The organism is Rhodococcus sp. LB1 (assembly GCF_001583455.1).
GTDB lineage: Bacteria > Actinomycetota > Actinomycetes > Mycobacteriales > Mycobacteriaceae > Rhodococcus_F > Rhodococcus_F opacus.
Genome location: NZ_LTCZ01000013.1, coordinates 1 through 81,337, shown reverse-complemented (window position 1 = coordinate 81,337; position 81,337 = coordinate 1). Strand labels below are relative to the sequence as shown.

Here is an 81,337-nt window from a genome sequence, read left to right as displayed (position 1 = left end):
CCCCTCGCGGCCGGCAGCCTTGCCGCCGACACCCACCCGCCCTCCCGTCCCGACCCGAGGAACCGCAACGTGACCGAAGCCGATCATCCCGACCACACACAGACCCGCACCATCGTGCACGTGCTCCGGCACGGCGAGGTGCACAACCCGCGAGGAATCCTCTACGGCAGGCTCCCCGGGTTCCGGCTGTCGGTGACGGGTGAGGCGCAGGCCCGCGCGGTGGCGTCGGTGCTGGCCAAGCACGACATCACGCACGTGGTGTCCTCGCCGCTGCAGCGGGCGCAGGAGACGGCGGTTCCGATCGCCGACGCGCACGGCGTCGAGATCGCGACCGACGAGAACCTCATCGAGGCAGGCAACGAATTCGAGGGCCTCAAGGTGTCCGTCGGCGACGGCGCGCTGTCCCGTCCCCGGCACTGGTGGAAACTGCGCGACCCGTTCACACCGTCGTGGGGCGAGCCGTACCTGCAGATCGCGCACCGCATGCTGGCCGCCGTCAACAGCGCCCGCGTGTCGGCGGTGGGCCACGAGGCCGTCGTCGTCAGCCACCAGCTCCCCGTCTGGACCCTCCGCCGATTCCTGCAGGGGGAGCGGCTGTGGCACGACCCCCGGCACCGTCAGTGCGGTCTCGCGTCGCTGACCTCCCTCGTCTACGAGGGCGACACCCTCATCGACATCGTGTACTCGGAGCCCGCGGGCGCGTCGGATCCGAGGGTGACCGGGGCATGAGTCGGGGGCGCTTCGCCGGGCTTCTCGCGGTGATCTGTACGGCCGCGGTGTCGCTGTCGGCGTGTGCGTCCGGCGACGACGCCGTGGCCCAGGGCGGCACGTTCGACTTCGTGTCGCCGGGCGGGCAGACGGAGATCTTCTACGACCCGCCTGCCGACCGCGGCACCATCGGCACGGTGTCCGGACCCGATCTGATGACCGAGGGCAAGACCACCTCGCTCGACGATTTCGAGGGGCAGGTCGTGGTCCTCAACGTGTGGGGGCAGTGGTGCGGCCCGTGCCGGGGTGAGGCCAACGACCTCGAGCAGGTGTACGAGGAGACCAAGGATCAGGGAGTGTCGTTCCTCGGGATCAACGTGCGGGACAACCAGCAGGACAAGGCGCAGGACTTCGTGATCGACAACAAGGTGTCGTATCCGTCGATCTACGACCCCGCCATGCGGACGATGATCGCGCTGGGGCAGAACTACCCCACGAGCGTCATCCCCACCACGATCGTGCTCGACCGGGACCACCGCGTGGCCGCGGTGTTCCTGAAGGAACTGCTCGCCGAGGACCTGAAGCCGGTGGTCGAACGGGTGGCGCAGGAATCGTGAGCACCAGCACCACCCTTCTCGCCGGTGGCGTCGGCGACGCCTTCCAGTCCACCGCGGCATCCGGACCGCTGCTGCTCGCGCTCGGCGCGTGCGTCCTCGCCGGTCTGGTGTCGTTCGCGTCGCCGTGCGTCGTGCCCCTCGTTCCCGGATACCTGTCCTACCTCGCGGGTGTGGTCGGCGCGGACGCCCCGGCCGTCACCGCGGAGGAGGCGGCCACCCGCACGAAGACGGTCGCCGACGGTCGGCTGCGGGTCGCGGGCGCCGCCGCCCTGTTCGTCGCCGGTTTCACCGTGGTGTTCGTGCTGGCCACCGCGTCCGTGTTCGGCGCCATCTCGGCGCTCGCGATCAACCGCGACATCCTGATGCGGGTCGGCGGGGTGGTGACCATCGCCATGGGCCTGGTGTTCATCGGCCTGATCCCGGCCCTGCAGCGCGACACGAGGCTCGAGCCGCGCCGCATCTCCAGCCTGGCCGGGGCCCCGCTGCTCGGTGCCGTGTTCGCGCTGGGCTGGACCCCGTGCCTCGGCCCCACCCTGGCGGGTGTCATCTCACTGGCCGCAGGCACCGACGGTGCCACCGCCGCCCGCGGAGTGGCCCTGATCGTCGCGTACTGCCTCGGCCTCGGGTTGCCGTTCGTGATCCTGGCGCTCGGTTCGTCCCGGGCGCTGCGCGGTGTCGGCTGGCTGCGCCGCAACGCGCGCACCATTCAAATCTTCGGCGGAATCATGCTGGTGGCCGTGGGCGTCGCCCTCGTCACCGGCGCGTGGGACCAGTTCGTCGGCTGGGTTCGCGACGCCTTTATCTCGGAAGTGACCCTGCCGATATGAGCGACACCCAGACCCCCGAGGCCCCGGAAGCCGCACCGGTGCCCCGTCAATCGCTGCCGGGCCGCGCGTTCGCGGTCGTCCGCAACACCTGGCGTGGCCTCACGTCCATGCGTACGGCGCTGGTGCTGCTGTTCCTGCTGGCCCTCGCGGCCATTCCCGGCGCGCTGCTCCCGCAGCGCAGCCTCAACGCGGGCAAGGTCGACGAATACATCTCGAACCGGCCGACCCTCGGTCCGTGGATGGACAAGCTCGAGCTGTTCGACGTGTTCGGCAGCTTCTGGTTCACCGCGATCTACGTCCTGCTCTTCATCTCCCTCGTCGGCTGCATCCTGCCGCGTTGTGTCGACCACGCCAAGGCGCTGCGCACCCGTCCGGTGCCTGCCCCGCGGAACCTCTCGCGACTGCCGCACCACCACGAGGACCGCGTCGACGAGACGCCGGAGGAACTCGCCGCCCGCATCCGCACCCACCTGAAGGGGTGGCGGGTCGAGACCCGCGCGGGCGGGGAGCGCGCCGCGCACGACGGCGAGATCACCATCTCCGCGGAGAAGGGCTACTTCCGCGAGCTCGGCAACCTGGTCTTCCACCTGTCGCTCGTGGCGCTGCTCGTCGCGATCGCCGTCGGCAAGCTGTTCGGCTACGAGGGCAACGTCATCGTGGTCGCCAACAACGGTCCCGGCTTCTGCACCACGTCGCCCGCGGTCTTCGACTCGTTCAAGGCGGGCAACACGCAGGACGGCACCGGCATGACGCCGCTGTGCGTCAAGGTCAAGGACTTCGCGGCCGACTACCTCGACAGTGGTCAGGCCGAGATGTTCACATCCAACATCGCCTACCAGGCCGGCGACGACCTCGAGACGAACACGTGGCGGGACGGACAGTTGCAGGTCAACCACCCGCTGCGCGTCGAGGGCGACCGCGTCTACCTGCAGGGGCACGGGTACGCGCCGACGTTCACCGTCACGTTCCCGAACGGGGAAACCCGCACCGAGACGCTGCAGTGGCGTCCCGACGACGCGACGACGTTCCTCAGCAGCGGTGCGATGCGGTTCGATCCGCCCGGCGGCATGTACACCGACACCGACGAGCGCCGGAAGAATCAGATCGCGATCGAGGGACTGTTCGCCCCGACCGCGCTGTTGCACGGCAATCTGCTGGCGTCGAGCTACCCGGCCATGAACGACCCGGCCGTCGCCATCGACATCTACAAGGGCGACACCGGCCTCGACACGGGCAATCCGCAGTCGCTGTTCTCACTCAACACCGAATTGATCAACCAGGGCCGTCTCGTGAAGCAGGACCGGGTGAATCTGAAACCGGGGGAGAGTTCGACGCTGGCCGACGGCACCCAGGTGCGGTTCGACGGTGCCGTGGACTTCGTGAACCTGCAGGTGTCGCACGACCCGGCGCAGCAGTGGGTGCTGGTGTCGGCGCTGACGATGATGGCCGGACTGCTCGTCTCGCTGCTGGTCAAGCGTCGCCGCGTGTGGGCCCGCATCTACCCCGCGGACGCTTCCGATATTGACCCACGACGTACTGTAGTAGAGCTTGGTGGACTCGCCCGGACCGATCAGGCCGGCTGGGGCGACGAGTTCGGCCGACTCTGCACCCGTCTGCTCACGGACGACACGAAGCCTGACGCGCAGGAGAGCCAACGATGACGACCAACGAGACACTGGCGCAGTACAGCGACTGGGCCTTCCGATCAGCCTTCACCGTGCTGGTGCTGGCACTCGTGCTGCTCATCGTGCAGTACGCGTCCACCCGGGCGCAGGCCGTGCAGGACCGGGAACTCGTGTCGGCAGGCTCCGGCGTCCGCGCGGCCGATGCGCCCTCGGTGCCCGGTCGACTGGTCGAGCAGCCGAAGAAGCCGATGTCCGAGCGCTTCGGCGGCATGGGCGCGGCCGTGCTCGTCGTCGGCACGGTGCTGATCTTCGCGTCGATCGTGCTGCGCGGATTCGCGACCGAGCGGTTCCCGCTCGGCAACATGTACGAGTTCGTCACGATGGCCTGCGCAGCGGCACTCGTCGTCGGTCTCGCGCTCCTGTCGAAGCCGGCGTACCGGTCGATGTGGGTGTTCCTGCTCGTCCCCGTCCTGATCCTGATGTTCCTCGCCGCCACCGTGCTGTACGCGGACGCGGCACCCGTGGTGCCCGCACTGCGGTCGTACTGGCTGCCCATCCACGTCACCATCGTGAGCGTCGGTTCCGGTGTGTTCCTGGTGTCGGGCATCGCGAGCCTGCTGTTCCTGCTGCGCATGCGGTACCCGCGCGGCGAGGAGGGAACGGGCGTGTTCGCGCGGATCGCGGAGCGACTGCCCGACGCGCAGACCCTGGACCGGCTGGCGTACAAGACCACCATCATCGGGTTCCCGCTGTTCGGCGCGGGCGTCATCCTCGGCGCCATCTGGGCCGAGGCCGCCTGGGGCCGATTCTGGGGCTGGGACCCCAAGGAGACGGTGTCGTTCATCGCCTGGGTGATCTACGCCGCCTATCTCCACGCCCGTGCGACGTCGGGATGGCGCGACACCAAGGCCGCATGGATCAACGTGGCGGGCTTCGTCGCGATGCTGTTCAACCTGTTCATCATCAACATGGTGGTGTCGGGATTGCACTCGTACGCGGGCCTCAACTGACGGTAGTCACCGACTGATATCCTTCCGCCGCGACGTCTCCGACCGGTGTGATTCGGTGGGGACGATGGAGACTTCACGAGGGGGATGTTCAGCCATGTCCGAAAACAACGCCGGCATGTGGGAGCCGGTACGGCCTGCATCGAATCCGCCCGGGGACGACCACGCATCGACCGCCGCGTGGAACGCCGCGCGGCAGGCCCCGTACGTTCAGCCGCAGGGTCCCAACCCGTTCGCGCAGCCCGGTGTCCAGGCCCCCTCCGCCGCACCCGCGCGGCCGCAGACCCAGGCCCCGGCCGCCGCTCCCGTCCCGCGACAGGCCCCGGCCCCGCAGCAGACTCCCGTGCAGGGAGCGTTCACGCCGCCGCAGCAGGCGCCGGTCCAGCACGCACCCCAGCAACCCCGCCCGCACAACACGAATGCCGATCAGCAGTACGCGGTGTCGGCGCGTGACCTGTCGACGTCGCTGCTCCTCAAGCAGGTCAAGCCGGCCCCCACCACGGGGTGGCGCAAGGCGCTGTATCAACTGTCCGGCCGCTACATCAACGTCGGCAACAGCGCGAAGGAACAGCGTCGGATCGAGCTGACCAAGCAGGTCAACCAGCCGCTGCAGGGTTGCTACAAGATCGCGCTGCTGAGCCTCAAGGGCGGAGTGGGCAAGACCACCACCACCGCGACCCTCGGCTCCACGTTCGCGTCACTGCGCGGCGACCGCGTCATCGCCGTCGACGCCAACCCCGACCGGGGCACGCTCAGTCAGAAGATTCCCCTCGAGACCCCGGCCACGGTGCGCAACCTGCTGCGCGACGAGCAGAGCATCGAAAAGTACAGCGACGTCCGCAGTTACACGTCGCAGAGCCGGCACCGGCTCGAGGTGCTCGCGTCCGACAGCGACCCGGCAGTGTCGGAGGCGTTCAGCGCGGACGACTACTCGCGGACCGTCACGATGCTCGAGAAGTTCTACAGCATCGTCCTCACCGACTGCGGCACCGGACTGATGCATTCCGCCATGCAGACCATCCTCGAAGAGGCCGACGCGCTCGTGGTGGTCAGCTCGGGGTCCGTCGACGGCGCCCGCAGCGCCTCCGCGACCCTCGACTGGCTCGACGCCCACGGATACCGCGAACTGGTGTCCCGGTCGGTGGCCGTCGTCAACGCGGTCCGCCCGCGGTCGGGCAAGGTGGATCTGCCGAAGGTCGTCGAGCACTTCGAGCAGCGGTGCCGCCTGGTCCGGCTGATTCCGTTCGATCCGCACCTCGAAGAGGGCGCCGAGATCGAACTCGAGCGGCTGCGTCTCAAGACGCGCAACGCTCTCCTCGAACTGGCCGCCGCGGTGGCGTCGGACTTCCCGGCGTCCAGTTTCGCGCTACAGGATCGTCGCTGAGGCAATGAGACCGCGGGTGCCGGATCGACCGGCACCCCGGCTTCGGCTCACCCGGCGGGGTCCGCCGGACCGGCGTCGGGTTCGTCGGACTTCTTCCGACGGGTCTCCCGATCGACCTTCCAGAGGAAATCCGGATCGTCGTCGGGTCCCTGCACCCGATTGCTGAGCACGGGCCTGGTGTTCGGGCCGAACGCCTTCCAGAGCAGGACCGCCACTGTCACGAGCCCGATGAGTGCCAACAGATAGATCACCGCGCACCTCCTTACACCGCTCGAGGGTAGCCGGTATCCCTGAGCGTAGCCGCGTCGGCGGCAGAGGGCACCTACCGGTCGCAGGGCGTCCGGGTAGTGCGGTGAATGTCGGTCTCAGGGTCGGCCGGCCTCCGTGGTGAGGGAGCGGAGCAGCTGCATGACCTCGGCCTCGCGGAAGCGGCGGTGCCCGCCGGGGGTGCGCAGCGATCCGAGCCGGCCCGCGTGCGCCCATCGCGTCACGGTCTTCGGGTCGACATGGAACAGGGCAGCCACCTGGCCCGGGGTCATGAGGGCTTCGTTGGATCCGCTGAATCCGGGTCCGTTGTAGGTGGGTGCGCTCATCGACGGTCCTCCACTGCTTTCGACTGGTCTGTGCTGAAGCCGGCCGCTGTTGCGACTGATCTCGGTCATCGTGACATCTGGCACCCCGGGTACTCGAACGATCTAATGTTGGTAAAGGGGAGGTAATAGACAAATCGGATAAGTCGGACGTGTGAGGGGCGGACTCGGCGATGGGTAACCTGGGAGCGTGAGTGAGTCATCCGAGAAGCCAGAAGACCAGGTCGAGCGCCCCGTCGCAGCCGATTCGAGCGCACCGGCGAAGCAGGACGGGCGGGTGACCAAGGGGCAGCTGGCGCGCGACGTCGCGATCTATTCGATCGCCCGGCTGCTGCTGGTCGTCGTCATCGGCGCCATCATCCTCGGGGTGGCCGCACTCGTCGGAGTCGCCGTGCCGCTGCTCGTCGCCGCCATCTTCGCGGTCCTCATCGCACTCCCGCTGTCCCTGCTGCTGTTCGCGAAACTCCGCCGGCGGGTCAACGAAGGGATCGCCGCGTTCGACGCGCAGCGTCGCGCCGACCAGGCCGACCTGCGTGCCAGGCTCCGCGGTGAGGGCACGTCCCGGTGACGGACGGTGACTGCGTCGTCATCGACCGGAGCCTTCCGCGTGACTGGGTGGACAACGCCGTCCGCCTCATCGACGCCGACGCGCAGCGCAGCGCCGACACGCACCTGCTGCGGTACCCATTACCCGTCGAATGGGGTGTGCAGCTCTACCTGAAGGACGAGTCGACCCACATCACGGGCAGCCTCAAGCATCGGCTGGCCCGGTCGCTGTTCCTCTACGCGATCTGCAACGGATGGATCACCGAGGGGACGACGGTCATCGAGGCGTCCTCGGGGTCCACCGCCGTCAGCGAGGCGTACTTCGCGAAGATGCTCGGCCTCGACTTCGTGGCCGTCATGCCGCGCAGCACGAGCGGCGCGAAGATCGCCCTCATCGAGGCGCAGGGCGGTCGCTGCCACTTCATCGACCGGCCGCCGGAGATCTACAGCGAGGCCCGACGGCTCGCCGCGGAGACAGGCGGTCACTTCATGGACCAGTTCACGCACGCGGAGCGGGCCACCGACTGGCGGGGCAACAACAACATCGCCGAGTCGATCTACCACCAGATGATTCGTGAAGAGCACCCGGTGCCGGAGTGGCTCGTCATGAGCGCCGGCACCGGCGGCACCAGCGCGACGCTGGGCCGGTACATCCGCTACCGCAGGCACGCGACCCGTCTGCTCGTGGTGGATCCGGAGAACTCGGCGTTCTTCGGCGGCTACGACACCAACTCCTGTGACTACGCGACGGGGATGCCCTCGCGCATCGAGGGCATCGGTAGGCCGCGGGTGGAGCCGTCGTTCGTCGGGCAGGTCATCGACCGGATGATGCGGGTGCCCGACGCCGCGTCCATCGCGACGGCTCGGCACGCCAGTTCGGTGCTGGGTCGCCGGGTCGGCGGTTCCACGGGCACGAACCTGTGGGGTGCGTTCACCGTCGTCGCGGAGATGCTCGCGGCCGGACGGTCCGGCAGTGTGGTCACGATCCTGTGCGACGGCGGCGAACGCTACGCGGACACCTACTTCGACGACGACTGGGTGGCCGGGGAGGGTATCGACCTCACCGGTCCGGCCGCGGTGCTCGACCGCTTCGCGGCGACCGGGGAGTGGCCCGGTCAGCCCGGCTGAGGCGCGGTCGCGGCAGTACGCACCGGCGCCGTCACCGGGCGGGACATCGTGACCCGCGGCCACGCAGCGAGGCCGTGCCGGGCCTCGTCGGCGCGGATGCGTGACAGGCCCGGGGTCAGGGCGTCCTCCGGCAGGGGGCGGAAACCCAGCCGCTCGTAGTAGGGGGCGTTCCACGGGACGTCGACGAATGTGGTGAGGGTGAGGGCGGGCAGCCCGCGGACTGCTGCCCACGACGAGATCTCGTCGAGAAGAAGGGCGCCGAGCCCCTGACGGGCGTGGCCGGGGTGGACCGACACCTGCTCGATGTGGGCGGCCCCGTCGACCACGGCGACGAGTGCGTATGCGACCGGGGCATCGTCTGCGTCGACCGCGACCCAAATGCATTCCAGCTGGAGGTATTCGGTCAACTCGTCGAGTGTGAACGGGGGATCGTCGGCGACGGTGTCCATTCCGATGTCACGAAACGGCGCACCCGCCGCGATTTCGATGTCTTGCAGGGCGGGCAGGTCGGTGGAAATGGCCGGGCGGATCACAGGTCTTTTGTACCCGAAATCGTGCTGTTCGCACAGTTTCCCTGCACTTTCCCAAAACTTACTACACCGTAGGCTACGCAACCGTAGGTTGGTAGCCTGGCGATAGGACGACGGAGCGGGGACGAGCATGGACAAGCCCGAGGTAACCCTCGAGAACTACGAAGCGGTGTACGCGTACTACCGCGACCATCAGCAGAATCGGATGCTCGCCAAGCTGGCGTACGCGTCGCTGTACGCGAAATACCGGCCGCGGGTCGTGTACGCGGACGACGCGAAGGCGCAGCTGGCGGGGCTCGTGAAGTCCGGCAGGGTGCTGATCGTCGCCGCCAATCACATCACCCACAGCGATCAGTACACACTTGCGGCCACGGCCTGGAACACGCCGCTGCGCCGCGCGATCGGACGCACCCGGGTGCTCGCCAAGGACGAATTGTTCGTCGACCCCGACCTGCACAAGAAGGTCGACATGATGGGCGGCATCCCGGTGTTCCGCAGCAAGAACTACGGTCTCCGGGCGGTCGCCGACGCGGGCCGCCTCATGATGGATATCTCCGCCGAACGGCTCTGTCGCGGTGACAACCTGGCGATCTTCCCCGAGGGCACGTGCAACGAGGACGACCCCACCCGCCTGCAGCACATCAACAGCGGCATCGGTCACATCGCGAAACGTGCGGCGGAGTGCGGAGTCTCACCCGTGCTGTTGTCCATCGGTATCAGTTACGGGCCGGACGCCCACGGGCCCGACCCCGAGAACGTGAAGTCGGCCAGCGTCTTCGTCGGGGAACCACTGTTCGACCTCCCGGCGAAGCCGATGGACATCGCCCACGTCGTGCAGAAGGAACTGCAGATCGCCGTCGACGGGGCGGTCGCCGCGTACTGACGGCCGCCTCGAGATCTGTCAAGGAGGGTTGACACCCGGTCGGTGTCAACCTAAATTGACATGCATGACCGAAGCAACCACGCTCGCCGCAGCGGCGGGCAGCCCCGACCCCGCCGAGGGGTTGCGGGCCGTGCGTGCGCTGCGGCGTCTCCTCGAACGGCTCGAGGCCATCCAGGTCGCCAACGCCCGCGCCCAGGGCTGGTCCTGGCAGGCGATCGCCGATTCCCTCGAGGTGAGCAGGCAAGCCGTCCATCAGAAGCACAATCGGAGAGGGAGGTAACGGCGCATGTTCGAACGATTCTCGACGGACGCCCGGGCCATGGTGATCGGCGCGCAACAAGAAGCGCGCGCACTGCAGTCGCCCCAGATCGGGCCCGAACACCTCGTACTCGCGCTGCTGTCCGTGAAAACCGAACCCGTCCACGGCATCCTCGCCGACGCCGGAATCGAGGAGGAGAAGTCGCGATCGACCGTCGCGACCCGCGGCACGGCCTTGAGCGACGCCGACGCGGAAGCGCTCGAATCGATCGGGATCGACCTCGACGCCGTGCGGCAGAGCCTCGAGCAGAACTTCGGCAAGGGCGTCCTCGATCCCGAAGAGCCATCGGAGAAGCGCGGGTGGTTCGGCCGGAAGTCGGGGCACATCGGGTTCACCCGCGACGCGAAGAAGGCGATCGAACTGTCGCTGCGGGAGGCGCTGGCGCGCAAGGACGATCACATCGGCGCCGAGCACATCTTCCTCGGAGTGCTGCGAGTGGCCGACGGCACGACACGGGAGATTCTCGAGGTCCAGGTCGGTGTCGGCGAACTCCGCCGTCGCGTGCACGCGGCACTCGACGACCGCGCCGCCTGACCATCCCGGTCCCGGGTTATCCGGTTCCCGTTTGTCCGAACGATGTGCCAGCATGCACCCATGACCTTCTTGGTACGCCTCGTCATCAACGCGTTCGCGATCTGGCTGGCGGCAGCCTGGGTGTCGGGCATCGACATCTCCAGTTCGGGCAACGGAACCGGATGGGACATCGTGGTGCTGCTCGGCATCGCGGCGGTGTTCACCGTCGTCAACATCTTCGTCAAACCACTGGTGAAGCTGCTGTCGCTGCCGTTGCTGATCCTGACGCTCGGCCTGTTCACCCTGGTGATCAATGCCCTGATGCTGCTGCTCACCGCGTGGTTGAGCTCCCAGACCGATTACGGCCTGACGGTCGACGGTTTCTGGACCGCCGTGTGGGGAGGCCTGATCATCTCGATCGTCAACTTCATCCTCGGCATCGTCCTCCCGGACGGCGACTGACCCGGCGGCCGCTCAGGCGACCGAGAGGGCCACGGCGGTGGCGGCGCCCCAGATCAGCATCGCCAGCCCCGAATCCCGAAGCGCCGGAATCAGTGCGAGGCCCAGGCCACCGGAGCGGACCGGCGCGTTCGCCCGGACCGCGAGAGGCAGCGCGAGCAGTCCGACGAGCGACCAGGGGGTGCGCAGCACCAGGACGAGGGTCACGACGAACGGGACCGTCAGCGTGACGAGATGCAGGATGCGGGTGCGCGAGTCGCCGAGCCGGACGGCGAGCGTGCGCTTGCCGGACTCGGTGTCGGTGGGAATGTCCCGCAGATTGTTGGCGACGAGAACCGCGCTCGAGAACGAACCGACGGCGATCGCGGACACGAGACCGGCCCAGTCCACCGTCTCGGCCTGCACGTACTGGGTGCCCAGCACGGCGACGAGACCGAAGAACACGAAGACGGCGACCTCGCCGAAGCCGCTGTACCCGTACGGCTTCTTGCCGCCGGTGTAGAACCAGGCGCCCACGATGCACAGGGCGCCGATCAGCACGAGCCACCACGCGGTGGTGACGGCGAGGACCAGACCGGCCACCGCGGCGACAGCGAAGCAGGCGATGGCCGCAGCCTTCACCGCCGACGGTTTCACCAGCTTGGACCCGACGAGCCGCAGCGGCCCCACCCGCTCGTCGTCGGTGCCGCGGATCCCGTCCGAGTAGTCGTTGGCGAAATTGACGCCCACGATCAACGCGAGAGAGACCACCAGTGCCAGTACTGCCTTCCACCACACCGCGCCGCCGAGCGACGCCGCGGCGCCGGTGCCCACGAGCACCGGGGCGATCGCGTTCGGGAGGGTGCGCGGACGAGCGCCTTCGATCCATTGAGCAGCCGTTGCCATGCACCGATCTTTGCACCGTGCGAGAAGACGCCCGCACCCACGCCGTGCAATACCATCGAACGCGGTGGACCAGCACATGAGCGTGGACGAGAGAGTGGCACCGGCAAGCACACCGATCCAGGTCGCCTTGTTGGGTGAGATATCGACGTGGCGATCGGGCGTGCTCGCGCCGCTGCCCGGCACCCGTGCGCGCAGCCTGCTGGTCGCTCTCGCCCGCGATCCCGGCCGGAGCCGGTCGGCGCAGGCCCTCATCGACGAAGTGTGGGGCGAGGATCCGCCGCGGTCCCCGATGAATGCGTTGCACACGCAGGTTTCCCGTCTGCGCGCGGCGTTGCCGGACGGAGCGCTGGAGATCGGCCCGGCCGGTTACCGGTTGGCGGTGCCCAGGGATGCCGTCGATCTGACGCGCGCGGAGGACGTGGCACGCCGGCTGAGGGGCCGGGGGAACGGTCGCGGCGTCGGGCCGGACGAGATCCGCGATGCCCTCGCGTTGTGGCGGGGCGACCCGGGCGCGGACCTTCCCGGCGGTGCCGCCGCAACAGAGCTCGCCGCCGATGCCGCAGTGATCCGGGGGCAGCTCGAGGCCGCGGAACTGGCGGCGCTGGTGGCGGTCGAAGACTGGGACGCCGCCCTCCCGAAGGCGCTGGCCCACGTCGCCGCCGAACCTCTGGACGAGCAGGGGCACGCGCACCTGATGCGGGCGCTCGCCGGGCTCGGGCGGGACAACGAGGCGCTGGACGTGTTCGCGACCTTCCGCAAGCGGATGGTGTCCCGGCTGGGGGCCGATCCGTCGCCGGCGCTCGTCGCTCTGCACACCGAGATCCTGCGGGGCGGACGTCCCGGTGACGTGGCGGCTCCGCTCCTCGCGTCGCCGGATCGGACGGCGATCGGGCTCCGCGCGGCACCCAACGCCCTCCTGGGACGCGATTCGGACATCGCGGAGATCGAGCGGTTGCTCACGTCCTCGCGGGTGGTGACCATCCTCGGGCCCGGCGGTGCCGGCAAGACTCGACTCGCGCACGAACTGGGTGCGCGGGCCGCCGCCGGGACGTCCGTGGCTCTGGTGGAACTCGCGTCGCTGCGCAGCAGCGAGGACGTCGTCGCGGCGATCAGCAGCACGCTCGGGCTCAGCGAGGTCGACATCGCGCCGGGCCGGCTCACCGTCAGCCGCGTCCATTCGGCGCGGGAACGGCTCCGGGAAGCGTTGTCGGCAGGGCCGATGCTCCTGATCCTCGACAACTGTGAGCACGTCATCGGGGCGTGCTCCGAGGTCGTGGCCGACCTGGTGGCGGCAGGCGACCAGCTGACCGTCCTCGCGACCAGCCGATCACCCCTCATGCTCGCGTCCGAGGCCGTCTACCCGCTGCCGCCGCTCGCGATCGACGAAGACGACGCGCCCGCCGTGCAATTGTTCACGGCGCGGGCCCGCGCGGTGCGGCCCACGGCGCGTCTCGACCCGGAGACGGTGCGCAGCGTCTGCCGCACACTCGACGGTCTCCCGCTCGCGATCGAACTGGCCGCCGCGCGGGTACGCAGCATGAGCGTCGAGGACATCGGCCGACGGCTCGAGCATCGGTTCGCGCTGCTGCGGTCACACGACCCGACGTCGCCCGAGCGGCACCGCACCCTGCACGCCGTCATCGATTGGAGCTGGCAGCTTCTGGGCGAGCAACAGCAGATCGCGCTGCGCAGACTCTGCCGGTTCCCGGCGGGGTTCACCCTCGACGCGGCCCGGACGATCGCGGAGTGGGACGGCGTCGACGATGTAGTGGAGGCCGTCGAGGGCCTCGTGAATCAATCCCTGCTGTCCGTGTCGGAGACGTCGGACACGCTGCGCTACTACATGCTCGAGACGGTGCGCGAGTACGGCGAGGAGCAGCTCGCGGCGGCCGGCGAGGAATCGGAAGTGTTTGCTCGCCAAGGGGTCTGGGCCGGCCGGTTCGCGTCGGAGGCGCTCCGCCGGTGCCGATCCGACCAGGTCGCGCTCGCGGACGACATCGACGCCGACCACGACAACCTGCTCGCGGTCCTCCGGTGGGCGGTCGAGCGCGACGACGCGGAGACGGTGGCGACCGTGTTCCCGGTGCTGGGCGGCCTGTGGGCCATTCGGGGCGCGCACTCGGAGGTGATGAACTGGACCCCGCGGATTCTCGGGTCGACGGCGGACGCGGACCTGACGGACGTCGGTTCGGAGCTGGTGGCGTACACGTTCCTGCTCGCGGCGATGCACCTGGTGTTCGGTGGCCAGACGCGCACGCTCGCCCGCGCCCGGATCCGGCTGCGTCACCTGCTCCGGGACCGCCCCGACCTTCCGTCGGTCACCTCGTTCGCGGTGCGGCTCATCCTGTCGTTGGGTTCGGGACGGCGCCTGGCCAGGGTCGTCGCGGACGGGGTGCGGTCGAAGGATCCGGAGACCCGCGCGGCCGCACTGTCCGCTCGGGCCAGCATGCGGGAGAACCTCGGCGACTTCCGCGGCGCGATGAGGGACGCCGCGACGGTGTCCGAACTGTGCGGAGCCATCGGTGACGTGTGGGGCACGGCAATGGCGTCGCAGTTCCTCGGTTCGCTGCACAGTCAGTCCGGGCACTACCGGGACGCGGTGTGGCACTATCAGGACGCCGTCGAGGGCATGCGGAAGCTGGGTGCGCAGGAGGAGGCGGATCAGTTGTGGGGCTTCCAGGCCTCGGCGCTGATCGCCGACGGTGATGTGGAGGCCGGCCGGAAAGTGCTGGCCGAGACGGTACTCGAGCATCGCGGTGCGGGCACCGGGACCGACGACCACCAGCCGGACGAATGGCGGGCCGCCGCCACCGGCAGTCTCGCGGAAATCGATCTCGCGGACGGCGACGTCGAACGCGGGCTCGCCCGCTACCGTGAGGCGCTGGACATGGTGTATCGCCGGATGCTGTCCGAGCCGTACGCCGATCCGTTCGGAATGATGCTGGCGGCGTCGGTGGTGTGCGCCCACGTGCTGCACGGCCGGTCCGAGATGATGGTGGAGTTCGTGCCGAAGCTCGCGGAGGCAGCGCTGTCGAGGCTGGGACAGGGCGCCTACCAGGATCTGCCGGTCACCGGGGCCGTCGCGGCCGGGGTGGGATGCTTCGAGCTCGCGCACGGTGATCCCGATCGTGGCCTCGCCCTGCTGGCGTTGTCGGTCCGGGCCCGGGCCCGGCAGGACATCGCGTCGCTGCGACACCCTCGGCACCTGGCGTTCGCGCTCGATCACGTGGGCGAGGACCGCTGGGAGTCGGCGCAGAAGCGGTTCGGCAACTGGTCGCGTCGCGCGGTGCGCGCCGAAATCCTGGACATGCTCGCCAGTTCGAGGTGAGTGCCGGCCTCAGGCGGGGACCCGGCCGCTCACCCGGGCCGCGCACGACCGCAGGAGGTCGGTGAGTTCCGGATCGTCGACGGCCAGGCGTCCGGTCTTGCCGATCGCCGCAAGGCAACCGACCACCGCGTTCTGCGCATCGTGCACCGGGACCGCGACGGCGCTGCGGCCCACCCGCACCTCGTCGACCTCTCGGGCCGAACCCGTGTGACGGACGGCGTCGAGTTCGCCCTGCAGCGCGGCGATGTCCGTGACGGTCCGCGACGTGACGCGGCGCAGGCTCGGCGGCACCAGGTCCGGACGGGACGCGAGGAGGATCTTGCCGATGGCGGACGCGTGCAGGTGCGCGGCGATCGTGTTCTCGCCGCTGAGTTCGTGGTCGGGGTCCCGGTCGACGAGTCGCACCCGGCCGCCCGCGAACGACGCCAGATGGATCCCGAAACGCACCTGTTCGCGCAGTTCTTCGAGTACGGCGTGGTGGTCGACCGGGTCCGGCGCCGCATCCGCCCCCGCCAGCTGCCTGGTCCGCCGGCCCAGCGCGAACCCGGACAGATCGGCGATCCGCACCAGATAGCCGTCGGCGGTCAGGAGATTGAGCAGCCGGTATGCCGTGGCCTGGGGGATCCCCGCGTGTGCGGCGATGTCTCGCGCGGTCGCCCCGGACCCGAGCTGAGCCACGGCCTCGAGCAAAGCGAGTGCCTTCTGCACGGCGCGTGGTTCGTGGCCCGCGATCTCCCCCGCTCGGGCGCCCATCACCGGGACCCGGGGGTACGTCCAGCCGCCGTCAACGCGAGGTTCCCGGCGGCGTCCGTGGCGAACACCCCGGCTCCCGGCAGCACATCGTCTGTTTCCGCGGTGTCGAACACACCCATCGACCGCAGGCTCGCCGGGTGGCGCCATCGCAGGTACAGCTGCCACGCTGAACCCGACAGCAACAGGGTCAGCACCACGGTGGGGACCATCGCGAAGCCGTGCGCAACGTTCACGAACAGCATGTAGGCCAGGACGAGTCCACCGGCGGCGCTGCCCGCGACTCCCGCCACCAGGACGAGGGGAGTGTGCTCCCCGATCCGGCTGAGGAACCGTACCGACGCCACGGCCACCAGCACGTACGCCGCGACCACCGCAGTCCTGGCAATCAACTGCACGTGACCGAATCCGGTCGACTTGCCGACGATGCCGAATGTCGCGGCACCGAGGCACACGGCGCACACGATGACGGTGAGGGCCGCGCACGGGGTGCGGTAGCCGCGGTGCACCCGGGCGAACAGACGCGGCACGACTCGTTCGATCCCCATCGAATACAGCAGGCGCGACGCGGCATTCGACGACGCCATCGCCGACGCCAGCCACGACGTGCCCAACCCGAGGTTCAGGGCGATCACCACGGCCGGGTCGACCCCGGTGGCGGTGCCGTGCAGATACGCGTTGACCAGGGTGTCCGTTCGACCGGACCAGGCGGCCCACGCCGAGAAGATGAACAGGGCGCCGCAGATCATCGGCGTGAGCATCACGGTGCGGGTGACGGTGGCGAGCGGGCGCTTGGCCTCCGGCCCGAAGAACGTGGCGCTCTCGAAGCCGGCCAGGGCGAACACCGCGGCCAGCGTCATGAGCAGCGGCCCGTATGCCGATTCGGACGGCGGCACCGCGGCGTGCTGGCCGCCCGCGCCGGTCACGATCATCAGGCCGACGATGAACAGCAACGAGCACGATTCGACGGCGAGGATGGCGAGGGCCGCGAACCGCACCCCGCGGACCAGACAGGCGAGGATCACGATCGCGATCCCGGCGTACACGAGGAGGCGTTCGGCGGGTTCGCGCAATTCCAGCCCGAAGAAGCCGAGCGTCGCGATCACAGCCTGGCCACCGTGGTACAGCGTCATCACCGCACTGCCCACGTACTTGGTCAGCATCGCGACACCCGCCGTCAGCGCGGCTCGCGTGCCGAGGCCCTGGAACACGAAACTGTAGAGGCCGCCCGCGGCCGCCATGCGTCGCGTGAACTGCGAGACGCACACCGCGATCAGGGAGACCACCACCGTCGCGACGACGATCGTGATCAGACCGCTCAGCAGCATCTGGTGGGTGAACATGGTGACGGGCAGGACCACCATCGACACCGCAGGAGCCGTCGTGGCCACCGACTGGGCGAGAACCTCGAAGCCTGACAACTGCCGCCTGCCCAGCGCACGCAGCGGCGACAGGGCCTGACGTTCGGGCTCGCCGGTGGCGAACGAACGCGCGATGGCGTCGGAAAGGGCTGACATGCGCGTGAAACTAGCCGGGTCGTGTTGCCGAAAAGTTTCGGTTTCGGGTCGAACTCCGACTCGGGAGTGAGAACGGCCCGCGCCCGTTCTCGCTCGCCGGCCTCAGACTGTTTCGCCGCCGACAACTTCCCGACTCGCGTCCCTCCCAGGATGAATCCGGACAAGTTACCCGGGTCGCCGGGCGCAAGAATGGGAGCGCGAATTGGCATTCACACGTAGATCTTTCATGAAGGGCCTCGGGGCCACCGGAGGCGCAGGCCTCGCGTACGGCGCGATGTCGACGCTCGGGCTCGCACCGTCGACCGCTGCGCCCGCCCGCACCTTCCAGCCGCTCGCGGCCGGCGACCTGATCGGCAAGGTGAAGGGCAGCCACTCCGTGGTCGTGCTCGGCGGCGGCCCCGCCGGTCTGTGTTCGGCATTCGAACTGCAGAAGGCCGGGTACAAGGTGACGGTCCTCGAGGCCCGCACCCGGCCCGGTGGCCGCGTCTGGACCGCACGGGGCGGCACCGAGGAGACCGACCTGAGCGGCGAGACGCAGAAGTGCACGTTCTCGGAGGGTCACTTCTACAACGTCGGCGCCACCCGCATCCCGCAGAGCCACATCACGCTCGACTACTGCCGCGAACTCGGCGTCGAGATCCAGGGCTTCGGAAACCAGAACGCCAACACGTTCGTGAACTACCAGAGCGGCACGTCGCTGTCGGGCCAGTCCGTCACCTACCGGGCCGCGAAGGCCGACACGTTCGGCTACATGTCGGAGCTGCTGAAGAAGGCCACCGATCAGGGCGCCCTGGACCAGGTGCTGAGCCGGGAGGACAAGGACGCGCTGTCGGAGTTCCTCAGCGACTTCGGTGACCTGTCCGACGACGGCCGCTACCTCGGATCCTCGCGTCGCGGTTACGATTCCGAGCCCGGAGCCGGCCTGAACTTCGGCACCGAGAAGAAGCCGTTCGCGATGCAGGAAGTGATCCGCAGCGGCATCGGCCGCAACTTCAGCTTCGACTTCGGCTACGACCAGGCGATGATGATGTTCACCCCGGTCGGCGGCATGGACCGGATCTACTACGCGTTCCAGGACAGGATCGGCACCGACAACATCGTCTTCGGCGCCGAGGTGACGTCGATGAAGAACGTGTCCGAAGGCGTCACCGTCGAATACACCGCCGGCGGCTCGAAGAAGTCGATCACCGCCGACTACGCGATCTGCACGATCCCGCCGCACCTCGTCGGACGACTGCAGAACAATCTGCCCGGCGATGTGCTCACCGCGCTGAAGGCGGCCAAGCCGTCGTCGTCCGGCAAGCTCGGCATCGAGTACTCGCGCCGGTGGTGGGAGACGGAGGATCGCATCTACGGCGGCGCATCCAACACCGACAAGGACATCTCGCAGATCATGTTCCCGTACGACCACTACAACTCCGATCGCGGCGTGGTCGTCGCCTACTACAGCAGCGGCAAGCGTCAGGAGGCGTTCGAGTCCCTCACCCACCGCCAGCGGCTCGCCAAGGCGATCGCGGAGGGCTCGGAGATCCACGGCGAGAAGTACACCCGCGACATCTCGTCGTCGTTCTCGGGCAGCTGGCGGCGCACCAAGTACTCCGAGAGTGCCTGGGCGAACTGGGCGGGCAGCGGCGGCTCGCACGGCGGGGCGGCCACTCCCGAATACGAGAAGCTGCTCGAACCCGTCGACAAGATCTACTTCGCCGGCGACCACCTGTCCAACGCCATCGCCTGGCAGCACGGCGCCCTGACGTCCGCCCGCGACGTCGTCACCCACATCCACGAGCGCGTGGCCCAGGAAGCCTGACACATCCGAAGAACAAGGAGCCCGAACAGTGAAGTCTTTTCGTACCAAGGCCGTGACCGCCGCGCTCGCCGCATCCGCTCTGATCGCCGGGGCGACGTCGTGCTCCTCCGAGGAGGCGGCAGCGGAAGCGCCCGGCAGCGCGTTCGTCTCGAAGTCCGTTCTCGAAGCCGGCGAGGCGAATCCGATGATCGCGCAGGGTGTGGCCATCGGTGGCGGCACCGCCGTCTACAAGTCGAGCGGTATCGGTCCGGGCGCGTCCAACAAGGCCGCACCCGAGAGCACCCCGGAGTCGTACATCGACACCGACGTGTTCGCGGGCGGCGCACTCCCGGCCGGAGTCACGATCACCGAAGCGCAGGGCATCAACGCGCTGAAGCGGATTCGCGACAATCTCGAGGCACAGGGGCTGACGCTCGAGGACGTCGTGACCATGCGGGTGTTCCTCGACAACGCCCCCGGCACCGACCGCGCCGACTACGCCGGCTGGAATCGTGCCTACCGGCAGTTCTTCGCGAACACCAACCTCGACACCGGCGACACCGAACTGGTTCCGCTCGGCACCGCGGAGCCGGCCGCCCCGATGGAACGGAACTCCGCGCGTCCCAGCCGGTTCGCGCTCGAGGTCGCGAGCCTGCCCGCCGCGGGCTGGCTCGTCGAGGTCGAGGTGGACGCCGTGTACCCCGACGGTGAGAAGCCCCAGTAGTGGGTGCGCTGAGCCCGAGCCACTGGGCGATCATCGCGGTGGTGCTCGTGGTGCTGTTCGGGTCGAAGAAACTTCCGGACGCCGCCCGCGGCCTGGGACGCTCGATGCGGATCCTCAAGACCGAGGTGGGGGAGTTGCAGGCGGACGCCCCCGAACTGGAGAAATAGGCGAAGCGAGCCGGTGGACCCCGCGCCCACCGGCTCGCTTCGTTCTTCGGGTGTCAGGCCTTACGCATGTACGTCCGGACCGTCAGCGGTGCCATGATCGCGACGATCACGGCGGCGCCGAGCAGCGACCACACGACGTGGACACCGAAGTGGCCGTCGTTGACGAGTTCACGCACCGCGGTGACGACGTGCGACACGGGGTTGACGTTCACGAACGCCTGCATCCAGCCCGGCATCGTGTCGGCGGGCACGAACGCGTTGGACATGAACGTCAGCGGGAACAGGATGAGCATCGAAATGCCCTGCACCGACGACGCTTTGCTCATCAGGACGCCCATCAGGGCGAAGATCCAGCTGATCGAGAAGGCGCAGACGATGACGAGCGCGCCGGCCGACACCACCCCGACGACACCGCCGCCGGGCCGGTACCCCATCGCGATACCGACGGCGAACGTGATGGTCGTGGCGATGCCGTACCGCACGACGTCGGCGAGGAGCGCACCGGACAGCGGCGCGATGCGGGCGATCGGCAGGGACTTGAAGCGGTCGAAGACGCCCTTGTCCATGTCTTCCCGCAACTGGGTGCCCGTCACGATCGACGTGGTGATCACTGTCTGGACCAGGATGCCCGGGATGATGATCGGCAGATACGACGCCACGTCGCCGGAGATGGCGCCACCGAAGATGTACGTGAACATCAACGTGAAGATGATCGGCTGGACGACGACGTCGAACAGTTGCTCCGGGTTGTGCTTGATCTTGAGCAGTCCTCGGTACGCCATGGTCAGCGTGTTCGCGACGGACTGCTCGAGGCTGATCCGGTTCCGGGCCTCCGGAATCGGTTGGGGGCCCGCGTGAGCGCGGGATTCGAGGGTGGTGGTCATGCGACGCTCCGTTCGGTGTCGGCCTCGGTGGCGTCTGCGCCGTGGCCGGTGATGGTGAGGAAGACCTCGTCGAGACTCGGCTTCTGGACGGTGATCTCGTCGACGGCGATCCCGTGGTCGCGCAGTCGGATCAGGAGTTCCACGGTGAGCGACGGATCGGTCATCGGCGCGGTGAGGCGGCCGATCTCCGGGGTGATCGCGACCTCCACACCGAGGGTGTGGGCGATCACCGAACGCGCGTCGTCGGTCTGTCCGCGATCGACCAGCGTCAACTGCAGCGAGGAGACGCCCACGGACGCCTTCAACTCGTCGGCCGTGCCGTCCGCGATCACCTTTCCGCGGTCGATGACGGCGATCCGATCGGCCAGCTGATCCGCCTCGTCGAGGTACTGCGTGGTGAGCAGCACCGTCGACCCGTCCGCGACCAGCCTGCGGATGGTGTCCCACATCTGGGCGCGCGTCCGAGGGTCCAGACCCGTCGTCGGCTCGTCGAGGAACAGCAGCGGGGGATGGGCGATCAGGCTGGCCGCGAGGTCCAGACGTCGACGCATGCCGCCCGAGAAGTTCTTGAGCGGCTTCGTCGCCGCCTCGGTGAGGTCGAACTCCTCGAGCAGTTCCGTGCACTTGCGGCGGGCATCACCCCGGCTCAGGCCGAGCAACCGGGCGAAGATCACCAAATTCTCGACCGCCGACAGGTCCTCGTCGACGGACGCGTACTGGCCCGTGACACCGACCAGCGAGCGCACCGCGTTCGGTTCGCGCACCACGTCGTGGCCGAAGATGCGGGCCTCGCCGCCGTCCGGACGCAACAGCGTCGCAAGCATCCGCACTGTCGTGGTCTTACCGGCGCCGTTCGGGCCGAGCACTCCGTACACCGACCCGGTCGGAACGGACAGGCTCACGCCGTCGACGGCGCGCTGACGGCCGAAGAGCTTCACGAGCCCGTCGGCCTCGATGGCTGGGGGAGTTGCAGTGAGGTTCATGCCGTAGACGATGCAGCCCGCCACTTGCAGCCGGCTTGCACGCCTCTTGCACGGGCTTGCGGGCGCTGTCGTCGGGTGGATTCACGGACATTGGTCGGAATCAGGGGCAATTGCGTCGGAATCCGGCGAATGTCTCGGCGAACGTCGGTCAGCGCCGGTGCTCCGCGCGTGCGCACGCCCTGTCGAAGCGCGCCTTGACGGCGGCGAAGTCGAAGAGGTCCCGCCACGTCCACCGGACGACCTCGTACCCGGCGTCGCGGATCGCGTCCTCCCGGAGTTTCTCCCGGTGGACGGCGACTGCCGCCTGGCCACCGTCGACGCCGTATTTCCCCATGCCGTCGAACTCCCCGACCACGCCGCATTCTGTCCAGAAGAAATCGGCCCGGACGAGGAAGGCGCCGGTGTCGTCGTGAAGCACGTGCTGGAGTTCGGGTGGCGGCAGGTCGTGCTGGCGGATCCGGATGCGGCTCAGCGATTCCCCCGGGCTCTCGCTGCGACCGTCCAGGAAGCCCGCTGCCCGCCGCGCCGTCGCGATGCCTTTGCGAGGTCCCGCCCGGCCGACCTCGTCCAGAATCTCGTCGAGCGTGACGAGTCGACGGTGCAGCGCCGAATCGCCGACAACGACGGCCTGGTCGAACTTCGAGATGCGTGCGGTGTCGACCACAGTCCGGGCGGGGGAGGTGACCGCCAGCCCGCCCAGGGTGACGACGTCGGTTGCGTCGAACGGTGTGGCGTGGACGTGGATTCCCGCGGTTCGGCCGCCGCCGGAGGCGTGGTTCCTCGTCAGATGCACCCGTTCCAGCGAAAGGTCGCCGAGATCCATGCCGTGCAGAAGTGCCGCAGACGTGTGGCTCACCACGATGCCGGGTGGGCGCGACTGCAGGGCTGCCGCAATGCGGGCCCGGTGCAGCGCAGGCGCATCGAGTGCGGCGAAGCGCTCGTCGGAGACGTATGCCCCCGCCGCGATTCGCACGAGACGTCCGGAATCGCGGGCATGCCGGATCTCGGAATCGGTGACGCCGTCGGCCAAGGCTCTGCGTCGGAAGATCACGTCGTCGCTCATGGCGACATCGTGCCCCACCCCGCAGTGGTGATCGGTTCGCTCACCTGGGCTTTCGCGGAGCCTGTGGATAGAGGTCGGCGTGTGGACAACAGCATCCGCGTGGATGTTGGCCAGACGCGCGGAAATTGCGGGCGCAGCTGGCCAATGTCTACGCAGACAGGAGGACCCGCTAGCCGAACCGCGATTCCAGCGCGCGCCGGTCGATCTTCCCCGGACCTCTGAGGGGGAGGGTGTCGACGAGGTGCAGTTCGCGTGGGGCGGCGGTGGGGTCGAGGGTGCGTTCGACGAAGGAACGGAGTTCGGCGAGTGTCGGTTCGGTGCCGGGCTCGGCGACGACGACGGCGGTGACGCGGCGCCCCAGTCGCTCGTCGGGGAGGCCGATCACCGCGCATTCCCGGACGGCGGGGTGCGCGACGAGAGCCGCCTCGACCACCTGCGGGACGACGGTGAGACCGCCGGTGGAGATGGCTTCGTCGAGTCTGCCGGAGATGCCGAGGACGCCGTCGGTGACGGCGCCGGCGTCGTCGGTGCGGAACCAGCCGGGTTCGGCGAACGCCGGATGGTCGGGGAGTCCGCGGTAACCGGATGCGAGCATGGGCCCGCCGAGGAGGACGCGGCCGTCACCGTCGATCCGTACTCGGGCACCGTCGAGGGGAACCCCGTCGTACACGCACCCGCCGCACGTCTCGCTCATTCCATACGTACGGACGACGGTGATGCCGGCGTCGACGGCGCGACGCAGGACGGGGGCGGGGGTCGCGGCTCCGCCGAGGAGGACGGCGTCGAGTGCGGCCAGCGACGCCACGGCTTCGGGGTGGTCGAGGGCCTTGACCAGCTGGGTCGGAACGAGGGAGGTGTAGCGGCGGGGGCCGCTCATCGACGCGACAGCGTCAGGCAGCGCACCGGGGTCGAAGCCGTCGGTCACGTCGATCACCACCGGCTCGGTGCCGGCGAGGACACTGCGCAGCAACACCTGCATGCCCGCGATGTGGTGGGCGGGCAGGGTCAGCAGCCAGGAGCCCGGACCGCCGAGCCGCGCGTGCGTCGCCTCACCGCTGGCGCGGAGTGCGGCCGCGGAGAGCATGGCCCCCTTCGGCACTCCCGTCGTGCCGGACGTCGCGACCACGAGGGCGACACCGTCGTCGATCGGCTCCCCGGGGCGCAGTGCGTCCGTCAGTCGGCGGGTTTCCCGCTCGTCCGGGGCGGGGACGGGGAGCGCGGCCGGGGCGGTTCCGTCGAGGATCGCCGACAGCTGCGGCAGGATGCCGAGAACCCCGACGCCCGACGGGACGGGCAGGACCTGCAGTTCGCTCACTGGGCAGGCCCGGCCAGCGGCCAGCCGCCTGCGGCGAGATTGCTGCGCACCCGGTCGACGTCCGACTCCAGCGGCAACTCGTCGGTGACCTTGGTGATGAGCACCTGGATGTCGGTCTTCTCGATGGGCAGGTCGCCCTCCTCGACGAGGGCGTCGGCGACGGCGTCCACCTCGTCTTCCGACAGACGGCGGGTGAGCAGCGCGAACAACGGTATGTAGTCCTGCTCGGGCACGCCGTTCGGGTAGCCGGCTCGCAGCCAGCCGATGATGGAGGAGAGAAATGGTGGAAGGCTCATGGCTAGCCGGCGTCGCGGGTTTCTTCCGTGTCGCCGGAACCGTCGCCGCATTCGGCGTCGGGTCCGACCGGCCACCCTCCGGCCTCGAGGTTCTCCGTCACCCGGGCGACGTCCTCCTCGGACGGTTCCTCGTGGGTGATCTCGCTGATGAGACGGCGGATGTTGTCGTAGTCGACGTGGCGTTCGGGTGTCTCGTGGGCCGTCTCGATGGACAGCGCGACGACCTGTTCGATTTCCTCGTCGGTGAGACGGCGACGCAGCACGGCCAGCAACGCGAAATGGTCCTTCGCCGGGATTCCCTCGGGGTACCCGGCGCGTAGCCAGTCGAGCACGGAGCGAAGTGAATTCTTGGGCACGCGTTCGGCTTCTTTCGTCGATGGAACGGGACTCGTGGTCGCCGCTCAGAAGATGTGGATACCGAAGCTGCTGGCCAAAAAGCCCTGCATCAATAGCAGTATCCCAGTGATGATCGCGATCAGCACCACGGCGAAGCAGGCCCAGGCGCCGATCCGGCCTGCGACGGTCGGCTGCGAGACTCCCTCACCGGTGTCCGCGCCGCCGAGAGACCGGAGTCCGAGCGCGAAAATCGCGGGGAGGCCGGCTCCGAACAGCAGTCCGACGAGGACGACCTGCCAGAGCGAGTGGATGGTGGTGGTCAGCAGTGTCATGGCGAGCCCTCAGCGGTTCGTGGCGGGACCGGCGGAGTCCGCGGTCTCGGCCACGCCCGGTTCGGTGGGTTCGGCGGGAACCTGGGTCTCGTCCGACTCCCATTCGGCATTGACGTTGCCGGACGTCACCGGTTGCAGGCGGGAGCGCAGGTACATGAATCCGGCGAGCACGATCAGGGCGGCGAACACGACGAGAACACCGGGCAGACCGCCGATCATGTGGGCGATGACCCAGCACACGGCTCCCACGATCGCCGCGGACGGCAGGGTGACCAGCCACGCGACGGCCATGCGTCCGGCGATGCCCCAGCGGACCTCGGCGCCCTTGCGGCCGAGGCCGGTGCCGAGGATGGAGCCGGTCGCGACGTGCGTGGTGGACAGCGGCAGTCCGAGGTGGCTGGACGTCAGGATGATGGCGGCGGACGAAGACTCCGCGGCCATGCCCTGGGGAGCGGCGATCTCGACGAGTCCCTTGCCGAGGGTGCGGATGATGCGCCAGCCGCCGAGGTAGGTGCCGAGCGCGATGGCGATCGCACAGCTGAGCTTCACCCAGAACGGCATCTCGTCGTCGGCGGACAGGGATCCGTGCGCGACCAGTGCGAGAAAGATCACGCCCATCGTCTTCTGGGCGTCGTTGGTTCCGTGGGCCAGCGACACCAGTGACGCGGAACCGATCTGGCCGAGGCGGAATCCGTGCTCCTTGGTGTCCTCCGGCACGCCGGAGGTGATCCGGTAGACCAGTTTGGTGCCCGCAGTGGCGACCAGTGCTGCGACCACGGGGGCGAGGACGGCGGGCACGACGACCTTGCTGAGCACGCCGCCCCACTCGACACCGCTCGTGCCGATGGACGCGATGGCTGCACCGATCAGTCCGCCGAACAGCGCGTGGGACGAGCTCGACGGCAGCCCGAGCAGCCACGTCGCCAAATTCCAGATGATGCCGCCGACCAGGCCCGCGAACACGATGAGCAGCAGATCCTCGCCGCCCACTTCTCCCAGGTTCACCACGCCCTTGGCGACTGTCGCCGCAACCTCCACGGACAGGAACGCACCGACCAGATTCAACGATGCGGAGAGCGCGACAGCGGCCTTGGGTCGCAGAGCTCCCGTCGCGATCGAGGTGGCCATTGCATTGCCGGTGTCGTGAAAGCCGTTCGTGAAATCGAAAGCGAGGGCGGTGACGACCACCACCAGGAGAACTACGAGCTCTGCGGTCACACCCAGATTGTGCGGATTTCAACCGAAAATGTACAGCTGACGTCCGGTGTACAGGATCACTCCTGCGTATGGGCTCCCGTCAGCTCTCACCCTTCGGGCGGGAGTCGCGGCGGATGGGGTGATCCTCCGGAATCTGCACCAGAACGATCGGGATTCCGTCGGGGTCCGCGATCCACATCTCGAACAGCCCCCACGGTTCCTGCCGGGCCTCGCGGTCGATCTTCACCCCGGCGAGAACCAGCTCGGTCTGGACCGCGGTGAGGTCGCGGACCTGCAGCCAAAGGGCGCCGTCGAAGGAGGACGACTCACCGGTTCCGCCGTGCGCGGCAACTTCGATCAGGCCCTGACCGGCGAAGAACACCGTGCCCCCGGGGTATTCGCGGGCGGTGGCGAGCCCGAGGATGTCGCGGTAGAAGCCCAGCGTCGTCGTGTAGTCGCGCGGCCGCAGAATCGTCCTGCTGCTGAGGATCTCCACCCGTCACCCTCCTTCGCCGGGCCGGGCTTCGTGTCCCGTCCGGCCGTGTGTGCGCCGATCTTCCTTCATCTCCGCCTCGAACAGGTGCCGTCGTCCGTCGGCGAGTTCGTGACGTGCGCCACGTTCGTGCTCGCGCAGCGGCGACCAGTAGTGGTCGTCGAACTCCTCGACGAGCTGGAACGTCCACCGGCCCTCGACGACGTTGCGGCCCACGAGCTCGGACTGCAACCGGTCCGCGACGGCCGCGTGTCCCGCGTCCCGCAGCGCGTCGACGGCTTCACCGAGTTGAAGATCGGCGTGTCCGATCAGTTGATGGAACGAGTAGAGGTGCCCGCGGGCACGCTCGACCGTTTCGAGGGCCTCCGACAACTTCCCGAGCGCGGCGACGGTGTCGTCACTCACTCCGGGCGGACGACGATGTTCCGGTGCGGGGAGCTCGCGGTCGATGCTCATGTGGGTCAGTGTGCCCGAATCGGAGACGCCGCGCGCCCTCTCCCGCCGAGGTGACGAATCCGCCCGCGTATTTCACCCTCCGAGGGTCTACTCGCGCGCGACCGTCCGGTGCTGGACTGGATTCACAGCGTCGGACGACGAGGGGACTGCGCCATGAGTTCGAGCGTGACAGGTGAGCCGATACCGGGTGGCGAATCGTTACCGTTCCCGCCGACGCCGTCGGGAAGTATCGCCGGCCGGACGATGCAGGAGTCGGTGTACAGCCCCCGTCCGAAGGAGCGGCGGCTCCACGACGACGCCCCGAACATTCTGATCGTCCTCATCGACGACGCCGGGCCTGGTCTGCCGAGCGGCCTCGGCGGTGAGGTGAACACCCCGACGCTCGACGCGATGTTGCAGGACGGTGTCGGGTACAACCGATTCCATACGACCGCAATGTGTTCCCCGACCCGGGCGTCACTGCTGACCGGACGCAACCACCATCGCGTGGGGAACGGGCAGATAGCCGAGCTGGCCAACGACTGGGACGGCTACTCCGGCCACATCCCGAGGTCGAGCGCGACGGGGCCCGAAGTGCTGCGCCACTACGGGTACAGCACTGCCGCATTCGGGAAATGGCACAACACGCCGGCCGAGGAGACCACCGCCGCCGGTCCGTTCGACAACTGGCCGACGGGTCTCGGGTTCGAGTACTTCTACGGCTTCCTCGCCGGCGAGGCGTCGCAGTACGAGCCGAACCTGGTGCGTAACACGACGGTGGTGCTGCCTCCCAAGACCCCGGAGCAGGGCTACCACCTCAGTGAGGATCTCGCCGACGACGCCATCGGCTGGCTGCGCAGGCACAAGGCGTTCGACGCCGACAAACCGTTCTTCATGTACTGGGCCAGCGGCTGCCTGCACGGACCGCACCACATCATGAAACCGTGGGCCGACAAATACGCAGGGAAGTTCGACGACGGCTGGGATGCCTACCGGGAGCGGGTCTTCGCGAGGGCGAAGGAGAAGGGATGGATTCCCCCCGAAGCGGAGCTGACCGACCGCGACCCGACGATGGCCGCATGGGACGAGATCCCCGACGACGAGAAACCGTTCCAGCGCCGGCTCATGGAGGTCGCGGCCGGGTATGCCGAACACTGTGACGTCCAGGTGGGCAGGCTGTTCGACGAGCTGGACCGTCTGGGGTACCGGGACGACACCCTGATCCTGTACATCTGGGGCGACAACGGCTCGTCCGGTGAGGGGCAGAACGGCACGATCAGTGAACTGTTGGCGCAGAACGGCATTCCGACCACACCGGCGCAGCACATCGCGGCACTGGAGGAACTCGGTGGCCTCGACGTCCTGGGGTCACCGAAGACCGACAACATGTATCACGCGGGCTGGGCGTGGGCGGGCAGCGCACCCTACAAGGGGATGAAGCTGCTGGCGTCCCATCTCGGTGGCACCCGCAACCCGATGGTCGTGCGGTGGCCGGCGAAGGTGACACCGGACCCGGCACCCCGCACGCATTTCCTGCACTGCAACGACGTGGTGCCGACGCTGTACGACATCGTCGGGATCACCCCGCCGCGGACGGTGAACGGTGTTCCGCAGGACCCGGTGGACGGCGCCAGCTTCGCGCAGACCCTCGTCGAACCCGGCGCGACAGGGGAAAGCTCACCCAGTACTTCGAGATCATGGGCAGCCGGGCGATCTACCACGACGGCTGGATGGCGTCCGCGTTCGGGCCACGCGCACCCTGGGCGGCGGGTGCGCCCGGTGGCATCCGCGACTGGAGCCCGGACGACGACACGTGGGAGCTCTACAACCTGGACGAGGACTGGACCCAGAATCGGGACCTCGCCGAGCAGCACCCGCAGAAGCTGGCGCAACTGCGGGAACTGTTCGCGATCGAGGCCGCGAAGAACAATGCGCTCCCCATCGGCGGCGGGCTGTGGGTCATCGCACTGCATCCCGAACAGCGGATCACGACGCCGTACACGAGCTGGGAGTTCTCCGGCGACACGATCCGCATGCCCGAGTTCTGTGCTCCCGCGCTGGGCAACAAGAACAACCGGGTCACCCTCGACCTCTCCGCGCCGGAGAATCCGAGCGGAGTGCTCTACGCACTGGGAAGCAACGCCGGCGGACTCACGTGCTTCGTCGACGACGGCTACCTCTGTTACGAGTACAACCTGTTCATCCTGATGCGCACCAAGATTCGTTCGACCGTGCCGATACCGCCGGGCACCCGCACGGTGCAGGTGGTCACAGAGTTCGTCGAGGCGCGGCCCGGTGGCCCGCTGAACGTGAAGCTCTGTGTCGACGGCAGTGTCGTCGGGGAGGGGCAGGTGCCGGTGAGCGTGCCGTTGCTGTTCACAGCAAACGACTGTCTCGACGTCGGTACCTGCCTCGGTTCCCCGGTGTCGCTGGACTACTACGACCGGGCGCCGTTCCCGTTCAACGGCACCATCGACCGCATGGCGGTCGAGTACACGTAGGCGCTCAGAAATACCAGGGGTACGGCTTCCAGTCGGGTTCGCGCTTTTCGAGGAACGAATCGCGGCCCTCGACTGCCTCGTCCGTCATGTACGCCATGCGAGTTGCCTCCCCGGCGAACAGCTGTTGACCGACGAGGCCGTCGTCCTGCAGGTTGAACGCGTACTTGAGCATGCGCTGGGCCTGCGGGGACTTGCCGTTGATCTTGGTGGCCCAGTCGATCGCGACGTCCTCGAGTTCGGCGTGGTCGACGACCTTGTTGACGGCGCCCATCTGGTGCATCTCCTCCGCGGTGTACGTCTCACCGAGGAAGAAGATCTCGCGGGCGAACTTCTGGCCGACCATCTTGGCGAGGTAGGCGCTGCCGTACCCGCCGTCGAAGCTGCCGACGTCGGCGTCGGTCTGCTTGAAACGGGCGTGTTCGCGGCTGGCGAGCGTCAGGTCGCACACCACGTGCAGGCTGTGACCGCCGCCCGCGGCCCAGCCGTTGACGAGGCAGATGACGACCTTCGGCATGAACCGGATCAGCCGCTGGACCTCGAGGATGTGGAGACGTCCGGCGCGGGCCTTGTCGACGGTGTCCGCGGTTTCCCCCTCCGCATACTGGTATCCGCTGCGTCCGCGGATACGCTGGTCGCCGCCGGAGCAGAACGCCCAGCCCTCGTCCTTGGGGCTCGGACCGTTGCCGGTGAGCAGCACGGCGCCCACGTCGGACGTCATCCGGGCGTGGTCGAGCGCCTGGTACAACTCGTCGACGGTGTGCGGGCGGAAGGCGTTGCGCACTTCGGGACGGTCGAACGCCACCCGGACGATTCCCTGGGTGACATGCCGGTGGTAGGTGATGTCGGTCAGGTTCTCGAAACCGGGAACCGGTCGCCAGTGCTGCGGGTTGAAAGTCACGGCTCCGAGGTTATCGGGTGCCGTTGACGGGTGTCCGCGCGCGCAGGACTTTGCCCGGGTTTACCGTGCAGGTATGAGCGAACAGGCTGCCGACGTCACCCGTCTCGACGGCAAGGGCGACGACGAGTACGAGCACCACGGCGGGTTCCCCAAGTACGAGCCGGTGACACCCGGTCCGGACTGGCCGCGGTTCGTCGAGGGAATGCGCACGTTGCAGGACCTCGCGGTGTCGGTCGACGCCCCGGACGACGTGCTCACGCAGGCCGCGGACCAGGTGGAGAAGCTGGCCGAACTGCTCGGACCACACGTCGTTCCCGAGGGGCGGTCGCCGGCGGGCCGGACGATCGAGTTGCCGGGCCGGGGGAGTCTCCTCATGCCGCCGTGGAACATCGAGAAGTTCGGGCCCGAGGGCGTGCGCAGCGCGGGCATGTTCCGGCGCTACCACCTCGGTGGCAACGGCGCCGCGCACGGCGGCACGCTGCCGCTGCTGTTCGACGACCTGATGGGCATGATCGTCCACGCGTACGGGCGGCCCATCAGCCGCACCGCCTACCTGCACGTGAACTACCGCGCGATCACACCGCTCGACACGCGTCTGACCGTCGAGGGCAGCGTCGACCGCGTGGAGGGGCGCAAGACGTTCATCACCGCACGGTTGATGCAGGACGACACGTTGCTCGCCGACTGCGAGGCCCTGATGCTCCAGTTGCTACCCGGGCAGCCCTGACCTCGTGACGTCCCTGCCCTCCGTGGACGAGGTCCTGGCCGATGCCGTCGTGGTGAGTCTGCCCATGCGCCTGCGGTTCCGCGGCATCACGACGCGAGAAGCGTTGCTGCTGCGCGGTCCCGCGGGGTGGGGCGAGTTCGCGCCGTTCCCCGAGTACGCGGACGACGAGGCGGCGCACTGGTTGCAGTCGGCGATCGAGGACGCCTGGCTCGGGCCGCCGCCCGCGGTGCGAACGCGGGTGCCGATCAACGCCACCGTCCCTGCCGTCGACGCCGCCCGGGTGCCGGCCGTGCTCGAGCGTTACCCCGGCGCGCGGACCGCGAAAGTGAAAGTGGCCGAACGTGGTCAGACTCTCGACGACGACGTCGCGCGGGTGCGGGCGGTCCGCGCACTCGTTCCGAACGTGCGCGTCGACGCGAACGGGGGATGGTCGGTCGACGAGGCCGAGACCGCGCTGCGGGCCCTGACCGTCGACGGTCCGCTCGAATACGCCGAGCAGCCGTGCGCGAGCGTGCCCGAGCTGGTGGAGGTCCGCAGGCGGATGCCCGACGTGCGGGTGGCCGCCGACGAGAGCATCCGGCGCGCCGAGGATCCGCTGAAGGTCGTGCGGGCGGGCGGTGCCGACGTGGCCGTCGTGAAGGTCGCCCCGCTCGGGGGAATGCGGCGACTGCTGTCGCTCGCGGACGAGTTGTCTTCGTACGGTGTGCCGGTGGTCGTGTCGAGCGCGCTGGACACCGCTGTCGGCATCGCCGCCGGTGTCGCCGCTGCCGCCGCCCTCCCGAAATTGCAGTTCGCGTGCGGTCTGGGTACCGGGGGACTCTTCGAGGCGGACGTGGCCCGCCCCCGCGAATCCGTCGGCGGCGAGCTCACCGTCGAGCCGGTGGTACCCGACGTCGAACGCGTCACGGCTCTCGCCGCGTCCGCGGAGCGTTCACGCTGGTGGATCGAGCGGGCGCGCCGGTGCCATGGCCTGCTCGAACAACGCGGAGTCCGGTTTTTCGTATAGTGTCTGGCCGGACCTGATCGCTCAGTCAATACGGAGGCATTGAAAGTGGTTGCAGCTCTGAACGAAACCCTGCTCGACGAGTCGCGCGTTCCTGCGGTCATCGCAGACGTCCAGGCTCTCATCGACGCGGAGGTTTCGGACAAGTCGGGGGCCTCGGGACTGGCACTCAAGGGTGGATACGGCGCCGTCAAGAAGGTGGGACCGTCGATCGTGCCGGACGCCATCGAGGGCCTGCTGCCGGCATTCGTCACCAAGCTCGAGCCGTACTGGCAGGCCTTCACCGCCAGTGGTGAGGCCGGATTCTCCGAGTACCTGGTCGCGCGTGGCGACGAGGTCGCGGACTCGCTCCTCGGTGTGACCGACGAGCGCATCGAGGGCAGCGACCGCGGTGCTGTCAAGAAGGTGTACTCGTCGCTGCGTCCGTCGGCGAAGAAGAATGTGATCGAGGCACTTCCGCGTCTGGGCGCCCTCGTTCAGAAGCACGCCAACTGAAACCCAGGTGAGTGGCCCGGCGCGCCCGGGCGTGCTGTGCCACTCACCTGTGGTCAGTTGGCGGCGTGGCCGTGGCGCCAGTACCCGGTGAACGAGATGTTCGCCTTCGGGATGTGGCGCTCGTTCACGAGGTGGCGTCGCAACGCCGTCGTCAGCTCGCTCTCACCGGCCACGAACGTGTAGGACGGCCCGGTCGGCAACTGCGCCTGTTTCACGGTGTCGAGCGCGAGCACTCCCGGACGGGCATCGGCGTCCTCGCGCACCAGCCAGTGCACGTTCACGCCGTCACCCACCGAAACTTCCTGAGCGTCTTCGGCATCGGGAATCTCGACGAAGACTTCGGCCCGCAGGTCCCGCGGTGCCGATCGCAGGATCCCGACGATGGCGGGAAGCGCGCTCTCGTCACCGACCAGCAGCTGCCACTCGGCGTCCGGCGTCGGGTTGTAGATCAGGCCCTCGTCGAGGATCGCCACCTCGTCACCTGCCGCGGCCGAATTGGCCCACGCCGACGCGGGACCGAGGTCGCCGTGCGAGGCGAAGTCGATGTCGATCTCGGTGGTGTCGCCGAACGCTCCCGATCCCGCCACCCGGATCTCGCGGATCGTGTAGTTGCGCACGACCGGCCGGGTGTCCTTGGACATCAGCTTGTACTGGGCGTACCAGAGGTTGCTCGCGCTGGTCGGTAGCCGCAGCGTGCTCTGTCCCCGCTGGGGGATGAACATCCGGAACCACTGGTCGAACCCCATCGGGCTGACGGAGTCGAGTTCCTCGCCCGCGATGGTGACGCGGACGAAGTTCGGGCTGATCTGCTTGCCTGCGACAACTCGTGCGGACGCGATCCGGCGATTCTGAGGTTTGACGAACTTGCTGCGTTGAGCCATGGCGTTGGTTACTCCCCCGGATAGCGGTGCGATTTGTCAGGTAAGCCTAACCAATCGATCGGTTACGCGGGGCGACGCGGGCGGTCGAGCATCACGACCTTCGGCGGCAGGCCCCACTCGTTGCGGCCGAGGCGGCTGAGCGGGGCGAGTTCCGCGAAGTCCGGAAGTCCGTCGTCGGCGAGCGACTCTTGCCGCACCGCGACCGTGACGACGTCGCCCATCACCACGAACGAATCACCGACAGGTATCACCTGGTGCAGGGTGCACTCGATGGCGACCGGCGAACCTGCGACCCGCACGGGACGGACCCGTTCGCTGGGTTCGGTGTCGATGCCCAGCGCCGCGAACTCGTCGACCTCGCTGTCGTACGTGGCGGAACTGGCGTTGACCGTCGACATCAGCGGCTCCGTCGCCAGGTTGATCACGAACTCTCCCGTCGCCTCGATGTTGCGGAGGCTGTCCTTCCGGGTGACCGAGGTGAACTGCACCACCGGCGGGTGGGTGCTCGACACCGAGAAGAAGCTGTACGGCGCCAGGTTGGCCACCCCGTCCGCCGACACCGTGGACACCCACGCGATCGGCCGGGGCACGATGGAGGCGGTCAGCACCTGATACATGCGGTGTGGGGGAAGCTCGGCGGGATCGAAGAGAGTGCGCATGCGTTCATGGTGTCAGCGCCCGCGATGTGGCCGTGAACTCACCCGGCGAGGTCGCCGGACGGGGTTGCCGGAGTATCTGACACTCTTGATGTCGTGAACCCGTCCACTGCACAAGCCACCGCGGTCGTCGACGAACTGGTCCGCGGGGGAGTACGCGAGGTCGTGCTCTGCCCGGGTTCGCGCAACGCGCCGCTGGCGTTCGCCCTGCAGGCCGCCGATCTCGAGGGCCGGCTGCGTCTGCACATGCGCATCGACGAACGCACCGCGGGATTCCTCGCACTCGGCCTGGCCGTGGCCGGTAAGCGCCCCGTCCCGATCGTCATGACGTCCGGCACCGCGGTCGCCAATCTCGGACCCGCGGTCCTCGAGGCGAACTACGCCCGGGTGCCGCTCGTGGTGCTCAGCGCCAACCGCCCGTACGAGATGCTCGGCACGGGCGCCAACCAGACCATCGAGCAACTCGGACTGTTCGGCAGCCAGGTGCGCGCGACCATCAGCCTGGGCCTGGCGGAGGACGACGCCGGGCAGAACAGCCAGTGGCGTTCGGCCGTGTGCCGGGTCCTCGCCGCAGCGCGCGGCACGAGGTCGGGCAACGCCGGTCCCGTGCACTTCGACATCCCGCTCCGGGAACCGCTCGTCCCCGACGTCCACGCGCAGGGTCCGGTCCCGCAGGGACGACCGGGTGGGGCCGCGTGGACCACCACCCAGCACGCGACGCTCGACGTGCCGATGGACCTCGACCTCACCCCCGACACCATCGTGATCTCCGGGCACGGGTCCGCGCTGCGGCCCGAACTCGCCGGACTTCCGACGGTCGCCGAGCCGACCGCGCCCCTGCACGGCATTCCGGTGCACCCGATGGCGCTGCCGCAGCTCAAACCGCGGCAGGCCGTCATCACCGGACGCCCCACCCTCCACCGGTCCGTGTCGAAGGTCCTCGCCGATCCGGCGGTGGCCGTCTACGCGCTCACCACCGGCCCCCGCTGGCCCGACGTGTCCGGCAACGTGCTCGCCACCGGAACCCGGGCGGTCGTGTCCGGTGAGCCCGACCGGGCCTGGATCAACCGGTGCCGCACGCTGTCCGAACACACCGACAAGGCGGTGCGCGCCCAGCTCGCCGCCCACCCGAAGGCGACGGGACTCCACGTGGCGGCCGCCGTCATGGACGCCCTGACCGACGGTGACCAGTTGCTGCTCGGGGCGTCCAACCCCGTGCGGGACGCCGCGCTCGTCAGCTATCCGGCGCCGAAGATCCGGGTGCTGTCCAACCGGGGTGTCGCCGGCATCGACGGCACCGTGTCGGCGGCCGTCGGGGCCGCACTGGCCTACGAGGAGGGACGGACGGTGGCCCTGCTCGGCGACCTCACGTTCCTGCACGACGCGTCCGGGCTGCTCATCGGCTCGGGCGAACCCCGGCCCCGGGACCTGACCATCGTGGTGGCCAACGACGACGGTGGCGGCATCTTCGAGCTGCTCGAGCAGGGCGATCCGCAGTACGCGGGGGTGTTCGAGCGGGTCTTCGGAACTCCGCACGGGATGGATCTCGCCGCACTCTGCGCCGCCTACCGGGTGGAGCATCACCTGGTGGGTCTGGGTGAGCTGTCGACGCGGCTGAGCGCGCCCGAGGCGCCCGGCGACCGCGGAATCCGGGTCCTCGAGGTGACCACCGAACGTTCCGGGCTGCGCGAACTGCACGCCGCGGTGCGGGCACAACTGTGAATGCGCGGGTGTCGCGGCGCGTCCGGCGGGGGGTGCTGGTGGCGGCGATCGGCATCTCGGTCCTGGCCGTGCTCCTCGTGCTGGCCGCCTGGCGCAACGACCACACCATCCAATCCGACCGGGGCGTGGCCACGGCGGAGGTGCTGTCGGCGGGCTCGCTGCGGTCGGCCATCAGCTTCGTCACCCCTGACGGGGTCACGCACAATCCTGAACTGGGCGTGCTGTACCCGACGAAGCTCACGGTGGGGCAGCGCATCGACGTCGAGTACGCCCGCAGCGACCCCGACCTGGTGCGGGTGTCCGGACGCGACGCCAGCGTCGCCGTAGTCCCCGCCGGTTCGCTGATCGTCGTGACCTGGCTGATCGCGGGACCGGCGATCTGGTACCTGCGGCGGCGGGAGAGTTCCGCGGAGGCCCAGCAGGCCGTGTCATCCTGAGTTTCCCGGAACTTCGCGCGACGGTCACGTCGATCTCGCTGCTGTGACCCCGAGCACTGCCACGCTGAGCGCGTGAGAGTAGCCATCGTCGCGGAATCGTTTCTTCCCAACATGAACGGTGTCACCAACTCGGTGCTGAGGGTCCTCGACCACCTCCAGCGCACCGGACACCAGGCGATGGTCGTCGCCCCGGACACGGTCGGATCGCAGACGTCCGCGCCGACCGAACACGGCGGCGTACCCGTCCACCGGGTGCCCGCGGTGATGGTGCCGAAGGTCAGTTCGCTCCCGGTGGGTCTGCCGCAGCCCGGACTCACCGCCGCGCTGCGGGCGTTCGACCCCGACGTCGTGCATCTGGCGTCGCCGTTCCTCCTCGGGGCGGGCGGGCTCGGTGCGGCGCACCGGCTCGACGTTCCCACGGTCGCGGTGTACCAGACGGACGTGGCGGGTTTCGCCGAGAGCTACGGCCTCGGCCTCACCAGCCGCGCGGCGTGGGCCTGGACTCGTCGCATCCACAGAGGCTGCACCCGCACCCTCGCACCGTCCACGTCGGCGGTCGAGGCGCTCGCCGAGCAGAGGATTCCGCGGGTCCACCGCTGGGCGCGCGGCGTGGAGACCGCTCGATTCGCACCGTCCCGGCGCAGCACCGGTCTGCGGGACTCCTGGCTGGGCGGCTCGGACCGGCTGGTCGTCGGATTCGTGGGCAGGCTCGCGCCCGAGAAACACGTCGAGCGGCTCGCCGCACTCGCCGGCGACCAGCGGGTCCGGCTGGTGATCGTCGGCGACGGTCCGGAGCGGGCCCGCCTGCACCGGTTGATGCCCGATGCGGTGTTCACCGGCCAGCTCGGCGGTGTGGAGCTCGCGGAGGCCTACGCGAGCCTGGACGTCTTCGTCCACCCGGGCGAGCACGAGACGTTCTGCCAGGCGGTCCAGGAGGCGCTGTCCAGCGGGGTGCCGGTGATCGGACCGGATGCCGGGGGACCGCGCGATCTGGTCGCACACTGCCGCAACGGCTACCTGCTTCCGGTCGACCGGTTCGGCGAACTGCTGCCGAGCGCCGTCGACGCACTGCGCGATCGTCGCATGCGCGCCCGCTTCGGTGAGGCCGCCCGGCAGTCGGTGCTGCACCGCACGTGGCCTGCGATCTGCGACGAGCTGCTGGGTCACTACGCGGCGGTTGTGGGCTGGCAGGACTTTCGCGAGTCCCGGGCGGCTTGACCACCGCATCGATTCCGGTGGGGAATTCGAGAGGCTGTCTCGTGGTTGCCCGCAGTATGGCGAAGTACAAGACTGTCAATCCCGCGACCGGTGAAACCGTCCGGGAATTCACGACCTTGGACGATGCAGGAGTGGAGTCGGCGCTCTCCCGCGCCCACAACGGATATCTCGACTGGCGGACGACCGCCGCCGAGGAACGCGCCCGGATTCTGGGCCGAACCGCCGATCTCTACGCGGAGCGCGAAGACGAACTGGCGCGGATGATCGCCCTCGAGATGGGCAAACCCGTCCGGGAGGCCAAGGGTGAAGTCAAGCTCTCGTCGGCGATCTACCGCTACTACGCCGACAACGGCCCCGCGCTGCTCGAGGCGGAACGGCTCGACGTGCCGGGCGCGGACGAATCCGTGGTCTACCGCAGGCCGATCGGTGCGCTCGTCGGCGTGATGCCGTGGAACTACCCGTACTACCAGGTCGCCCGCTTCGCGGCGCCGAACCTCATGCTCGGCAACACCGTGCTGCTCAAGCACGCCCCGAACTGTCCGCAGTCGGCACTGCTGATGGAGGAGATCTTCCGGCAGGCCGGTCTCCCGGAGGACGCGTACATCAACGTGTTCGCCACCAACGAGCAGATCGCCGACATGATCGCGGATCCGCGTGTTCAGGGGGTCTCGCTCACCGGCAGCGAGCGGGCCGGGACCAGCGTCGCCGAGACGGCGGGCCGCAACCTCAAGAAAGTGGTGCTCGAACTCGGTGGGTCCGACGTGTTCGTCGTCCTCGACACCAACGATATGGACGCCACGGTCAAGACCGCGACCCGTGCCCGCCTGTCCAACGCGGGCCAGGCCTGCAACTCTCCCAAACGTTTCATCGTGACCGAGCCGAACTACGACGAGTTCGTCTCGAAGCTCGCCGAGTCCTTCAAGGCCACCCCGACCGGCGACCCGCTCGACGCGAAGACCGTCCTCGGGCCGCTGTCCTCGCAGAGCGCCGCGGATTCGCTGATCGAGCAGATCGAGGACGCCATCGCCAAGGGCGCGACACTCCTCGCCGGCGGGAAGAAGATCGACGGCCCCGGCTCGTACGTCGAACCGACCCTGCTCGTCGACGTGACCCCCGAGATGCGGGCGTACAGCGAGGAACTGTTCGGGCCGGTCGGCGTCGTCTACAAGGTCGCCACCGCCGACGAAGCGGTGGAACTCGCCAACTCCTCCTCCTACGGTCTCAGCGGTTCGGTGTGGAGCACCGACCTCGACGGGGCACGTGAGGTCGCCGACCGGCTCGACGTCGGCATGGCCTTCGTCAACGAGCACGGCACCACGCTTCCCGGGTTGCCGTTCGGCGGCGTCAAGCGTTCGGGCGTCGGGCGCGAACTCGGTCCGTGGGGAATGGACGAATTCGTCAACAAGAAGCTCGTGCGGGTCTCCAAGAAGTGACCGCCGCGCCACCGCGCCCGGCGCCGACATCGGCGCCGGGCGCGGTTGGTAGCGTTTCGGGCGTGGCAACTACACACGGTTCGCGGGCGTCGCTCGAAAAGGATCCGCACGAGGTCGCGTCGATGTTCGACGGCGTCGCGAAGCGCTACGACCTCACCAACACGATCCTGTCGTTCGGTCAGGACCGCAGTTGGCGCAAGGCGACGCGCTCGGCCCTGGCACTGAAGCCGGGGGAGCGCGTTCTCGACCTCGCGGCGGGGACCGGGGTGTCGACCGTCGAGCTCGGACGGTCGGGTGCGTGGTGTGTGGCCACCGACTTCTCCAAGGGGATGCTGCAGGCCGGCAGTGGACGCGACGTCCCGATGGTCGCGGGCGACGCGATGCATCTGCCCTACGCCGACGCCGTGTTCGACGCCGCGACCATCTCCTTCGGGCTGCGCAACGTCTCCGACTTCGAGGCCGGTCTCCGCGAGATCGCCCGCGTCACCAAACCTGGCGGACGCCTCGTCGTGAGCGAGTTCTCTACTCCGGTGTTCGGGCCGTTCCGCACTGTCTACATGGAGTACCTGATGAGGGCGCTGCCGCGGGTCGCGCGCGCCGTCAGCAGCAACCCCGACGCCTATGTGTACCTCGCCGAGTCCATCCGCGCCTGGCCGACCCAGCAGGAACTCGCGCTGCGCATCGAGGCCGCCGGGTGGCGGAACGTGCAGTGGCGCAACCTCACCGGCGGTGTGGTGGCCCTGCACCGCGCCACCCGCTGAACGTCAGCCGAACAGCGGTCGCGAGTCGACCTTCTGCGACAGCAGACCGGACGCCCGCCACGCGCGGGCGGTGAGGTCGCTGTCCTCCTCGGTGACGAGGTTGCCCATGACCCGGACCGCGATGGTCATCAGCGCACGGGACCGCATGGCCACCGGACCGGACGCGGGCAGAACCCGGGGGACGGTCAGCAGCCCGGCGAGTCGCCGCGCCACGGAGAACGCCCGGCCGTATCTCTCCCGGAGAATCGCGGGCCACAGCTCCGTCAGGTCGTCGGCGTCGAGGATCTCCGCGACCAGGCGACCGCCTTCGAGCCCGTAGTCGATGCCCTCGCCGTTCAACGGATTCACGCACGCCGCCGCGTCGCCGATGATTGCCCAGTTCCGGCCCGCGATGTGGGACACCGCACCGCCCATCGGCAGCAATGCCGACGCGACGGCACGCAGTTCGCCGTCCCACTTCCACTCGTCGCGCCGCTGCGCCGTATACAGGTCGAGCAGCGGGCGTAGCGCACCCGGAGCCGGACGTTTGGCGGTGGCGAGGGTGCCGACGCCGATGTTCACCTCCCCGGTGCCGAGGGGGAAGACCCAGCCGTAGCCCGACTGCAGCGTCCCCGCTCCGTCCCGCAGCTCGAGGTGCGAAGTGATCCACGGGTCGGCGCTGCGGTCGGTGGCGATGTAGGCGCGGGCGGCAACACCGTAGGCCGTGTCCCGGTGCCATTCACGGCCCAGCTGCTTGCCCAGTGTGGACCGGACGCCGTCGGCGACGATCAGTGTCCGGCAGCCGATGGTGTGGGTTCCGTCGGAAGTCTTCAGCGTCACCGCCGTCACCCGGTCGCCGTCCCGTTCGACGCCGATCGCCTTGGCGCCCTGCACCATGACGGCCCCGGCGTCGACGGCGGTCGCACGGATCCTGTCGTCCAGCTCGGTGCGGGCTACCGCGCTGCCGACGGCCGGGAACGACCTGCCCGGCCACTCGAGTTCGAGCTCCTGACCGAACCCGCTGAGCCTCAGCCCGCGGTTGGTTCCCTTCGACCGCACCCAGTCGCCGAGACCGAGATGGTCGAGCTCGGCGACGGCACGCGGAGTGAGTCCGTCGCCACACGTCTTGTCGCGGGGAAACACCGCCGCGTCGGCGAGGACCACGTCACGTCCCGCGCGAGCCGCCCACGCGGCAGCCGAGGAACCGGCCGGACCAGCACCGATGACCAGGACATCGGTGGCGGTGGGAAGCGGGGATCCCGCGGGCGACTGTTCTGCTGCGACCACACCTACATCCTGTCAGGCTTCGCGATGCGACCGCGGCGAGGCCGACGGGCAGCGGAACCGCTAGGTTCACTACCGTGGTAGCCGAGCCGCCACCGACGGCGCGGGAACCGAGCCGTCACTGACGACAGGATGGGTACTGAGAACGTGAGCACCGAGGGCGCAGCACACACCGCTGCCGACGCTGTAGTGGGCACTACGGTCGCCGGGATCGATCTCGGCGACCCGCAGCTCGCTGCCACGGTCCGTGAAGGACTGAAGCAAGTCGAGGAACTGCTGGTCAGTGAGCTCTCCGACGGGGAGGACTTCCTCACCGAGGCGGCGTTGCATCTCGCGAAGGCGGGAGGCAAGCGTTTCCGTCCGCTGTTCACGGTGCTCACCGCCCAGCTCGGACCGAAGGCCTCCGACCCGTCGGTGGTCACGGCGGCCACCGTCGTCGAGCTGGTCCACCTCGCCACGCTGTACCACGACGACGTGATGGACGAGGCGTCGATGCGCCGCGGTGCACCCAGCGCGAACTCGCGGTGGGGGAACAGCGTCGCGATCCTCGCCGGCGATTATCTGTTCGCGCACGCGTCCCGTCTCGTCTCGACGCTGGGACCCGAGGCGGTGCGCATCATCGCCGAGACGTTCGCCGAACTCGTCACCGGTCAGATGCGCGAGACGATCGGGCTTCGCGGCGAGCAGGATCCGGTCGAGCACTACCTCAAGGTCGTGTGGGAGAAGACGGGCTCGCTCATCGCGGCGTGCGGACGCTTCGGCGGCACCTTCTCCGGCGCGGACGCCGACCACGTGAAGCGGCTCGAACGTCTCGGCGACGCCGTGGGCACCGCCTTCCAGATCTCCGACGACATCATCGACATCTCCTCGGTGTCCGCGCAGTCCGGCAAGACACCCGGAACCGACCTGCGTGAGGGCGTCCATACGCTGCCCGTCCTGTACGCGCTGCGCGACGAGGGACCCGACGCCGATCGCCTCCGGGTGCTCCTCGACGGCCCCGTCACCAACGACGACGACGTCGCGGAGGCGCTCGCGCTCCTCGAACGGTCACCCGGCATGGCCGCCGCCAAGGCGAAGCTGGAGGAGTTCGCGGTCCAGGCACGCGCGCAGCTCGCCGAGCTGCCGCAGGGGCCCGCCAACGACGCCCTCGTGAAGCTCGTCGATTACACGATCGAGCGCGTCGGCTGAGCCGTATCGTCATTCCTGAACTCGTCTTCACCCGATTTCTCGTCGTCCGTGCGGGAACCGTCCCGCCACCGTGTTTCGTTGAATGATCAAGATCCCGAAACTCGGGCGACGTGATCGGGTGTCAACGACAAGGAAGGCGTGACGTGCGCTACGCAAACGGGGCGAAGACTCTGGTTCTGTTGGTCGGCATGTCGGCGCTGATCGTGTTCATCGGCGCGCTGTTCCGCAACCCCACGATTCTGCTGCTGGCGATCGTGTTCGCCGTCGGAATGAACGCGTACGTGTACTTCAACAGCGACAAGATGGCGCTCAAGGCCATGCACGCCCAGCCGATCACCGAGGTGCAGGCACCGGTCATCTACCGCATCGTCCGGGAACTGGCCACCACCGCGCACCAGCCGATGCCGCGTCTCTACATCAGCCCCACGTCAGCGCCCAACGCTTTCGCCACCGGGCGCAGTCCGCGCCACGCCGCGGTCTGCGTCACGAGCGGCATTCTGCAGATTCTCAACGAACGAGAGTTGCGGGCCGTGCTCGGACACGAGCTGTCGCACGTCTACAACCGCGACATCCTGATTTCCTCCGTCGCCGGCGCCATGGCCGCCGTCGTGTCGGGGCTCGCGAACTTCGCCATGTTCGCCAACATGTTCGGCGGGCGCGGCGGGGGACAGGGCGCCAACCCGATCGCGTTGCTCCTGGTGTCTTTGCTCGGGCCCATCGCCGCGACCGTCGTCAAACTCGCGGTGTCCCGCTCCCGGGAGTACCAGGCCGACCAGTCGGGCGCAGAGCTCACGGGCGACCCCCTGGCGCTGGCGTCCGCGCTTCGGAAGCTGGAGCAGGGCACTCAGGCTGCGCCGCTGCCGCCGGAGCCTCAGCTCGCCGCGCAGTCGCACCTGATGATCGCCAACCCGTTCCGCACCGGCGAGAAGATGAGCCGGATGTTCTCCACTCACCCGCCGATGGCCGACCGGATCGAGCGGCTCGAGCGCATGGCGGGCATGTAGTCGGCTTCGCCGCCCGTGCGTGGTTGACGAGTGCAGGGACTCGTCAACCACGCACGGGTGCGGAGCGCCTACCGGTAGTTCACGAACTGCAGCGCGATCCCGAAGTCCTCGCCCTTCAGCAGGGAGATCACGGCCTGCAGGTCGTCGCGCTTCTTGCTGCTCACCCGCAGCTCCTCACCCTGGATCTGCGCTTTGACGCCCTTGGGGCCCTCGTCGCGGATCTTCTTGGTGATCTTCTTGGCGTTCTCGGTGGTGATGCCCTGGACAAGGCTGCCGGACAGTTTGTAGATCTTTCCGGACTGCGCCGGCTCGCCCGCGTCGAACGCCTTCAGGGAGATGTCACGCCGGATCAGTTTCTCCTTGAAGACGTCCAGGGCGGCGAGCAGTCGCTCCTCGGTGTCGGCCGTCAGGGTGATGGTTTCCTCGCCGGACCATTCGATCGATGCTCCCGTGTTCCGGAAGTCGAACCGGGTCGACAGCTCCTTGCCGGCCTGATGCAGGGCGTTGTCCACCTCTTGACGCTCCACCTTGCTCACCACATCGAAGGACGAATCAGCCACTTCACACTCCCGGTTTCGTCTAGTTCTCCCCGCCGCGACCCGGCCGGGGGCTCGCCGAATGCCGGCGAGCAGATTCGACGCTATCGGTTCGCAACCGCCCGTATCCACCCGGTTTGCAAAACGGGGGGCCGTTCGTTGTATTCTTCTTTCCGCAGCGGAGAGCGATTTCGCATAGATTTCGCGCTCCTCGTGCAACCCCGGCAGATTGCCCGAGCGGCCAATGGGAGCGGACTGTAAATCCGTCGGCTTATGCCTACGTAGGTTCGAATCCTACATCTGCCACACACAGAACCCCGGTGAGCGACAGCTCACCGGGGTTCTGTCGTTCGTGGACGAGACGGGGCGCCCATGTATGCGGTGATGCCGACCGGTCGTCGGGTCCATCGAATTTCGCGTCCCAGTCGATGTCCTGGACGGCCTTCTTCGCGACCGCCTGGGCGGACTTCGGCGTGATCCTGGAGCTCGATCGCGGGTCTCGAGCATGGTCGCCGGCCGAACTGTCGGGTGCACCGGCATGTGAAAGCCGCTGACCAGGCAATTTGGTTCTGGACGCGAACTCTGTGTAATCTCGTCAAGGCTTCAGCGCGCAGCGATGTGCGAGCAAAGCACGCCCCCTTAGCTCAGTCGGCAGAGCGTTTCCATGGTAAGGAAAAGGTCAACGGTTCGATTCCGTTAGGGGGCTCGCTGGATTGAAGTGGAGCGCCTAGTGCGCGACACTCGACACCGAGGCGGTGTAGCTCAGTTGGTAGAGCAAACGACTCATAATCGTTGCGTCGCCGGTTCAAGTCCGGTCACCGCTACACAATATGCATGATCCACCCTGATTGTTCGTAATCAGATTCACCCGAAAGAAGGCATCCCGTGGCCTCCTCGACTGACGTTCGGCCCAAGATCACTTTGGCCTGCGAGGTATGCAAGCACCGCAACTACATCACCAAGAAGAATCGGCGCAACGACCCCGATCGCCTGGAGATCAAGAAGTTCTGCCCGAACTGCGGAACTCACCAGTCGCATCGCGAGTCCAAGTAACACGGTCCGGAACTAGGACTGCGTTCGCGAAGGGAGTCCTCTAGGCTGCCCTCACGCGCTGACGTCAAGGGTAGAAGAGGTTCTTTCGCGTGACTGACACTGTGACAGAGACAGAGGCATACGTGCCCGCGGCTGTTCCTGCCGATCCTGCCGCGCACGCACTGGCGATGGTCGGGCACCACTACCGCGTCGACGACTTCTACGAGGTCGGACGCGAGAAGGTGCGCGAGTACGCGCGTGCCGTGCAGGACTGGCACCCCGCTCACCACGACGAAGAAGCCGCGAAGGGCCTCGGCTACGACGGTCTCCTCGCTCCTCTGACCTTCATCTCGCTTGTCGGCATCATCGCTCAGGGACGTCTCTTCAAGGAGATCGTCACCGGTTACGATCCGAGCCAGATTCTCCAGACCGACCAGCGGCTCGAGTTCCACAAGCCGATCAAGGTCGGCGACCGTCTGGTCTGTGACGTGTACCTGGAGTCGTTCCGTCAGATGGGCGGCAGCGACATCATCGTCACCAAGAACATCGTCACCGATCAGCACGACGAACTGGTTCAGACCACCTGGACGACACTCGTCGCGCGTACCGGCGGCGAGGTCGACGAGAACATCGCTCACGCAGTCAAGGACGTGATCATGCATGGCGCTTCGTAAGTTCGAGGACGTCTCGGTGGGTGAAGAACTCCCCGAGCGCATCGTGAAGCTCACGCGTGGCGACCTGGTCAACTACGCGGGCGTGTCCGGCGATCCCAACCCGATCCACTGGAGCGACGAGGTCGTCAAGCTCGCCGGTCTGGACAACGTGATCGCGCACGGAATGCTCACCATGGGTCTCGGCGGCGGCTTCGTCACGTCGTGGCTCGGCGATCCGGGCGCGGTCAAGGAATACAACGTTCGTTTCACGAGCTCGGTCTACGTCCGTGAGGACGAGGCCGCGCAGGTCGAGTACACCGGTAAGGTGAAGTCGCTCGACGAGGAAAGCAAGACAGCAGTAGTCGCGATCGTGGCGCGTTCCGAGGGAAAGAAGATCTTCGGTCGCGCCACCGCAACGGTCCGTCTGGCCTGACAGCCGGGTGGATTGGGTTTGTTCCGGGGCTTTGAAGTACACTGAGATTTCTGGGATTACTCAGCGCTGCGCGCTGCCCTACGGTGCTGTACGGCCGGCAAGGGTGGCGCGCGTGTCATGTAATCACAGAGAGGTCGGTCAAGAGTTGGTTCGAGGCTAGTTTCGGACCAGGTCTCCCGACCAAAGGGGCGTAGCTCAACTGGCAGAGCAGCGGTCTCCAAAACCGCAGGTTGCAGGTTCAAGTCCTGTCGCCCCTGCCCCCGGATGCCAGCGACTGAGAGGAACGACGTGAGCGAGGAGCGCGCCAAGCGCGACGGCGACACTTCAGGGTCGACGCGCCCGGACGGTGCCGACGACACCGCGGCCGACGCCACCACCACGCGTTCCGCCACTCCCTCGGGAAAGCCCAGCGGTAAGCGCCAGGGCCGTCGTTCACCGGCAGGTACCGAGGTCGCCGCGAGTTCCGTGAAGTCACCGGAACTCTCGAAGTCGGACACGGCCACCAAGGTCAAGCCGGCGAAGAAGGATCGCGCCGACAAGCCGCGCAAGGAAAACATCTTCAAGCGCCTGCGCCGGTTCCTCCGCGAGGTCATCGCCGAGCTGCGCAAGGTCATCTGGCCCAATCGCAAGCAGATGATCACCTACACCAGCGTCGTCCTGGTCTTCGTGGTGTTCATGGTGACGTTCATCGGCGTGTTGGATCTGGTGGTCATCAAGGGCGTCACCTGGTTGTTCGGTTGACGGAATCCGCCCCGGTGGATCCGAAGTATGTGAGTGACGAGAGGAAGCGAGTGCCCCAGTGAGCACCCCCGAGAACGACACGAATGAGGCTTTGGCCGAAGAGCGTGTTTCTGCCGAGGCGGCAGCCGAAGTGGATGTCGAGGCTGCCGAGGAGGGCACCGAAGCCGCGGAAATCGTCGGTGACGACGTTGCCGAGGACGCCCCGGCCGACGAGATCGTCGCGGACGAGGCGCCTGTCGACGAGGCTGTGACCGCTGATGAGGCTGTGACCACCGACGAGGCTGTGGCCGCCGAAGAGCCCGAGGATCCCGTTGCGGAACTCAAGGCCGCGCTGCGCCGCGCACCCGGTGACTGGTACGTCATTCACTCCTACGCGGGCTACGAGAACAAGGTCAAGGCCAACCTCGAGACCCGTGTCCAGAACCTCGACGTCGGCGACTACATCTTCCAGGTGGAAGTTCCCACCGAAGAGGTCACCGAGATCAAGAACGGCCAGCGCAAGCAGGTCAACCGCAAGGTTCTGCCCGGCTACATCCTGGTCCGCATGGATCTCAACGACGAGTCCTGGGGAGCCGTGCGCAACACGCCCGGCGTCACCGGATTCGTCGGTGCGACGTCGCGTCCGTCCCCGCTGACCCTCAACGAGGTGATCAAGTTCCTGCTCCCGCAGCAGGAGCAGAAGAAGCAGGCCGCCGCGGCAACCGTCTCGGCGGGGGAGACCGGCGGAGAGAGCTTCGCGAAGCCGCTCATCGAGGTCGACTTCGAGGTCGGCGAGTCGGTCACCGTCATGGACGGCCCGTTCGCCACGCTGCCCGCCAGCATCAGCGAGGTCAACGCCGAGCAGCAGAAGCTCAAGGTCCTGGTCTCGATCTTCGGTCGCGAGACCCCGGTCGAGTTGTCCTTCACGCAGGTCGCGAAGATCTAGCGCCACATACTTGCACTGCAGTAGCAAGAAACACACCCAGCAAGAAATAGGAAATCGAGATGCCCCCCAAGAAGAAGAAGCTCGCAGGGCTCATCAAGCTTCAGATCCAGGCCGGTCAGGCTAACCCTGCACCGCCCGTGGGTCCCGCGCTTGGTCAGCACGGCGTGAACATCATGGAGTTCTGCAAGGCCTACAACGCGGCGACTGAGTCCCAGCGCGGCAACGTGGTGCCGGTCGAGATCTCGGTCTACGAAGACCGGACCTTCGATTTCAAGCTGAAGACCCCTCCGGCTGCCAAGCTGCTGCTCAAGGCTGCAGGCGTGCAGAAGGGCTCCGGCGAGCCGCACAAGACCAAGGTTGCTTCTGTGACCATGGATCAGGTGCGCGAGATCGCGAAGACCAAGCAGGAAGACCTCAACGCGAACGACATCGAGCAGGCCGCGAAGATCATCGCCGGCACCGCACGCTCGATGGGTATCACGGTCGACGGCTGAGTCAGCCCTGATCGATCGGCGGCGTCACCGTCGGCGATCGACTGACGGCACCGCCGTCGAAGAAAGCGTGGGAGGGCCGGCCAGGCCCAGACCACTACTGAACCATTCACCATCGCAGGCAAGACACACACTGCGGTGAGAAGTTAGGACAGAAGAAATGGCAAAGCGCAGCAAGGCGTATCTCGCCGCCGCTGAGAAGATCGACTTCGACAAGCTGTACAGCCCGCTGCAGGCTGCGAAGCTGGCGAAGGAAACGTCGTCGAGCAAGATGGACGCGACCGTCGAGGTTGCAGTCCGTCTGGGCGTCGACCCCCGCAAGGCGGACCAGATGGTCCGCGGCACGGTCAACCTGCCGCACGGCACCGGTAAGACCGCCCGCGTCATCGTGTTCGCAGTCGGAGAGAAGGCCGCCGAGGCCGAGGCAGCTGGAGCCGACGCCGTCGGCGCCGAGGACCTCATCGAGCGGATCCAGGGTGGATGGCTCGATTTCGACGCCGCCATCGCGACTCCCGATCAGATGGCCAAGGTCGGCCGCATCGCCCGCGTCCTCGGACCGCGTGGCCTGATGCCGAACCCGAAGACCGGCACCGTGACGGCTGACGTCACGAAGGCTGTCGCGGACATCAAGGGCGGAAAGATCAACTTCCGCGTCGACAAGCAGGCCAACCTGCACTTCGTGATCGGCAAGGCATCGTTCGACGACGCCAAGCTGGTGGAGAACTACGGCGCCGCGCTGGACGAGATCCTGCGTGCGAAGCCGTCCTCCGCGAAGGGCCGCTACGTCAAGAAGGTCACCGTTTCGACCACCACCGGCCCGGGCATCCCGGTGGACCCGAACCGCACCCGCAACCTTCTCGAGGATGCCGACGCGTAAGTCACGCTTCACACAGTTCGGCCGGTACGGAAATCTTCCGTACCGGCCGAACTGCTTTTTCCGGGTTCAGTCTTCGTCGGCGGTTCCCGATCCGGACTTCTTTCGCCACGCCAGCATCACGGAGTCCGTGCGAGCCGGCGCCCAGGGCATGAAGATCGCGACGACGAGCGCGCAGACCACCACGGCGCCCGCCGCGACGAGTGACGCAGTGTGCGAGCCCTGCAGGACCGTCGTCTTCATGGTGAGGATGAGATTCTCACGCTGCTGTTCGAGGAACGGCGGGATCTCCCGTTTCCGGATCTCGAGCACACTCAGGACCGTCGCGCGTGCGAACCCCTTCTCGTCGTCGTTCATCAACGCGGCCGGAATCCGGTCGAGCAGCGGACTCATCGTCGTCGCGTAGTACGACGCGACGATCGATCCGAGCACGGCGACACCGAGCGTTCCGCCGATCTCCCTGGTCGTGTCGTTCACAGCCGAGCCTGCTCCCGCCTCGTCGAGGGGCAGCGACGCCATGATCGACTCGGTCGCGGGTCCCTGCACGATGGCCAAACCGAGCGCCATCGACACCATCGACGGGAGGACGTCGGTCAGGTAGCTGCTGTCCACGGCCACCTGACCGCCGAGGTACAGGCCGACACCGGTGAGGAGGAGGCCGAACACGATGACCGGGGTCGTCCCGATTCGCTGCGCCAGAAGAGTGGCGACGGGGGCGCCGACCGCCACCGACACCGCGAACGGCAGCGACGCGACACCGAACTCGAACGGCGTGTACTCCCGGACGCCCTGGAAGTACTGCGTGATGAGGAACAGGAAGCCGAACATCGAGAAGTACCCGATGGCGATCGCGAGGGCGGGCAGGGAGAACCTGCGATTGCGGAACAGCCGCAGGTCGAGGATCGGGTGGTCGGTGCGCAGCTCCCAGAGAACGAATCCGATCAGGACCGCGATCGAGAGGGCGACGGCGCCCAACGTGACGGACGACGTCCACCCGTGGTGAGGGGCTTCGATGATGGCCCACACGAGGACGGTGATTCCGGTGATCGAGGCGGCGATTCCGACGAGGTCCATCCGTCCGATGACGGAGGCGCGCGATTCCGGCACCAGGAGCAGTGTCGCTGCTGCCGCGACCACGGCGATCGGCACGTTGATCCAGAAAACGGAGTGCCAGCTGAAATGCTCGAGCAGCCACCCGCCTGCCATCGGCCCGATGGCGATCGCGAATCCGGCCATCGCGGTCCAGGCGGCGATGGCCAGCGCCCGTTCCCGCACGTCGGTGAAGATGTTGATGACGAGGGCGAGGGTCGCGGGGAAGACGGCGGCCGCGAAGACACCCATCGCCGCGCGGGCCGCGATGACCTGCCCCAGACTCTCGGCGTTGGCGCCGGCGACCGACATGACGGCGACGCCGAGCAGGCCGATGACCATGACGCGGCGACGACCGTAGCGGTCGCCGAGGTTGCCGAACGCCAGGAGCAGGCCTGCGAACGTCAGCGTGTAGGCGTCGACGACCCACTGCAGGCCGCTGACGCTGGTGCGGAGTTCGACACCGATCGACGGGAGGGCGACGTTGACGATGGTGTTGTCGAGCACGACCAGCAGTTCGGCCAGGCAGATCACGGCAAGCGCGAGGAAGCGGCGCGTCCGGGACCCGGCCACGACGGTCCGGGCTTCGAGGATTGTCATGACCAAAAGCTAGCTCATACATGTAACGTCGCGTAACAGATAGTTGGATGCGGCTTCAGTCTGTTGAACCACACCGCGGCAACGGAGTGACGCCGATCACTTCCGCCAAGCGGGGCGCGGCCGCGATTTGGCGGTTGTGCAGGCCATGCCGTAATCTGTGCTGCGGAGTTCAATGCAGTATTTGAACTTCACCCCAAATCATGTTCTACCCAAGACCGTTGGTGATCGCTCCCGCAAGGGTGTGATTGAAAGTCCGGGAATGTCCGGCGGCCCACGCAGGAGGACGAGGTAGGGGGATGCGTATCGGTTGTGGGCTCGCGCCCAGGCCGCATCGTTTCCTTTCACGCCCCGTGTGCCCTGCACCGGGGCGTTTTGCATGTCGTGGATTGTGTGCTCCGGGATTCCGGCGGCACGCAGCGGTTCCGAAGTGGGATAACGACTGTCATGAGAGGAGGCGAAGTATGGCAAAGCCTGAGAAGGTTTCCGCGGTTGCGGAGATCACCGAGCAGTTCAAGGGTTCGACCGCTGCTGTGATCACGGAATACCGTGGTCTGACGGTGGGCAACATCACGACACTGCGACGCGCTCTCGGAGAAGGTGCCACCTACTCCGTCGCCAAGAACACCCTGGTCAAGCGTGCCGCTGCTGAGGCGGGCGTCGAGGGCCTTGATGACCTTTTCGTCGGTCCGACCGCCATTGCATTCATCAAGGGCGAGCCCGTCGATGCTGCGAAGGCTCTGAAGAACTTCGCTAAGGACAACAAGGCGCTCATCATCAAGGGCGGCTACATGGACGGCGCTGCGCTGTCCGTGGACGAGGTCAACAAGATCGCGGACCTCGAGTCCCGCGAGATCCTGTTGGCCAAGCTTGCCGGCGCGATGAAGGGCAACTTGGCAAAGGCCGCAGGCCTGTTCAACGCTCCTGCTTCGCAGGTGGCCCGACTGGCTGCTGCTCTGCAGGAAAAGAAGGCCGCAGAAGGCGGAGCTGCCGAAGCTCCCGCCGAGGCTGCAGCCGAAAGCTGATCCGCACCCGCGCATCACTGCTATAACCCCGCCCGGTCGCGGATCAGCGACATGGGACTTACAGGAAGGACCGCCACAATGGCGAAGCTCAGCACCGAAGAGTTGTTGGACCAGTTCAAGGAGCTCACCCTCCTCGAGCTCTCGGAGTTCGTGAAGGCATTCGAGGAGACCTTCGAGGTCACCGCCGCTGCCCCGGTCGCCGTTGCCGCTGCAGGCGGAGCACCGGCTGCCGCCGAGGCTGCTGAGGAGCAGGACGAGTTCGACGTCGTCCTCGAGTCGGCCGGCGACAAGAAGATCCAGGTCATCAAGGTCGTCCGTGAGGTCGTTTCCGGCCTCGGCCTGAAGGAAGCCAAGGACCTCGTCGAGGGTGCTCCGAAGGCCATCCTGGAGAAGGTTGCCAAGGACGCGGCCGACGCCGCCAAGGAGAAGCTCGAGGCTGCCGGCGCGAAGATCACCGTCAAGTAAGACGGTCTCTCCCGCGCTGCTCGCCGAGCAGACGAAGAGGGCCACTCCCCATCTGTGGGGAGTGGCCCTCTTTTTGCGTCCGCAGACGGCTTCGGAGCGTCGACATTCCTGGCCGAAAGCTGGACGCGCGACCAGAAATTTCGCTACCGTTATCCCAGTTCAGACGCGTTGTTTTGCATAGTGGGACCCGCTGTTGGCATGCTTCCTTACTCATGAGTAGCATCCCTTGTCACAGGTAACACGTCGATGCGATAGAGTGACCCAACCCACACGGGGTGAGTGCATCGAACGGTCGCGGAGGTAATGGTGGGAGTCGAGGTATCCGTCGAGGGACTGACCAAGTCGTTCGGCTCGCAGAGGATCTGGCAGGACGTCACATTGACCCTCCCTGCTGGTGAGGTCAGTGCGTTGCTCGGGCCGTCGGGTACGGGTAAGTCGGTGTTCCTGAAGTCGCTGATCGGTCTGCTCCGCCCGGAGCAGGGTTCGATCGTGATCGACGGCACCAACATTCTCGAGTGCTCCAGCAAGGAGCTCTACGAGATCCGGAAGTTGTTCGGGGTGCTGTTCCAGGACGGCGCGCTGTTCGGGTCGATGAACCTGTTCGACAACGTGGCGTTCCCGCTGCGCGAGCACACCAAGAAGTCCGAGTCCGAGATCCGCAAGATCGTGATGGAGAAGATGGAACTCGTCGGCCTGCTCGGGGCCGAGGACAAGCTGCCCGGCGAGATCTCCGGCGGTATGCGCAAGCGCGCGGGCCTGGCCCGGGCCCTGGTGCTGGACCCGCAGATCATCCTCGTCGACGAGCCGGACTCCGGCCTGGATCCGGTGCGAACCACCTACATCTCGCAGACGTTGATCGACATCAACGCCGAGATCGACGCGACGATCCTGATCGTCTCGCACAACATCAATCTCGCGCGGACGGTGCCGGACAACATCGGCATGCTGTTCCGCCGGCATCTGGTGATGTTCGGTCCGCGGGAGGTGCTGCTCACCAGTGAGGAGCCGGTGGTCAAGCAGTTCCTCAACGGCACGATGATCGGTCCGATCGGGATGTCGGAGGAGAAGGACGAGGCCACCATGGCGCAGGAGCAGGCGATGGTCGATGCCGGCCACCATGCCGGTGGTGTCGACGACGTCGAGGGCATCGTCCCGCAGATGAAGGCGACGCCGGGGATGCCGTTCCGGCAGGCCGTCGCCCGCCGTCAGGAACGCGTCCGGCACATCATGCACACCCTGCCGGAGAATGCCCAGATCGCCATCCAGGAAAGCCTCGACGAGACTTCCGGCGGAAACGGTGGCGGGGGCTACGACTACGCATACAGCCAGGAAGACACACAGGTCATCCCCGCATACCGGGGCGAAGGATACGAAAACACCACTCACGGGCAAGGGTAGGCATATCGGATGGGGGTTACCCGCAGCTCGGTCTTGCGGCCGGTCAACGGTGCGCTGACGCAGGCCGGAAATATCGTCGAGCTCTTCGTCGACGTTGCACGAAACACGTTCAAGCGGCCGTTCCAGTTCCGCGAGTTCATCGAACAGGCCTGGTTCATCGCCAGCGTCACGATCCTGCCGACGGCAATGGTCGCGATTCCGTTCGGTGCAGTGGTGTCTCTGCAGACCGGATCGCTCATCAAGCAGCTCGGTGCAGAGTCGTTCACGGGAGCGGCCAGCGTGCTCGCCGTCATCCAGCAGGGTTCCCCGCTGGTGACGGCACTTCTGGTGGCCGGGGCTGCGGGCTCGGCCGTCACGGCGGATCTCGGTGCGCGGACGATCCGCGAAGAGATCGACGCCATGGAGGTCCTCGGTATCAACCCGATTCAGCGACTCGTCGTGCCTCGGGTGCTTGCCATGGTTCTCGTCGCGATCCTGCTCAACGGTCTCGTGTCCGTGGTCGGTATCGCGGGCGGGTACTTCTTCAACGTCATTCTCCAAGGGGGTAATCCCGGTGCGTACCTGGCATCGTTCTCGGCCTTCGCGCAGCTTCCCGACATCTGGGTCGGCGAGCTCAAGGCGGCCGTCTTCGGTGTCATCGCCGGTGTCATCGCCGCGTACAAGGGCCTCCACCCGAAGGGCGGACCCAAGGGCGTGGGTGACGCGGTGAACCAGTCCGTGGTGATCACGTTCCTGCTGCTGTTCTTCGCGAACCTGATCCTGACCATGGTGTACCTCCAAATCGTTCCGGCGAAGGGATCGTGACCCGATGACAATCGCCAAGGGACGCGGTGACCGGACGCTGATGGCGGCACGCCGAGTCGGTCGTGCGCCGCTCAACGTGCTCGACCGGGCCGGCGAGCAGATGTCGTTCTACGCCAGGGCAATCGCCTGGTCGCCCCACACTCTCGTGCACTACCGCAAGGAAGTGCTCCGGCTTCTCGCCGAGGTCACGTTCGGCAGCGGCGCGCTCGCCGTCATCGGCGGCACCATCGGCGTCATCGCGATGATGTCCGGTTTCACCGGCGTCGTCGTCGGACTGCAGGGTTTCGCCGCGCTCGAACAGCTGGGCAGCTCGGTTCTCACCGGCTTCCTGTCCGCGTACGTCAACACCCGTGAGATTGCGCCGATCGTTGCGGCACTCGCGCTCTCGGCCACCGTCGGTTGTGGTTTCACCGCGCAGCTCGGTGCCATGCGGATCTCGGAGGAGATCGACGCGCTGGAGGTCATGGCGGTGCCGAGTGTGCCGTTCCTCGTCACCACCCGCATGATCGCGGGATTCGTCGCCGTCATCCCGCTGTACATCGTCGGTCTGCTCGCGGCCTATCTCGCCTCCCGCATCATCAGTACGGTGTTCAACGGCCAGTCGACCGGGTCGTACGACCACTACTTCAACTTGTTCCTGCCACCGCAGGACGTCCTGTATTCGTTCGCGAAAGTGCTGATCTTCGCGTTCGTGCTGATCCTGATCCATTGCTACTACGGCTATCACGCGTCGGGCGGTCCCGCCGGTGTGGGTGTGGCCGTGGGTCGGGCGGTCCGCACCGCGATCGTCACCATCGCCGTTCTCGACTTCTTCCTGAGCCTCGCCATCTGGGGCACGACGACCACAGTGAGGGTGGCCGGATGAGCAACACGACATCTGTTGTGGGCCGACGGGTGCTGGGGCTGGTGTTCTTCCTCGTCCTCGCGTTGTTCCTGGTCTTCACCATCGGCATGTTCAACAAGACGTTCACCAAGGTCGTCAAGATCGACCTCCTCACCGATACCGCCGGAAATGCGCTGCCGCCCAATGCGGACGTGAAGGTCCGAGGCCTCATCGTCGGTGAGGTGCGCTCGGCGTCCTCCCAGGAGGGCGAGGTCACCCTGGCTCTCGCGATCCAGCCGGACAAGGCGCCGCTGATTCCGTCCAACGCGACGGCGCGGCTGCTGCCCAAGACGCTGTTCGGCGAGCGTTACGTGTCGCTGATCGTTCCCGAGGGCGACACGGCTCCGCCGATCCAGGCCGGCGACACGCTGCGTCAGGACAAGAGCGGCAACGCCGTCGAGGTCGGCGAGGTTCTGGACGGTCTGTTGCCGCTGCTGCAGGCGATTCCGCCGCAGGACCTGGCGAACACGCTCGGTGCGCTGTCCCAGGGATTGAGCGGCCGCGGTGCCGAACTCGGCCTGACGCTCGACCGTCTCGAGGAGATCTTCGGCGGGCTGAACACCGAACTTCCTGCCATCCAGGAGGATCTGCGCGGTCTGGCAGATTTCTCGCAGACGTACTCCGAGGCGGCACCCGACCTGGTCAACGCCCTCGACAACCTGCGTACCACCGGAAATACCGTGGTGGAAAAGCAGGGCGAGATCTCCACGTTGCTCGCGTCGCTGACCGGAACCGCGTCGAGCACCGCGGATCTCCTGCAGACCAACGCCGAATCGATCGTGAGTATCGCCGCCGATTCGCGTGAGGCACTGCAGATCCTCGGCCGTTACTCGCCGAGTTTCGCCTGCACGTTCGCGGGCTTCGCGAAGTCCGCTCCCGTCGCCCGTGAACTGCTGGCACCGGACGATCCGTACCCGGGTGTGCGTGCCAGCGTGCAGTTCGTCAATCCGAAGGGTCGCTACGTGCCCAACCAGGACGAGCCGCGGCTGCTCGACAACCGCGGACCGGCTTGCTACGACAACGTCACCGCTCCGGGTGGGAAGTTCCCGCAGTACCCGGGCGGGTCGTCCTACAACGACGGTGCCTACCAGGTGCCCTCGCGGAATCCCGGCCCGTCGACCATCGACTTCTTCCCGGCGCCCGCCGGGGTCCCCGATCAGGTCCCGGGGTACGGAGCCGAGGTCACGCCCGCAAGTTACGCGGGTTCGAAGATGGAGCAGGACACGTTGGACGTCGTCTACGGCGAGGCCGGGGGCATGGCGCCGGAGGACGTGCCGAGCTGGACGACACTGGTCGGCGCGCCGACCATGAGGGGGACTGAGGTGAGCTTCAAGTGAGGGGCCTGGCCGCACCATTGGTCAAGCTGATCGTGTTCGCCGTGGTCACCATCCTCGCGACCGGTCTCCTGGCCGCCACCATCGCCAACCTCGGTGGCGGCGGTGGCACCAAGTTCAACGCGATCTTCTCGGACGTCACCTCGCTCAACGAGGGCGACGAGGTCCGCATCGCCGGTGTGCGCGTGGGTCAGGTCGAGAAGATCGCGATCCACGACGACCGCGAGGCAGAGGTCCAGTTCACGGTGTCGGAACGGGACTGGCTGCCCGCCAGCACCACCGCGACCATCCGCTTCCGGAACCTCGTGGGGCAGCGCTACATCGCGCTCGAACAGGGCGAGGGTCAGCAGGGAATGAAGATGAGCGGCGGCGACACCATTCCGATGGAGCGGACGAAGCCTGCCGTCAACCTCACCACGCTGTTCGACGGGTTCCGTCCGCTGTTCCAGACCCTCAGCGCCGACGACGTGAACAAGTTGTCGTACCAGATCATCCAGGTGTTCCAGGGTGAGTCGGGAACCATCACGGAACTCGTCAAGAACACGGCAAGCCTCACCAACACCGTCGCCGACAAGGATCGGGTGATCGGTGCGGTGATCAACAACCTCAACGACGTGCTGGCCACGGTGAATCAGCGTGACGATCAACTCGATTCGCTGATCGTCAACACCCAGCAACTCGTCACGGGCCTGGCGAACGAGCGGGGAACCGTCGGCTCGGCGGTGACGTCCCTCGCGGGACTGACCGACGCGACGGCCGACCTGCTCGAACCCACCCGACCGTCCATCCAGGAATCCATCACGTCGCTGAACACGCTGGCGACGACGTTGAACCGTAACTCCGACACGGTCAACAGCGTTCTCCAGACGCTTCCGGTGAAGCTCGAGAAGCTCGGCCGGGCAGCCAGTTACGGATCCTGGTTCCAGTTCTACCTCTGTGGAGTCGACATCGTCGCAGGACCAGGTACCGCGCCCCAACTGAACCTGCCCACGGGCTTGCCCACCGTCAACCAGCCGATCTATACGAACTCGGCGAAACGGTGCACGCAGGACGGCCTACAGGAGTTGCAGACACGATGAGCAGACGTCGCAGCCCGGCAGTGGCTGGTGCCCTCGGCATTCTCGTGGTGCTGTTGGCCACCCTGTCGGCATTCTTCCTCGATTCGCTGCCGTTCATCGGCGCCGGATCGACCTATCACGCCGAATTCACCGAGGCGGCAGGGCTCAAGCCCTCCAACGAGGTCCGGATCGCCGGCGTCAAGGTCGGCAAGGTCACGTCCGTCGAACTCGACGGCGACCATGTGGACGTCGCCTTCAAGGTGTCGGATGCGTGGGTCGGCAACGAGACGTCGGCGTCCATCCAGATCAAGACGATCCTGGGCCAGAAGTATCTGGCCCTCGACCCCCGCGGCTCGGACACGTTGAATCCGAGCGACGTGATCCCGTTGGACCGCACCACGTCTCCGTACGACGTGATCGAGGCGTTCTCGGCCGCCGCACAGACGGTGGGTGACATCGACTCCGATCAGCTCGCGCAGAGCATGGTGACGCTGTCGCAGGCGTTCGAGGGAACTCCCACGGAGATCCGAGCCTCCCTGGACGGTGTGAGCAGGCTGTCGCAGACCATCGCCAGCCGCGATCAGGAACTGCAGAAACTGTTCGACGCAACCGGCAAGACCACCAAGGTCCTCGCCGACCGCAACGCCGAATTCAACCGGTTGATCAGCGACGCCGGTCTGCTGCTCGGTGAGCTCAACAGCCGTCAGCAGTCGATTTCCCAGCTGCTCACCGGAACTCAGCGGCTGTCGCAGCAGTTGACCGGGCTCGTGCGCGACAACGAGGCCGCCATCGGTCCCGCGCTCGAACAGCTCGACGGTGTCGTCGAGATCCTCGAGGCCAACAACGAGAACCTGGACAAGGCGATGAAACTGTACGAGCCGTTCGTCCGCCTGTACACGAACGTGGTCGGTAACGGTCGCTGGTTCGACCAGGTCGTGGTGAACCTCCTGCCGCCGGGTCTGCCCGACATTCCCGGTCCGCGCGATCCCGTTCGCACGTTGGGGGGTAACTGATGGCAGACGTCGAGAACGGAGCAGAGCGCGGCGGTCGCGGCGGGGTCGTCCTCATCGCGGGAATCGTCATCGTCGCGCTGGTGATCGCCGGCGCCCTGTGGTGGTTGTTCACCCGCGCAGGCACCACGCAGATCACCGCGTACTTCGACAAGTCGGTGGGCATCTACGAGGGTTCCGACGTGCGGATCCTCGGTGTGAAGGTCGGATCCGTCGACGGTGTCGAACCGCAGGGCGACCAGGTGAAGGTCGACATGCGCGTCGATCGTGGCGTCGACATTCCCGCCGACGCGAAGGCCGCCCAGGTCACGCCGTCCGTGGTGTCCGACCGCTACATCCAGCTCGCGCCCGCCTACACGGGCGGCGACAAGATGCAGAGCGGTGCCGTGATCTCGCGTGACCGCACGGCCACCCCCGTCGAGGTGGATGAGCTGTACGCGAGTATCGAGAAGCTCTCCACCGCTCTCGGCCCGGACGGGGCGAACAAGGAAGGCGCGCTGTCGCAGTTCGTCGAGACCGGCGCGGCCAACCTCGACGGCAACGGAGAGGCGCTGGGGCAGAGCATCACTCAGCTGTCCGACGCCGCCCGCACGCTCAACGAGAGTCGCGGCGACCTGTTCGACACCGTGAAGAACCTCCAGGTGTTCGTGGGTGCGCTGGCGGCCAACGATCAGCAGGTCCGCGACTTCAATTCGCAGCTCTCCGACCTGTCCGGATTCCTTGCGGGGGAGCGGGAGAACCTCGGTGCCGCCCTGAACCAGCTGGCGATCGCCCTCGGCGACGTCTCGAAGTTCGTGGCCGACAACAGGGAGATCCTCGCCGAGAACGTGGACGATCTGGTTCCGGTGACGCAGACCCTCGCGGACAACCGCGAGTCGCTGGTCAACTCACTGACCCTGCTTCCGCTGGCGATCAGCAACCTGGCCAACTCCTACGACGCGGAGTCCGGCAACCTGGCCTCGCGCCTGGCGTTCCCGGATCTGCAGGATCCGGCCGGCGTCGCGTGCAAGTTGATCGACCTCGGCAAGCTGGTTCCCGGCGATCCACGGTTCGAGCAACTCGGACGTCAGATGCAGCCGCTGATCGACAACTGCGCCAACATCACGTCGCAGATCACGCAATCGGCGAAGACGCCGTCGCTCGTGCTTCCCTTCGGAATCATGAGTGCCGACAACATTCAGCGGACGGTCACTCCCGGCACGGTGCCGGGTGTCGTGTCGCCGCGATTCGAAGGCGCAACGGGTGGTGAGGGCGAATGAAGCGGTCGGTAATCCTCGGCGCCGGTGCGTGCGCCGTCGCCATTGCAGTGACGTCCTGCTCGTCGGAGGGAATCTACGGAGTTCCGCTGCCGGGCGGTCCGGATGTCGGTGATCACCCGATGCACCTGACGATCCAGTTCGACGACGTCCTCGACCTCGTCCCGCAGTCCGCGGTCAAGGTCGACGGTGTTCCGGTGGGCCGGGTCGAATCGATCAAGGTGGCGCCGGACGGCTGGACGGCGGATGTGGAGGTCGTCCTCGACTCGTCCGTCGATCTCGCGGCCAACGCGGTCGCCGCCATCGAGCAGACCAACCTGCTCGGCGAGAAGTTCGTCCAGCTGTCCGAACCGCCGGAGGACAAGGATCCCGCGCGGCTCGAGGACGGCGACACGATCTCTCTCGATCGCACCCGGCACGCCACCGAGATCGAGCAGGTACTCGGCGCGCTGTCGCTGCTGCTCAACGGTGGCGGCGTCGGCCAGTTGCAGCCGATCGTGCACGAACTGACCACCGCACTCGACGGGCGTGAGGATCGTGTCCGCGGACTTCTCGAGCAGGCGAACACGCTGATCGACGGTCTCAACCAGCAGCGCGACGACATCACCCGCGCCCTGGACGGACTCGACACCTTGACCACGCGGGTGAACGAACAGAACGAGAAGATCGGGCTGATCCTCGACCAGCTCCCGATCGCCGCCGAAGTGCTCAACGAGCAGCGTCCGCAGCTCACCCAGATGCTGACGCAACTGGACCGACTCGGTACCGTCGGCACGGACGTGATCAACAGATCGAAGAACGATCTGATCGCGGACCTCCTCGCACTGCGGCCGACGCTGAAGGCGCTCGCCGAGTCCGGCGACGACCTGCCCAATTCGCTCGCGTTCATCCCGACCGTCCCGTTCCCGGACGGCGTCGAGAAGATCGCGCTCGGCGGATCGGTCAACCTGTTCCTCACGGTCGACCTGCAGATCGGCGATGCGCTCAGCGCACTCGGCGTCGGTCAGGGCGACCCGGTGTACGTGCCGCCGAAGTTCGGTGAGCCCAAGCCGATCGTCGATCCCTCGAACCCGTACTACAACGGCAACGGACCGAAGCCGGGTTGGCCGACGGTGTCGCTGCTGCCGATTCCGCCGATCATTCCCGCCCCGACGGGTCTGCGGATCCCGGGTCTCCCCGGAACCGCGCCTGCGGCCGGCAACGGTGGCGCGGAGAACGGCACGACGGACGGCGCGGCGCCGTCGCCGCAGAACCCGCTCGGGGGACTGCTGGAGCAGTTCGGAATAGGGGGTGGACAGTGAGGTCACGACTGGTCAGGATCCAGCTCGTCGCGTTCGCCATCGTGGCGATGCTCGGGCTGGTCTACGTCGGCGCCAAATACGTCCGCCTCGACAACCTGCTCGGGTTCGGTGAGTTCGACGTGAACGCGCAGTTCAAGGACTCCGGCGGCATCTTCACCAACGCCGAGGTCACGTACCGCGGAGTTCCCGTCGGCCGGGTCGGCGACTTGTCGCTGACCGCGGACGGAATCAACGTCGAGTTGAAGATCTCCTCCGGTGGGCCCGACATCCCGGCGTCGGCCAAGGCCGTCGTCGCCAACCGATCCGCGATCGGTGAGCAGTACGTGGACCTGCAGCCCGACAGCGACCAAGGGCCGTTCCTCGCACAGGGCTCGGTGATCACCGAGGCCGACACGTCGACACCCGTTCCGGTCGAGCAGGTGCTGATGGCCACCGACGGTCTGGTCCGGTCGGTTCCGGTCGACTCGCTGCGCACGGTCGTCACCCAGCTGGGAACGGCATTCAACGGTAAGGGCGAGGATCTGCAGACACTCGCGGATTCTCTGTCGACGCTGACGAAGGACGGACTCGACGTCCTCCCGCAGACGCTGGCCCTCATCCGGGACAGCCAGACGGTGCTGGCGACGCAGTCCGACCAGTCCTCCGCGATCGTCCAGTTCAGCTCGGACCTCGACGCGGTTGCGGCGCAGCTGCGGACCAGCGACCCCGATCTCCGCGCGATCATCGACAAGGGAATTCCGGCGAGCGACGAGATCGGTCTGCTGGTGAACCAGATCGGTCCGAGTCTCACCACCGACCTGACGAACCTCGCCGCGGTCGGCGACAAGCTGGCTCCGCAGGCGATCGCGCTGCGGCCGATCCTGATGTTCCTGCCTGCCATCGCGGCGTCCGCGTCGACCGTGGCCCCCGGCGACGGCACGGTGCATCAGGGCATCGTCCTGGAAACCAACAATCCGCCGTCGTGCACACTCGGTTACGAAGGGACACAGGAGATCCTGGCCGAGATGAAGCGGCAGGACCCGAACTTCGACGACACCCAGCAGGACTTCCCGTACAACACGAAGGCCAACTGCGACGCTCCCCAGGGAAGCGTGACGGGTGTGCGAAGTGCAGACCGCATCGTGTTCGCCGATCCGGACACGATCCAGCCGTGGGATTTCAAGCCGAAGGTCATGCCTGACACTCTCAACTTGAATCCCATCGCAACGCAGCTCGCGCCGCTCCTCGGGGTTACTCCCAAGTAGCATTCGGTCCCGACCGAGGGCGAGTAGAAGATAACAATCAGTAGGGTATTGGTGTGACGCGAATTACCACGCCCCCGGAGTCGGGACAATCGACTCCGGGGAAGGACAGAACTCTGAAGGCCTCGTTTGCTGCGGTGACCGCACTGGTGGTGATCGCGGTTGTCGCAGCCGGATGGTTTGGCTTCGGGTGGGCGCGCGCTCTCTTCGTGGACAAGCCGATCGCCGACGCACGCGATTCCGCGTTGACGGGCGCCCAGCAGGCCGCGATCAACCTCAACTCGGTCGATTCGAAGGACCTCGACGGATCCTTCGAGAACATGAAGTCGTCGATCACGGGCGACAAGATGAACCAGGACCTCCAGGCGACGATGGACGGGTTCACCGACCAGATGCGTCAATCGGGTGCGGCGAGCAAGGCCGAGCTGATCCAGGGCACACTCACGGAACTGAACACGGACGACGGCACCGCGAAGGCTCTGGTCGTCGTGGCAGTCACCACCACGTGGCCCGACCGCTTCGACAAGGCCAAGGTGACGATGCGGATGGACGTGCAGGACGTGGACGGGGTCTGGAAGGCCTCGTCGGTCGAGCCGGTGGGCGGGCGTATTCCGCTCGAGAGTGGTCCGGTGCCCGCCGACGGCGCTGCCCCCGCCCCGGCCCCCACCGAACCGGCTCCCGCCGAGCAGGCGCCGGCTGAACAGGCGCCTGCTCCCGAAGACGACAGCGGCGGTCAGTAGTCCTGATGTGCCGCGGCGGCGTGTCGCTGCGGTGTCCACGTCGACGACAGCTCGTCGTGTAATGAGAAAGTGGTGAACTATGCCCCCCAAGCGCCGAAACAACGTGCCGGACAGCGCTGCAAAGGGCAGGCGTCCGCGCGTGGCGGGGACCCGTCAGACAACGCCGAAGCCGCCCCGATCGGAAACCCCGGCCACTGAGCCTGTGACGAAGGCAGAGCCGACGACGAAGCCGGAACCGGCGAAGAAGCAAGAGCCGGTCGAGAAGTCGGCCCCGGTGGCGAAGGCCGAGGCCGCAACGGCCACAGCAGCAGCAGCCGCCGCGGCCTCGTCCACCGCGTCCGCCGAGGCGTCGAAGACCTCCGACGCGGACAAGACCGTGTCGATGGCCAAGCCGGTGTCGACCGCGAAGGCCGCGTCCGCGGGAAAGACGAAGGTGCCCAACCTTCAACCGCGCATCAGCAAGCAGCAGGCCCCCACCGCCGCCGAGACCGCGGCCGATGACAACGGGTCCAGCAGGATCACCTGGAAGCTCGTCGGGATCCTCGGCGCCGTGGCGGTGGTGCTCGGGGTGTTCGCGGTCGTCGCGGCATTCAAGCCCGGCGCAGATATCACGAACACCGCCTGGGTCGACGAGGGCGCCACTGCCGAGGTGACCAAGGCGGGAACCGAGGCGATCGAGACGCTGTACACGTACAGCTACGAAACGATCGATCAGGACTTCGAGAAGGCGCGCGGCTACCTCAACGATGCCAAGCGTGAAGAATTCGACTCGACCGCCGACACCACCAAGGAGGCCGCCATCCAGACCAAGACGGCCACCCAGGCCTCCGTCACCGACATCGGCGTCACGGTGCTCGACGGCGACCGCGCCGAGCTGCTCGCGCACATGAACGTCAGCGCCACCGGTGACGCCGTGGCTCAGGGCAGTGCCGCGACCCCGTTGTCGATCAAGATGGAGAAGATCGACGGCAAGTGGGTGCTGTCCGACATCTCCGACAGTGAGGGCTGATCCTGCCGCCCGGAAAGAATTGAGCTGGAACGGGATCCGTGCACCCTGGGCGGGTGCTCGCTGAATTACCCTCTCCGGCAGAGCAACCGGATTCCCATCCGATCGTCTTCACGATTGGATGGGAATCTGTTGCTGCGGTGTCGGTTTCGGATCCCCAGGGGAACCGGGGGTAGGTGCCTTCCGTGCCAGGAATCCCGGCGCCCACCAATTGGCCTCACCCATCAGCTTCACCAGGGCGGGCACCAGCATCATGCGGATGACGGTGGCGTCGATGAGTAGCGCGACGATCATGCCGAGTCCGATGAATCGCATCATCGTCAGCTCCGAGAGCGTGAACGCGCCGGTGACGACGATCAGCAGCGCGGCGGCCGCCGTCACGATGCGCCCCGTATGTGCCGTGCCGATCCGCACGGCCTCTTCGGTCGACGCACCCTCGTCGTGGGCCTCGACCATTCGCGACATCAGGAAGATCTCGTAGTCTGTGGAGAGGCCGAACACCACCGCGATGATGAGGACGACCATCGTCGCGGGTAGCGGCCCCGGCGTGACTCCGAGGAATTCGGCACCGTGGCCGTCCTCGAAGATCCACGTGAGCACGCCGAACGAGGCGGCGAGGCTCAGAGTGGCCATCGCGATCGCCTTCAGGGGCAGCACCACGGACCGGAACGCCAGGAGCATCAGCACGAAGGTGACGGCCACCATGATCCCGATCATCCACGGCAGTCGCGCGGCCATCGCGTCGAGTCCGTCGGCGGTCAGGGCGTTCAACCCGCCCAGCATCTTCTCGGTGCCTTCCGGGGGCGGGAGGTCGCGCAGTGCGGCGGCCGTCGCCATGGCCCCCGTCGTGCGGTCGGCGTCGTCGAAGATGGCCCGGATGGCGACGAACGTGTCGGTGGCGCCGACCGGGACCACCCGCTGGACTCCGTCGACCGCGGCCGTCGCCCGGAAGAGCTCTGCCGTGGCGGCCGGGGGCGGGGCCTTGCCGTCGCTGCCCTGCAGGATCAGGGTCGCCCCGTTGTTGGCGAGCGGGAAGTCGGCGGCGAGATCGTCGACGGCGACCCGGAGGGGGTGAGCCGCGGGCAGTCCGGTGTGATCGAGATCACCCAGCGCCGCGCCTGCGAGAGGCGCGGCGAGTACGAGCAGCCCCGCGACGATGGCCGTCGCGATCGGGACGGGCCGCCGCATGACCCGGGCGGCGACGCCGCCCCAGAACCGGTGCGCCCTGTCTTCGCCGCGTTCGACCACACCCGGTCGCCACGTCAGCGAGTTGATGCGAGGCCCGAGCAGCGCGAGTGCTGCGGGCAGCGCCGACAGCGACAGCACGGCGGCGATCCCGATGGCCGCCATCCCGCCGTAGGCGAACGACCGCACGATGGCCTGGGGAAACACGAGCATGCCCACGAAACCGCACACCAGGAGGAGGGCGGAGAACCCCACGGTCCGGCCGGCCGTGGCGAGCGTCCGGCGGACCGCGTCGTCGGTGCGGGCGCCCGACCGCAGCTCCTCGCGGAACCGGGTCACGACGAACAATCCGTAGTCGATGGACATGCCGAGCCCGACGAGGCTCGCGATGTTCACCGAGAACGCGCTGACCTCGGTGAAGTACGAGATCACGCGCAGGGCGCCGAGGGCGCCGAGGATCGCGAGACCGCCGACGCACAGCGGGACGGCCGCGCCGACGAGGCCGCCGAAGATGACGAGCAGAAGGAGCAGCAGAAGCGGGAAGGACACCGCCTCGGCTCGCAGTAGATCACTCTCGGACACCTCGTTGAAGGCGTTGGCGGCCGCGCTGAAGCCGCTGAACTCCGCATCCGTGCCGTCGATGACCAGCAGGTGTTCGAGATCGTGGTACGCGGCGATCCGAGTGTTCTCGTCGCCGCTCAGCGACAGCACCACCAGTCCCTCGGTGCCGTCGGTGGACCGCAGGAACTCCTTCGCCTGCGGCGGCGCCGACCAATACGACAGGGGAGTGTTGGCGAGCATTCCGGGGTCGATCTGCGCCACGTGGGCGGCCACCTCGGGCCCGAGGTCGTCGATCGTCGAACCCGGACGTGCGTGGTAGGTGACCGCAAGATCGGGAGTCTGCCGTCCGAACGTCCCCTCGATCAGGCGCTCGACGCCCGCGGACTCGCTGCCCGGATCGGTGTACCCGCCGAGGCTCAGCCGGTCGAACACGCCCGATCCCCACGCCCCACCGAGCAGCACCAGCAGCACCGTGGCGGCGAGGACCAGCTTCGGACGGGCGACGACGAACGAACTCCAGCGCGTCACGGCTCTGCTTCCCTCGAGAAATCGACGGCGATCGCGTGCGCATATTGTTCACCGCCCGTCAGCGGCTGGGAAGGGGCGGCGGGAACAGCCCCCGGGCCTCGCGAAACGACGCGACACGCCCCCTAACTCTTGACGCCGCGATGATCACGCGTCACTCTGATGCGTGAACATGCGCAGTGACGCGTGGCCAAGCGCCCGGCTGGGTGCTGTTTCGGGTGCCCGACTCGACATCTACTGAGTTTGGGTGTACTTTTGGACGTTGCGCTGGCTCCCTCCTGTCCACCCCTCGTCCGCACCGCTGCGAAGTGATTCACTCTTCAGCAACTGTGACGAGTTTCGTTCGGGTTGTGACCAGCGAAATTCGAAGCAGATACAGCGGCGGTCGCAACAGCAAGAGCGGCCCGCGTGAGGTGCTGGAAGGACGCATCTTGGCAGTCTCTAGCCAGACCAAGGCAGTTTCCGGAATCCCCGGAGCCCCGAAGAGGGTTTCGTTCGCAAAGATTCGCGAACCCCTCGAAGTTCCCGGGCTTCTTGATGTACAAACCGATTCGTTCGAGTGGTTGATCGGTGCGCAGAGCTGGCGCGAACGCGCCGCCGCTCGTGGCGACAGCGCAATCTCCGGCGGTCTCGAGGACATTCTCGCGGAGCTTTCCCCGATCGAGGATTTCTCGGGCTCGATGTCTCTGTCCTTCTCGGACCCGCGCTTCGACGAGGTGAAGGCCTCGACGGACGAGTGCAAAGACAAAGACATGACCTACGCGGCGCCGTTGTTCGTCACCGCGGAGTTCATCAACAACAACACCGGTGAGATCAAGAGCCAGACGGTCTTCATGGGCGACTTCCCGATGATGACCGACAAGGGCACGTTCATCATCAACGGCACCGAGCGTGTCGTGGTCTCGCAGCTGGTGCGTTCCCCCGGCGTCTACTTCGACCACTCCGTCGACAAGGGCACCGAGAAGGACCTGCACAGCGTCAAGGTCATCCCGGGCCGTGGTGCATGGCTCGAGTTCGACGTGGACAAGCGCGACACGGTCGGCGTCCGCATCGACCGCAAGCGCCGCCAGCCCGTCACCGTGCTGCTGAAGGCCCTCGGCTGGACCACCGAGCAGATCACCGAGCGCTTCGGCTTCTCGGAGATCCTCATGGCGACGCTCGAGAAGGACAACACCGCCGGCACCGACGAGGCGCTGCTCGACATCTACCGCAAGCTGCGTCCGGGCGAGCCGCCGACCAAGGAGAGTGCGCAGACGCTCCTGGAGAACCTGTTCTTCAAGGACAAGCGCTACGACCTGGCTCGCGTGGGTCGCTACAAGATCAACAAGAAGCTGGGCCTGAACCTCGGACAGCCGATCGTCGCGTCGACCCTCACCGAGGAAGACATCGTCGCCACCATCGAGTACCTGGTGCGCCTGCACGCCGGTGACACCGAGATGACCGCCCCCGGCGGCAGTGCGGTGCCCGTCGAGGTCGACGACATCGACCACTTCGGTAACCGTCGTCTGCGCACGGTCGGCGAGCTCATCCAGAACCAGATCCGCGTGGGCCTGTCCCGCATGGAGCGCGTGGTTCGTGAGCGCATGACGACCCAGGACGTCGAGGCGATCACGCCGCAGACGCTGATCAACATCCGGCCCGTCGTGGCTGCGATCAAGGAGTTCTTCGGAACCTCCCAGCTGTCGCAGTTCATGGACCAGAACAACCCGCTGTCGGGGCTGACGCACAAGCGTCGTCTGTCCGCCCTCGGCCCGGGTGGTCTGTCCCGTGAGCGCGCCGGCCTCGAGGTGCGAGACGTTCACCCGTCGCACTACGGCCGCATGTGCCCGATCGAGACCCCTGAGGGTCCGAACATCGGTCTGATCGGTTCGCTGTCGGTGTACGCGCGGGTCAACCCGTTCGGCTTCATCGAGACGCCGTACCGCAAGGTCGAGAACGGCCAGGTCACCGACCAGGTCGACTACCTGACCGCGGACGAAGAGGACCGCCACGTCGTCGCCCAGGCCAACTCGGCCCTCGACGCCAACGGTCACTTCACGGACGATCGCATTCTGGTCCGTCGTAAGGGTGGCGAGGTCGAATTCGTCTCGTCCGCCGAGATCGACTACATGGACGTCTCGCCGCGGCAGATGGTGTCCGTCGCGACCGCGATGATTCCGTTCCTCGAGCACGACGACGCCAACCGTGCCCTGATGGGTGCGAACATGCAGCGTCAGGCGGTGCCCCTCGTTCGCAGCGAGGCTCCGCTGGTCGGTACCGGCATGGAACTGCGTGCCGCCGTCGACGCGGGCGACGTCATCGTCACCGAGAAGACCGGTGTCGTGGAAGAGGTCTCCGCCGACTACGTCACGGTCATGGCCGACGACGGAAGCCGCAAGACCTACCGGATGCGCAAGTTCGCGCGTTCGAACCAGGGCACCTGCGCCAACCAGCGTCCGATCGTGGACGAGGGACAGCGTGTCGAGTTCGGACAGGTCCTCGCCGACGGCCCCTGCACCGAGAACGGTGAGATGGCGCTCGGCAAGAACCTGCTCGTCGCGATCATGCCGTGGGAAGGCCACAACTACGAGGACGCGATCATTCTGTCGCAGCGCCTCGTGGAAGAGGACGTCCTGACCTCGATCCACATCGAGGAGCACGAGATCGATGCCCGCGACACCAAGCTCGGTGCCGAGGAGATCACTCGCGACATCCCGAACGTCTCCGACGAGGTCCTCGCCGACCTCGACGAGCGCGGTATCATCCGTATCGGTGCCGAGGTTCGTGACGGCGACGTGCTGGTCGGAAAGGTCACGCCGAAGGGCGAGACCGAGCTGACCCCCGAGGAGCGCCTGCTGCGCGCCATCTTCGGTGAGAAGGCTCGCGAGGTTCGCGACACGTCGCTGAAGGTCCCCCACGGTGAGACCGGCAAGGTCATCGGCATCCGCGTGTTCTCGCGCGACGACGACGACGATCTGCCCCCCGGTGTCAACGAGCTGGTCCGCGTCTACGTGGCACAGAAGCGCAAGATCCAGGACGGCGACAAGCTCGCCGGCCGCCACGGCAACAAGGGCGTCATCGGCAAGATCCTCCCGCAGGAGGACATGCCGTTCCTGCCCGACGGCACTCCGGTCGACATCATTCTGAACACCCACGGTGTTCCGCGTCGTATGAACATCGGTCAGATCTTGGAGACCCACCTCGGGTGGATCGGCAAGACCGGCTGGAACGTTCAGATCGCCGGCGACGGCTCCCGTCCCGATTGGGCGGAGCAGCTGCCGGAGGAGATGCTGTCTGCACCTGCCGACTCCAACATCGCCACCCCGGTGTTCGACGGCGCCAAGGAAGACGAGCTCACCGGTCTCCTCGGTTCGACGCTGCCGAACCGCGACGGCGAGGTCATGGTCGCGTCCGACGGAAAGGCCACGTTGTTCGACGGCCGTTCCGGCGAGCCGTTCCCGTACCCGGTGTCGGTCGGCTACATGTACATCATCAAGCTGCACCACCTGGTCGACGACAAGATCCACGCTCGTTCGACCGGTCCGTACTCGATGATCACCCAGCAGCCGCTCGGCGGTAAGGCCCAGTTCGGTGGCCAGCGCTTCGGTGAGATGGAGTGCTGGGCGATGCAGGCCTACGGCGCGGCATACACGCTGCAGGAGCTGCTCACCATCAAGTCGGACGACGTGGTGGGTCGAGTCAAGGTGTACGAGGCCATCGTCAAGGGCGAGAACATCCCCGAGCCGGGCATCCCCGAGTCGTTCAAGGTGCTCCTGAAGGAGCTCCAGTCGCTCTGCCTCAACGTGGAGGTGCTGTCCTCGGACGGCGCGGCCATCGCGATGGCCGACGGTGACGACGAGGACCTGGAGCGGGCCGCAGCGAACCTGGGCATCAACTTGTCCCGGAACGAAGCGGCGACGGTCGACGACCTCGCGAACTAGATTTCGGTCCCCGGATCCTGAGAAATCAGGGTCCGGGGGCGTAGTTCACATTTGAATTGGCAGTCAGGTATCGGCGGCCACCGCTGATCCACAATCCCTCTGGGGAAAGGAAGTTACGTGCTCGACGTCAACTTCTTCGATGAACTCCGCATTGGCCTCGCCAGTGCAGAGGACATCCGCAATTGGTCCTACGGCGAGGTCAAGAAGCCGGAGACCATCAACTACCGCACGCTCAAGCCCGAGAAGGACGGCCTCTTCTGCGAGAAGATCTTCGGCCCCACCCGGGACTGGGAGTGCTACTGCGGTAAGTACAAGCGTGTCCGCTTCAAGGGCATCATCTGTGAGCGTTGCGGTGTCGAGGTGACCCGCGCCAAGGTTCGGCGTGAGCGCATGGGCCACATCGAACTGGCTGCCCCGGTCACGCACATCTGGTACTTCAAGGGCGTGCCCAGCCGGCTCGGCTACCTGCTCGACCTGGCGCCGAAGGATCTCGAAAAGATCATCTACTTCGCCGCGTATGTCATCGTCGGTGTCGACGAGGAACTGCGTCACAACGAGCTGTCCACTCTCGAAGCCGAGATGCAGGTCGAGAAGAAGTCCGTCGCGGATCAGCGTGACGCCGACCTCGAGGCCCGCGCTCAGAAGCTCGAAGCCGACATCGCCGAGCTGGAGGCGGAGGGCGCGAAGTCCGACGTCCGCCGCAAGGTCAAGGACGGCGGCGAGCGCGAAATGCGTCAGCTCCGTGACCGCGCGCAGCGCGAGCTGGATCGTCTCGACGAGATCTGGACCACGTTCACCAAGCTGAGTGTCAAGCAGCTCATCGTCGACGAACTGCTGTACCGCGAGCTCGTCGACCGCTACGGCGAGTACTTCACGGGCGCCATGGGTGCCGAGTCGATCCAGAAGCTCATGGAGAGCTTCGACATCGACGCCGAGGCCGAGAACCTCCGCGAGACCATCCGCAGCGGCAAGGGGCAGAAGAAGCTCCGCGCACTGAAGCGTCTCAAGGTCGTCGCAGCCTTCCAGGTCAACCAGAACTCGCCCATGGGCATGGTTCTGAACGCCGTCCCGGTGATCCCGCCGGAGCTGCGCCCGATGGTTCAGCTCGACGGTGGCCGCTTCGCCACCTCCGACCTGAACGACCTGTACCGCCGCGTGATCAACCGCAACAACCGCCTCAAGCGACTGATCGACCTCGGTGCCCCCGAGATCATCGTCAACAACGAGAAGCGGATGCTGCAGGAGTCCGTGGACGCGCTGTTCGACAACGGCCGTCGTGGCCGTCCCGTCACGGGTCCCGGTAACCGTCCGCTGAAGTCCCTGAGCGACCTGCTCAAGGGCAAGCAGGGTCGTTTCCGTCAGAACCTGCTCGGTAAGCGCGTCGACTACTCGGGTCGTTCCGTCATCGTCGTCGGCCCGCAGCTCAAGCTGCACCAGTGCGGTCTGCCGAAGCTGATGGCGCTCGAGCTGTTCAAGCCGTTCGTGATGAAGCGCCTGGTCGACCTGAACCACGCGCAGAACATCAAGTCCGCCAAGCGCATGGTGGAACGTCAGCGCGCACAGGTGTGGGACGTCCTCGAAGAGGTCATCGCCGAGCACCCCGTGCTGCTGAACCGTGCACCGACGCTGCACCGCCTGGGCATCCAGGCCTTCGAGCCGCAGCTGGTCGAGGGTAAGGCCATTCAGCTCCACCCGCTGGTGTGTGAGGCCTTCAACGCCGACTTCGACGGTGACCAGATGGCCGTGCACCTTCCGCTGTCCGCGGAGGCGCAGGCCGAGGCTCGCATCCTGATGCTGTCGTCGAACAACATCCTGTCGCCCGCGTCGGGTCGACCGCTCGCCATGCCCCGTCTGGACATGGTCACCGGTCTGTACCACCTGACCCGGTTGGACGAGGGTGCGATCGGCGAGCTCGCAGCGTCGACCAGCGACGAGGCGGAGCAGGGCGTGTACTCCTCGCCTGCCGAGGCTCAGATGGCCGTCGATCGTGGCGCGCTCGTCGTGCAGGCGAAGATCAAGGTGCGGCTCACGCAGCAGCGCCCGCCCCGCGACATCGAGTCGGAGCTGTTCCCCGAGGGCTGGAACTACGGTGACGGCTGGACCGCGGAGACGACGCTGGGTCGCGTGCTCTTCAACGAGCTGCTGCCCGCGGACTACCCGTTCGTCAACGAGCAGATGCCGAAGAAGCGTCAGGCGACGATCATCAACGATCTCGCCGAGCGCTACCCCATGATCGTGGTCGCGCAGACCGTCGACAAGCTGAAGGACGCCGGTTTCTACTGGGCCACGCGTTCGGGTGTGACGGTCTCGATCTCCGACGTCCTCGTGCCGCCGGAGAAGGCTCAGATCATGGAGTCCTTCGAGGCTCAGGCCGACCAGATCGAGAAGAAGTACCAGCGTGGTGCTCTGAACAAGACCGAGCGCAACAGCGCCCTGGTCAAGATCTGGTCCGAGGCCACCGACGAGGTCGGTAAGGCCATGGAGGCCCACTTCCCCGACGACAACCCGATCCCGATGATCGTGAAGTCCGGCGCCGCCGGCAACATGACTCAGGTTCGTTCGCTCGCCGGTATGAAGGGTCTGGTGACCAACCCGAAGGGTGAGTTCATCCCGCGTCCGATCAAGTCTTCCTTCAAGGAAGGCCTGACCGTTCTCGAGTACTTCATCAACACGCACGGTGCCCGTAAGGGTCTGGCCGATACCGCGCTCCGCACCGCCGACTCGGGCTACCTGACCCGTCGTCTGGTGGACGTCTCGCAGGACGTCATCGTCCGCGAGGTCGACTGTGGAACCGAGCGCGGCATCGTCACCACGATCGCCGAGAAGCAGGCCGACGGCACGCTGATCCGCGACGCTCACGTGGAGACGAGCACGTACGCCCGCACCCTGGCCGCCGACGCGGTCGACGAGAACGGCAACGTCATCGTCGAGCGTGGACACGACCTGGGCGACCCGGCAATCGACGCGCTGCTCGAGGCAGGTATCACGCAGGTCAAGGTCCGCTCGGTGCTCACCTGCACCACCGGCACCGGTGTCTGCGCCACCTGCTACGGCCGCTCCATGGCCACCGGCAAGCTCGTCGACATCGGTGAGGCCGTCGGTATCGTCGCCGCGCAGTCCATCGGTGAGCCCGGTACCCAGCTGACCATGCGTACGTTCCACCAGGGTGGTGTCGCCGGAGACGACATCACCGGTGGTCTGCCGCGTGTTCAGGAGCTGTTCGAGGCCCGCGTCCCCAAGGGCAAGGCCCCGATCGCCGACGTCAGTGGCCGCGTGCAGCTCGAGGACGGCGACCGCTTCTACAAGATCACCATCGTCCCGGACGACGGTGGCGAAGAGGTTGTCTACGACAAGCTCTCGAAGCGTCAGCGTCTGCGTGTCTTCAAGCACGACGACGGCACCGAACGCCTTCTGGCCGACGGTGACCACGTCGAGGTCGGTCAGCAGCTCATGGAAGGTGCTGCCGATCCGCACGAGGTGCTGCGTGTCATGGGCCCCCGTCAGGTGCAGATCCACCTCGTCAACGAGGTCCAGGAGGTGTACCGGAGCCAGGGTGTGTCGATCCACGACAAGCACATCGAGGTCATCGTGCGCCAGATGCTGCGTCGCGTGACGATCATCGACTCGGGCGCCACGGAGTTCCTGCCCGGTTCGCTGACCGAGCGTGCGGATTTCGAAGCGGCCAACCGCCGTGTCGTCGCCGAGGGTGGCGAGCCGGCAGCCGGACGTCCGGTGCTGATGGGTATCACCAAGGCATCGTTGGCGACCGACTCGTGGCTGTCCGCGGCGTCGTTCCAGGAGACCACTCGCGTGCTGACCGATGCGGCGATCAACTGCCGCTCGGACAAGCTGATCGGTCTGAAGGAAAACGTGATCATCGGAAAGCTGATCCCCGCCGGTACCGGTATCAACCGTTACCGCAACATCCAGGTTCAGCCGACCGAAGAAGCTCGCGCTGCTGCGTACGCGGTTCCGTCCTACGACGACCAGTACTACAGCCCGGACGGCTTCGGCCAGAACACCGGTGCTGCGGTGCCGCTGGACGATTACGGTTTCAGCAACGATTACCGGTAGGCGCTCCGCGCCCGTGAGCGGTTGACGAGTCCCAGGACTCGCCGAGCACTCACCAAGGACGAAGGCCCCACCCCTCTCTCTTCGGGGGTGGGGCCTTCATCTGTTTCCTTGCCTTGTCGCCGGGTGGCCGCCGTTGCTAGCGTCGGATGATGGCCCGGTCGAGGTTCGCCATCGCGCTTCTTCTCGCCGTCGTCGTGGGGGCCGCGACCTCCTGCACGGCTTCTGACGACACCCAGCAGAGCGAGGCGACGTCGTCGGCGGCGCCGGCCACGTCCGCCGGTCCCGCCGTGCTCACGCCGGTGGTCGCGGATGTGGTGGCCGCGCCGATTCCGGTGACGGGCAGCGACGGTCGCGTGCACCTGGCCTACGAACTGCGGTTGACGAACACCGGTTCGCAGCCGGCGACGATCACGTCGCTGCAGGTGAAGGGCGACGGCCGCACGCTGGTGGACCTGAGCGGTGAGGCGCTGACGCCGTGGTTCCAGGCCCTCGGCGGTGGTCCGAAGACCGGCACCGTCCTCGCCCCCGGACAGCAGGGGCTGGTGTGGATCGACGCGACACTGAACAGTCCCGACGACGTGCCCGCCAGTCTGGGCCACGTCGTGAACGTCGACTTCCCGCAGGCGACGTCGCTCGTGCCGTCCCAGCTGGCCGAGAACGTGGCGGACACGAAAGTCGACACCCGTGACGCCGTCCGGATCCGCGCTCCCCTCGACGGTCCGCGGTGGCTCGACGGCACCGGCTGCTGCACGGTCACGTCTCACCGCGCGGCCGTGCTGCCGATCAACGGGCGGATGCTCGCGGCCGAGCGCTTCGCGATCGACTTCGTCCAGCTCGACGAGCAGGGACGCATCTACGTCGGCGACAAGACTCAGCTGTCGAGCTACGAGTACTACGGCGCACCGGTCCGTGCGGTGTCGGACGGCAAGGTGATCGCCGTCGTGGGTGATCTGTCCGAACAGGTTCCGGGTGCCAGTCCGCAGGGACTGCCCCTCGGCCAGTACGGCGGAAATCACGTCGTCCAGGACATCGGGAACGGGCGGTACGCGTTCTACGCGCACCTGCAGCCCGGCAGCGTGGACGACATCAGCGTCGGCCAGGACCTGCGGGCGGGCGACCAACTCGGGCTGCTGGGCAACAGCGGAAACACCGACGCACCGCATCTGCACTTCCATCTGATGGACGGGCCGGACTACCTGGCGTCGAACGGCATTCCGTTCGAGTTCGAGAACTTCGACCTCGACGGGCGGGTGACGGGGGAGAGCTTCGAGGCCGCTGCGACCGCCGGCGCCCCGGTGGTCGACGCGACGGGAACGCAGACCGGGGCGCGCACCGACGAGATGCCGCTGTACCTCGACGTCGTGACGTTCCCGGGCAGTTAGCCGAGGAGCCCGCGCTCGACGAACCGGGTGAGAGCGGCGATGCCCTCGTCGTCGCCGCCGTCCCACAGGCCGACGAAGGCGGTCGCCACCGCGGCGAGCAGCTGGGCACTGACGTCGGGGCTCGCGGGGAGGTGCGCGCCGTCCGCCGCGAGTGCCGTGAGGAGTTCGGCCCACGGCTTCATCTGCTCGATCCCGAAGTCGTGCATCCGCTGCGCGAACGCGGGATCGACGAGGGCTGCGTCACGGAGCGCGGCCATCACGGTGCGATGCCGCGACTGTAGTTGCCAGAACACGGCGAGATGCGGGCCGAGGTCCCGCAGATCGTCCGGGGACGTGGCGATGAGTGCATCCGCGTCGTCGCCGATGTCGTCCGCGAGCGCGAGGAGCAGCGCCTCCTTGCCGTCGAAATGGTTGTAGAACGAGCCCGCGGCCTTGCCGGCCTCGGTGGTGATGTCGGTGATGGTGGCGTTCAGATACCCCTTGCGTTCGAAGACCACTTGGGCGGCGTCGAGCAAGTCCCGGCGTGTCTGGGCGGCCTTCTCCTGTCGGGTGGTCACTGCGCTTTCCTCATCTCCTCGCCGCTCGTCTGGCCTCGCTCGAAACCTGGTTCTCGTCCGTGAAGACTATCCTCGAGCACACCTGTCCGATATGCGTGGTTCGATGAACGGAGACGACATGTCCGAGAAGAAGATCGATCGCGTCAAGACCGAGTCGGCACTCGAAGTGCTGCGGGAAAGCCCCACGATCGCACTCATCACCGTGGCCCCGGCGCTGGTCGTCTTCGGGGTGGTGTGGTGGCTGTTCGGATTCTGGTCAGCCCTCGTGCTGGTCCTGATTCTGGGTGTCGTTGCCGTCGTCGGCCGGAAGCTGTTCTGAGACCGCTACCGTGGAACGTGGAACGTGGCGAGTGACGCCGCGCTCGACGTGAGTTCGTCCCAGTCGCACGGCACCGTGAGGACGGCGAGCGCGGACGTCGGGAACTTCTCCCGCATCAGGTTGGCATCCCCGGTATCGGGGTTGCCCGCCAGATCCAGTGCCGTCGACGGCATGCCGGGAACGTGCCCGACCACGAGCAGGGTGCGCACCGACGGTTCGACCCGCACGATCTCCATGAGCACCTCGGACGGGTACGCGCCGTACAGCTCCTCGGCGAACCGGGCGGGAGCGCCGACCCGGGTCGCCTCCAGCGTTTCCCGGGTGCGGCGCGCGGTCGAACACAGCACGGCGTCGATCGGCGGCTGAGTCGACCGCAGCCACTCACCGGCCAGACCCGCCTGCTTCCGTCCGCGCGGCGCCAACGGCCGCTCGTGATCCGCGACCCCCTCCGGGTACGCCGACTTGCCGTGGCGCATCAGGATCAGGGTGCGATTCCGCGACGAGCTGTGCGAGGCCATGGCTAGACGCTAGCGCCCCACGCCGGCGCGTTCACTGTCGAGCTGGGCCATCTGCGCGGGCGCGTAGCGTTCCCCGGCGACAGCGGTGTCGGGAAACGCTGCGGCGATGGCCGCGAGGTCGCCGGCACCGAGGCGGACGTCGAGTGCGCCGAGCGTCTCCTCGAGCCGGGCGACGGTGCGCGCTCCGACGACGGGCACGATGTCGTCGCCCCGGGCGAGAACCCACGCGATCGCCAGCTGCGCGACGCTCACCCCGTGCTGCGCGGCCACGGCGGCGAGCGAGTCGACGAGGGTGAGGTTCTGCCGGAGGTTCTCGCCTTGGAACCGGGGGCTGTGTGCGCGGAAGTCGTCGGCCGCGAGGGTCTGATCGGTGCGCAGCGAGTCGCTGAGCAGGCCTCGGGAGAGTACGCCGTAGGCCGTCACGCCGATCCCGAGTTCCCGGCAGAGCGGGAGGATCTCGGCCTCGATACCCCGGGAGACGAGCGAGTATTCGATCTGCAGGTCCACGATCGGGTGCACCGCCGCCGCTCGGCGAAGGGTCTCGGGACCCACCTCGGACAGGCCGATGTGGCGCACGTAGCCGGCCTCGACGAGTTCGCCGATCGTTCCGACGGTGTCCTCGATCGGCACGTCGGGGTCGAGACGGGCGGGGCGGTAGATGTCGATGTAGTCGACGCCGAGACGCTGCAGCGAGTACGCGAGGAAGTTCCGGATCGACTCGGGTCGCGTGTCGACTCCGGCCCACGTGCCGCCGGGGCCGCGCAGGCCGCCGAACTTGACGCTGAGGGTCACGTCCTCGCGTCGGCGGCCGGCGAGGGCCTTGCCGATCAGGGACTCGTTGTGGCCCGATCCGTAGAAGTCCCCGGTGTCGACGAGGTCGATCCCGGCGTCGAGCGCCGCGTGGATCGTGGCGACGGACTCCACGTCGTCCGTCTTGCCGTACATCCCGGACATGCCCATGGCGCCGAGGCCGAGCCGGCTGACGGTGGGACCGGTGGTTCCGAGTGCGGTGGTGCTGATCATGTTCTGCTCCGATGGTCGGTGGCTGTTCCGGACTGACACCAGCGTCGCCGTCGCCGGGGGCGGCAACCAGAGACCGCTCATCGGGGGACCGGCGATCCCTGGCAGCGCGCAGGTGGGTCCGGCACAGTTGATGCATGAACCGCTCCGAGTTGGCCGACTTCCTCCGCCGTCGCAGGGAACAGCTGGTTCCGGCCGACGTCGGACTGCCACCGGGAGTGCGGCGGCGGACGCCGGGGCTCCGGCGCGACGAGGTGGCGATGCTCGCGGGAATGTCGACGGACTACTACACGCGACTCGAGCAGGCGCGCGGCCCGCATCCGTCGACGCAGGTCCTGGCGTCGATCGCGCGGGCGCTGCGGCTGACCGACGATCAGCGCGACCATCTCTACCTGTTGTCGGGTCACGTTCCGCCGATGCGGGCCGCGGGCAACAAACACGTCGGACCGGGACTGCTGCACCTGCTCGACAAGCTCGACGACACCCCGGGCTGCGTCATCTCGGACCTCGGGGAAGTGCTGGTCCAGAACCGCATGCACGTGATCCTGTTCGGCGACGCGTCCCGGTATTCGGGTCTCGATCGGTACGTGCCGTGGCGGTGGTTCGCGCACCCCGGCGAGCGCGGGATGTTCCCTGCGGACGATCACGAGCGGCTCGCCGGACGTCACGTCGCGGATCTGCGGGCGACGGCCGCCCGGCGGGCCGGTGACGCCGACGTGACGGAACTGGTGGACCGCCTCTACGAGAGCAGCACCGAGTTCGCGGCGCTCTGGGACAGGCACGACGTGGCCGTCCGCCGGTCCGACACCAAGACCGTCCTCCACGCCGAGGTCGGACGTATCGACCTCGTCTGCGAGACGCTGCTGACCCCGAGCGCCTACCAGCATCTGCTCGTCTACATGCCGCAGCCGGGCTCCGACGCGCGGGCCAGGCTCGACCTGTTGCGGGTGATCGGCACTCAGCAGATGGTCTGATCAGGCGGTGAGCGGCCCGACCCGGGCCACGGCGCGCAGGGCGTCGTCGACCAGGAACCACACGGTCAGCGACGTGTCGTCCCGGCGCGAACGCAGGACGATCCGGTCGGTCGACACGATGGGCGAGAGGTATTCGAGCACGGCGCGATGGGGGTTGTCGACGAGGCGGCCGCCGCCCGGATGCTCGTGGTCGGCGAGCAGTTCTTCGACGGCCTGCCAGTAGACGGCGTTGTTGACGTGGTCGAACGGGTCGATGTCGGTGCGGCGCAGGACGAACCCGGTGTCCACGATGCCGTCCTCGTCGGCGGCCGGAGCATTCTCGACGAGCCACCGCTTCCACTTGAGCCGGTGTTCTTCCGCCGATTCCCCGAGGCGTTCGATGAACCCGTCGTCGATGCGGGTGGGCATTCCCGTTTCGCCGCTGATGTGGATCCAGAACCCTTCGGTCTCGATGAGCGCGCCCGCCTCACCCTCGATCTGGACCCGCATGTTCGTCCAACGGGTCGACAGTGCCGAGCACCAGCGCCGCAGGTGCACCCGCTCGGGCCACACCGCGGGCCGGACGACGTCGATGACGGTGCGCCGGACGATCCACAGCGGGTGGCTGTCGGCGGCGTCGACCGCGTCGAGGTTGTCCAGACCGGCGTCCTGCAGGTAGCGCGCGATCCCGTCGAGACGCAGGCGCTTGGCGGCATCGATGTCGCCGGTGCGGACCGGCCAGGACGTCTCGAAGAAGCGGCCGCGTGCGGGGGGAGCGGCGAGGGGTAGGTCGAGTGCCAAGATGCGGTTCCTTCGCTCGTGGACGGAGCTTTGATTCTTCCATCCGGCGCCGGTGCTTGTTTGCGGACGCGATTCTCAGTACAGTTCATATAACTGTTACTACGTGTAACACAAACGAGTTCGATGGTCCGGACAGGTGTGAGGAAACCGCAATGGCATATGTCATCACCCAGGCGTGCTGCAACGACGCGAGCTGCGTCTCCGCATGCCCCGTGAACTGCATCCATCCGACACCGGAGGAGCGGGAATTCGCGCAGACCGAGATGCTGCACATCGACCCGGAAACCTGCATCGACTGCGGGGCCTGCGTCGATGCCTGTCCGGTCGACGCGATCTTCCCGGAAGACAAGCTCATCGGTTCGCTCACCCGCTACAAGGACATCAACGCCGAGTACTACACGACCAACCCCATGCCGACCGGGTGGATCCCCCTCACGCCGGCGACTCCGCCGCGCCGTGACCTCGGCAAGCTCCGGGTCGCCGTCGTCGGCGCCGGCCCCGCGGCCTGCTACGCGGCGGGTGAACTGCTCGAACGTTCGGACGTCGAGGTCGAGATGTTCGAGAAGCTCCCGACCCCGTGGGGACTCGTCCGCGCCGGTGTCGCACCCGACCATCCGGGCACCAAGGAGGTGACCCGGATGTTCGAATGGAGCCTCGACCGGCCGAACTTCGAGTTCCACCTCAACGTCGAGGTCGGCAAGCACGTCACCCACGACGAGCTGCTGGAGAATCACCACGCCGTCATTTACGCAGTCGGGGCGTCGAGCGACCGGCGCCTGGGAATCCTGGGTGAGGACCTCCCCGGCGTGCACGCCG

79 protein-coding genes, 4 tRNA genes and 1 pseudogene are annotated in these 81,337 nt (G+C 67.3%); 57 read left to right on the top strand and 27 right to left on the bottom strand.

All coding sequences use genetic code 11. The annotated features are described in order from the left end of the window. The first annotated feature begins 69 nt into the window (after nucleotides 1–69). The 6 genes from AZG88_RS02950 to AZG88_RS02925 all read left to right on the top strand — a co-directional run bounded on the left by AZG88_RS02950 (nucleotide 70) and on the right by AZG88_RS02925 (nucleotide 6,168). Complete coding sequence (locus tag AZG88_RS02950; protein WP_005566498.1) at nucleotides 70–729, top strand: histidine phosphatase family protein; 660 nt, start codon at nucleotides 70–72, stop codon at nucleotides 727–729. Continuing rightward, nucleotides 726–1,325, top strand: coding sequence for a TlpA disulfide reductase family protein (locus AZG88_RS02945; protein ID WP_005258349.1), 600 nt, complete (start codon nucleotides 726–728; stop codon nucleotides 1,323–1,325). The genes AZG88_RS02950 and AZG88_RS02945 overlap by 4 nt, the downstream gene beginning before the upstream one ends. Continuing rightward, nucleotides 1,322–2,152, top strand: coding sequence for a cytochrome c biogenesis CcdA family protein (locus tag AZG88_RS02940; RefSeq protein WP_005252012.1), 831 nt, complete (start codon nucleotides 1,322–1,324; stop codon nucleotides 2,150–2,152). Before AZG88_RS02945 ends, AZG88_RS02940 begins: the two co-directional genes overlap by 4 nt. Beyond that, nucleotides 2,149–3,813 (top strand): cytochrome c biogenesis protein ResB, encoded by a 1,665-nt coding sequence (gene resB, locus AZG88_RS02935; RefSeq protein ID WP_005252014.1) that lies wholly within the window; start codon nucleotides 2,149–2,151, stop codon nucleotides 3,811–3,813. The genes AZG88_RS02940 and resB overlap by 4 nt, the downstream gene beginning before the upstream one ends. Then, complete coding sequence (gene ccsB / locus AZG88_RS02930) at nucleotides 3,810–4,787, top strand: c-type cytochrome biogenesis protein CcsB (RefSeq protein WP_005252015.1); 978 nt, start codon at nucleotides 3,810–3,812, stop codon at nucleotides 4,785–4,787. Before resB ends, ccsB begins: the two co-directional genes overlap by 4 nt. A gap of 94 nt (nucleotides 4,788–4,881) precedes the next feature. Further along, entirely contained in the window at nucleotides 4,882–6,168 is a 1,287-nt protein-coding gene (locus AZG88_RS02925) for a MinD/ParA family ATP-binding protein (RefSeq protein WP_025433129.1), read from the top strand. 47 nt (nucleotides 6,169–6,215) lie between these two features. On the opposite strand, the gene AZG88_RS02920 is transcribed toward AZG88_RS02925, so the two are convergent. Further along, nucleotides 6,216–6,419: a hypothetical protein gene (locus AZG88_RS02920; protein WP_005252018.1), complete on the bottom strand. Its 204-nt coding sequence runs from the start codon at nucleotides 6,417–6,419 to the stop codon at nucleotides 6,216–6,218. A gap of 114 nt (nucleotides 6,420–6,533) precedes the next feature. Next, on the bottom strand, nucleotides 6,534–6,761 hold the full coding sequence (locus AZG88_RS02915; RefSeq protein ID WP_005252019.1) for a BldC family transcriptional regulator: 228 nt from the start codon (nucleotides 6,759–6,761) through the stop codon (nucleotides 6,534–6,536). 187 nt (nucleotides 6,762–6,948) lie between these two features. Here AZG88_RS02915 and AZG88_RS02910 point away from each other — a divergent pair, with 187 nt between their 5' ends. Then, entirely contained in the window at nucleotides 6,949–7,326 is a 378-nt protein-coding gene (locus tag AZG88_RS02910; protein WP_005252020.1) for a DUF4229 domain-containing protein, read from the top strand. Beyond that, nucleotides 7,323–8,432, top strand: coding sequence for a PLP-dependent cysteine synthase family protein (locus tag AZG88_RS02905; protein ID WP_061696983.1), 1,110 nt, complete (start codon nucleotides 7,323–7,325; stop codon nucleotides 8,430–8,432). The genes AZG88_RS02910 and AZG88_RS02905 overlap by 4 nt, the downstream gene beginning before the upstream one ends. Here the strand turns inward: AZG88_RS02905 and AZG88_RS02900 are convergent. Next, nucleotides 8,420–8,965, bottom strand: a complete 546-nt coding sequence (locus tag AZG88_RS02900) for a GNAT family N-acetyltransferase (protein WP_061696982.1) — start codon at nucleotides 8,963–8,965, stop codon at nucleotides 8,420–8,422. The two genes, AZG88_RS02905 and AZG88_RS02900, sit on opposite strands and share 13 nt — an antisense overlap. A 127-nt stretch (nucleotides 8,966–9,092) precedes the next feature. Between AZG88_RS02900 and AZG88_RS02895 the strand changes: the two genes are divergently transcribed. The 4 genes from AZG88_RS02895 (at nucleotide 9,093) to AZG88_RS02880 (ending at nucleotide 11,139) form a co-directional block, all read left to right on the top strand. Then, nucleotides 9,093–9,845 (top strand): lysophospholipid acyltransferase family protein, encoded by a 753-nt coding sequence (locus AZG88_RS02895; protein ID WP_061696981.1) that lies wholly within the window; start codon nucleotides 9,093–9,095, stop codon nucleotides 9,843–9,845. A gap of 64 nt (nucleotides 9,846–9,909) precedes the next feature. Beyond that, nucleotides 9,910–10,125 carry a hypothetical protein gene (locus tag AZG88_RS02890; RefSeq protein ID WP_005258323.1) on the top strand — a complete coding sequence of 72 codons (216 nt, stop codon included), beginning with the start codon at nucleotides 9,910–9,912 and terminating at the stop codon, nucleotides 10,123–10,125. A 6-nt stretch (nucleotides 10,126–10,131) separates the two neighbouring features. After that, nucleotides 10,132–10,698, top strand: coding sequence for a Clp protease N-terminal domain-containing protein (locus AZG88_RS02885; protein ID WP_061696980.1), 567 nt, complete (start codon nucleotides 10,132–10,134; stop codon nucleotides 10,696–10,698). A 60-nt stretch (nucleotides 10,699–10,758) separates the two neighbouring features. Next, entirely contained in the window at nucleotides 10,759–11,139 is a 381-nt protein-coding gene (locus AZG88_RS02880; RefSeq protein ID WP_009474702.1) for a phage holin family protein, read from the top strand. Nucleotides 11,140–11,151: 12 nt separating this feature from the next. Here the strand turns inward: AZG88_RS02880 and AZG88_RS02875 are convergent, their stop codons facing one another. Further along, entirely contained in the window at nucleotides 11,152–12,021 is an 870-nt protein-coding gene (locus AZG88_RS02875; protein ID WP_005252033.1) for a 1,4-dihydroxy-2-naphthoate polyprenyltransferase, read from the bottom strand. A gap of 76 nt (nucleotides 12,022–12,097) precedes the next feature. Here AZG88_RS02875 and AZG88_RS02870 point away from each other — a divergent pair, with 76 nt between their 5' ends. Next, nucleotides 12,098–15,349 (top strand): AfsR/SARP family transcriptional regulator, encoded by a 3,252-nt coding sequence (locus AZG88_RS02870; protein WP_061696984.1) that lies wholly within the window; start codon nucleotides 12,098–12,100, stop codon nucleotides 15,347–15,349. A gap of 9 nt (nucleotides 15,350–15,358) precedes the next feature. Here AZG88_RS02870 and AZG88_RS02865 read toward each other — a convergent pair whose 3' ends face one another. Continuing rightward, entirely contained in the window at nucleotides 15,359–16,102 is a 744-nt protein-coding gene (locus tag AZG88_RS02865; RefSeq protein ID WP_061045394.1) for an IclR family transcriptional regulator, read from the bottom strand. Continuing rightward, nucleotides 16,102–17,616 (bottom strand): APC family permease, encoded by a 1,515-nt coding sequence (locus AZG88_RS02860; RefSeq protein ID WP_061696979.1) that lies wholly within the window; start codon nucleotides 17,614–17,616, stop codon nucleotides 16,102–16,104. Before AZG88_RS02860 ends, AZG88_RS02865 begins: the two co-directional genes overlap by 1 nt. A gap of 226 nt (nucleotides 17,617–17,842) precedes the next feature. Here AZG88_RS02860 and AZG88_RS02855 point away from each other — a divergent pair, with 226 nt between their 5' ends. Genes AZG88_RS02855 through tatA form a run of 3 tightly spaced genes read left to right on the top strand, consistent with a single transcriptional unit; the run spans nucleotide 17,843 to nucleotide 20,293 of the window. After that, nucleotides 17,843–19,423, top strand: a complete 1,581-nt coding sequence (locus AZG88_RS02855; RefSeq protein WP_037182666.1) for a flavin monoamine oxidase family protein — start codon at nucleotides 17,843–17,845, stop codon at nucleotides 19,421–19,423. 28 nt (nucleotides 19,424–19,451) lie between these two features. Then, entirely contained in the window at nucleotides 19,452–20,126 is a 675-nt protein-coding gene (locus tag AZG88_RS02850) for a Rid family hydrolase (protein ID WP_005252048.1), read from the top strand. Further along, a complete protein-coding gene (tatA, locus tag AZG88_RS02845; protein WP_005252050.1) occupies nucleotides 20,126–20,293 on the top strand; it encodes a Sec-independent protein translocase subunit TatA in 168 nt (55 codons plus the stop codon). The genes AZG88_RS02850 and tatA overlap by 1 nt, the downstream gene beginning before the upstream one ends. Nucleotides 20,294–20,346: 53 nt before the next feature. On the opposite strand, the gene AZG88_RS02840 is transcribed toward tatA, so the two are convergent. From AZG88_RS02840 to AZG88_RS02795, 10 genes are all read right to left on the bottom strand, one after another. Next, on the bottom strand, nucleotides 20,347–21,177 hold the full coding sequence (locus tag AZG88_RS02840; protein WP_005252052.1) for an ABC transporter permease: 831 nt from the start codon (nucleotides 21,175–21,177) through the stop codon (nucleotides 20,347–20,349). Continuing rightward, nucleotides 21,174–22,160 (bottom strand): daunorubicin resistance protein DrrA family ABC transporter ATP-binding protein, encoded by a 987-nt coding sequence (locus AZG88_RS02835; RefSeq protein ID WP_005252054.1) that lies wholly within the window; start codon nucleotides 22,158–22,160, stop codon nucleotides 21,174–21,176. The genes AZG88_RS02840 and AZG88_RS02835 overlap by 4 nt, the downstream gene beginning before the upstream one ends. A 148-nt stretch (nucleotides 22,161–22,308) precedes the next feature. After that, a complete protein-coding gene (locus AZG88_RS02830) occupies nucleotides 22,309–23,223 on the bottom strand; it encodes a hypothetical protein (protein WP_061696978.1) in 915 nt (304 codons plus the stop codon). 169 nt (nucleotides 23,224–23,392) lie between these two features. Further along, on the bottom strand, nucleotides 23,393–24,538 hold the full coding sequence (gene menE / locus AZG88_RS02825; RefSeq protein ID WP_061696977.1) for an o-succinylbenzoate--CoA ligase: 1,146 nt from the start codon (nucleotides 24,536–24,538) through the stop codon (nucleotides 23,393–23,395). Further along, nucleotides 24,535–24,834 (bottom strand): DUF3349 domain-containing protein, encoded by a 300-nt coding sequence (locus AZG88_RS02820; protein ID WP_005252058.1) that lies wholly within the window; start codon nucleotides 24,832–24,834, stop codon nucleotides 24,535–24,537. The genes menE and AZG88_RS02820 overlap by 4 nt, the downstream gene beginning before the upstream one ends. A 2-nt stretch (nucleotides 24,835–24,836) precedes the next feature. Beyond that, complete coding sequence (locus AZG88_RS02815; RefSeq protein ID WP_061044614.1) at nucleotides 24,837–25,190, bottom strand: DUF3349 domain-containing protein; 354 nt, start codon at nucleotides 25,188–25,190, stop codon at nucleotides 24,837–24,839. Nucleotides 25,191–25,235: 45 nt separating this feature from the next. Continuing rightward, nucleotides 25,236–25,502, bottom strand: a complete 267-nt coding sequence (locus tag AZG88_RS02810; RefSeq protein WP_005252061.1) for a hypothetical protein — start codon at nucleotides 25,500–25,502, stop codon at nucleotides 25,236–25,238. A 9-nt stretch (nucleotides 25,503–25,511) separates the two neighbouring features. Beyond that, nucleotides 25,512–26,720, bottom strand: coding sequence for an inorganic phosphate transporter (locus tag AZG88_RS02805; protein WP_061696976.1), 1,209 nt, complete (start codon nucleotides 26,718–26,720; stop codon nucleotides 25,512–25,514). A 79-nt stretch (nucleotides 26,721–26,799) separates the two neighbouring features. Then, nucleotides 26,800–27,195: a VOC family protein gene (locus AZG88_RS02800; protein WP_005252063.1), complete on the bottom strand. Its 396-nt coding sequence runs from the start codon at nucleotides 27,193–27,195 to the stop codon at nucleotides 26,800–26,802. A 3-nt stretch (nucleotides 27,196–27,198) separates the two neighbouring features. After that, nucleotides 27,199–27,648, bottom strand: a complete 450-nt coding sequence (locus AZG88_RS02795; RefSeq protein WP_005252065.1) for a hypothetical protein — start codon at nucleotides 27,646–27,648, stop codon at nucleotides 27,199–27,201. A gap of 153 nt (nucleotides 27,649–27,801) precedes the next feature. On the opposite strand from AZG88_RS02795, the pseudogene AZG88_RS02790 reads away from it, so the two are divergent. Continuing rightward, nucleotides 27,802–30,128: pseudogene (locus AZG88_RS02790) on the top strand (arylsulfatase). Between the two features lie 4 nt (nucleotides 30,129–30,132). On the opposite strand, the gene AZG88_RS02785 reads toward AZG88_RS02790, so the two are convergent. Further along, nucleotides 30,133–31,026 (bottom strand): 1,4-dihydroxy-2-naphthoyl-CoA synthase, encoded by an 894-nt coding sequence (locus tag AZG88_RS02785; protein ID WP_005252069.1) that lies wholly within the window; start codon nucleotides 31,024–31,026, stop codon nucleotides 30,133–30,135. 73 nt (nucleotides 31,027–31,099) lie between these two features. Here AZG88_RS02785 and AZG88_RS02780 point away from each other — a divergent pair, with 73 nt between their 5' ends. Genes AZG88_RS02780 through AZG88_RS02770 form a run of 3 tightly spaced genes read left to right on the top strand, consistent with a single transcriptional unit; the run spans nucleotide 31,100 to nucleotide 33,251 of the window. Further along, nucleotides 31,100–31,753 (top strand): PaaI family thioesterase, encoded by a 654-nt coding sequence (locus tag AZG88_RS02780; protein ID WP_061696975.1) that lies wholly within the window; start codon nucleotides 31,100–31,102, stop codon nucleotides 31,751–31,753. A gap of 4 nt (nucleotides 31,754–31,757) precedes the next feature. After that, nucleotides 31,758–32,759: an o-succinylbenzoate synthase gene (locus AZG88_RS02775; protein ID WP_061696974.1), complete on the top strand. Its 1,002-nt coding sequence runs from the start codon at nucleotides 31,758–31,760 to the stop codon at nucleotides 32,757–32,759. Between the two features lie 45 nt (nucleotides 32,760–32,804). Beyond that, nucleotides 32,805–33,251 carry a DUF6918 family protein gene (locus tag AZG88_RS02770; RefSeq protein ID WP_005258295.1) on the top strand — a complete coding sequence of 149 codons (447 nt, stop codon included), beginning with the start codon at nucleotides 32,805–32,807 and terminating at the stop codon, nucleotides 33,249–33,251. A 53-nt stretch (nucleotides 33,252–33,304) separates the two neighbouring features. Here AZG88_RS02770 and AZG88_RS02765 read toward each other — a convergent pair whose 3' ends face one another. Together AZG88_RS02765 and AZG88_RS02760 are read right to left on the bottom strand one after the other, a co-directional pair. Beyond that, nucleotides 33,305–34,132, bottom strand: coding sequence for a siderophore-interacting protein (locus AZG88_RS02765; protein WP_061696973.1), 828 nt, complete (start codon nucleotides 34,130–34,132; stop codon nucleotides 33,305–33,307). A 62-nt stretch (nucleotides 34,133–34,194) separates the two neighbouring features. Beyond that, on the bottom strand, nucleotides 34,195–34,791 hold the full coding sequence (locus AZG88_RS02760) for a flavin reductase family protein (protein WP_005252074.1): 597 nt from the start codon (nucleotides 34,789–34,791) through the stop codon (nucleotides 34,195–34,197). Nucleotides 34,792–34,884: 93 nt separating this feature from the next. Here AZG88_RS02760 and menD point away from each other — a divergent pair, with 93 nt between their 5' ends. From menD to AZG88_RS02735, 5 genes are all read left to right on the top strand, one after another. Next, nucleotides 34,885–36,510 carry a 2-succinyl-5-enolpyruvyl-6-hydroxy-3-cyclohexene-1-carboxylic-acid synthase gene (gene menD / locus AZG88_RS02755; RefSeq protein ID WP_061044607.1) on the top strand — a complete coding sequence of 542 codons (1,626 nt, stop codon included), beginning with the start codon at nucleotides 34,885–34,887 and terminating at the stop codon, nucleotides 36,508–36,510. Continuing rightward, a complete protein-coding gene (locus tag AZG88_RS02750) occupies nucleotides 36,507–36,947 on the top strand; it encodes a DUF3592 domain-containing protein (protein WP_005252077.1) in 441 nt (146 codons plus the stop codon). The genes menD and AZG88_RS02750 overlap by 4 nt, the downstream gene beginning before the upstream one ends. Before the next feature lie 72 nt (nucleotides 36,948–37,019). Next, on the top strand, nucleotides 37,020–38,165 hold the full coding sequence (locus AZG88_RS02745; protein WP_197487772.1) for a glycosyltransferase family 4 protein: 1,146 nt from the start codon (nucleotides 37,020–37,022) through the stop codon (nucleotides 38,163–38,165). A gap of 56 nt (nucleotides 38,166–38,221) precedes the next feature. Then, complete coding sequence (locus tag AZG88_RS02740; RefSeq protein ID WP_005252080.1) at nucleotides 38,222–39,598, top strand: NAD-dependent succinate-semialdehyde dehydrogenase; 1,377 nt, start codon at nucleotides 38,222–38,224, stop codon at nucleotides 39,596–39,598. A gap of 62 nt (nucleotides 39,599–39,660) precedes the next feature. Further along, entirely contained in the window at nucleotides 39,661–40,359 is a 699-nt protein-coding gene (locus tag AZG88_RS02735) for a demethylmenaquinone methyltransferase (protein ID WP_061696971.1), read from the top strand. A 3-nt stretch (nucleotides 40,360–40,362) separates the two neighbouring features. On the opposite strand, the gene AZG88_RS02730 is transcribed toward AZG88_RS02735, so the two are convergent. Beyond that, nucleotides 40,363–41,625, bottom strand: coding sequence for a geranylgeranyl reductase family protein (locus AZG88_RS02730; protein ID WP_005252084.1), 1,263 nt, complete (start codon nucleotides 41,623–41,625; stop codon nucleotides 40,363–40,365). A gap of 129 nt (nucleotides 41,626–41,754) precedes the next feature. Here AZG88_RS02730 and AZG88_RS02725 point away from each other — a divergent pair, with 129 nt between their 5' ends. Next, the gene (locus AZG88_RS02725; RefSeq protein WP_016882791.1) at nucleotides 41,755–42,810 is read left to right on the top strand and encodes a polyprenyl synthetase family protein; all 1,056 of its coding nucleotides are present in this window, start codon (nucleotides 41,755–41,757) and stop codon (nucleotides 42,808–42,810) included. A gap of 143 nt (nucleotides 42,811–42,953) precedes the next feature. Further along, nucleotides 42,954–43,814, top strand: coding sequence for a zinc metalloprotease HtpX (gene htpX / locus AZG88_RS02720; RefSeq protein WP_005252087.1), 861 nt, complete (start codon nucleotides 42,954–42,956; stop codon nucleotides 43,812–43,814). 68 nt (nucleotides 43,815–43,882) lie between these two features. On the opposite strand, the gene AZG88_RS02715 is transcribed toward htpX, so the two are convergent. Further along, nucleotides 43,883–44,374 (bottom strand): YajQ family cyclic di-GMP-binding protein, encoded by a 492-nt coding sequence (locus AZG88_RS02715; protein ID WP_005252088.1) that lies wholly within the window; start codon nucleotides 44,372–44,374, stop codon nucleotides 43,883–43,885. A 199-nt stretch (nucleotides 44,375–44,573) separates the two neighbouring features. On the opposite strand from AZG88_RS02715, the gene AZG88_RS02710 reads away from it, so the two are divergent. The 11 genes from AZG88_RS02710 (at nucleotide 44,574) to rplA (ending at nucleotide 49,502) form a co-directional block, all read left to right on the top strand. Further along, nucleotides 44,574–44,656, top strand: a tRNA-Tyr gene (locus tag AZG88_RS02710). A 327-nt stretch (nucleotides 44,657–44,983) separates the two neighbouring features. Further along, nucleotides 44,984–45,056: transfer RNA gene (locus tag AZG88_RS02705), tRNA-Thr, on the top strand. A gap of 45 nt (nucleotides 45,057–45,101) precedes the next feature. Further along, nucleotides 45,102–45,174, top strand: a tRNA-Met gene (locus tag AZG88_RS02700). A 61-nt stretch (nucleotides 45,175–45,235) separates the two neighbouring features. Next, the gene (gene rpmG / locus AZG88_RS02695; RefSeq protein ID WP_005252089.1) at nucleotides 45,236–45,403 is read left to right on the top strand and encodes a 50S ribosomal protein L33; all 168 of its coding nucleotides are present in this window, start codon (nucleotides 45,236–45,238) and stop codon (nucleotides 45,401–45,403) included. Between the two features lie 89 nt (nucleotides 45,404–45,492). Further along, nucleotides 45,493–46,056: a (3R)-hydroxyacyl-ACP dehydratase subunit HadA gene (hadA, locus tag AZG88_RS02690; RefSeq protein ID WP_005252090.1), complete on the top strand. Its 564-nt coding sequence runs from the start codon at nucleotides 45,493–45,495 to the stop codon at nucleotides 46,054–46,056. After that, the gene (gene hadB / locus AZG88_RS02685) at nucleotides 46,043–46,468 is read left to right on the top strand and encodes a (3R)-hydroxyacyl-ACP dehydratase subunit HadB (protein WP_005252091.1); all 426 of its coding nucleotides are present in this window, start codon (nucleotides 46,043–46,045) and stop codon (nucleotides 46,466–46,468) included. Before hadA ends, hadB begins: the two co-directional genes overlap by 14 nt. A 184-nt stretch (nucleotides 46,469–46,652) precedes the next feature. Continuing rightward, nucleotides 46,653–46,725, top strand: a tRNA-Trp gene (locus tag AZG88_RS02680). A 31-nt stretch (nucleotides 46,726–46,756) separates the two neighbouring features. After that, a complete protein-coding gene (gene secE, locus AZG88_RS02675) occupies nucleotides 46,757–47,209 on the top strand; it encodes a preprotein translocase subunit SecE (RefSeq protein WP_061044604.1) in 453 nt (150 codons plus the stop codon). A gap of 58 nt (nucleotides 47,210–47,267) precedes the next feature. Further along, nucleotides 47,268–48,134, top strand: a complete 867-nt coding sequence (gene nusG, locus AZG88_RS02670; RefSeq protein ID WP_025433125.1) for a transcription termination/antitermination protein NusG — start codon at nucleotides 47,268–47,270, stop codon at nucleotides 48,132–48,134. 59 nt (nucleotides 48,135–48,193) lie between these two features. After that, the gene (rplK, locus tag AZG88_RS02665; RefSeq protein ID WP_005252095.1) at nucleotides 48,194–48,628 is read left to right on the top strand and encodes a 50S ribosomal protein L11; all 435 of its coding nucleotides are present in this window, start codon (nucleotides 48,194–48,196) and stop codon (nucleotides 48,626–48,628) included. Between the two features lie 157 nt (nucleotides 48,629–48,785). Further along, nucleotides 48,786–49,502 carry a 50S ribosomal protein L1 gene (rplA, locus tag AZG88_RS02660; RefSeq protein ID WP_005252097.1) on the top strand — a complete coding sequence of 239 codons (717 nt, stop codon included), beginning with the start codon at nucleotides 48,786–48,788 and terminating at the stop codon, nucleotides 49,500–49,502. A 66-nt stretch (nucleotides 49,503–49,568) separates the two neighbouring features. On the opposite strand, the gene AZG88_RS02655 is transcribed toward rplA, so the two are convergent. After that, nucleotides 49,569–51,188, bottom strand: coding sequence for an MFS transporter (locus AZG88_RS02655; protein WP_061696970.1), 1,620 nt, complete (start codon nucleotides 51,186–51,188; stop codon nucleotides 49,569–49,571). A gap of 461 nt (nucleotides 51,189–51,649) precedes the next feature. On the opposite strand from AZG88_RS02655, the gene rplJ reads away from it, so the two are divergent. From rplJ to AZG88_RS02590, 13 genes are all read left to right on the top strand, one after another. Then, nucleotides 51,650–52,210, top strand: a complete 561-nt coding sequence (rplJ, locus tag AZG88_RS02650; protein WP_005252102.1) for a 50S ribosomal protein L10 — start codon at nucleotides 51,650–51,652, stop codon at nucleotides 52,208–52,210. A 78-nt stretch (nucleotides 52,211–52,288) separates the two neighbouring features. Beyond that, the gene (gene rplL / locus AZG88_RS02645; protein ID WP_005252104.1) at nucleotides 52,289–52,675 is read left to right on the top strand and encodes a 50S ribosomal protein L7/L12; all 387 of its coding nucleotides are present in this window, start codon (nucleotides 52,289–52,291) and stop codon (nucleotides 52,673–52,675) included. Nucleotides 52,676–52,978: 303 nt separating this feature from the next. Beyond that, on the top strand, nucleotides 52,979–54,073 hold the full coding sequence (locus AZG88_RS02640; protein WP_005258257.1) for an ABC transporter ATP-binding protein: 1,095 nt from the start codon (nucleotides 52,979–52,981) through the stop codon (nucleotides 54,071–54,073). Nucleotides 54,074–54,082: 9 nt separating this feature from the next. Further along, a complete protein-coding gene (locus AZG88_RS02635; protein ID WP_005252107.1) occupies nucleotides 54,083–54,877 on the top strand; it encodes an MlaE family ABC transporter permease in 795 nt (264 codons plus the stop codon). 4 nt (nucleotides 54,878–54,881) lie between these two features. Then, nucleotides 54,882–55,742, top strand: a complete 861-nt coding sequence (locus tag AZG88_RS02630; protein WP_025433123.1) for an MlaE family ABC transporter permease — start codon at nucleotides 54,882–54,884, stop codon at nucleotides 55,740–55,742. Beyond that, nucleotides 55,739–57,097, top strand: a complete 1,359-nt coding sequence (locus AZG88_RS02625; RefSeq protein ID WP_005252110.1) for an MCE family protein — start codon at nucleotides 55,739–55,741, stop codon at nucleotides 57,095–57,097. The genes AZG88_RS02630 and AZG88_RS02625 overlap by 4 nt, the downstream gene beginning before the upstream one ends. After that, nucleotides 57,094–58,173: an MCE family protein gene (locus AZG88_RS02620; RefSeq protein ID WP_025433122.1), complete on the top strand. Its 1,080-nt coding sequence runs from the start codon at nucleotides 57,094–57,096 to the stop codon at nucleotides 58,171–58,173. Before AZG88_RS02625 ends, AZG88_RS02620 begins: the two co-directional genes overlap by 4 nt. Then, a complete protein-coding gene (locus AZG88_RS02615) occupies nucleotides 58,170–59,165 on the top strand; it encodes an MCE family protein (protein ID WP_061696969.1) in 996 nt (331 codons plus the stop codon). The genes AZG88_RS02620 and AZG88_RS02615 overlap by 4 nt, the downstream gene beginning before the upstream one ends. Beyond that, nucleotides 59,165–60,421, top strand: coding sequence for an MCE family protein (locus AZG88_RS02610; RefSeq protein ID WP_061696968.1), 1,257 nt, complete (start codon nucleotides 59,165–59,167; stop codon nucleotides 60,419–60,421). Before AZG88_RS02615 ends, AZG88_RS02610 begins: the two co-directional genes overlap by 1 nt. Further along, on the top strand, nucleotides 60,418–61,719 hold the full coding sequence (locus tag AZG88_RS02605) for an MCE family protein (protein ID WP_025433120.1): 1,302 nt from the start codon (nucleotides 60,418–60,420) through the stop codon (nucleotides 61,717–61,719). Before AZG88_RS02610 ends, AZG88_RS02605 begins: the two co-directional genes overlap by 4 nt. Next, entirely contained in the window at nucleotides 61,716–62,963 is a 1,248-nt protein-coding gene (locus AZG88_RS02600; RefSeq protein WP_005252115.1) for an MCE family protein, read from the top strand. Before AZG88_RS02605 ends, AZG88_RS02600 begins: the two co-directional genes overlap by 4 nt. Nucleotides 62,964–63,097: 134 nt before the next feature. Continuing rightward, on the top strand, nucleotides 63,098–63,700 hold the full coding sequence (locus tag AZG88_RS02595) for a hypothetical protein (RefSeq protein ID WP_061696967.1): 603 nt from the start codon (nucleotides 63,098–63,100) through the stop codon (nucleotides 63,698–63,700). Between the two features lie 79 nt (nucleotides 63,701–63,779). Further along, nucleotides 63,780–64,709: a hypothetical protein gene (locus AZG88_RS02590; RefSeq protein ID WP_061696966.1), complete on the top strand. Its 930-nt coding sequence runs from the start codon at nucleotides 63,780–63,782 to the stop codon at nucleotides 64,707–64,709. A gap of 108 nt (nucleotides 64,710–64,817) precedes the next feature. Here the strand turns inward: AZG88_RS02590 and AZG88_RS02585 are convergent, their stop codons facing one another. Further along, a complete protein-coding gene (locus AZG88_RS02585; RefSeq protein WP_061696965.1) occupies nucleotides 64,818–66,980 on the bottom strand; it encodes an MMPL family transporter in 2,163 nt (720 codons plus the stop codon). Nucleotides 66,981–67,390: 410 nt separating this feature from the next. On the opposite strand from AZG88_RS02585, the gene rpoB reads away from it, so the two are divergent. The 3 genes from rpoB (at nucleotide 67,391) to AZG88_RS02570 (ending at nucleotide 76,353) form a co-directional block, all read left to right on the top strand. After that, nucleotides 67,391–70,897: a DNA-directed RNA polymerase subunit beta gene (rpoB, locus tag AZG88_RS02580; protein ID WP_011594854.1), complete on the top strand. Its 3,507-nt coding sequence runs from the start codon at nucleotides 67,391–67,393 to the stop codon at nucleotides 70,895–70,897. Between the two features lie 117 nt (nucleotides 70,898–71,014). Beyond that, nucleotides 71,015–74,971, top strand: coding sequence for a DNA-directed RNA polymerase subunit beta' (locus AZG88_RS02575; protein WP_005252128.1), 3,957 nt, complete (start codon nucleotides 71,015–71,017; stop codon nucleotides 74,969–74,971). Between the two features lie 146 nt (nucleotides 74,972–75,117). Further along, on the top strand, nucleotides 75,118–76,353 hold the full coding sequence (locus AZG88_RS02570; RefSeq protein ID WP_025433117.1) for a M23 family metallopeptidase: 1,236 nt from the start codon (nucleotides 75,118–75,120) through the stop codon (nucleotides 76,351–76,353). On the opposite strand, the gene AZG88_RS02565 is transcribed toward AZG88_RS02570, so the two are convergent. Continuing rightward, nucleotides 76,350–76,910 carry a TetR/AcrR family transcriptional regulator gene (locus AZG88_RS02565; RefSeq protein WP_005252130.1) on the bottom strand — a complete coding sequence of 187 codons (561 nt, stop codon included), beginning with the start codon at nucleotides 76,908–76,910 and terminating at the stop codon, nucleotides 76,350–76,352. The two genes, AZG88_RS02570 and AZG88_RS02565, sit on opposite strands and share 4 nt — an antisense overlap. A 118-nt stretch (nucleotides 76,911–77,028) precedes the next feature. Between AZG88_RS02565 and AZG88_RS02560 the strand changes: the two genes are divergently transcribed. Further along, nucleotides 77,029–77,229, top strand: coding sequence for a hypothetical protein (locus AZG88_RS02560; RefSeq protein WP_005258232.1), 201 nt, complete (start codon nucleotides 77,029–77,031; stop codon nucleotides 77,227–77,229). 5 nt (nucleotides 77,230–77,234) lie between these two features. Here AZG88_RS02560 and AZG88_RS02555 read toward each other — a convergent pair whose 3' ends face one another. Further along, entirely contained in the window at nucleotides 77,235–77,747 is a 513-nt protein-coding gene (locus AZG88_RS02555) for a SixA phosphatase family protein (protein ID WP_005252132.1), read from the bottom strand. Between the two features lie 9 nt (nucleotides 77,748–77,756). Further along, nucleotides 77,757–78,770: an aldo/keto reductase gene (locus AZG88_RS02550; RefSeq protein ID WP_061044596.1), complete on the bottom strand. Its 1,014-nt coding sequence runs from the start codon at nucleotides 78,768–78,770 to the stop codon at nucleotides 77,757–77,759. A 134-nt stretch (nucleotides 78,771–78,904) separates the two neighbouring features. Between AZG88_RS02550 and AZG88_RS02545 the strand changes: the two genes are divergently transcribed. Next, nucleotides 78,905–79,741: a helix-turn-helix transcriptional regulator gene (locus tag AZG88_RS02545; RefSeq protein ID WP_061696964.1), complete on the top strand. Its 837-nt coding sequence runs from the start codon at nucleotides 78,905–78,907 to the stop codon at nucleotides 79,739–79,741. Here the strand turns inward: AZG88_RS02545 and AZG88_RS02540 are convergent, their stop codons facing one another. Then, entirely contained in the window at nucleotides 79,742–80,521 is a 780-nt protein-coding gene (locus tag AZG88_RS02540; protein WP_005252136.1) for an acyl-[acyl-carrier-protein] thioesterase, read from the bottom strand. Nucleotides 80,522–80,673: 152 nt separating this feature from the next. On the opposite strand from AZG88_RS02540, the gene AZG88_RS02535 reads away from it, so the two are divergent. Next, on the top strand, nucleotides 80,674–81,337 hold a 664-nt coding region (locus tag AZG88_RS02535; RefSeq protein ID WP_156517413.1), incomplete at its 3' end, for a 4Fe-4S dicluster domain-containing protein.

Excerpts from the sequence above, each read along its gene's own strand:
- AZG88_RS02820 (WP_005252058.1), bottom strand. The coding sequence starts at position 24,834 with ATGAGCCTTCCACCATTTCTCTCCTCCATCATCGGCTGGCTGCGAGCC.
- AZG88_RS02780 (WP_061696975.1), top strand. The coding sequence starts at position 31,100 with ATGAGCGAACAGGCTGCCGACGTCACCCGTCTCGACGGCAAGGGCGAC.
- AZG88_RS02835 (WP_005252054.1), bottom strand. The coding sequence starts at position 22,160 with ATGAACCTCACTGCAACTCCCCCAGCCATCGAGGCCGACGGGCTCGTG.
- AZG88_RS02740 (WP_005252080.1), top strand. The coding sequence starts at position 38,222 with ATGGCGAAGTACAAGACTGTCAATCCCGCGACCGGTGAAACCGTCCGG.
- AZG88_RS02810 (WP_005252061.1), bottom strand. The coding sequence starts at position 25,502 with ATGACACTGCTGACCACCACCATCCACTCGCTCTGGCAGGTCGTCCTC.
- AZG88_RS02925 (WP_025433129.1), top strand. The coding sequence starts at position 4,882 with ATGTCCGAAAACAACGCCGGCATGTGGGAGCCGGTACGGCCTGCATCG.
- AZG88_RS02860 (WP_061696979.1), bottom strand. The coding sequence starts at position 17,616 with ATGTCAGCCCTTTCCGACGCCATCGCGCGTTCGTTCGCCACCGGCGAG.
- rplA (WP_005252097.1), top strand. The coding sequence starts at position 48,786 with ATGGCAAAGCGCAGCAAGGCGTATCTCGCCGCCGCTGAGAAGATCGAC.
- AZG88_RS02655 (WP_061696970.1), bottom strand. The coding sequence starts at position 51,188 with ATGACAATCCTCGAAGCCCGGACCGTCGTGGCCGGGTCCCGGACGCGC.
- AZG88_RS02630 (WP_025433123.1), top strand. The coding sequence starts at position 54,882 with ATGACAATCGCCAAGGGACGCGGTGACCGGACGCTGATGGCGGCACGC.
- AZG88_RS02880 (WP_009474702.1), top strand. The coding sequence starts at position 10,759 with ATGACCTTCTTGGTACGCCTCGTCATCAACGCGTTCGCGATCTGGCTG.
- AZG88_RS02605 (WP_025433120.1), top strand. The coding sequence starts at position 60,418 with ATGAAGCGGTCGGTAATCCTCGGCGCCGGTGCGTGCGCCGTCGCCATT.
- hadB (WP_005252091.1), top strand. The coding sequence starts at position 46,043 with ATGGCGCTTCGTAAGTTCGAGGACGTCTCGGTGGGTGAAGAACTCCCC.
- resB (WP_005252014.1), top strand. The coding sequence starts at position 2,149 with ATGAGCGACACCCAGACCCCCGAGGCCCCGGAAGCCGCACCGGTGCCC.
- AZG88_RS02610 (WP_061696968.1), top strand. The coding sequence starts at position 59,165 with ATGGCAGACGTCGAGAACGGAGCAGAGCGCGGCGGTCGCGGCGGGGTC.
- AZG88_RS02640 (WP_005258257.1), top strand. The coding sequence starts at position 52,979 with ATGGTGGGAGTCGAGGTATCCGTCGAGGGACTGACCAAGTCGTTCGGC.
- rplK (WP_005252095.1), top strand. The coding sequence starts at position 48,194 with ATGCCCCCCAAGAAGAAGAAGCTCGCAGGGCTCATCAAGCTTCAGATC.
- AZG88_RS02890 (WP_005258323.1), top strand. The coding sequence starts at position 9,910 with ATGACCGAAGCAACCACGCTCGCCGCAGCGGCGGGCAGCCCCGACCCC.
- ccsB (WP_005252015.1), top strand. The coding sequence starts at position 3,810 with ATGACGACCAACGAGACACTGGCGCAGTACAGCGACTGGGCCTTCCGA.
- AZG88_RS02590 (WP_061696966.1), top strand. The coding sequence starts at position 63,780 with ATGCCCCCCAAGCGCCGAAACAACGTGCCGGACAGCGCTGCAAAGGGC.
- AZG88_RS02635 (WP_005252107.1), top strand. The coding sequence starts at position 54,083 with ATGGGGGTTACCCGCAGCTCGGTCTTGCGGCCGGTCAACGGTGCGCTG.
- AZG88_RS02870 (WP_061696984.1), top strand. The coding sequence starts at position 12,098 with ATGAGCGTGGACGAGAGAGTGGCACCGGCAAGCACACCGATCCAGGTC.
- AZG88_RS02725 (WP_016882791.1), top strand. The coding sequence starts at position 41,755 with ATGGGTACTGAGAACGTGAGCACCGAGGGCGCAGCACACACCGCTGCC.
- AZG88_RS02795 (WP_005252065.1), bottom strand. The coding sequence starts at position 27,648 with ATGAGCATCGACCGCGAGCTCCCCGCACCGGAACATCGTCGTCCGCCC.
- AZG88_RS02840 (WP_005252052.1), bottom strand. The coding sequence starts at position 21,177 with ATGACCACCACCCTCGAATCCCGCGCTCACGCGGGCCCCCAACCGATT.
- AZG88_RS02560 (WP_005258232.1), top strand. The coding sequence starts at position 77,029 with ATGTCCGAGAAGAAGATCGATCGCGTCAAGACCGAGTCGGCACTCGAA.
- rplL (WP_005252104.1), top strand. The coding sequence starts at position 52,289 with ATGGCGAAGCTCAGCACCGAAGAGTTGTTGGACCAGTTCAAGGAGCTC.
- rplJ (WP_005252102.1), top strand. The coding sequence starts at position 51,650 with ATGGCAAAGCCTGAGAAGGTTTCCGCGGTTGCGGAGATCACCGAGCAG.
- AZG88_RS02855 (WP_037182666.1), top strand. The coding sequence starts at position 17,843 with ATGAAGGGCCTCGGGGCCACCGGAGGCGCAGGCCTCGCGTACGGCGCG.
- AZG88_RS02875 (WP_005252033.1), bottom strand. The coding sequence starts at position 12,021 with ATGGCAACGGCTGCTCAATGGATCGAAGGCGCTCGTCCGCGCACCCTC.
- AZG88_RS02895 (WP_061696981.1), top strand. The coding sequence starts at position 9,093 with ATGGACAAGCCCGAGGTAACCCTCGAGAACTACGAAGCGGTGTACGCG.
- AZG88_RS02945 (WP_005258349.1), top strand. The coding sequence starts at position 726 with ATGAGTCGGGGGCGCTTCGCCGGGCTTCTCGCGGTGATCTGTACGGCC.
- AZG88_RS02625 (WP_005252110.1), top strand. The coding sequence starts at position 55,739 with ATGAGCAACACGACATCTGTTGTGGGCCGACGGGTGCTGGGGCTGGTG.
- AZG88_RS02765 (WP_061696973.1), bottom strand. The coding sequence starts at position 34,132 with ATGGCTCAACGCAGCAAGTTCGTCAAACCTCAGAATCGCCGGATCGCG.
- AZG88_RS02615 (WP_061696969.1), top strand. The coding sequence starts at position 58,170 with ATGAGCAGACGTCGCAGCCCGGCAGTGGCTGGTGCCCTCGGCATTCTC.
- AZG88_RS02545 (WP_061696964.1), top strand. The coding sequence starts at position 78,905 with ATGAACCGCTCCGAGTTGGCCGACTTCCTCCGCCGTCGCAGGGAACAG.
- AZG88_RS02865 (WP_061045394.1), bottom strand. The coding sequence starts at position 16,102 with ATGGGCGCCCGAGCGGGGGAGATCGCGGGCCACGAACCACGCGCCGTG.
- AZG88_RS02550 (WP_061044596.1), bottom strand. The coding sequence starts at position 78,770 with ATGATCAGCACCACCGCACTCGGAACCACCGGTCCCACCGTCAGCCGG.
- AZG88_RS02885 (WP_061696980.1), top strand. The coding sequence starts at position 10,132 with ATGTTCGAACGATTCTCGACGGACGCCCGGGCCATGGTGATCGGCGCG.
- AZG88_RS02830 (WP_061696978.1), bottom strand. The coding sequence starts at position 23,223 with ATGAGCGACGACGTGATCTTCCGACGCAGAGCCTTGGCCGACGGCGTC.
- AZG88_RS02555 (WP_005252132.1), bottom strand. The coding sequence starts at position 77,747 with ATGGCCTCGCACAGCTCGTCGCGGAATCGCACCCTGATCCTGATGCGC.
- AZG88_RS02760 (WP_005252074.1), bottom strand. The coding sequence starts at position 34,791 with ATGCGCACTCTCTTCGATCCCGCCGAGCTTCCCCCACACCGCATGTAT.
- AZG88_RS02915 (WP_005252019.1), bottom strand. The coding sequence starts at position 6,761 with ATGAGCGCACCCACCTACAACGGACCCGGATTCAGCGGATCCAACGAA.
- AZG88_RS02570 (WP_025433117.1), top strand. The coding sequence starts at position 75,118 with ATGATGGCCCGGTCGAGGTTCGCCATCGCGCTTCTTCTCGCCGTCGTC.